The organism is Teredinibacter haidensis, from assembly GCF_014211975.1.
In the GTDB taxonomy this organism is placed as follows: Bacteria; Pseudomonadota; Gammaproteobacteria; order Pseudomonadales; family Cellvibrionaceae; genus Teredinibacter; species Teredinibacter haidensis.
Map to the genome: position 1 here is coordinate 1,730,146 of NZ_CP060084.1, position 115,343 is coordinate 1,845,488.

The window sequence follows — 115,343 nt, forward strand, 5'->3', positions numbered from 1 at the left end:
CCGTAGGCTTTGGTGTTGGCTTTGGTTTGAGCGCAAACAAAGCGACGATAACAAGCAGGCCTGCCATCACAATTGTCAGAGGCAGAAAATATTTTTTATTCATTAGAGCTTCCTTTACAAAAATTTTCCTTATCAGGTATATAGCCGTCTCTCTGTCTTGTGTCTGTCGAGTGTATAACGGCATTTGTGAAGACACAGTTGTCTTTTAATATCAAAAAGAAGTAATTACCAAACCCACTAAACACTGCATAATTTAATGAATAATGATGTCGAGAAAAACGTAATGAAAACTGACGGTAAAGATCATTCTATCGAACGTTCTCCACATATTTTATCTTCATTTTGTAAGCGTCCTAATATTTCTCGATCGTAGCAAAGTAAGCGCCAAATAAGTCTTTTTTTATAGGTAGCCCCCTGAAATACTAGCCTCAAAATGCATGCAAGACTATTGGCTCGGCAGGTAACGTTTGTGCCTGTAAAGATAATGTTTGGCAATAGCGCTGAGGCTTAATTCTACAAGCCATATTGAAGAGCTTCGGCAACTCTATTCAAACAACGCAAACCGGGCTATGAGAACACCTGCAAGCCCTATTGGTCGCTGCTGGTTATGCAAGGAGCATTTAAATAACGTCTAACTTGACCTAAACAAGCCGTGCCACCAGCAACATGTCTCCCTCAACTAAAATGTACCTCCTTCACCCAATATTCCCCTTATATATAAATACTCTATAAAACGACTTACTTATATTTATTTGTTATGTCAAACAAGACTAACCACCAAAGTTTATTTATCTGCGCTAGTCGCTATTAGTACCTAACGTCAGATTAGATACTAATAAGCATTGAACCTTACATAAACTTTAGTACTAATGTACAATTTGTAAGCTGTTTATTTCCCCCTATCCAAGGAGCCCCTCTCGAATGAATAACCTACGCTTGGCGTTGTCCGTATTAACACTCTGTAGTAGCCTCGCATACATACCCTACACCGCCGCAGAAACCTCCTCGGAGCTAACGACTAAAGTCGAGAGATATCAGGCCTCAATCTCCAATAAAGGCGCCGCACTGGAAACGGTTGAAAACCGTTTATTGGCATATGAAGCCAAAAAAGATGACGCGGCGTCACAGCTAGATGCTGCAAAAGTAGACCTCAGAGAAGCGCAATCCAATCTTACCCAAGCCAAGATCGATACATCTGAAGATTCCGCCCGTAAGCAGGATATGGCTCAAAGGCGTTTAGAACTTGCTGAGCGAGCAGTACAGAGCAGGGAGAAACGCCTGGAAAGAGTCATGCGAAAATTCGAAGAGCTGAGCGCAGAAAAGGAAAAACTTGAAAACGATATAAGCTGGTTAAAAGACGAGATTCCCTCCCTGACCTCTCGAGCGAAGACATTAAGCACCCGCGAACGCCAACCTGCCGCGGCTCCCCAGCCGATAAAAATTGCTAGCCCTCTACCTGCGGCAACGCCACGGCCGGCGCCTATTGCAACACCCGAGCCACCCCCCGTAGTTGTTGAAAGTGAAGACACCCCAATTGCAAAAACTATCCAAACGGCAGTTGTCGCTGCGGCCCCAGTAAAAACAGGTAACAACGCGGCATCTCAAGACTTAACACCCCGTCAGCTCTACGCTCGGGAAGAAATGCACAAGCTAAACGAGCTGACCAAAACCGCTGATAAGCGTGAACATCGCCGCTACAACGAGTTGCTAATGGAAATCGACCGCAACGAAGTCGTTGAGCTAGAGTATATGGGTAATGAGCAATTTTATACGGAAACTCAACTTACCCAAGGCAAGCATAAATTGACCATTAACCTGCGCAAGTTTTCCGTCACCATTCCGGAAAAGGCCAACGGCGATACCTATGTTGTAATTTACGACACCACCAACATTCGCAACGCCCGATTTGTTATATTCAATAAAAAGCTGCTCGACTAATCTTTTTTGCTAGCACACAAAAAAAGCCCCGGTCGAACGGGGCTTTTTTTTGTTCAGTCCCTAATTACTGAGCCGTACAGGTTGGCGTGGCCAAACCGCCATCCGAATTCCCCTGTATGCCGAAGCTTGTTGAAACTCCAGCAGCCAAATTGCCATTCCAGGCTATATTGCTCGCGGTAACGCTGGTTCCACCTTCAGATACAGACGCATTCCAGCTGCCGGTAACCTGTGGATCCTCACCAAATTCAACCACGACCGTCCAACCAGATGTAGTCGAGCTTCCACCATTGCTCACCTCAACATCAACCTGGTAACCAGATCCCCAGTGATTCATATACGTCACTTCACAGGCGATACCCCCAGAATTGTTGCTACTGGAGGAGCTACTGCTGGAAGACGAGCTGGAGCTACTACTTGTTGAGGAAGAGCTGGAGGAGGAAATGGAACTGCTGCTGGAAGACGAGGAGCTAGAGCTGCTACTAGAAGACGAGCTGATAGATGAACTGGAACCGTCACATATTTCCACAACACCCCCACTTCCACCCTGGCTTTCACAGGTGGTTCTACCGACACAGCTCTGCTGATCTTCCCAACCCCAACCGCTATCCTGATTCTGACATAGTGGACGAGGGTCATCCTGATACCACTTACACATCTCGGTACACTCGCCAGTGCCGTTTGAGCTACTGCTCGAAGAAGAACTGGAGCTACTGCTCGTAGACGAGCTAGAGCTACTTGAAGAACTGCTACTGCTGGACGAACTGCTAGTGCCGTCCAATACTGGCGTCAAAGCGGCGAACCACCCATCAGCCATTTTCCTGTCGCCACCGTCGTTAGGGTGAACACCGTCGCCGGTGTCGGCAACCGCATCAAAGCCTGTCCATAGGTCAACAACATAAATTGGTGAAGCCTGAGTACTAAGACCAGAAGCCCAACCAGGAATGGCATTATTTAGAGCAATCACACGCTGGTCACAATCAGCGCAGGAACCCGCTGGGTCCATAGGAATAATTTGAGCCACCAGAATTTTCATGCTGGGGTTATTAGAACGCATAGCGTTCACCAAGGACGTGAAAGCATCCAAAATTAAGGATGTTGAACGCGCACTCCAAACATCGTTGGTGCCCAAGTGCATCAACACGATCTCAGGATTCGTTTGTGACAGCCACGGGCCCAACTGGTTTTGATTCGCCATATTGGTGGCAAGAATACCGCCGTGACCTTCATTATCGCCATCGTGCGCTATAGAGCAGCCCTGAGGCCCAAGAGAACCAACAAAATCCAGGCCGGTGTAGCCCGCATTCTGTAGCTTATCCCACAGATAAGCTCGCCAGCAGCCCGGGCTACCGGTAATAGAATCCCCCAAAGGCATAACCCTTTGAGCTTGCACGGAGGAGATAGTAAAAATTGCCAATAAGGCAACGATCATTGAATACCACTTAATATTGCAGATACGCATGTTCAAGTCTCTTCTGACTGCCCGGTCTCACTGATGTCGTACAGCGATACCTCTCGAATCTTAGTGTGAGTTGTGATCGGGAATATGAATGTGAATGTTATAACTATTATGAATGTAACCGTTTGTAGCTACAGGGACGTTTTAGCACTATTTGTTAGAAGATAAAAACGAACTTAGGCCGTTTTTAAAAAAACTATCATTCCGTATGAAGCTTTTAATCGCTTATTGGAACTTTAGACGGACATATAAACCATCATGTGTATATTCATCGTCGCAACAACCAACAGGCCTTTCAGTTAAAGACTGGGTAGGAAAAAAATTCATCACATTTGTGCGGTATTCCAGGCCAGGCATCCGAAGATAAAACGCCTATACTTGACCTACACTGTATATTTTCACTACTGAGACACCGCCAATGAGTCTGATCAAACGCATACCCATCGATAAAGTTGAGCTGGGCATGTATGTGTCAGATCAAACACCGGGCATTGACAAGGGCGAGCTGCGCCCCAAAGGCTTTATACGGAGGTGGGAAACGGTCGACAAGCTTACCAATATGGGCTTAACAGAACTCTATATCGACACCCACAAAGGCCTGGATTCCCCGTTCACCCTTCCACTCCCCCCGAAAAATGCAACCCTTCAAGCTACCGTCAGCCTGGAGCAGGAGCGCGAACAAGCGCAGAAGGTGTATGCCGAGGCAAAGAACCTCGTCAACGAGTTGATGAACAACGTCAAAATGGGCAAAGCTATTGACGTTGGCCCCGTAGAAGGATTGGCGGACGATATAAATAACTCCGTACTAAACAACCACAACGCCTTACTCTGCTTGTCGGCCATTCGAGAGAAAGACCAATATCTGCTGGAGCACTCTATTAACGTTGGCATCCTTATGGGTGTATTCAGCCGCTTCCTTGGCTACGAACAGGAACTCGTTCACCAGCTGGTAACAGGTGCCTTACTCCACGATATCGGTAAAGTTCGCGTACCAAACCATATTCTCCACAAACCGGGAAAACTCACGGAGGATGAATGGCAAGAAATGAAACGTCATGTTGTTTATGGTCAAGAGACACTATTGAAATCTGAAGGTATCTCTGAGGTGGCTCTCTCTATCTGCGGTATGCATCACGAACGACTCGATGGCACTGGGTACCCTATGGGACTTAAAGAATTTGAGATCAATTCCTACGGTAAACTAGCCGCAATTGTCGATGTGTATGACGCCATCACTGCTTCACGCGTATATCACGACGGCAAGCCACCCGCCGAAGCTATGCAGCTTTTAATGGACTTAAGCAATGACCATCTGGACAGGGATCTGGTTCTGCAATTTATTCGCTGTATGAGCGTTTATCCTGTCGGCAGCTTTGTCGAACTCAGTAACGGCAGCGCTGGCATTGTTATTAGCACTCACCCCTTAGAACCCGTTCAACCCACAGTTAAAGTTATCTACAACGTCCGTCACAATAAACATGAAAAGCCCAGTATTATTGATTTGGCAAAAGAAACCGATATCACCATTTTGGACGCCCTCCACCCCGAACAATACGATATCGCTCTAAACGAGTTTATATAGACACTCTTAAATGCGCTAAAGTGTTTTCTCCGCTAGATACTCAAGCTCACATTCGTGTACCCTTGGCTCTATTTCCTGAATAACGCCAAGCCACAAGACAACACCTATGCATCACCTCTTTTCCATTGTTTTTTTTGCGGCTTTGCCAATATTAACTGGCTGCACCCCAGAACCCTACAAGCAAAATACAGCAACGGAAAATACGCGCAGAGTCACCGACAAACGCACGACCACCAAGCCCTGCCCCAACACCTACTTAATATGTGAAACATTTGAAGACTCACGCATACCGCAAGAACAGACAGGCAACATCAGCTTAAGCTCACTACAATCGCATACAGGAAAGCAATCACTGCAAATCACTGCAAGCGGCAACGGCTACAACACCAACTTTCTAGATATAGATCTCGCCGATATAGCGGATCTACAAACACAACTCTACGGGCGTATGTTCGTTTATCTCAGCGGTGAAAATGCCCTGAATACCGACTTCACTTTAGTGCAGGCAAGTGGCACATCAAAACAACACTCTGGAATCCCCTCAGATACAACTGTCATGTATCGAGGAAGGATCGACGGGCGCAACGATCACGTTATGGCAAACTACGATACATGGGTCGACAGAAATCAAGATGGCATAACCGACTGGCTGACGGACTGCTGGAAACACCCTAATGCCGATGGCTCAGCACCGCCGCCTCAGCACTATCTTTTCCCAAAAAACGAATGGTCTTGCGTACAGTGGTATTTCAACAGCAAAACCAATGAAATGCGTTTCTGGTTAAACAAATCAGAACTAACAGAACTACAGATAAAAAATCGGGGTGACGGCTGTTTAGGTAATGTGCAAATGGGTCAGTGGACAGGCCCTGAAAGCTTTACGCAATTGAGTGTGGGCATTGAACAATATCACTCAACCGCAAAGCCCAAAACACTTTACATTGATAATCTGGTCGTTGATGACTCTCCAATTCCCTGTCAATAAGGCCTTCAACTCCCCCTGCATAGGAGCATCCTTCATATGATGCTATGGAAGCGAATACTACTAATTACGGCAGGCTGGATTGCCGTAATTTTCGGCTTTGTAGGTATTTTTCTTCCGATTCTACCGACAACCCCTTTTCTTATATTGGCCGCCGCCTGTTTTGCTAAGAGTTCAGACAGGTTTCACCAATGGCTAATAAACAGCCCTTTTTTCGGTCCTATTATCGACGACTGGCAAAGGTACCGCGGTATTAAAAAGCCAGTTAAACGCTGGGCGATTTTTGTGGTAATTGTTACCTTTAGCTTTTCAATATTTATCGTCCCTTTGCTTTATGTCCGTATTTTTCTGATCATTATGCTCTGTACCTGCCTCTACTTTATTGCTCGCCTACCTGAGCGATAAGCATAAAAAAACGGCAAGTACCCGAAGGTAGCTCACCGCTTTTTTCTTGCCCGCAACCTTCGCGGCAAGTAATAGATCTAGAGCTAAATTAAGCTTTAGAATCCATGTATTCCATCAGCTCAACAACTTTACAGGAATAACCCCACTCGTTGTCGTACCAGGAAACCAGCTTAACAAACTTGTCACTCAACTGAATGCCAGCATCTGCATCAAAGATAGAGGTGCGGGAATCGCCAACGAAGTCTGTAGAAACAACTGCGTCTTCGGTGTAACCCAGAACGCCAGCCATTTCACCTTCAGAAGCAGCCTTCATTGCAGCTTTGATTTCGTCATAAGTAGCAGGCTTCTGCAGACGAACAGTCAAGTCAACAACAGACACATCAGGAGTTGGCACACGGAAGGCCATACCAGTCAGTTTACCGTTCAGCTCAGGGATAACTTTACCTACTGCTTTGGCTGCACCAGTTGAAGATGGGATGATGTTCTGGCCTGCACCACGGCCACCGCGCCAGTCTTTCATAGAAGGACCGTCAACAGTTTTCTGGGTAGCTGTAGTAGCGTGAACAGTTGTCATCAGCGCTTCTTCAATACCCCAGTTATCATTAACAACTTTGGCCAGTGGCGCAAGACAGTTAGTAGTACAAGAGGCGTTAGATACGATGTTAACGTCTGGAGTGTACTTGTCGTTGTTAACACCCATTACAAACATTGGGGTGTCATCTTTAGATGGGCCAGTCAGAACAACCTTCTTGGCACCCGCTTTCAGGTGAGCTTCTGCTGTTTCTTTGGTCAAGAAGATACCTGTGGCTTCAGCAACGTAATCTGCGCCAACTTCGTCCCACTTCAGGTTAGCTGGGTCACGCTCGGAAGTTACACGAATGTTTTTACCGTTAACAATCAGCTTGCCATCTTTAACTTCAACATCGCCGTTAAATTGACCATGAGTAGAATCGTACTTCAGCATGTAAGCGATGTAATCGACGTCTAACAGATCGTTGATACCAACAATCTCAACATTATCGCGCTCGCAAGCAGCACGAAAAACGAGTCTGCCGATACGGCCAAAGCCATTGATTCCGACTTTAATGGTGCTCATAGTTTTCTCCTAGAGTGTGAAATAGTAAGCCGGTAGATTACGGCTTAAGAGTTGCGTGGGTAGTTGTTGCTCGGCCACCGTATACCGATTTAGCTACGGTGTACCTCTTTACATCTACTTGATTCGGTGGCTTGTGCGACACATATCAGGATCGCTTCCCCGCCTTTATTTGGCGAACAGGAATGTCTACCAAAAACGGTCGCCATTCTAGCGTTTTTCGATGCGTTCCTCCACACGAAGAGTATAGCCAAGATCAAGAAAATGAGTATTCAGATATAAAAATCCGTTAACTGGCCAATAGAGCCCTGAAACCGGGCTCTCCAGCAGGCACTTGCAGCTCGACTAGTCGAGCGCACACCACAGCTCAAAGTCTTCGTTAAGCCACTTGCGATCATCTCGACCTAACAGTTCGTCGGCGCCATCAGGACCTAAGCCCCCAGACTGGTACTCTTCAACGGGCATACCTGTAGCTTTCCACCCAGCAAAAATCTGATCGACCCATTTCCAGGCAGCCTCAACTTCGGCAGCACTGACAAACAGCGTTGGATCGTTGCGCAACACATCAAAGAACAGGCGAGAATAGGCGTCATAGGTCACTTTTTGTTCTTTTTCGTCAAAAGAAAAATTCAGTACACCGTCTTCAACAGGAATACCTGCATCCAGGCCGGGAACTTTATGCATCAAACGCAGCGCAATACCGGCATCCGGCTGCAACTGAATAATCAGCTGATTAGCCTTATGTTCGGAATGGTTTTCCTCAAAGATCTGATGCCGGCTCTGTTTAAACTGAATCACAATTTCCGAGTGGCGCTTGTGCATACGCTTACCTGTACGCAGATAAACCGGCACGCCAGACCAGCGCCAGTTTTCAATTTCAGCCTTAATCGCCACAAACGTTTCCGTCTGGCTATTCGGATCAACCTTATACTTATCCGATTTTTCTTCACGGTAGCCCGGCACGTCCTCATCATCCACATAGCCGCTGCCATATTGACCCCGAACAGTCAGGCTCTCGACTTCTTCATGAGGAATCAAGCGCAAAGCATTTAACACCTTCAGTTTTTCAGCACGCACCGACTCGGCATTCAATGATGCAGGCGGTTCCATAGCCACCAGACACAACACCTGCAATAGATGGTTCTGCACCATATCGCGAGTTGCCCCTGTTTGGTCATAAAACGCCCATCGGTTGCCTACACCTACAGATTCCGTAACCGTAATCTGAATATGGTCGATATAACGGGAATTCCACAATGGCTCGAACATATCGTTGGCAAAACGCAAGGCCAGTAAGTTTTGCACCGACTCCTTACCCAAATAGTGATCAATGCGAAAAATCTGCTCCTCACTGAAGGTACGAGACAACTCGTTATTAATCGCGAGAAATGATTCCCGGCTGTCTCCCAATGGCTTTTCGATCACTAGGCGAGTGGTTGGACGGTTTAGGCCGCAACGGTTAATAGAGCTGCATACATTACCGAAAATCATGGGCGGAACAGCGAGGTAGATCACCAGGTGGTTATCATTCTCAAAAAACTCACTTTTAACACGCTCCAGGGCCTCCGGGTCGGTTGCATCACCCTGCCCAAACCAGATTTTATCCGCAAAGCTCAGCCATTTTTCTTCTGAATACAGCTCTTCCTTGATTTTACTTTTCAACCAGATATTAATCTTAGAATGGAATTCTTCTCGCGTTTGACCGGTGCGCGCCATACCAATAATACGGGTGTTTTCTGGCATGCAGTTGTTTAGCTCAAGATAGTACAGCGATGGATACAGCTTACGAAGAGCCAGATCACCATCACCACCAACAATCAACAGGTCTGTTTTCATACCTTTACCTTTGGACACCTTAATTCAGAAACGACTAGATCAATATGTATCTAGCGCGGTTTTACGTATACCACCCCCCTAACCTCGTGGCACAACACGTTCCGGAAAGGGATCGTAAAGCGGATGAGAAAAGATCAGGGGATCGATCCGGGCGCTAGTGATAACCCGAAACGGCTGCTATTTGTTTATTGGTTTTAAGGGCGATCAGTTTTCGCACTAACGACTAATAAAGCTACGATTATCGATAGCCAAGATTTTGGTTTCAGGCACGTTTATACCAAACGTATACGTACACCAAAAAACCTATAAAAGCGCGGCCATTTTAGACTGTGAACGGAACTCATTCAACCTCACCGGCTCATAGCTGGAAACTATAGTTTTAGACATAAAAAGGAAGCCAGGGCAGACGCCAAAAACCCGAAAATCACATTGTTCAAATACGGACAGGAGCCCTGAAATACACAGGACAAAAGCCTTACACTCGCAATTCAGATACTATTCATATTCTCACTTATAGAATTCACAACATCACAGTAATCGCAAAGGAATCTTCAACCTGTTATGCCAACTAAACTATCGATTAACAGCTCCTCCGGTGAAAAATCAGTTTTTAGCCTTCTTTGCTTTGTACTATGGGCATATTGTGCTTTCGTCTCACCTATCACCGCGGCAGACGAAATTCTGTTTAAGGCAGAATATGAAGGCAAATATTCGGGCATGACCATTACATCAACTCGAACACTGATTGCAAAAGATGCAAGTACATTTCTCGTTGAATCCCGTATGAAAAACATCCTTGGCTCAATCACAGAAAAGAGCAATTTCAAGTTTGAAAATGGAGTAATGCAGCCCTCCGAATACCGCTATACCCGCAGTGTTATTGGATTTAAAGCCGATGAAAAAATCAGCTTTGATTGGGATAGTAAGACGGCTCGATATGAGAGAAAAGACAAACCGGAAAAAAACCGTGAGCACAAACTAGAGCCTGGAGTACTTGACCCAGTGCTATACCAGCTTCAAATGCAGCGCGAAGCTTTTAGTGGTAAAGACGCATTTCGCCTAACCTTTGTAAAACCGAGCAAAGTACAAACCTTGCTATTTCACAAAACCGCAGACGAGGCACTTACCGTTGGCGCAAAAGATTACCCCGCAATCAAATTTGAGCGAATTAACCTCGACGACTTGAAAAAAACCCGCATATGGTTAATCCCCGAACTCAATTATCAGATTGGCCGTATTGAACACATTGAGGAAGATGGCGACTCTTATAATATCTTTCTCAAAAGCTATACCGCATCCCCTAAACTGGTGAGCAATATTTACCAGGCCTCAACGCCGTAGAACAGAATACAGCCATACTCAAAAGAGTGTAATATTCCCGCTCCCAAAGGAAACACTCATGGCTGGATCACTAGAAAAAGGCGCCGATATTGCCACACAGGAAAATGTTGGCGAACACGCCGTACTTTTCGCTGACATTGTTGGCAGCTCGAACATCTACCAGATGCTGGGGAACACCCGTGCGCAACGTGAAATTGATCGCCTTGTCTCACTTATGATTCAGGTCGTCCAAGCTCACAAAGGCCAGCTGGTCAAAACCATTGGGGACGAAATAATGGTTATTTTCACGGAGCCGGAAAGCGCTGCCGAATCGGCCATAGCTCTCAACCTGAAAATCCAGGAACAAAATCAAGCCATTAGAACGGGAATGGCCGTCGGTGCATTAATATTCGATGGTCCCGATGTTTTTGGTAACACCGTTAACCGAGCGGCCAGCCTTGTACGCGCAGCACAGAGCAAACAAGTGCTTATGGACCAGCCCATGCAGGAAGGAATGCCCTACTGGCTGTTAAATTACTGTGAGCTATACGACCGCCTAATGCTTAAAGGCAGCGAGAGTAAAGCTCTGGTTTACCGCCTGAATTGGCAGCAAGAGAACTGTACAGATCTCAGCGCCACACAAGTAAGCGGAAGCATGATTTCGGCGAAAACTCAATTTTCTAACGAGCTTGAACTTACCATCGAGCAAGAGACCTTCTATTTCACTGCCGCCGACAAGCCCCTCACAATTGGCCGCGACCCGGCGGTAGCCCAATGTACGATTACTGACCCTAAAGTCTCTCGCTTGCATGGCGTTGTGTCATTTCATCGAGGCAAATTTATCTACGAAGACCGAAGCACCAACGGCAGCTACCTTCAAGAGAGTGGGCAACCTCAGATCTATTTACGCCGTGAATCCGCACCGCTTGTAAAGGCTGGTGTTATCACGCTAGGACAACCGGAGCAAACTGAAGACAATATGATCCGATTCAGACACCTGTGAAGAAAACACCACCTAAAACCCAGAAAACCTAGAAATAGCACTTTATAACTATATTTATTTGTAATGGTGGCGTTAAAAACATGTTTTATTCAGCATAAAGAACCACTCCCGCTCTTTTAATTACATACACAACGTTAGTAAACACTATCGCCCCATTTAGCTACTCCAAACAAGTCTCACTTCAGCCAAACAAAACTGTGATCAATTGCACCTATATTTCGGCCTCTGGATTACGATTTGGTATAACCGGGCATCTTTCTTATTTCCACCATTTTAGTAATCTGGACTTATCAACTAACCCGGAGGCATCCCAAAATGGTCCCGATTTTTCTAAAAGGTATAAAAGCGTGCTGTACAAAGCTGGCTATAGCTTTGTGCGGGCTGGGCATCTGCTGCCCCTGCCTTGCGGCATTTTTTGGGGACAACGAGGCTAGTATCCACACCAAAAACATACAAAGCCCATTAACATTTCTGGCTGTCCATATGATGGATGACGAAGCATTAATCCACTCTGCGCAAATGCGGCGTGACACCAGCATGACGAATCAGGTTCGCCTGTTGAATAGCCAGTGGCTATTACAGGACCAGCACAACACCTGGTCTGGCAATAAAGCGGTCAGTAAATTTCTGAAAATTGGCTTGAAGCGGTTTATCAGCGTTCGCTATAAGATGCAAAATAACTTGGTGGAGCAGCCAGAGAATAACGATTTTGAAACATCAATCTGGAATACCTACTCTTTAGAAGTGTCGGGAAACAAAGTGATGCTAGGTATGAAGTTCCAATTCTAGTGTAGCACCGAGCACTAACCTTATGCCCATCTTGATGGGCCCCTGCGCCCAAATCGTCTGTCACCTCCAGTTCCGTACCTGTACGGGATTTTTTATATGCTGAGATAAGGCAGAAGGCAGTACGCTGTTCGAGCACAGATACCCAAGGGCTGCGCCCTACACTCAGCCCTCAACCAAAATCAAACTAAAAGCCACGTTAGATACGGCCCCCTACCACCCACACCCCATTCCCCGTAAAATGCTGTTATCAATTTTAAGGCAGTAAAATCAATATGGCCGAAGCATTTATTACAGATACCTCAAAGGGCGCCCCACTTTGGCGACGATTTGCCTCAATGTTGTATGACAGCTTCCTGCTAATGGCCCTAAGCATGGGCTACGGCGCCCTGGCAACGCTAGTTCTGTTTTTAATCCACGGTGACTCAACTGGCGGTGAATACCAACCTATGGTCACAAGCAGCATCGGTAATCTCCTGCTGCTAACCGGTTTGGTAACGACGCTGACGGGTTTTTATGTATTCTTTTGGCATAGAGCCGGACAAACAGCGGGAATGCGGGCCTGGAGGCTGCAGGTCATCACTTTGTCAGAACTGCCTGAAGTAAGGCAGCCCAGTTTAACCAAGAGCTTGGCGCGCGCGCCCCTATCTTTTCTGGCTATCGCGGTTGGTGGATTGGGCTACTGGTGGCGTGCATTTGATATCAATGGCGATTGTTTACACGACAAGCTGAGCCAAACCCGTGTCATCCTTACGGCGCCACGCAAGAAAAAAAGCGCTCCGAACTAACCCGAACGCTTAATTAACAACCAGCCCAAGACAAAACAGGCAAGAATGGGCGTTAAAACCGCAAACATCGGTGAAAACCCCATAATAATGGAGATAGGACCCAGCAACTTCTGGCTGGTTTGGAAGACAAGCCCCACAATAACCCCGATAAAAACCCGGAACCCCATCGTGGTTTGACGCAAGGGGCCAAAAATAAACGAGATCGCAATCATCACCAAACTGAGCGTCGCCAGAGGCTGCAAGGCTTTTTGCCAGAAGGCGAGACGATATTGACTGGAATCAATATTCTGCTTTTCCTGATAATTCGCGTAGGCGTTTAAGCGCTGCATAGGCAGCTCATCCGGATCCAGAACCAGCACGTTCAATAAGTCCGGCGACACTTCCGTATACCAGTGCCGGGTTATAAATTCTTCACGACGAATAAGATCGCCCTCAAAATAAGTTATTTCACCCTCCTGCTCCGCCCAGTATTCACCCTGATAAATAGCGGAGTGAATAAAACTGGCTTGCACAAGATTACCGTCAGTGTCGAATCGGTAGCGCGTAATGCCGTAGAGCTTACCGTTCGGCAATACCGCATTAAAATGCATATACTCATCGTTTTCGCGAAACCACAAACCACGCTCACTTTGCATAGCCTTTTCGTGGCCTTGCAAAAACGCGCGACGGCTGTCTGCAAACTGATCGGTATAGGGGGCAACATATTCACCCAACAGTGCACCGGCAAAAATAAACAGCAGCACCGGCCGCATAACAGCCCATATAATTTGACGAATGGAAACACCCGCGGCGCGAATAACCACCAGTTCAGAGCTATTAGCCAGCAGACCTAAGCCGATCAAGCAGCCAACCAGAGCGGCCAAAGGAAGAAAATCGTAGACGCTGGAAGGTATGTATAACAGTACATACAAGAGCGCTTCGATAAAAACGTAGTTACCCTTAAGCTGGCTCAGCTGATCAACTAGATCGGCAATTGCATCCAACGACACAATCACCATCAAGACACCAATAACAGCCGCCAATACCTGTTGAGCGATATAGCGTTTCAATTTAATCACGCCACACCTCCAGCTTGCCCACGTTTAAGTATCGTTTTTTTTCTGAAAACAAAACGTTTTTCCGCCAACAGCAAAAGTCCTAAACAGAAAAACCCCAGGTGCACGACCCACAATGTACCTACGATGGGTTCGTTATTTTCTTCGATCATGCCTCGCGCTGCGTTTACGCAAACCAAATACACCATATACAAAATGACAGCGGGCAACATTTTAGCGTAGCGCCCCTGACGTGGCTGGGTACGACTGAGCGGTACCGCAAGAAAGCCGACAACCATCACCAGTACTGGCATGGAGAACCGCCACTGCAGAGCGGCATTGGCTGCAGCCGTGTTTTCGTTAAACAGGCTCTTAGTAGTTAAACCATCGGTAAAACGTTTTGGTTTTACCGCATAATCCGGCTCGGGCAGCATTTGTGAATATTGGGAAAAACTCACAACGCGGTAATCGACATCCCCCGGAATACCAATATAACGTCGACCATTTTTTAACAGCAGGTATTTACGACCCGAACCTTCATCGATAACGGTTTCACCGGATTCAGCGGTGACTACCGTTAAATCCACTTCCCGTTGCTGCTCCTGTTCATAATCAACCGACGTGTCGATAGGGGAAACCTTCGCCATAAACACATTACGCAGTTGCTTTTTATCTTCACTAATAGACTCGGCGTAGCTAGTACCTGTACCGCCATCCAGATTGTGGAAACGCGAAGGCTTAAGTGTTTCAAAATCAGTTCGGCTGCGCTGCTCTGCCAAAAGCGCCTCGGACGCTCTCACCCCTTCCGGCCCCAAATACAAGCTAAACAAGCCAACTACAATGGCCACCACCAGTGAGGACGCAGTTGTGAACATCACCAGTCGCTTCTGGCTCATACCACAGGCATGAAGCACGGTCATTTCACTGTCCAGATACAGGCGCCCATAGGCGAAGAGAATGCCAATAAATAACCCTAAAGGTAGGATCAGCTCGAGGTAAGCCGGTAGTCGGTAGGCCATTAAGGTCAGCAAAACACCAGCATCCAGCTTGCCTGTTGCAGCCTCGGCCAAATAGTTCACAAAACGCGCACTAATGATGATCATCAACAACACTAAACTCACCGCAAACATGCTGCTGAGCACTTCGCGCGCTAAGTAACGGAATATAATCATTGGCAAAATCATTCTATAAAATGAAGGGCGAGATTCTACCAGATTTGCTGCAATGAAAACGAACGCTTAAACTCCTTACATCTTGAACCCGCTTTGGAATTCCATACCATGCAATTCTCTACCAAAAATATTGATGTAGTCGCTCAAGCCACTCAATGCGCTGTTGTTTTCGCTCTAGAAGACAAGCTGCTTGCCAGCGCCAAGGCCATTGATAAGTTACACGGTGGCGCGCTCAGCGCGCTAATAGCAAATAAAGATCTCAAGCCCAAAGCTGGCCACAAGCGCTGGATCACTTTGGCGCCGTCCAAACGCCCCTATCAAAGAGTATTACTCGTTCAATTAGGAAAGTCCGACGACAAAAAGGCCAGCAAGCTGAAATCCGACAACCTCTTGGCCGCGCTCAGTTCAGCGGCAACAGCCCTTAGCCAATCCCCCGTGAAGGATGCCACGGTTTATATCGACGACCTATTTAGCCAAAACATCACGGTCGAACACAATGGCACAACCGCAGACCCAAGTTGGGTAGCAGAACAACTGGCAATAGCCGTTCAGAAAGCCAGCTACCGCTATACAGAAACCAAAAGCAAACCCGACGCCAAACCAGCTTTAAGCAAAATAACCTACGCCTCCAGCAATGCCGCCCGCGTAAAAGGCCAACGTCTGGCGCTGGTACGCGGTGCCGCCATAGGCTCGGGGATCAACTACACGCGCGAACTGGGCAACCTACCACCCAATATTTGTACGCCCTCTTTCCTCGCTGACCAGGGAAAAGCTCTGGCAACCAGCTCCAGCAGCGCCTTGACGTGCCGCAGCCTAGACCACAAACAGATGGAAAAGCTGGGGATGGGGGCCTTCCTCTCCGTTGCCAAAGGCAGCTCGGAAGAAGGCAAGCTCATTATAATGGAATACAAAGGCACTGCAGTGGCCAACTCCAAGCCCCACGTATTGGTGGGTAAAGGAATTACCTTCGACACCGGAGGCATAAGCCTTAAACCTGGTGCCGCGATGGACGAGATGAAATTCGATATGTGCGGTGCCGCGAGCGTGTTCGGCAGCATGAAAGCCCTGGTGGAAATGAAAGCCAAGGTACATGTGGTAGCACTGATAGCCGCTGCAGAAAACATGCCTGCTGGCAACGCCTCCAAACCAGGTGATGTCGTAACTTCCATGTCCGGCCAAACCATCGAAATCCTCAACACCGATGCGGAAGGACGCCTGGTGCTCTGTGACGCGCTCACCTACGCCGAACGCTTCAAGCCAAAATCTGTTGTCGACATCGCCACCCTGACCGGCGCCTGCGTGGTGGCCCTGGGCAACCATGCCTGCGGGCTCTACAGTAACCACCAACCCATGGCCGAGAAACTATTAGCTGCTGGCACCTTCAGTAACGACAAAGCCTGGCAAATGCCACTGTGGGATGAATACCAAAAACAACTCGACAGCAACTTTGCAGATATGGCCAATATTGGTGGGATGCCGGGCGGCAGTATTACAGCGGCCTGTTTTCTCTCGCGCTTCGCCAAAAAATATCACTGGGCTCACCTGGATATTGCTGGAATAGCTTGGCAATCCGGCGCAAAAAAAGGTGCGACCGGGCGTCCCGTTGCCCTTCTGGTTAACTACCTGCTGAATGCCTGATATGACGCGTATTGATTTCTACATACTGCAAAAAAGCGAAGTGGCGGCCCGCCATCATTTCGCTTGTCGCCTGGTCGATAAAGCGGTTTCCCAGGGCAATCGCGTGATGATTGCCACTAACAATGAGGACGAAAGCCAACTTGTGGACGAACTGCTGTGGAGCTTTCGTCCCGAATCCTTCGTTCCCCATGGACAACTAACAGACCACAACGCAGATAAATCGGCCGTTATTATCAGTCACGAGGATGACGACCCGGGCCATCACCACCTACTCGTTAACCTGCGTAATAACGTTCCACCCGAATTTAGCCGCTTTAAACGCTTGGCAGAAATCGTGGTACAGGAAACCCGCGTATTGGAAACAACTCGCCAACACTACACTTTTTATAAATCGCGAGGGTATGAGCTAAATAATCATCAGCTTCCTTAACAGCTTTCTACTAAACAGCTAAGATAGGCTCAATACAAGAAAACGTTGGACGGATCTAGATGTGAATTCCGATACCCCTGAAAACAGTATTCCCTCCAAAGAGGCCCTTATTCAGGAGCTTGAAGAGCTCAAATCATCTCTTTTAGATGAAGTACCTCACTATCAAAAAGAGAAGCGGGTTGAGCAGAGCACGTCTCTGCTTGCCGATATTAATGAGGAATACCACGATGGAGAGGAAGCAACCTTGAAAACAGACAGCATCGGAGAGGAAGAACAAGCAGGGAAGGCGGAAGACTTCAGCGCAAAAGCAGCAGCTGAAAAAACACATTATGGAACGGGTGAACCACCGACGTTAGCCGAGGGCAACTTCACGCCGGAAATTCAAGAACATCAAACGACAAGTAACACAGTAGAGGCTTCTGATATCTCGGCTGAGTCCCTACCCGGTCAGCAACCACTTTTTGAAGAAGATCTAGCAGCATCAAATATAAAAAACAGTAAGAACAATACCCCGAAAACTGTACTTCCTGAAGCCAAAGGTGAAAACCCCTTTCTGCCAACACATATCCGCGAACGTCTAAGTGAAAACAAAAACGCGATTTTCGAAGAATTGACACATGTGGGTGAAACCCTGGCAAAACACGGCTTCGGATCTAACTCTGATAAGGCAGCTCCCCTCTTAAGTGAGGCTGAACTCCTCCAGGAAGCGGCTAATTCTGAGCTTATCGATGAACTAGTAGCCAAATACCTGCCAACAATAGAGAAGGAACTTCGCACAAAGCTTCGCGAACAATTATTGAACAAATAGACCTTTCTTTGTCAAACCCTGCCCGCAGCAACGCTGCAAGTTGCTGGCGGGCAGGGTATAATCGCGCCTCTTTTACGCTCTCAAAAATAACTCCAGCAAACACGGTACATTAGCGATCCCTATGGAAAAAACTTATCAGCCCTCGGCAATCGAAACAAAGTGGTACGAAAACTGGGAATCCCAAGGGTACTTCGCCCCTAGCGGTGAAGGAGAACCCTATTGCATTATGATCCCGCCACCGAACGTAACCGGCAGTTTGCATATGGGCCACGGCTTCCAGGAAAGCATTATGGATGCCCTTATACGTTACCACCGCATGAAAGGCTGCAATACTTTGTGGCAAGTGGGCACCGACCACGCCGGTATCGCCACACAAATGGTAGTTGAGCGTTTGCTGGATACCGACGGTAAAACACGTCACGACCTGGGGCGCGAAAAATTTATTGAGAAAGTCTGGGAGTGGAAAGAAGAGTCCGGCGGCAATATTACTCGCCAGCTACGCCGTTTGGGCGCATCGCCCGACTGGAGCCGCGAACGCTTCACGATGGACGAAGGTTTTTACAACGCCGTACAGGAAGTTTTTATCCGCCTGTACGAGGACAAACTCATATACCGCGGCAAGCGCCTAGTTAACTGGGATCCTAAACTGCACACTGCCATTTCCGATCTCGAGGTGATTAACGAAGAAAAGAAAGGCCATATGTGGCACTTTCACTACCCATTAAGTGATGGATCCGGTCATCTCACTGTAGCAACCACTCGCCCGGAAACTATGCTAGGTGATACCGCTGTTGCCGTAAACCCGGAGGACGGACGGTACAAACACCTGATAGGTAAGACTATTAAGCTGCCCTTAACCGAACGTGAAATCCCCATTATTGCCGATGACTACGTCGATAAAGATTTCGGTACCGGCTGCGTAAAAATCACGCCCGCACACGATTTTAACGACTACGAAATGGGCCAGCGCCACAACCTGGAAATGATCAACATCTTCAACGACGATGCCCAAATCAATTCAAACGCTCCAGAAAAATATCAGGGTATGGACCGTTTTGTTGCCCGCAAACAAATTGTCGAAGATCTGGAGGCACTGGGCCTGCTGGATAAAATCGACGATCACGTATTAAAAGTACCCTATGGCGACCGCTCTGGCGTCGTTATCGAGCCCTACCTCACCAACCAGTGGTACGTAAAAACCCAACCACTGGCCGACGAGGCGATTAAAGCTGTTGAAGATGGTGATATAAACTTCGTTCCCAAACAGTACGAAAACATGTACTTCTCCTGGATGCGCGACATTCAAGACTGGTGCATTTCCCGTCAGCTGTGGTGGGGACACCGCATTCCCGCCTGGTACGACGATGCCGGCAACGTCTATGTAGGGCGCGACGAAGCAGAAGTTCGTCAAAAACACTCTCTCGCCGACGAACTTACCCTAACCCAAGATAACGACGTACTGGACACCTGGTTCAGCTCAGGCCTATGGACCTTCGGCACATTGGGGTGGCCGGAAGACAACGACTTCCTGAAAACCTTCCACCCCTCATCGGTGCTGGTAACTGGCTTCGATATTATTTTCTTCTGGGTAGCACGCATGATTATGCTTACGCTCTACTTTAAGAAAGAAATCCCCTTCCATACCGTTTACGTTCACGGCTTGGTGCGCGATAGCCACGGCCAGAAAATGAGTAAATCCAAAGGGAATGTACTCGATCCCATTGATTTGATTGACGGCATCGACCTGGAAACCCTGGTGGAAAAACGCACCGCAGGTATGCAAGTGCCACAATTAAAACAAAAAATAGAAAAGATGACGCGGAAGGAGTTCCCCGAAGGCATTGAGCCTTACGGCACCGACGCCCTGCGCTACACCTACTACTCGCTGGCCTCGACTGGCCGGGATATCAATTTCGATGTAGGCCGAATAGAAGGCTTCCGCAACTTCTGTAACAAGTTATGGAATGCATCTAACTATGTATTGATGAACACCGAGGGGGAAGGCTGCGGGCAGGACGGTTCCGAAAACTTCGAGCTAACGCTGGCGGACCGGTGGATTGTCTCCCGTCTTCAGGAAGCCGAAAAAGCGGTAGTAGGAGGCATGAATACCTACCGCCTCGATTTGGCCTCACAAGCCCTGTACGACTTTATTTGGAAAGACTACTGCGATTGGTACCTCGAATTAACCAAGCCCGTGTTATGGGACGAAAATGCCAGTGCCGAAATCAAAAAAGGGACGCGACGCACATTAATTCGTGTATTGGAAACTGTCCTCCGTTTGGCTCATCCACTGATGCCGTTTATTACCGAGGAAATCTGGCAGCGCGTTAAACCATTAGCCGGTGTCGAAGGGGATAGCATTATGCAAGCCCCCTACCCCATTGCCGACGATAATAAAATCGATGCCCAGGCTATGGCCGATATTGAGTGGGTAAAAGGCGTAATCGTAGCAGTGAGGAACATCCGCGGCGAAATGAATATTGCTCCATCCAAACAGCTACCAGTGTACGTTAAAAACGGAAACGACAACGACAAACGCTGCCTGGACAGTAATTCACAATTCCTGAAAAAGCTGGCTTCACTTGAGAGCGTTGAATGGCTCAACCTCGAAGATGAAGCGCCGCTTTCCGCTACAGCACTGGTTGGAGAATTAGAAATCCTGGTGCCCATGGCGGGCCTAATCGACAAAGATGCAGAACTCGCCCGCCTGCAAAAAGAAAGCGATAAGCTCGAAAAAGAGCTCGCTCGCCTGAAAGGCAAGCTGAATAATCCAAAGTTTGTCGACAAAGCACCCGCTGAAGTTGTACAGAAAGAAAAAGATAAGCTTACCGATGCGGAAGCCGCATTAGCCAAATTAATGGAGCAGAAAGAAAAAATCGCAGTACTGTAACCTTCCACTGACAGTCAAACACCACGGTCTTAGTGCGTGGCGTTTGACTGCACTCTGTATGCGCGTGATAACGAACCTTCTAAAAAAGCCTGCTAGCATCTCCGAATTACAATTTAAACACTCTCTCTAAAATTTTAATTCTAAATTCAAACTGAAAGACAGTATTGGCTTTTTCACTTCTTCATTATCTTAACGAGGTAAACTTCCATAGCTGAACTCTACATTTCACCCAAGAAACATTTAAAATGCCCGCCCCATCCAAAACCGACTCTAAATTCGTTATTCACACCCAGAAGCCCCACGTCGGCCACCTACAGACAATAACGTATTAACGTTGTTACGATTACTACACTGCTACCCCTTCTGTCGTTGAGTGTCGATATATAGACAAAAACCCCCCAAGATAAAGTCTTATGATTCAATCACTTATCATTTGGTATAGAGTTTGCTGAATGTATCATTGGAATTAGCGCTATATACACGAGTACCTAACGCCAATCTTGCAAAGGCTTTCGTTAATCCGTTTTATTAAGGAAACTTAATGACTCTAAGATATTCGCCTTTCACCTTTTTAAGGCTCACACAAATCATTTGTCATTCAGCCTTAACCAAAGACTCTACCGAAGGTCAACTCTATGAAAAAAACAATACATCTTTAATCGTAGACGAATACCAAGGCATAAAAGACACTCACTTAACGAGCAATTCCTCTAGTTTTGGATTCAGAGGCAAAAAACAACTGGAGCGTAACACCGCTGCACCCTATCAGCTGAAATACGAAATAACGCAGGATGAACGCGCTGCCGCTAACAATAGTATTTTTAAACAGCGTAACGCCTTTGTTGGGCTGGACACATCCCTAGGTACCTTGATTGCGGAAAGCCACGATACGCCTTTAAAAATGATCCAGACAAAAATCGACCAATTCAATAACCTCCCAATTGGTGTCCTGAAAAATTTAATGGAAGGCAAAGTGGGGGCATCTGACGTCGCACTTTACACCTCGCCCACCGTTAAAAACATACAGATACAACTTGCCACCCAAGCCAAAGAGGATGGGGAAGGGAAAGACGGCACCACAGCCGCGATAAATTACCGCAAACACAACCTTTATCTGGATGCCGCGACTGCCCAACAGACAGGCAACCCAGGCCTGGAACTGGATGCAACCCGCGTAGCAGCACAAGACACCATCGATCATCTGAAATTATTAACTGTTCAAAAAAGTCTGATAAAACTAACGATGCCAAACATGGCTGGCTCATCAGCAGCCTATACCTATTCAAAAAAATTGCCCCGAAAGCACAACTTGGTCAAGGTGATAAAAAAATCAGATGGTCGCTAATTATTCGGAGCTGGCCCAGATTATACCTATGGAAGAAAAACCAAACTTTTTACCGACTACGCAACATACGAAGATATGTGAAACAGAGGCGCTGACTTATTTTACTGGATCGGATTGGAACATAAATTTTGATCTTTGCGCGACATACACACTATCTAGCATTCAATGCGCTAGGAACGCCCAAAGAACCGGTATCTCGCCTTCTGCATCGAGGGTAAAGCTTTGAGCAGTCAACGCCAGACGCAAGTAGGTCACCTTTTATGTGCCGCATTATTGAGGAGCACGTAGCTATGGAGCAGGACAATCTAGAAAACTCGGTTGAAATACTGCAACCCAGTGGCGATTTCAAGTTAGGCAGGCAGGGGCGGGGTTTTGTTTCAGAACGACGTATCAATCTGTTAGAAGCAATTGAAGCTACCGGTTCTATTTCCCTGGCAGCGAAACAGACAGGCTTAAGTTACAAGGGGGCGAGGGATTCTTTGGAGCAGATGAACAATCTGGAGGAATACCCGCTTATGGCACGCCAGGCGGGTGGGCGTTACGGCGACGGAACGATGCTTACCCCTTACGCGAATTAGTAGCGCTCTATCGGAGAGCATCAAATTACCATCACCGCTTCCTTGAGATGTTAAGAGATGAAATGGGTAACCCAAATGCATTTTCCAGTTTGGACAGGAGGTTGGGCATGCAGATCACTATCAGAAACCAATTATTAGGTAAAGTCGCAGTAATCACCACCGGCGCCGTAAACACTGAAGTGATAATCGCGCTGGGGGATCAAGGGAGCATCACCGCCATTGTTACCAATGAAGGTCTCGAACAACTGGGGCTGGGCTTGGGTGACGAGGTAATCGCATTAATAAAGGAATCGTCGGTATTTCTGGCTGTGGGCGATGAACCACCGCAGATCTCTGCACGCAACTGCCTCCAAGGCGAAATTACTCGCGCCCAGAAAGGCGCTGTAAATACCGAAGTCGTGCTCAACCTATCTGGAGGCAAAAGCATCGTTAGTATTATTAGTAACGATGGTTTTAGTAATTTAGGTATTACTCAGGGCACGATCATCTGGGTCTGTATTAAGGCCAGCGACGTCATGTTGGCAACAGCTAAATAGAATACGGATTAAACAATGAAAAAAGTCATTTTGTTAATAATATGTTTTCTCCTGACAGGCCAAGCCTTTGCAGCCGAAACCATTATCGCCGTCGCCGCGAATTTTACCGATGCCATGCGCAATATCGTACCTCTATTTGAACAGTCTACCGGTCACAGCGTGAAAGTCAGTTTCGGATCCACAGGTAAACTGTTCTCACAAATCGAGAACGGTGCGCCTTTTGATGTATTCCTTGCTGCCGACACCAAACGTCCAAGTAAAGCGGAAGAAAAAATGCTGGCAGTAAAAGGGACTCGTTTTACTTACGCACGAGGTAAGCTGGTGTTATGGAGCGCAATACCAGGATTATTCAATGATGGTGAGGCCTATTTAAAAAAAGGGGACTTCAAACGCATCGCCATCGCCAACCCCAAAACGGCACCTTACGGTTTGGCAGCGCAACAGGTATTGGAATACCTAAGTATCTGGAACGTACTACAGCGTAAATTGGTGCGGGGTGACTCCATTGCTCAAACCTTCCAGTTCACTGCCACCCGCAACGCTGAAATAGGTTTCGTTGCGCTATCACAAGTCAAATCATGGCGCGGTAAACCTGGGTCGTTCTGGGAAATCCCTGAAAGCGGCTATGCCCCCATCGCCCAGCAAGCAGTTTTACTAAAAAAGGGTGAAAAAAATACTGCAGCAAAGGCCTTTCTCGAGTTTCTGAAAGAAGCCAAAGCGCAAGCAGTTATTGCGCGTCTTGGATATGGTGTGGAAAATAGCATCATCGGAGAATAGCATTTTACATCTATCACTTTCGACAAGTCAGGCTTTGGATACCGTCAAAGCCTGACATATTAACTATTATTTAAGCGCTGGAAATAAATATTTCAGAACCATCATTGCCCTGGTAAACGATGTATCGGAACGAGCCAAGGAGAATACTACAGCGCCCTCGGCTTCACATGTATATGTAGAGACAATGGGTTAGCGCCAACGATAAGGGACTAAATCAAACGACTTAGCCCACTCCTGAGCGGAACCATCGTAGAACTTTACATTTTCATAGCCCAGCACCTGAGTTAACAGATACCACCAGATACTGGTATACCCACCAACTCCACAATAGACCACAATTTCAGATTGTTTGGATGCCCGCAAGCGTAAAACGCCGGCCACCATATCATCAAGAATTTCTCGATCCTTAAATGTGTAAACGTTATCTTCGCTTAAATCATAAGCCCAGGGTGCAGGGAGTGATTTGGCCGTAAAAATATGCCCGGGCTTAGCAGCAAAAGGTTCAATCGTTACACCAAAATAGACATCCGCATCACGCGCATCTATTATATTGACTCGCCATACCTGAGTTAACACATAGTCTAATGATACAAACATATCGTTAATGGGATCACCGTCATAAACGGTACCCACAGATTCCACCACTTCCACACTCGCGCCTCGCTCCTCACTCGACCATTTAGTATAACCACCGTCCAAGATCGCTACGTTATTAACACCAAGATAAATAAGCGTATCAGCAACTCGTGTTGCCGCCGCCAGACCATAATGCGGCGGTTCGCCGGGGCTTGGATCGGAAACAATCACGACCTTAGACGATTGAGCTATACCCAAATGCCCCAGGGTTTCAAATAAACCCTCGACTTCCGGCAACTCCAATAACAACCCCTCGTTCATGGTTATCCAGGCGGAAAATGGAACAACGAAAGGCTCATTTAACGCGCCAGGAATATGACCAGCCAAATACCTATCTGCAGAACGTACATCGAGCACAATCACATCCGGCACATTAATATTTTCCGATAACCAACCAGTGGAAACGATCGGATCAATTGTTCGGCTAGATGCCAATGACGATCCAGCAACAAGAGCAAGCAACACTAATAATCCACGTATATAAATAGTCACGGGCAGTTCCTCTCCAATATAATTAACAAAATAGAAATTCTAGTGTGAAGAACGGTCGTTAATCCGTGACGAAAGTGATATTTAGACAGAAAATAGTATTGGCTCTGCTTACCTCTAACTCCCGCGTGATCAACACCGCGAATTCAGTGGGTATTTAACCAGGTAAATTTGATAAAACACATGAATGTAACAGGCGTATCACATGTTTACTAACAATAAGCAAAGATGACCTATCACCTCAACAAGCGATACGCAGATAACAAGACAACAGTCATGGCGTACCGCCTCCACAACGCAAATATCTAGTCGAGTTTAACGTCATAATTTACCCTTTTGTTCACTAACATATCCCAAACGGGAACACTGCTTTGATAAGCCGCAAAAAATAGGTGTATCATCAAGCAGCATAGGCGTATATAGCGCAACTGAGGGTGACAAAGATCGAACAACGTGCAGAACTGTCGAACACCCGTAAGAGCAATGTGTTTTTCAGCCCCATCAATAAATCAACCATTAAGAGAGTCTATACGATGAAATTACCATTGAAAAAATCGATTTTCGCACTGGCATGTTTTTGTTTAGTGACTGCCGCTGGCTGTAGTGTTGAGGAAAAAGACAAAGCAAAAAGCGCCGTTGAAGATGCCATGAACGCGACCAAATCCACGCTTGAAGAAACAAAAAATACCGCTGGCGAATATACGGAAAGCGCTGCTGACACCATAGAAGATGGCGTAGCAGCAACCAAAGATAAGGCAGGGAAGGTCGCCGACAGTGCCGCCTCCACGTATGAAGACACTAAAAAAATGGTGACGGAAACGGCAGGCAAAATGACCGACAAATCTGAGAGTATGGTAGACGGTTCAAGCGATAAACCCGCAGAGCTGAAAGCTACCGCCGAAGCAAAAGCGAAGGCATTAAGCGACAAAGTAACCAAGTAAAATGAACGAACCCGATCCATTACAAATGGGTCGGGTTAATCTATTCCCCTAAATATCGACTATCACCGATGTAAATATCATCATAAATACTTCCTCTGAAGACTCAAAAGAAAGTATTAAACCCACGCGTGAGTTACACTATTTTCCTCATCAATTTGGTCATTAAGCGTCCAAAGGTCATAAAGAATCCCCAGGCCAAAAAGACCAAACGTCAATAAATACAACACTGCGGTTAGCCACTTACCCATGTACATACGATGTGCGCCAAAGACTCCGAGTAAAAACAGTAATAGCCAGCAGATGCTGTAGTTAACACTCCCTTCGATATACGCACGATCAGCATCGCTATCCATAGCCGGGATTAAGAAGAGATCGACAATCCAACCAATTAAAAAAAAGCCAAATGTAAAAAACCATAATGTTCCCGTAATCGGTTTACCGTAGTAAAAGCGATGCGCCCCCATAAATCCGAATATCCAGGCCACATAGCCCACCGCAACCGAATGCGAGTTATTGTTATTCATAAGATCCTCTATACTAAATTGCTGGGACTGCAGTAATACAGGATTCATACCAACTTACAACTTGTTGAATTTGCTAGTGTTTTTTAATTGGTGGCTAGCGTTTTTAAATAATCAGACTAAATTGTGGCTAAATTCGCCAACAGGCTAAGGATACCCAGCCATCATCCATGCTATACGAACAGATACCTGATCCTATGCTCTCCTATGTGCACCCCGGCCGCCTAACCTGGACTCCGCTCTGCATATTCCTCTAGGTGAAACATTTTCCCCTCCAGCATGGGATAAGAAGCAAGGGGATGGCACTAAACAATGGGATTATGCTATTACATCCAGAAACAAGGCGCTCTTCGGTGTCGATGGCAGCAGAAATTCGTAATAAACGTTCAATCCTTTAAGCCCCGCCCCTCGGGGCCTACGGGCCTATTCGTCTAAAAATCGGAGCGCTGGCCGTATTATTAAGCGCTGCTATATCAGCTAGTAGTATGCAAAATACCCGTTTCTTGCGATAATCCGGCTTCGCGTAAGCGCTCACTAAAATGCGTATAGGCAGTTTGGGCGTTGCCCCGTGCCATTATGGCGTCAAACCCCTCCTTGAGGATTGCTGACAAAGACACGAGCGTCTATGCGTAAATTTAGTAAATTCAACATCTGTTTTTGTAATGGTGATGGCAAAAACAGAATTTTATTCTTCACCAAAAGATAAAGAGCACAGTATGACTAAAGGTACAGTAAAGTGGTTTAATGCCGATAAAGGCTTCGGTTTTATTACTCCTGAAGATGGTAGTAAAGATTTATTTGTTCATCATTCAGAAATTCAAGCAGGCGGCGGATACGCAACTCTGAATGACGGCCAAGCCGTTGAGTTCGAAGTAGGCCAAGGCCAAAAAGGACCATGCGCAAACAAGGTTCGTCCTCTGTAAGAGCAAACCTATAGCAATTCTAGCAAGCCGAATAGCACGAACTGCGCCGCTTTTACCCTAAAGTGGCGCTTTTTGCGTGCTATTCGGCTTATAGGCCTTTATCTAAAGCGGGCCTTTAGAATGAATAAGCCAACGTTATATAGCTTCTCTGGACTGCCAGGATCGGGAAAATCTACGCTTGCTCAAGCGCTATCTCAGGTTACAGGTTTTACCTACTTAAGAATTGATACTATTGAACAAGGCTTGAGGGATCTCTGCCATACCGAAGTCAAGGGCGAAGGTTATCGCCTGTCTTATCGAATTGCCACGGATAACCTAAAGGTAGGCGTCTCTGTTATTGCCGACTCCTGTAATCCCATTGAGCTAACTCGGTCAGAATGGAATGAAGCGGCTTTGCTGTCAAATGCAAACATTGTAAATATCGAAGTGATTTGTTCGGATGTATCCGAACACAAGCGACGCGTAAAAACCCGAGCAAATACAGTAGCTGGACTCAGCCCACCCAAATGGGAGGACATAGAAAACAGGGAGTATCATTCTTGGACAAAAGAGAGACTTGTTATTGATACTGCAGGTAAACTCTTAAGCGAAAGCCTCAAAGAACTACTATCTGGCCTAGGCATTTAATAGATCCGATACAAATCGGCCCTTAAGATATAAATATCGCGAAGCACAACCAATACGAGCACGTAAAGATTGGTTTTGCGCCTACCCTTTAATTCCCCTCACAATTTCAGACTCAACTGTCAATAGAGCCTCACCAATAGACAACGCCTTCCATACACCGTTTTCACAACGGGCGAGTCCCAGCCTCTCCAGCTTTTTAAGACCGTCTTCTACCTCAAAATCTATTTCTGTCTGCCATTTATCCTGAAACCACTGTTCGATATCCCTATCAAGATTATCTTGCGTTAATCCGTTACGACAAATTGAAAGAAAAAACCAAGCCAGAAAAGTCTCTTTAAACTCCTCATCTTCCGCATCCGCTATTAAGCGATAAAAGACTCCTGCGTTGTTATCCAGCGATTTAAAATAGAGGTTCTGTGTCAGTGCCTGACTGAAACGCAACTTTCGATTTTTAAAGCTATTAAACTGTTTCCATAAATAGCCGGCAACAGCGCCCACACCTGCAGCCAAAGCAAGTAAAGCGGCGGAGTCCAGCGCAACAGGTGTATTATGTAAACCCAACCAAAACCCTAGAACACCGCTCAAAAGAACAAGCGTGGCCCCCAGTTTGGTAGTAAGCACTACTCCGCCACTGACTAATGCAGGAATACCTATCAACAGCTTATCCAACAGACGCATACCGATGCGCGTATTGGGAAATAGCATTTCCAAATCGGCTTTGGGCACGTTGCGAAATAACTTTAATAGCGTTTTACGAGAACGACCAAGCAGTTCGACATTTTTTCCAAGCGAGGCAGTATCTTTAAACCGCAGATAAAGCACCACCCTGTCGTAATTGGTGAATTCGATCTCACGTTTTCGAAGGCCAAGTAATTCGGGAATAACTTCTGTCTTTATCGAGATACCACGACAATAAACCAACACCTCTTCAAATTCATCAAAATCGATATGCAGGCGAATTTTAAAAAGAGAGGACTCAGATAAAGCCGCTTCAAGATCAACCTTCGTTAAACGAATAAAATTGCCCTGCTCTAAAACTCTTTCGAGCTTCTGCTTAAACTCACCAGAGGTTTCTCTTACGCTTACATCTAAAAACGGTTGCCGTGTATCCAAATCGGGATCAAAAGGCTCATAAGCCAGCGTAAGCTCATTCTGCGTTTGATAAAACTCCGAGTGAAACAACTTTTGTAGTAATCCGGCTATACGTACAATATCGTTTTTTTGATATTTAGATACACCTGAACTCTGTAGGCACATTGCCAGTAAATCGTGGCGCGTAAAAGGAATAAAGTGTTGTAGATCTTGTGCCATGTTTCGCGCTCTATCCAGAAAGTGGGTTCACCCATAATATTAACAGTTTAAATGGCCGCCATAGAAAGTGAAGGCACCCAGCGTCTATATTTGGGGGAATAGATAGAGACAAAGGAGCGAAAATATAGGTTAGAGCTCCCTGAAAGGACATTTAAAACCACTTAGGAAAGGCCGAAATATTTCGCCGTTGCCTGTTGAATCCAGCTTTCGTTATGCTTATCCTGCCGACCTAAAATGTTCTTTTTTACACAATCACAGTAGCTGGCGTCGTCCTCTTGAATATGCTCCAGCAACCAATTTAGCAATATATCTGCCAGCAACGGTGCGACATTTTCTCCAGACTTAAATCGTCTGTATAAGGCCTCAATTTGGTTTTTAAACGCATGATGGGTCACCTGATGCTCAGCCAGATCAGGATAGCTGGACTCTTCCATCAACGCTTCTTCAAATTCGAAATGCGACCAAGTATAGTCGACCAGCATGGCCAGAACTTCAGCGAGTTCGCTCTGATTGTTCGGGTTATCCTTCAGTTCTTCCACCTGATTAATATAACCAACAATGCGTTGATGCTGGCCATCAATAACAGGAATACCTATCTCATACTGTTCCGACCAAGTGATCATAAGCCAGTAACCTCCGATATTTAACCAAACAGTCGATTAAACCAACTGCCCTGTTTTGCTTTGGTTCGTCGCGTAGCCTCTATCATATTCGCTTTAACAACTGCCGAATAATCCCGATCATCACATTTAATATGATTAACCAACCAGGCTTTCAACACGTGAAGTAACTCTTCCGTAATATCATCGCCGGCTTTCGCTCGCTGTTGAAAACTGGCCACTCGCCGAGCAAATAAACGGTGTACTTTTTTATGAGCATTTAAAAATGGGTAGCCAGACTCCTCCATTAGGCTTTCCTCAAAAGCGAAATGCGAAAGCGTATAATCCACCAGCTCATCCAGAACCGAAAAGACGTCGTTCGTGCGATGGCTCTTGTGAGCATCGGAAACCGTGTTGATATAGTCAACAATCCGTTGATGCTGAGAGTCGATAACAGGAATACCCAGCTCTAATTCTGCAGTCCAAGCGATAGCCATTGGAACACCTCCCGAAAGCCCAAAATAATCGCACCCACAACCCCGATAGAATTTAACTATTGGTAGCGAGTGGAAATTGATCAACTGAAGTATAAAACAGAAGAGTAAATATTCCAGAGAATAGCTCTGGGAGAACGAAACAAGCGCCGCAATCGATTTAAAGTGGCTAGAGACCTAGAGTATTACCAAAAAAATAGGCATTAAACCTTGTGAGCCTGCACTTCATCCGCTAAGTAATCGAGCAGAGAATAGAGTTTTGAAGGTAACTGCTGGGAAAGCTCCTGACACGCGAGAAAATTCTTGATCGCCAACCCCAGATCTGTATCGCCCGTAACGCATAGTTTTCGGCGAAAAAACAACATATCCGGGTCAGTTTTTTGAGTGGCCATTAAAAAGAAATAGTGGCTGTTTCCAGTAAATTGAACATCGCTCCGGTCGGCATTTTTCAAAACTTTAAAACGCCCTCCCGCATAACTGAGATAAAAATTCAATGCGATGTCGTCAACGCTAATATAAAGAATTTTATGCTGGAAAAAGTCCAGCTCCTTATCGTCAATGGCTTGCCTAAAAAGCTGATTTAATGCGCTCTCGATTGCGCGATGCATAGCCCAGAGGGGCGTGATACGCAGCAATTTTGATACCACCAATGGAGTGGTATCAATAGCTTTTTCAGTAAACCGTTGTTGATATGACATAACTCAATTTTGCCTTGGACATTAAACGTAAAATCTTTCGAACGCGCGCTATTATGCGGCTCCACAATTAATTAAAGCAAATACTAATCACGCCATGGAATTACTGTGCCCAGCGGGCAATATGCCTGCATTAAAAATCGCCATTAAAAACGGTGCAGATGCCGTTTACGTTGGTCTTAAAGACGAAACTAACGCTCGCCATTTTTCTGGTTTGAATTTTACCCAAACCCAATTATTACAGGCCTGCCAGTTCGCCCACCAGTACAAGCGAAAACTGTATGTCGCCATAAATACTTTCGCCCATCCCAATAACTGGAAAGTCTGGACCGACGCCGTAGACATGGCCATACAAAGTGGCGCCGACGCGCTGATACTTGCAGATATGGGCCTGTTAAATTACACCGCGCGACAGTACCCAGATACGGAAATTCATCTTTCTGTTCAGGCCTCGGCAACCAATAGCGCCGCTATCGATTTGTACCACCGTGAATTCAATATCACCCGCGTGATTCTTCCCAGAGTACTGTCATTTCAGCAGGTAGAAAAACTGTCTGAGACTTGTACAACCCCCCTAGAGGTTTTTGCCTTTGGCAGCCTCTGTATTATGGCCGAAGGACGTTGTTACCTTAGTTCATATTTAACTGGCGAATCACCGAATACTGTAGGCGCCTGCTCCCCAGCGAAATATGTACGCTGGCAAGAAACACCGAAAGGCCTGGAGTCGCGGCTGAATAATGTACTGATCGATACTTATCAAATCAACGAGAACGCGGGTTATCCCACTCTGTGCAAGGGGCGCTTTAATGTAGATGGCAAGCTCTACCACGCACTAGAAGAACCTACGAGCTTGAACACACTCGATCTCCTGCCACACCTCCTGGCCATCGGGATTCGTTCGGTGAAAATTGAAGGGCGCCAACGCAGCCCTGCCTATGTTGGGCAAGTCACGAAAGTGTGGCGAGAGGCTATTGACTCGGTCAAACAATCACCTACGCAATTTTCAGTAAAAGAAAACTGGCAAAGCACGCTTACCAGCTTGTCTGAAGGCTGCCAAACAACCCTGGGCGCTTACGAGCGTCAGTGGCAATAGCATATAATCTTCGAGAGAGACAAAACCTGTGAAATTTTCCCTTGGCCCTATTTTGTATTACTGGCCGAAAAACATCGTTAAGCGCTTTTATCAACAAGCCGCCGACTCCAGCGCCGATATTATTTATCTTGGCGAAACGGTGTGCGCTAAGCGAAAAGAGATATCGTTGGATGATTACCTTCAAATAGGCCACGAATTGCGCGAAGCGGGCAAGCAGGTGGTGTTATCAACCATGACATTACTGGAATCTCCCGCTGATGTTAGACAGCTTAAGCGCTATTGTGAAAATGGTGACTTTTTAATCGAAGCCAACGATATGGGAGCTATTGGTTTCTTAAGTGAACAAAAACTGCCCTTCATCGCCGGTACCGCACTTAATTGTTACAACCCATACAGCCTCGACTTTTTACTATCCCAAGGAATGCAGCGCTGGGTTATACCCGCGGAAATCAATAAAACCTGGATTAGCGAGCTGACTCAACACTCGCACATTGCAGGGAAACGCAGCCAATACCAAACCGAACTCTTTGCATTTGGCCATATTCCTCTCGCCGCATCTGCCCGCTGTTTTACCGCTCGATCTGAAAACAAACCTAAAGATAAGTGCGAAACCTGTTGCATCCATTACCCAGAAGGAAGAAAAGTCAAAAGCCAGGAAGATCAAACCCTCTTTGTGCTCAATGGCATTCAAACCCTTTCGGGCAATTGCTACAACCTAGTGAATGATCTTTGCGATATGGCAGGCATTATAGATATTGTACGTATCAGTCCACAGCAGGAAAATACCTTCTCCTGGCTGGATGCATTCAAGGAAAATCAGACAGGAGAAAAACCGCAATCGCTTATAGATGAAAATTGTAACGGCTACTGGCATGGAATGCCGGGAATGGATCGATTACAAGGTTGACAGACGCCCGGCCAAAGCACACAAAACGAGAGCTAAGTTCTATCCTATTTCAGGACAGCAGGCCATTATTTCAAAATAAAGAGATGATGAACAAAAGGCTGCTTTCGCAGCCTTTTTCTTTCAATCATTTAACCTTACATTTCACCAAAAACATAACGAACTCATTCACATTATCCACTACTATCGCCGAGAGGCTCTATAGTAACTTACAAACTCTTTGCTATTTTTGCCACAAGTGTAGATATTCGAGCACATTGTTCATTAAATCATTTACTTCGCGGTATCGCCCCTCTCTTCCATGTAAAATTTCATTTTCTGTCTGAATATATTCAGAGGGAACCAATTCGTTACCGCAATTTACTACCATTGCCTGAGTTGACGTCGGCGTTGTTTCAAGGTGGAATTGTAAGCCAATAACATGATGGCCTATTTGGAAAGCCTGGTTTTTACAACCCACACTTTCCGCGATGTGGATCGCCTCTGGAGGCAAGCTAAACGTTTCACCATGCCAATGAAATACCTCGGCCTCTACGGGGAATTTAAAGGCTGAATGACGCAATGATGACGTTGCACGAATAGGAAACCAACCAATTTCCTGTTTTGCGTTTGGATATACCTCAGCACCCAGAGCGTTTGCGATAAGTTGTGCGCCCAAACAAACCCCCAACGTTGCTCTACCCGATTCGATAAAGTAACGTATGAACGCCTTTTCAGTTACAAGCCAGGGGTACTGTTTCTCGTCGTTAACACTCATGGGCCCGCCCATCACTAGAAGCAGGTCAACATCGTCCACTTTTGGTAAATCTGAAGATTCATACAGTTTCGTACACGTAATTTCATAACCAGCCGATAGCAGCCAAGCTTCAACACTGCCTAAACCTTCGAAAGGAACGTGTTGTAAGTAATGTGCATGCATTTTTCTCTCCTGAGAATCGACATAAGGGTAAACGACGTGGCTTTACGGCTCTCAGTTGAATTACGCGTAACAGGGCCTAATGTCTAACGCATTGAAATACTATTGCTTAAATTGCACCCTTTAGCTTTGCCAGACCATAAGCATTAACGGTTGTAGCGTCCTTTATAAGGCCAGACAATATCATTTTTTCAAACTCATGAACGCTGACTTTCTTCGTAATCAGCCCCTCCTCTTCCGTATCCAAATGGGTAGACGTAAATTCCAAATCCCTGGCAACGTAGATATGATACCCCTGGTTAGAATAGCCATAGGCTAAATATTGATGCCCCAAATACATCATATCTTTCGATACTAGGCCGGTCTCCTCCTGTAATTCGCCTGCCGCCAATAAGGCGTGGTCAACCTCAGGATCATCCTCCCACGAACCTTGGGGAAACTCCCAAAAGCGCTTTTCTACAGGGTAGCGATACTGCTCCACAATATGAACGAAACCATCTTGAATTGGGATGATAACGACAAAATCCGGTTTTTCAATAACACCAAATATACCCTCAGAGCCACTTAACCTTTTTATCCTGTCCTCACGAACTTTCATCCACTTGTTTTGATATACCACCTTGCTATCAAGTGTTTCTATTTCCTTCATCACCTACCTCATTACGAATGTGATTAACTCAAATAGGGTTATATTTTAAATGATTGTCTACAGTGACACTTATAACAATATTTACGCTGTCGGCTAGAGCCGCCAGTCTCCAAACGTATTGTCCCAATTTATACTCTCATTCAAAAAGGTTGCCCTTCCTCTTCCGCTGTCGACGTCATCACTCTCACCAAACGATTACATCGCTTTGCGAATGTAGTTAACCCCTTCCCAGCGCTTTCGAGAGTTTACGACTAAATTGTCTTTAGGTCGCTAGCATTGATCGACCGGTGTAGAAATAGGTAGGTTTTTAGAGGTCGCCTGTAACCCTTGGCGTGAACAAAAAAAATGCCCGCCCGTCTACAGACAGTGCGGGCATTGTTGGGTGAAGCGATTAACTAGAACGTGTAGGAAGCACTCAGGTACACATTGCGGCCCAGCTCGTAAGTATCAAAGTTGTCATCTTCCTCGTGCAGTTTCACATCGGTCAGGTTTTTAATACCGTACCGCAAGGTGAAACTTTCACTTAACACACTGGAAAAGCCCAGGTCAGCACGAGTATAGCTCGGCAGAGTCAGGTAATCCGGCCAGACGTAGGTCACTTGCTCGCCGGTATAATTGATACTCAAGGACGCCTTTACTGCATCAAGAGCCTGCCAATCCAATTTAAGGTGGGCAATCTGTTCAGGACGATTTTCCAGTTTTTCGCCAGCACTGTCTTCAGTCTCCAGCTTGGTGTAATTCCCGCTGAGTTGCAGTTTGTCATTAACGCTGTAGGTACCTTCCAACTCCAACCCGGAGGTTTCCACTTTGTCGATATTTTCCCAATTGCGCTGGTTAGCTTCCGCATCGTAAGTTGCCGATATCATGTCGGTTACTTCGTTTTGGAAAATCACCGCAGTTAAATTCCAATCGCTTTGACTAACGGCAATACCAAATTCAACGTTCGTGCTGGTTTCTGGATCTAAATCTGGATTGCCGCTCAGGAAGCAGCTACCGCCACAACTGATAATGCGGTATTCCTCACTCAACTGGTATGCCTGCGGCGCTTTAAAGGCTTCGCTGACACCACCTTTCAAGGTTATCGCATCATTCAACTGATACACAACATAAGCACGCGGCGTAAAGTGGCTACCGAAAAATTCGTTGTCATCCATACGTCCACCCAACGTCAGGGTGAAACTATCGCCAATACTGATTTCATCTTGAGCAAACACAGCGGAGTCGGTGATGGAGACTTCACCGGTATCTTGGTAGCTCACGTTGTCGGACACGATCTGCTCGCGGTAATCAAGGCCAGCAGTAATGTAATTGCTGTTGCCCAGCTTAGTATTGAGGTAACCCTTTAAGTAAGTGTTTTTTTCATTCAGCTCACGTTGTGCCGGTGCATCGTAACGAGAATTAAAGTCATCAATCGTGCCATCTTCCTGCTGTAATTGAACGGTGCTATTACCCCAGCCCCAATCTCCCATGTGAGTTACGCCCAAGGTGCTGCGCGATATTTCCTGCTCGCGGTAGTCAACCAAGTCTCCAGACGCATAGTAGATACTATGAGGACGATCGTCTTTGTTGTATCCAAGGTCGAAATCGAGGCTTTGGTTTTCAGCCAACTGCCAGCGCAATGTCGTGAAGAGATTCTGTGCTTTTTTCTTTTCAAGCTTGGGCGCTGAGATTTCACTGTCGTCCGAATACCAAGCATCGCGATCATAGGCCTCTGCGGAAACAGACAAATGCAAAGTATCAGTCAAACCACCCTGCGAGGAAACACCCGCACGTACCTGGTTGCCACCATCACCAGACATAACCGATTGGTATTCACCGCTGATAACACCCTGCCACTCATCCACAGGCGCTTTAGTAATAACGTTAATCACACCACCAATTGCATCAGCACCGTAGAGTGACGACATTGGGCCGCGTACTACTTCCACCTGTTTAATGCTATTCAAGGGAATCGAGTTCAGGTCAAAATCACCACCACGCCACAACGCGCTGGAAGAAGATACACGCTTTCCATTCACCAGTACCAATGTGTAATTACCACCCAAACCACGTAACTGCAGCTGGTCGCGACCGCTAGCATCGGTAAAATTATTCACACCTACGGTTTCTTTCAACAACTCCGGTAGCCCGTTGATAGGTGTAGCGGTAATATCCTCTGCGGTAATCACGCTAGTAAAGGCCGGTGCGGTTTGCGTGGTTTTCTCCGTCATGGAGGCGGTAACCACCATAACTTCGAGTCGCTCATTGCCATCTTCAGCGGCAACTGAGCCCATAGAAGCGGTAGTCATACCGGCAATGACTGATGAAAGTAATAGCTTGTTAAATTTCATGTATTGAATCCCCAAATAAATCCCATTAAACGATTCACACCCACTACATGCGTATGCGAATCGTTCGTATTATTATTATATCTAGAGAAATAGCAAGGAAAATCGCGCCTAAATTGTGGTTAACTTGATCTAACCCTAATCAGCAGCGGCCGTTGAATCAGTCATTAGTTCAGGATTATTTAGCGGAGCGTTGCGTACGGTTTTGCATATTCCCAGTAGCGACAGGCCAACTAGCAGCGACCCCGCTCCCAGTGTAAAAATACTGCCTAAAGCCGGTAAAAATTTACCCAGAACACCAATCCCAAAGGTACCAAGCGAATCACCACATGCGTCCTGAGCAGTCCACAACCCGTTTATGCGACCTAGATAAATATCGGGAGTGTGTCCTTGTACCAAGGTGTACTGCAGTAATGATGCGATAGATACAAGATACCCAAACAACACCAGTATCGGCAGTGCCAACCATAGATTTGGCGTCAGGCCCAAAAGTGTAATACAGACGAACACGGCCATGCATACCAGCATCATCACCTGCCCTGGCTGCCGAAGGTGATTGGCCCAAGCGCTGATGAGTGCACCAAGACAAGCTCCCAGCGGCACGGCTGAATACATTAAGCCCAACTCGAAAGCGCCGCCGCCAAAACTTTCGTCTACTAGCGCAGGGAATAGCACGCGAATAGCGGTAGTGAACGTAACTAATGTGCCAATAGCCACCACACTGCCGACCACCTTGTTGTGCAATACGAAGTTAAGGCCGTCCAGTAGCTCTAATAAAGGGTTCCGCACCGCCAATACCGGGGGTTTCATTGCTGGCAAGCTAAGCAATGGCAGTAAGGTTAATCCTGTACCAAAGGCCGCAATCAGGTAATTCCAATGCACACCGGCGTTGGCGATAATCACCCCGCCCACGGCCGGTGTTATTACGGTCGCAAGCCGCATGGATACCATGCTAATAGCACGCGCCTGCATCAGTTTTTCTCGCCCAACAATATGCGGCATGCAGGCCAGAAGCGCAGTAACCCCAAGGGCTCCGAATAATCCATCCCATAGGGACAACAGGTAAATAGCAGTGAGCGAGGGCTCCGGTAACAATGCGTTGAGCGCTAAACCTAGGTACCCCAGTCCGCAAATTCCGCGAGCCAGCAAAATCAATTTTTTCCGGTCGTACCGATCGGCCAATACCCCACCGTAAAGCAGGCCAACAAAAAGGCCAAGACCGTCGCAGGCCATCACCAGCCCCACCTGAAAACTGTCGCCCGTCAACTCGTAGACCTGCATGGGTAGCGCCACGGCGAGCATGCCCAAACCGATAAGAGAAAGGGTGCGGGCGATAAATACCGTGCGAAAATAACGGTTCGATTTCAACAGGCTGAAATCTACAAACGGTGAGTTGTTCATGGTTAAACTCCTAAATTTCGGCCAGTGCGGGCAGGTGACCGGCTCTGCTGCTACGTGCATCGACAAGCAACTTATGAATTAAAGGCCCAAGGGTTCGAAGCGAGTCGGGCGACATAAGATCCTGGTGTTCGCAATCAACCAGATGGTGCAGTTGCAGGTGATGAGCATAGGGCAGCCAACTCTCCCTCGGATGGATGTAATCTGGCCGCGATTTTTCGGCAACAAATACGGTTACTGGCCCGTCGTAACGAGGCGTCTTCGCTTTCGCCAGTAAATCTACTGCGTCTTTGTAGTTGGCGAAAATCTGCTCAAGCATGGCTTCGCGTTCGCGTTGTAACTGACTGTCCGCCTGATCATCGTTCATAGCCTGATTCAGTACCTGCTGTTGTTCACGCTCGGCGCCAACATCTGCTTCAGCGTTGTCGAGGTCAGACCAGTCGTGGACTTCTGCCGGGTAGGTATCAAGCAAGCCGAGAAAATCTACCTCCTCGCCCTGCTCCCGCAAGCGTACCGCCAAACCGTAAGCGATGGTTCCACCAAGCGAATAGCCCAGCAGGTAATAGGGGCCCGAGGACTGTACCTGCCGCAGGACTTCCAACTGTCTGTCGATAAGCTCATCCATACTCGCGCTGGTGGCAATAAGCCCTTTTGGCCTGGGTGATTGCAGGCCAATAATGGGCATGTCAATTTCCAAGTAGCGAGATAGCACACTGTATTGCCACGCAAAACCGGAACCTGGGTAAACGCAAATTAGAGGGGATTCGCTACCACCACGCAGTTGAATAACGGGGTTAAAGCCATCACTCCCCTGCTCGTTCACAACACGCTCGCTAAACAGGTGAACCGCCAGTTTTTCAACAGTGGGCGTCACCATAATCTGCCCTACTGCCACCGGTCGTTCCAATTCCTTGCGAATTTCCACCGCTAGCGTCATCGCCATTAGCGAGTGACCGCCAATCGCAAAAAAATCGTCGTCGGCGTGAATATTGTCAATGCCCAAAACGCGCTCAAATATCGCTGCCAATCGGCTTTCCAGACCACGTGCAGGGAGTCTCCGAGTGCCCTGCTGTGGCAAGCCTGCCGATATTTTCGGCGCAGGTAATGCCTTGCGATCAAGTTTGCCGTTGGGACTTAAGGGAAGACTCTCGATTTCCACAAAGGCGGTGGGAACCATCGCCGGAGTTAACTCTAGTTGCAGCTGGGCTTTAAGAGTTTCAGCACTGAAGCTGGCGCCGTCAGCCAGCACAATATACGCCACCAACTGGCGTTCATCGACGCCGCTGCCCGCTGCCGATGAACCACCAAGCACCCGCGCGTGAACCACGGCATCGGCCACCTCGGGTTGTTGTTTGATCAACGATTCAATTTCACCCAGCTCTATACGCTGACCACGAATTTTCAACTGATCATCGGCCCGACCCAGATACTCCACGTTGCCGCTCGGCAACCAGCGCACAATATCGCCCGTGCGATACATTCGCTGTCCTATATCGAAAGGGTTCGCGACAAAACGGGTGGCGCTAAGCGAAGCGCGCCCAAGATAACCCAGGGCCAGTTGTACCCCGCTCAAATACAGTTCCCCACACGCTCCGACGAGCACCGGGCGCAAGTACTGGTCGAGCACCCATAATTGCGTATTCCACACTGGGAGGCCAATCGGAACACCGCTCCCACCTTCAGATAAATCACCAAATGCGGGCCTATAAGTGACATCTACGGCAGCCTCGGTTGGCCCATAGAGGTTGTGCAACTCGGCATCGAACAGCTGGCCAAAATCACCCGCCAGATTCTTACCCAATGCCTCACCACTGCAAAAAACTCGGCGCAGGCTGCTACACAGCTGGCCGTCGTTTTTATACAGAGATGACAAGCTGCTGCAGAAAATTGCGAGCATGGAAGGCACAAAGTGCATGGTGGTTACGGAAAACTGGTCGACACAATCACGCAAGGCTAACGGGTCACGGTGTGCCTCGGGCTCCGCCATAACCAACTTCGCCCCCACCAGATACGCCCAGAAAAATTCCCACACCGACACATCGAAACTACAGGGGGTTTTCTGCAGAATCACATCATCGCTCGCCAGCGGGTATTGGTGCTGCATCCACTCAATGCGGTTAACGATGGCCCGATGAGAGATCAACACCCCCTTCGGACGACCGGTGGTACCCGACGTGTAAATAATATAAGCCGGGTCATCGGCCGTCAGATCTGTCTCCAACAGTGGTGGCTGACGCCCCGATTCAAAAAAACTATCGAAGCAGAGCACCTTGCCGTTTGCAGCGAACCGCTGCCGGTTCCCGGTATCGGTTATTAGCAGCCGCGGGGCAGCGTCTTCGAGCATAAAATGTAAGCGTTCATCGGGATAGCCAATATCCAGCGGCAGGTAAGCAGCACCGGCTTCAATAGTGGCAAGAATCGCAACGCTCAAACGCGCAGAGCGAGGAAGCGCCACCGCGACGATATCGCCACGCGCAACGCCACTATTACGTAAATCTTCTGCCAAACACTGAACCTGGTAGCGCAGTTCGTTATAGCTTAAGGCGTGATTAGCATCGGCAAGCGCCGGAGCCGACGGAGAGCGCGCTGCTTGGTCGCGCAGGAGACTGCGTAAGCTCAGCTCAGGCAAGCTGCGTTTGGTCTGGTTAACTGCCCGCAAGAACACCGTTTCCTCAGGTGTTTGCAAGGCGTAATGCGCCAACTTCCTACATGGATCAAGCAACATCGTTTGCAGAAATTGTTCGATCCGACGAGCCAACTGCTCAGGTTGCTGAACAGCACCGCGATTCTCTACCAGCAAGCGAATGCGCTCACCAGGAATAACCAGCAACGCCAATGGGTAATGGCTGTACCCACGATTGTGAATGTCGCCAATGCGCACGCCATCCAGGTCGTACCCCAAATAGGCGCTGTCCGGGTAATTTTCGACGACCAACAAACTGTCGAACAGGGTTTCGCCCCCCGCCAATTGCTGTATTTCGGCCAGGCCCAATCCATCGTTTTCCAACAGCTCCATATGCTTGGGTTGCAGAGCCTGTAGCTGCTGCCACATGGTCTGATCAGCCTTGATCTCCAGCGCCACTGGAATGGTATTCAGAAATAACCCCACCTGCTCTTCAATGCTCTCGACCGCCGCCGTACGGCCCGAAACAGGAATCCCAAACACCACTTGATCGCGCCCGCTCATGGCAGACAAGAGCAGGCCCCAGATACCCTGCATCACGAGGTTCAGCGTGAGCCCACGTGCGCGAATTTCCGCTTGCAGGCGCGCGCTGAATTCGGCATCAAGCAGCAATTCAGCCTCTTCAACGTGCATATGGATTTCCTGGCTGCCAAACAGTACGCAAGGTTTTACCCCCTTTAGGTGATCCTGCCAAAGGTCCCGACTGGAACTTAAGTCGCGACTGCACAAATGCTGTAATACTCTGGAATAGCCGCTGTCTGAAACGGCTTCTGGGTACGCATTACCGCTGTAAGCCTTCAGTAAATCTGCCAATATCAGAGGCGTGGACCAACCGTCCACGACCAGGTGATGAACCACCATCAGCAGAGAATAGTGTTGCGCGCCAAACCTCAGAAGGCAGGCGTTTAACATACCGCCAAAGCGATCTGTGTGTTGCGGTGCGCTCAGCATCTCCGCTTCTATTTCCGCAGCACGAAGCGCTTGTTGTGTGCCTTCCAACGCACTTAAATCCAGTACCTGACAGGGCCAATCCAGAGGACCTTCGGGTGGCAGCAAGAACGCGGGTTTATCGGCAGTATCCAAATCAAACAGGCCCGCCAGTTGTGGGTGACGGCTGACCACACAATCAAGAGCCCGGCATAAACGCTCGCTGTCCAGAGCGCCATAAAAGCTCATTCGGGTGTAAGCGTTATAGCCCGCGGCCTCGTCACCAAGCTGCGCGAGAAAAAGCATCCCCCTTTGCAGCGGTAGGATCGGCGCTACAGCGCGGAACGCACCGTGACGAAGCTCCAGCGATTGGCGATCCATATTACTTAACGGTAAGCCTTGCTCTTCATCGTCAGCCTTCACTTCTGTACTGATAGGCGCCAGCAACAGCGCCATAGCGCGTGGCGTTCGAGCCGAGAAAACGTCGCTGGGGCGCAGGAAAAAACCCATTTTACGCAGGCTGGTACACAACCCTATGGCCAGGATACTGTCGCCACCAACATCGAAAAAATCGTCCTCTGCACCAACATTATCCAACCCCAACGCCTCTCCCATTGCGCCACACAGGTTGCGCTCACTCAGCCCCTCCGGCGCTACTTTTTCTTTAACCATAAATCTAGATTTAGGCAGTGCCTTTTTATCGATTTTGCCATTGGAGGTGCGTGGGAGAGTATTCACCAGCGTAAGTGAGGCTGGCACCATATAGTCCGGCAAAGTCTGTTGCAGGCTCTGCAGAAAACTTGCCGCCAGGCTGTCGCTCAAGGTAGCGTCCAAATTCGGCACAGCGCAGTAAGCCAGCAGCCGATAGCTGTTATTCTGTGCCTCAGCCACCACCGTGGCTGCCTCTACTTCGGGCAACAGCGACAGCGCGTTTTCGACTTCTGCCAGTTCAACACGGTAACCACGCACTTTTACTTGATCGTCACCGCGCCCCAGAAACAACAGCTGTCCCTCTGTATTCCAACGCACCAAATCACCGCTACGGTACATGCGCTGCCCCTTGCTGAAAGGGTTAGCAACAAAGCGGGCGGCACTAAGATCGCTGCGTCCAAGATACCCCAAAGCCAGCCCTTCACCGGCAATATAGAGTTCACCCACGGCACCAGCAGCTACCGGCTGAAGCCAATCATCCAATACATAAACCTGGGTATTCGCGATGGGCCGACCAACAACGGCCGCAGGGTTTGCCGATACTTCCGCACACAGGGTGTCTACCGTATATTCCGTGGGTCCGTAAAGGTTATAAGTATTTAATTTCGGCCACTGCCGCAATTGTTGCCACAATGCTGCCGGTGCCGCCTCACCACCAATAGCGATCAACCTCGGGCTGTGGCCGGGAAAATCCATCAAACTATTATTCAGCATGGCCGCACAGATAGACGGCGGCAGGTCCAGCGCATCAATGCCATACTGTTGTACTTGCTCCACCATGGCGAAGGCATCACGTCTCAGCTCGTCGCCGAAAATATGCAGTTCCTGCCCCAACAGTAACCACAGCAGTTGTGCCCAGGAAGAATCGAAAGCCAGAGAATGTGTGTGTGCGGCCCGCACTCGACGGCCCTCTTCATTGTGTATCTGATCAATAAGGGGTTGATAGATCTGCTCTCGGTGAGAAAGCAGCAGGTTTAACAGGGACGAGTGACTTACCAACACACCTTTTGGCTGCCCTGTACTACCGGAAGTGAAAATGATGTAGGCAGGATCATCACTCTGGGGTTGACGAGGGCGCTCGGCTAGACTCAGCAGGCCTTGGCCTAAGGATGCCAGCTCGGCTGAAACCTCGGGCGTATTCAGATTTAACCGGGGAACCGCCGTATTGGCCAGTCGAATATCGGAATGACTAAGCAGCAGGCTCGGCCGCGCTTGTGTCAGCATACTGTTAATGCGCTCGACCGGATAATCCAGATCGATGGGCAGCCAGCTGGCGCCGCAATTCAGTGTCGCCAACATTGCGCAAACCGCATCGATTGATCGCGGTAGCGCCACAGCCACAGGTACACCGATTTGAGCCCCAGAGGACAACAGCCAGCGGCTGAGCTGATTGACCCTGCCGCATAACTGACTAAGACTTAATTGTTCGGCTCCCATAACCAAGGCGGTATCATCAGGCTGCTGCTCGGCACGGGCGAACAGCAAGTCGAGAATATTGCGCGCGCGCTCTGGCCCGGCGAGCCGTTTACCTCTACCCCACGTCTGTAGACGTTCTCGCTCCTGATCATTGACTATCGGAAGGTTCCGCACGGCGCTCTCTGGATTTCTAAGTAGCGAGGCCATCCAAAACTGCAAGCGTTCTGAGTGTTGATCCAGCTCCTTATCGGCGTAGAGACGGGCATCTGCGCGCAATTCGATATGCACCCGCTCGCCATGGATCATCAAGCCAAACTCGAAATCATCAATGGGCCCGGCCGCGAGGTGGTGGGTAATTCCGGTTACGCCGCCAAAATCCAGGTTGTAATCGAACATTTTGTAGTTGATAAGCGGCCCGTAAAGACGTCGCCCAGAACCAACAAGCTGCTGGTCCCGCTGAATCCACTCAGCATCGTAACGACTGTGTTTACGCAGGCTTTTCAATTCCTGTTTCAGTTTGGCGGCAAACGCCAGCCAATGGCAATCAGGTTCGACTTCCAGCCCCAGAGGTAACACGGTTACAACAGGAGCAGAGGAACTGATAGCAACCGACCCCATACGCCGCATAAACGGCAGGCCGACCACCTGCCGGGCGACACCGGTAAGACGATAAAGGTAAAGCACCACTGCACTCATCAGCAGCTCGGGCACGCTCAGCCGATGCCCCTTTGCCAGCGCCTCCAACGCTGGCAAAGCGCCTATGGGCAACTGCAGATTACAACTCAACTGCTCGGCGGTGGGCAGTAGTTCAGCCTGCCCTCGGTGTGTCAGACTTTGGGGTACAGCCAGTTCGGCACAATAGCTGCGCCAGAATTGCTTATCCTGCTCAAACGCTGCAGAGTCCCGATAACGGGCTTGCTCATCAAGCACCTCCGCTATCGAGCACAAGGAACTGGATTCTGGCACCTGCCCTCGCAGCAGAGCTGAGTAGATACCGGCAATACGTTTGGTGAGCGCGGTAAAGCTATAGCCATCGAGCATAATGTGATGAAAACGCTGGTACCAGAACCAACGCGCCCTGCCTTGCCGGTCCGACAAACGTAAAAGAACCTGGCGATACAAGGGCTGGTCAACGTCGCAACTCAGTGGCTGACGAAGATCCGCCGCCATCCACTCCTGAGCCAATTGCTCACCATTTTCGCAAGCGCTAAAATCCTCCAACTCAGGATCGGCCAGCTGCTCTGGTGCCAGCCTCGACTGTAGAGTTTGCGAGCCATCCTGGTAGCGAGCCGTGACCGTATCGGCTTCAGTCATTGCCTGGCGAATGGCCTGACCAAGCAAACCCTGATCGATATCACCATTCAATTCTATGTAGTGGGCAATAACATAAGCGTTCTTCTCGTTGCTAACCTGATCAGCCAGCCAGATACCCTGCTGGCTTGGCAGCAAAGGTAGTACTTGCTTGTTTTTGGCCATAACCTTACTCCGCGATTACATCTATCGAGGGAAAGAGCACACCGTCTTTCCAATTGCGTTCAATAAACGTCAAACAAGCGCTTCTATCCGATGGCCCAAACTGAATATTCCAGCCCCCCGGCTGCTCAGCAAAAGTCGGCCACAGGCTGTATTGCCGTGCGTTATTGACCAGTACGACAAAGCTGTGAGCCTCATTGTCAAAGGGGTTAACGTAATCTTCATTCATCGTCGTCATGGTTTATTTTCCAATATCGATGGCGGCAGCAGTTCTTGTAAGCCGCGCAATAATCCTTCGCGCCAGCAAACCCAATCGTGGCCGCCGCGAAATTCGTGATAATTCACCTGATGGCCCGCTTTAATTAACGTATCTCGCATTGCGCGGTTGTCATCAAGCATGGTGTCTTCGTAGCAGCCAACCTCCAGATAAAACTGCAGTGGGTGTCTGTTGGCCATACCGGCCACCCTTTCCATCAGCGATCCACCCGGTTCGCTCTCCCCCCGCCACCAGAAGGAACCGGACTGACTAAGCACGACATCAAAGCACTGGGGATAAAACAACCCGGCATAGCAGGCGGCCAAACCACCTAAACTTTGTCCCGCTACCAGCGTTTTCTTCGGGTGGAGACTAAAGCCACGCTGCTGCGTTATACGTGGCAACAGTTCCTCCTGCAGGGCCTGCCAGAACCTGGCATTGCAGGCCAGTTCCCGGTAACGGGTTTTCGCATCGATGGCATCAAGCAACAGATAGGACGCCGGCAACAAATATCCGCGCTGGGTGAGAGAATCCAGCGCGCCTTTGATGGGTATGGATTTGGCCCAAAAACCGCCATCCAGTAAAATTACCAGCGGTAAATCTGCTCCATCACCCGTGGTGTACAGCCAGATATCCCGACGGTTACCAAGCAAGCGACTGTGCCAGCGCAGGGCCCGAACACCGCCATAAAACCGATCGTACTGCGCCCCCTCCAACCCGCTTGTGTTAGGCGACAGGTTCAACTGCGAGAGGGGCCTTCCCTCGAGACCGAGATACCCCGGAAGCAAGTTGAGCGGGTCGCTTTGAGCTGAATCCGCTAGCCGCTGTAGCCACCAGTCCCGTCTCGCGGCCAGCTCGTTGGGCGCCACATGCTCGCCGTTATCGGGCACGAAAAAATAACTGCCGCACCAATCGCCGGGCACACAAACCCGCCAAAACCAGACGTCGGTATCATCAATGTGAATTAAACAGGTGAATTCACCTACAGGATGTGGCGTTAACGACCATGCATCGATATACACCTGCCGAGTCGTCGAGGTGCGCCCCCCTCCGCCAGGGTCCCGCCACAAAAAGGTTACTTCACTGTGCCCCCCAGCGAGCGGCCGGGTTATAGGCGTTCCTGCGCATTCAATCCGTCGCCACCAATGGGCGCTACCGATATCGCTGGCACATAGTTCATCTTCGCAACCCATAAGTTCGCGCTTATCCATTGTCAGACCAAACTCAGGCTGACAGGCTTGCGCCGCCATCCACCACCAGATCCTGCAGGGTAATATGACCAGCAAGATCTGATGCCAGAAAGACAACACTATTGGCAATATCGCGAGGGCTCGCCAACTTCCTCAGAGGAATACCGCTTTTGTAGGTTTCGAGAGAACCGGCAATGGTGCGCGCAACGCCGCGTTCATCCTTGAGCATATCGCGCAGCATTGGCGTATCTGTTGATCCGGGGGAGACTAGGTTGCAGCGCACCCCATATTGGGCCAGCTCCAGGCCAAGACAGTGACTTAAACTTTGCAGCGCCGCTTTGGATGCACAATAGGCTCCCATATCCATTCTTGGCACATGTGCCGCGTTGGAAGCGACGTTCACGATGCAGCCCGAGGCCTGCTGTTTAAACACGGGGATCACATGCTGAACCAAATGGAAAACAGCGCTGACATTGACGTTCAGACACGCTTGCCAATCTTCGTTCGATAAAGTTTCCAGTCGCCCCATTCGCAGAATACCAGCGACGTTAACCAATATATCCAGGCCCGCCCGCTGGGCCAGCACCTGCCCGCACGCGCTGGCGATTGACTCAGGATCAGCGAGATCAACCGAATAAGTGGCAAAGGGGTATTCAACCTCGGGAAACTCGCGATCAAACCCGTAAACCTCGGCACCAAGCGCGTGGAAACTCCTGGCAACTTCAAGGCCGATACCGCGACCTGCGCCGGTAACCCAAACCACCTTTGCGTTAAAGTTGAGCACATCTGCCGCTGTATTCATGCGGCCATTTTTTCCTGTATCAGTGCCCACCAGCCATTTAATGTTGGTTCTCGAGCAAGCTCTTCAAAACGAAATGTGAACCCCAATTTCTCCCATTCGGCCATCAACCCCATCACCTGCACCGAATCCAATCCGTAGTCGACCAGGTTTTCATCCGGGTCAAACGCCTGCTCGTCTTCATCGATCAACTCAAGCAGTGTTGCTTTCAAGCCTTCACGGGTCAGTTTTTTAACAAGGGAATCCAGTAACTGCTCTTTGTGGATAACCGCACCGCATCGGCCCGCCACGTATTTAAGCGCCATGTGATGCTCTTCTTCGGAAAAATCGGCTACTGCATCCGCGACCATAAAAGGTTTAATGTCACGCATAAACGCGTCCAGCGCTGTGGTGAGGCAGCCAATATGGGCATACACACCAACGATAATCAGCTGGTCACGCTGCCACTCGTTCATCAGATCCTGTAAATGGCTCCGCTGAAAAGCGCTATAGCGCCACTTCACCAATACCGTGTCGCCCTTTTCGGGTTGCAGAAGAGGCACAATATTCTGCTGTTCCGGGTCCGCATCTGTTAAACCAGGGCCCCAAACATGATTTAGCAGCGCGCGCTGAGCGGTCGTTTGGTTGGCTGGCTGTGCGGTATACACCACCGGGATACGCTGACTGCGTGCCCAGCTTATAATTTCGGCAATATTGTTTTGCAACTGCTGTAGCAGCGGATTCACCTCGCCATAAAAACGGGCGAAGTAATTTTGCATATCGTGCACCAGCAGCACAGCTCTATCACTCTGTGGCTGCCACGTTACCCGGTTAACCGGTAGCTCATCCGGCCCAGGGAGTGAATAAGACGGTATGGATGGGATGCTCATGATTGGGAGGTTCCTGAATCGAATTTAAATTGTCTCGCCGCGTGCTCGCGTAAGCGTTTTTTGTCGATTTTGCCCACTGCCGTAAGAGGTAAATCCTCAAACTGCTGAAAGTGATCTGGCAACTTGTACTCAGCCACGCCTTTGGTTCGAAGAAATTTGCGAAACACCATCGGTCGCAATTTTTCAACGCCAGCAACCAGACAGGCACAACTTTTTTCGCCCAGGATAGGATCCGGCACAGACACCAACGCAGCGTTAATAACACTGGGATGACTAAGCAAAAGATTTTCGATTTCCTCCGTGGCGATTTTTTCCCCGCCGCGATTAATCTGATCTTTCACTCGCCCAACCACGCGCAGGTTGCCAGCACCATCGCGTTGCACCAGATCACCGGAATAGTAAAAACCGTCGCCGTCGAAAACACGGGCATTGTGCTCCGGTGCGTTGTAGTAACCGCGAAAGGTATAGGGGCCCCGCGTTATCAGCTGCCCCACTTCACCGTCCGCCACGGGCTGGTCTTTTGTATCCACAATCTTTATTTCGTCGTCGGCACACATGGGCCGTCCCTGCGAAGTAAAGATGCTGCTTTCATCGTCTTCTAGCCGGGTGTAATTCACCAGGCCCTCCGCCATCCCAAACACCTGCTGCAGCTTACAACCCAGTTCTTGTGGCACCCGGCGGGCAACCGCCTCCGCAAAGTTCGCCCCTCCAACCTGCAGAAGCTGCAAACTGGAAAGCTTTTGCCTGTGCCCTGCAGCGGTGTTTAGCCATAGAATTACTGCAGAAGGAACCAATGCCGTCATCGTCACCCTATGCTTTTGAATCAGCTCGAAACACGCGAGAGGCTCCGGCAGAGACGCCATTACAACAGTTCCGCCGGAGTGGAAAACACCCAGAGCGCCCGGTGAACTTAGAGGAAAGTTGTGCGCGGCAGGTAATGCACAGAGATAGCGAGAAGTCGGAGAGAGACGGCAAATCTCTGCGCTTTGCCTTACGCTGTAGTCGTAATCGTTATGCGTGCGGGGAATCAGCTTAGGCGTACCGGTACTGCCGCCCGACAATTGAAAGAAAGCCACGTTTTCCGCGTTAATACGGGGCAGCCGGGTTGCATCACCCTCGACCGGGTCGAATATCAACTCCAACAGGTTTTCAGCATAATCTGTTGCCCCTAAAACCAGTATTGAATCCAGAGGTGTTTCGACACTCAGCTCTTGTGTAAATCTGCCATCGAAAAATAAAACGTGCTCACTGGAGCCTATTAAAAGACGGGGCTGTAATTGCCTGGTATAGGCCGTCAACTCCAACCGCTGATGACTAAACAGGGCGTTTACTGGCGCGACACCCAGCTTTAACAGTGCGAAAAATACGATATAGAATTCCGCCACGTTGGGTAGCTGTACCAGCGCTGTATCTCCCGCGCCAAAGCCGCGCTGATGAAGACGCCAAGCCAGATTAGAGGACAAATTATTGAGTTCGGTATAGGTGAATTTTCGCTCACCACAAATGAGCGCGACCGAATCCGATTGGTACCTGTCTTCCAGAATCTTGGACAGGGGCTGATCCAGCCAGTAACCCTGCTTGCGATAATACTGCGCTGTCGCTGTCGGCCAAGGGGTGTATTCCAGGCTCATAACGCCGGCTCCACCGCAAACGGAAGCGCTTTAATCATGGTTTGCATCTTGGCCTGAGTTTCCGCCCATTCAGCCTCAGGACAAGATTGCTCGACAATTCCCGCCCCGGCAAACAATCGAATATTGTTGTTTCTCGCAATGCCACAGCGAATTGTTACAACCCACTCGCCATTACCCTTACTGTCCAACCAGCCCACCATGCCAGCAAAAAGGCCACGGTCAAATGATTCAACGAGGTTAATTAACTTGTGCGCCTGACGGGTGGGGTAGCCGCAAACAGCGGGGGTTGGGTGCAGCATACAGGCCAGCGCCAAAGCGCTGGTTTGCGGGTTGTGCAGCTGCCCTTCAATGGCGGTCGACAAATGCCACATTGACTCGGTAGACAACAACGAGGGATCTTCCGGCACCGTCAGCTCTTTGCAGAAAGGTCGCAATACGCGGTCAATTTCCTCAATCACCAGACGGTGCTCATAGTGATCCTTGGCCGACTGGCTAAGCTGTTGCGCCATTTCACTGTCCCGAAGTGCGTCGGACTGACGCTTCGCGGAGCCGGCAAGGGGGTTAGAGTAAATACACTCTCCCTCTTTGCGCACCAGTAACTCAGGACTGACGCCAATCAGATTACCGCCGCCTTCCAACGGAACACGAAAATGATAGCCTGAAGTATTTTGGTCCACCAAAGTATTAAATATACTGTCTACTTCAACCGTATCATTCAGCTCCAATTCCAACACCCTGGAAACGACGGCCTTGCGTATATCACTCAGCTGAAAATTTGCAATAGCCTGCTGAACAGACTGCTTGTAACGCTGCTCCTCCGGATAACTGCGGCTGGAAACGACAGATAACTCGTTGACCGGTACCTTGTTTGGAATATCCAAACGATCCCGGTTACAGAATTCTGCATTCAACGGTATATACAAACTTGAGGGCTGGCTCAAATCAAACGGAATTGCACCGATAACGACGGGATCGACCACACCGCTTTGCGCAGCCCTGCCTAGGGCATCGTTCAGGCCTGCCGTAAACTGTGATTGCCCACCCTGGCCCTCAACCGGCGTTGATATCCTCTCAAATAGCCCATAGGCTTTAAGACTGCGATGCGAGGAGCAAAACAGAAAATCCGGATGACTAGGTAACGCGATAGAGAAGCGATTTTTCTCCGCGAACTGAACTTTCATTTTACCCTCCTAGATACAATTACACTCAAACACGAATGCTAATGATAACGGTTCGCAACTGTATCCATGGAAAAGATATCTGTCAATCGAGTTGATCAAAAACTTGATCAGAATTAATTAACATATACATAAAATTAGCGCGCGCCGGTTTCAGGCGACAATTAACCGACTTGTCACGAAAAAATTACAGGCGATAGGTGGCGCGCCAGATATAGAAAACAGCACGAACTGGAGAATTAAAACTGAAGCATAACGGTGAATGTGGCAGACGCGCATTCACCGGAAAAGTCACCGACAGAAAAGACACTAGCAGCTTGTTGAATAAAGACCGTCAGCGCAGATAATTTTTCAACGGCACGCTAATCGCACACCGGTTTTGAACGGTATACGGTGGCACCTTCGGCGAGTTCTCTCTTCTCACTTTGCAGCGACCACACGCTGTCGGCAGCACCGTAATGCGCCCGATGCCAAGCTTTACGCGCAAAATAGAAAAAGCACAACGCAAATATTAACGCCGTAACGTCCACACTCAGCGTAGCAAGGCTGGCGTGCGTCCACCCCAATGTGGGCACAAGACTCGCCAGCAGTGATGTAAGGGGAATGGCGAGAGCAGAAATACCGCAAAGCATTAGCAATTCAATTCCCGATCGAGCGGCTCCGCGCCAGAAGGCCCAAGCCACGGAGGAAAGGAAAACAGTGTAATAGACGAGTAAAAAAGCATAATTAGTATTGCTCATCTGGCCGTGAAGCCACTTGGCCGAGACCAGAGACAAACACACACCAGCTACCGATCCCAGGCAGACACCCACCGTTGCAGAAGCCATCACCCGACATGAAAGATTTTGTTCCGGCAACGCCGCTCCCCGCCGTTGTTTTTTTCTGCGTTTTTCCAGCCATAGAAGATTCCCGGAGTAAAACAGAAAAGCCCCGCCAATACCCAAAGCGAAATACAGCCAGCGCACCATATTTCCGCCATAGCTCCCAAAATGCAGCGAAAAGAACTTGGACACTATGCTACCCCAAAGCCCCTCTTGCCCCGGAAGCATACCGGTCTGCATAATATCCCCGGTGTAAGGGTTCATTCCCAGATAACCCTCGCGCGCGCCGCTTACCATATAGTCGGTATTCATAAGCGCCACACGGACGCCCGGACGCTTCGAATCCAAACCAGAAAACATCATTTCCGTTACCTTCATATTTGGCGCTCGCTGCTCAACCCGGTTCAACAACTCGCTAACTGGCAGCATATTTACTGGCTGGAAAGCTTCCGCTGATGGGGGCGCGCGAGTAAACATGGGTTGATCACGGTAAACCGCAACCGAAAGCGTGTCGTAAAATTGATCGTGAAAGGCAAATACGATGGCGGTGAGACTAATCACTATATGAAATGGCAGGCTGGCAATGCCCACAATATTGTGAGCATCCAACCAAAAACGCTTGCGATTTTTGCCTTCGCGCAAAGCGAATAAATCCTTAACCAAGGTTGGCAACAATAAAATGACACCAGAAATCAACGCCAAAAAGTACAGAACTGCAGCCGCACCAAGAACATAAACACCAAGATAATCATGTCCGGCAAAAAACGGCAGGCCCGCCGTTCGATGAAGCATATCGATCAACTCTGCCAGCGCCGACGGCACCGATTCCCTCACCAGTATTTTCCCGCTGTCATCAAGCGTGGCATAACTGAAGCTGTGGGCCAGATCCAACTCTCGCCCACCCTCGTGATCACTCCAGCTAACAGGAGCTAGAACACTTTCGGTATTTTCCAGCTTAAGCGTAAAACCGCGATGGGATTCGGGGTAACCACCGAGAACTTGATTAACAAGAGAATCAAATTTTTCCGGCACGACACTGTTCATTTTCTCTATCGGCGGCGACAACCAGCGGTCTATCGGCTCTTTGAAAATGGTCAGAGCTCCCGCATAGAATGCAATAAACAGCAAGACACCGGTAACAATCCCCGTCCAGGTATGCAAAGACTGGTAAATGCGTAATATATCGCTACGAATTTTCACAACGTCACCATTATCGAGTACACCAAAAACAGAAGGGAAAAAACGAGAACATTCGCACCACCAAACCAAAGCAAAGCTCGATTTCCAGATTTAAAGAGGAACACAAAACTGAACATAAGCATCCATACCGGTGCTATAGACCACATAGCAAACTGTGTTTTCTCCGGCGCGCTGATACCGCCCGGACCCAGCCAGGCAAACAAACCACTCAAGCCGACCGAGAATAGAAACCCCAAAACAGCGCCTGCGAGAATTTTCCTCCACCAGTCGGGAGAAATTTTTTGCCTCTCACGTTGCTGGCTCACAAACGCTGCTCCGTCTTCACATTCCGTCGCAGTAAAACTGCGAAGGGTAATACGCCGAAAAACAGCATCACCGCGACGAGCCAAGCAAAAACCGCCGTGCTGGTCTGCAGACTATAGCTCCAGAAAAAAGGCGCGATTAAACATAAAATCCACCCAAGCCAACGCCAGGGAATCGCTGCAAGTGGGTGTAACAACCAACGCTGATTGACATGACTTAGATACAGTAACAGACAGGCCGCGCACGTTATCGCAAGCGCAAGAACGGTCATAAATTTAATTCCTTAGATACACAATTTCATTCGCAATACACGGCAAAATAAAACCTATGAGCCTTTTTATTTCCCCTCTAAAAATATAGGTCTGCCCGCAGATAAAGACGCCTCGGCCCCACCCCAGTCGTTCGCGATAACGGCTTTTGATTTTATGGGTATAAAGAAAAGAAATAGAACGATACCCACGAGCACAACAACTTTGAGCCAATCTAAAATCGTTTGTTTTAGGGAACCCATACATTGCCACCGCTGCTTACAAAGCTACCAGATACGCCAATCCCACCAACGACAATACCGCCACCTCTTTTGCAGGTGATCCGCCCAACGTTAGCCGCCAGGTTTCTACATCGACAAACGGAAATAAATTACACGTCGATTTAGCCACGCCTATAGTGAGCAGGAATCACAAACAAGACAGACATATAATGATAATCATTATCATTAGCGATTTCAAGCCCCGTTTCGATGAATCAGTCCTTGCGGGTAATTTAATTACCCGCGGCCGATACCAATACCGTAACGTCGAAAAGGAAGAAGAGAGAGACGCGCCGACCCACTATAACCTTGCGTCTACAGGTTTGACTCGCAGGCTAAGCCCGACAACAAGAAAAAACGTGCGCTTTTAACGCACGGAAAATACATTCGCAGAGATATCGTAAAGTATTTACATAAATAGTGCTTATGGCCGAAGCCCACAAGATGTTAAACGGGCTGCCATACCAGTCCGTTTAACATCTCAACATTTCGAATCTGCGCCGCATTAACCACGCAGATCGTCCTGCCCGTTACGGCTCTAGCAGCACAGAAGATCTGGCGGCATCCATATCCCGAACCCTGCGGCGAAGCATCATGCTCACGCCTAACACAGACACAACCAAGATCATGCCAAGGAAAAACACAATAAGCAGGTCACGAATAAACCGCCCAGTAAAAGGTGTTAAAAAATTCCACTTGTGCAGATAGGTAAACGACCAACGTTCTGTGCGATCAACCGTGCGAGACTGATCCACCAATACACCGGTAACGGGGTCGATAAAATAAAAACTTCCCTCCTCATCGTTTAGACTCACCTGCCACACGGGCAAACGCTTGTTACGAAAATCATATTCAGGGCCAAACCGTGTCACTTTATCTACAGCCGAAAAAGTACTGACAGGTAATCCGGAGTAACCAGCGGCAAGCGCTTTAACTTGCTGTGTATCGGTCAGCTCGTTTACAAGTTTTCCAGTACTCGCATCAACATAAAATGACTCCGTTTCGGCAGGAATTCCACCATAGCGGGCAGACCGGGAAATATCGCCGGATGGCTGCACCGAAGCCAAGCTAGCGCGGTACAACAGCTCGCCCTGCTCTCCCCTAACCAGCGATAAGCTATTCACTTTTCGCTCGCCCAATGCCTGAAGCCACTCATTATTGCCATCAACAACGGTATTTTTACCCAGATTTTCCCCTAAGCGGATACCCGTTGGCATCTCCACCAGTGAAGCCTGTAATAGATGATAAAAACCGCTGGCAGACCACATCAATAACGGCAACCAAAGTACGTAACCCAACCAGCGGTGGTAACGCCGACGACCTTGCTTAATCGTTCGAGCCTTCAGCGCCAGAATCAGCGATAACCCCAGTAGGGCCATTGCACATAGGCACAACATAAATAAAGCCATAACTATCAGCCGGCCATACTCCACACCGCTCAACCATTTAAAGGTGTGAAAATGCTGAAATATCCATTGCATGCCTGTTTTCACCCCGTTGGTCAAACCGGCCATCGCGGTAGTTTCAGTATGTATAAAAATGGCCAACCCATCACTACCAGAATACTCAATCTTATATACCGGTAGCAAACGATTAACCCAGGGATATTCTTCACTAAATTCCGTTTGAAAAACGACGTTAGCAATAGCATCCCGCTGTCGACCGGTATAGTAATTTGCCAGCCATATCGCCTGCTCCAGATCCTGTCCTGTCAGGTGCTCACCGGTATTCAAGTTGTAATAATCCCTCGCGGACTGCTCGCCCGTCGTTATCTGTAACAACGGACTTTTTTTCGAAGGAACAATTTTCGCCACTCGGGCGTTTTTCAAAAGTTCACCATCGGCCAGCAGAGCCGGAAAATGCTGAAGGTTACTGGCCGACAACTGCATCGAAGGTGGGAAAAATTTATCGGCCTTGGGACCGAACCAACTCATCATTGGATGACAGGCACCGCTCACCACCCAGATCACAATACCGAGCAACGCCCACCAACCAATAGCTCTATGCCAGGAAACAATTTTTTTTCGAATATTCATACGACCTCCTTTGTCTAAAACGACCAGTTAAACCCAGCGCTTAGGGTTTGTGGTTTACCCGGCCGATAACTTAAATCGGGATCATTTACTTGGTTCGAAGTATAAGTCGAATAACGTTCATCAGTGATATTAGCCAGGCGAGCATAAAAACCTAGACTGTCATTAACATCATAATTTACGCGCAAATTAAGCAGATTATGTCCATCGTATTTTTGCGTATTAGTTTGATCGGTAAAATATTCACCCATACTCACCCATTCCAACTCAACACGCAGCCCTTCAACAGATTGCGGCGTATACGCCAGGCGCATATTCGTAAGTGAATCAGGTGCTTTGGCCACTTGATTGCCTGCGAAATTTATTTGTTGATTACAAAAACAATCGCGCGAAAAAAAGACGTAACTGAAATCTTTGTAGCTTTGATCGGTATTGGTGTAGGAGACACCCAGCTGCCAGTTCTGAGAAAACACCCAGTCAAAGCCCAATTCCACGCCTTTATGTTGCGTTTCACCAGCATTCACAATACGACGAGTATCGTCATCAATAATCGACACAATATCGTCTTCAATATTCATATCGTAGAGCGCAACTTCGTAACTGAAGTTTTTATGGAAGACACCTCGAAAGCCCAGCTCAGCACTGGTGCTATTGACTGCCCGTAACTGCGTACTGTCCCGTGACGACCCGGGTCGGAATAGCGCCCCGACCGTCGGCGCCCGAAAGGCATAACGATAATTCGCGTAAGCGTTATGGGTCGGCAAAAACTGATAAACAACACCCAGCTTGGGGCTGGTGTTTTCATAGCTGAGTTTCCGGCTTTCTGGTCGCCGATGAGAATAATCTGCAGAACTTTCCGGTAAGCGGTTGTTGTAATCCACTTCAAATCTATCGTAGCGAACTCCGGCATTCACAAGCCACTGATCAGTTAAGCGAAAATCCCCATGCACATAGGGCGACTTGGACGTTTGAGTTGCCTCGAAATCATAGAGCAGCGTACCAGTGCGTTCGTAGCGGGTAAAAATGCCGTCTTCATGCGTAACTTCAATACCTTCTTCCAAATAATCAGACGGGGTTGAATCCACATCCAACCCCAAAATAATTTCACCGGCGTCCTGCGCAAATTGATAACGATACTTCAGCAACGCACCGTAACTTTGGAAACCATACTCGCGAATATTGGGGTCGTAGGTCACCATCCAGCTGGGCATCATCAGCATCGTGTTGTCGCGATAAAAAGGAGTTGCGGTAAACAGATGGGATTGCCCTAGCATATATTCCATTTCTGCCGACAGCCTTAACGCCTCAACTTCACGAAACCCAATATCACTGTGGTAAAAATTCTTTTCAACGTTATTCTCGTAATCATCTTTCTCTAAAGAAGACACACCAGCCTGATTTATCTCGGAATAGGATGTAATGAACTTGACCGAAAATTCATCCCCCAGCTGACTATCCAAACGAATGTTCACCGAGCTACGATCATACTTCGCCTCATCGCGAAAGCCTTCGTTGTCGGTATAGTTAAAATCAATTCGCGCTGCCGTATGCTCCCCGAGCTTACCTCCTCCGGAGAATAATCCCCTGCGCCAACCATAGCTACCCGCTTCAAGATTGACGTGCGCTTGCGTTTTATCCGGAGCCTTTTTGGTAATAACGTTTATCACACCGCCAATCGCATCACTGCCATACAATGCAGACGCAGGGCCTTTGATCACTTCTATTCGGCTACTCTGGGGAATATTGATTTCGTACAAACCGTTATGATTAAAAAACCCGGTCGGACGTGTGGGAATACTGTCTTCCAGAAACAGGTACACACCTGCCGTAGTGATCGGTTGGCGTATTGCCGTCATGTGGCCTTCACCACCGAGATTGTTGATATGCACACCGGCAATTCGATTTAATGCTTCAGCTGGATGTGATGGTGAAATGTGTTTTAAATCGTTATCGGTCAACACGCCAACCGATTCCGATAATTCAGATAGTTTTTTTTCTTCCCGCGTCGTCGTTACAAAGACCTGTTCAACAGCCTTATTTTCGGCAGCAGTATCATCGGCATGTGTCACAGGACTTATCGTTACGGCTGCAAAACACACCACACTACAGACGAAATTTTTATTATTGTTATCCATCATTTCCAGTTCCAAATTTATGAACTGGGCGATTCTAATGATTTATTGACGCTTGGGTATGTGACATATAGTCGCAGCAGAATGCTGCGACACGGAAAAAGTGAATCCTTTCACTTTTCGAAGGAGTTTGAAATTACAACTCGAATTGAGCCGTTTCTCCACCAACAGAACCGCCACCAACCATTACATCAAAAGCACCTTTCTCTACCAGGAACTCTCCCTTGGCGTTATAGAAACCAAGTTCTTTCTCGGTAAGCATAAACGTTACTGTTTTAGATTTACCCGAAGCAAGGCTAATTTTTTCAAAGCCTTTTAGCTCTTTTACCGGACGCACAGTGGAAGCAAAACGGTCGCGGATATAAAGCTGAACAACCTCTTCTCCCGCAGATTTACCGGTATTTTTCACGTTAACCTTAACTTGCACGCGGTTTTCACCCAACGCCTTTACTTTTAGCTTTGAGTATTCAAACGTTGTGTAACTCAAACCATGTCCAAACGGGTAAAGTGCGTCGCTTTCTTCATCTATATAGTGCGACCAGAACACAACCGGTTTTGGCGTCCCGCGGCCAGTGCTGAACAAACGATAAGTCGTCGGCAACTGCCCAACGCTACGGGGGAAGCTCATCGGCAATTTTCCACTGGGGTTGTATTCACCAAATAGAACATCGGCAATTGCATTACCACTTTGAGTTCCCAACTGCCAAGTTTGAACGATAGTAGGAATATGCTTGTGAGCCCAACTTAAATCCAGAGGGCGGCCACTGCTAACCAACAATATAATATTTTTATTGACGGCATAGATTTCTTCTAACAACTCCTGTTGAAGACCAGGCAAATCAATTTTAGTACGGCTGCGCCCCTCTCCAGACTGAAAGCCATGCTCACCCAGCATCATAATAACCACATCAGATGACTGCGCTAACTGCTTAGCTTCTTCAAAACCGGTTCGGTCCGTTTCATTCACTTCAATTTGGTCGGCAAAAGTTTCTTTGCCAACACTGAATTTAACGCCCTGCTCATATTGAAAATTTTCGTTATATTGCTTAAGGCCTTCTACTAACGATATTGCTGTATTATCGTCAGCGGATACTCGCCAAGTTCCCAGCGGGCTGTTCTTATCGTTTGCCAAGGGGCCAATAACAGCAATATTTTTTTGCTTTTTCGATAGCGGTAACAGGCTGCTTTCATTTTTCAGCAGTACGATGGAACGCTTAGCCACATCTCTAGCCGCGGCCATATGCGTTTTATGATTTAACCACTCCTGCTCACGCTCTTGGTTGCTGTAGCGATAAGGATCCTCGAACAGACCCAGTTCGAATTTAACACGCAATACACGACGAGCGGCATCGTTGATCAGCGCTTCGTCGACCTTGCCTTCTTTAACCAACTGCTCCAGATGATTGATATAGGCGTACCCTTCCATATCCATATCAGAGCCCGCTTTAACGGCAATTTCCGCTGCTTGCTTATCGTCTTCGGCATAGCTGTGGGCGATCAACTCACGAATCGAAGCCCAATCCGAGACCACAAAGCCCTCAAAGCCCCACTTACCTTTCAGAATCTCTCGCTGTAAAAACGCAGAACCGGTTGCAGGAATGCCATTAAGGGTATTGAAAGAGTTCATAAAGGTTTTGACACCGGCCTCTGCTGCCGCTTTAAAAGGAGGCAATATGGTGTTGTGAAGGGTGTAGGGACTAACGTCAACACGATTATAATCACGCCCACCTTCCGCAAAACCGTAACCGGCAAAGTGCTTGGCGCAAGCCGCAATAGTATCAACCGCCGCCAAATCCTCGCCCTGGAAACCTTTAATGCGCGCCACACCGATGTGAGCGCCCAGATAAGGATCTTCTCCGGCACCCTCAGCTACACGTCCCCAGCGAGCATCTTCGGAAATATCGACCATAGGGGCAAATGTCCAGTTGATGCCTTGTGCTGCCGATTCAACGGCACCAACACGCGCAGAACGCTCAATGGCGTCCATATCCCAGCTGGCCGATTCCGCCAACGGGATGGGAAATATCGTTTTATGGCCATGAATAACGTCGAGCCCAAAGATTAAGGGAATGCCCAGACGGGTTTCATTAACGGCAACTTCCTGTAGCTCACGCACTCGCTCGTAACCGGAAACGTTGAGCACAGAACCGACTAAACCACTACGTAAATGGTCATATTTGAGTTTTGCGAAGCCCTCCTCTGGGGCTGGCCCTGTGGCATCCCAGAAACCATTGTACTGATTCATCTGTCCGATTTTTTCGGCCAGTGTCATTTTTTCCAACAAGCTATCGACTTTGCTGTCGATATCGTCATTCGAGGCAAAACTTTGCGCTGCAAGCAATACCAGTGATGCTGAAGCTAATATGCGCTTTATTTTTTTCCAAAGCATGGGAGACCCTTTTATGCTGTGTTGTTATTAAAATATAATTCCCTCTACCCTTGGTTTTTCCATCCAATTCAACTGGAAATTGTACTCACGCCCTCGTGATTACAATGTGAACAATCGCGCAGCGTATAACCCAGTAGGGGGGAACTCGCCGCTACAACGACTACAGAATAGAATAGCAGACCAACTTACGTTACTGTGCACGCTCCCCTTTGAGCTTTAGGGTTAACCGTAAATGCCATACCTGTTCAAATGCTGTTTCAACTTGTGCAGCCCCCTCTGGATAAGCGTTTCCTGCGCGCTGGCTATCTCGTTGCACTCGGCCGTTGCCTCACCTATTAAAACGATTAACCACACACCAGACAGCGTAACTGACCCGACCATACATATACGCCTTCCCTTTGATAGCACCGATCCAGTCTACAGGGAGCGCGGCCTGTACACTCGGGAATTAATCAAGCTGGCACTCAATAAATCTCAACGCCCCTATTCAATCGAAGCCGTTGACCTCCCAAAGGTGCCATCCAGCCGTACCATGCGAATGCTGCAGGAAGGTCGCTATAACGTTGCCCCCTTGCATACAAACCAGCAGCGAGAGCACGAGCTATTACCCATCAGAATACCGCTATACCGTGGTCTGGGAGGATGGCGCCTGCTCTTTGTTCGAAATGAGGATCAGCGCTTTAGTCAGGTACACTCTCTGAAGAGACTAAAAAATATGAAGGCGGGTCTGGGGCATGATTGGCCGGATACACAGGTGCTCAATGCCAACCGTTTTAATGTAATCACAGCATTCAGCCGCGACAGCCTTTTCCAGCAGCTACACTTTAAACGTATCGATTACTTTCCCAGAGGAATCTATGAAATTTGGGATGAGAAGGCTCTGCCCATAGCCCTAGGCTTGAAAGTTGAACCCAATATCGTGCTTCGTTACCCAACGGCAACCTATTTTTTTGTAGACAAAAACGATACGGAGCTGGCAACAACCCTAAAACAAGGGTTAGAGCTGGCCATTAAAGACGGTTCATTTCATCGAGTATTTATGGCATTTATGGCTAGCCATATTCTACAAGCCAATTTACAGGGGCGAACGCTATTGGAAATACCGAATCCTACGTTATCTAGCGAAACACCTTTAAACCAGAAAGAGTTATGGTTTAGTATTGATGAGCTTAAGCGACTACCCACACGCCAGACACAACCCAATCGCTACCCGTAATAGTGGGCGTTTACTCGGCTCATAACGGAGCCTCTACAATACCCACGGGCAGCTAAAAGCTCAAACCCAAATTAGAACGCGTATCACAGCCAGCCAAAGCTCCTATTAACCGTCTATCATTTTTTAATGAATCGCCCAATATGCGCAAATACAAAACAGGTCTGCCGCGAACATCAACGCAAACTAGATTAAAACTAATAGCAGGCCTTATAATCGTACTGCAATCTCCATTCTCCCTAAGCGAAAAAGAGTTCGCCACAAAAAAAATTGGCGCGCATCCCATAATTGTTCGCCACATAGCCGTTCCGGAAGACAGAGTGTACGACAGGCGTTCACGATATTTTGTCGAACTACTAGAGCTGGTATTGAGTAAAACAGACGTTCCATTTCAACTAAAATCAATCCCCACTCCCGCTGTGCCATCTTCAAGAAATATAAAATACATGCAGGAAGGTCGTTTTGACGTTACCTGGATGCATACGAGTAACGAACGCGAGAAAACCCTAAGGCCCATTCGCATTCCCATATTCAGGGGGCTCTCCGGCTGGAGGCTGTTTTTTGTTCAGGATAAAAACTATAGAATGTTTTCCGCTATCACCAGCATCAGTACCTTAAAGGCTCTTAAAGCCGTCCAGGGCCACGACTGGCCAGATATTGCCGTATTGAAAGAGAATCAATTTCAAGTCCGAGCATCATTCGGCTGGAACGGTGCATTCAATATGCTTGTTAACGAGAGAGCAGATTACTTCCCTAGAGGTCTAATGGAGATCTGGGATGAAATGGAAAAACTAAATAACCATTTTATACGGGCCGGAGATGACCCAAGCGCAGCAATCGCGATCGACAGCCATTTAGCCCTTGTTTACCCAACCGCTTTTTATCTTTATGTATCACCTAGCAACCCAGAACTGGCGAATTCAATTGAAACTGGCTTTCTAAAGGCCTACGCGGACGGGTCATTTGAAACGTTATTCAAGCAATATTTCAGCGACGACATTTCAAAATCTAACCTTAAAGATAGAATTCTTTTCGCCGTCCCCAATCCAAACCTTCCTCCAGACACGCCAATTGACAATAAATCGCTATGGTTCAATATGACGAATGGATGGTAAGCACTCAACGCTACTAACAAAGGCTATGATTTACCGCGTCATTTTTTTCACAAAAACAACAACAAATAACGCCAAGGTAAAACTGCCGACAAAAGCCTCCACCGCTGCAAAAGCGCGTGTAAACCCGATGGGTGATAAATCGCCATAACCGAGCGTTGTAAACGTTACAACACTAAAATACAAAGACTGAAAAAAGGTAATCATATTTTTTTCCAGAGATATCGCAGAGGAATACTGAACAACACTATTACCGTCAGCCACGCCCGCCAAAAAATAGATGATTGCAAAAGACAAAATAATAATTAACGAAAAGATGACAACTCTGACAGGCTCTTCGCCATAACCACAAAATAAATCTACCACTTTTGACAGAAAACGTCGAAAACTTAAGCGAGGTAATTGACAGCGACGCATAATCATTTCGCGTTGAAAAAACCGCCCGGCACGCTCAAACAACCCTTGTGACTCAGCCGTTCTGCGCAGGTTTCGATATATTTCCTCGGCTTGCTCGAAACAATCTCTTTGTTTGGCCCTATCCCCTTTAGTTGCATAAGCGAGCTTTTCCTGCCGAATAGCATCGTCCCAGCGAATATTGTCGAGTTTGGTTCCATCAAGAACCACACCTAACAGATTAGTTTCAAGCAAAGTCGAGCAGTTTAAATTGGCTTCACTTAGCTTGGCCTTCATTAGCGATGTACCGGTAAAATCCATATTAAAAAGGTGGGCATTACGCAAATCGGCGCGGTATAAATCACTGTATAAAAGCTGGTAGCCTTTACTGGAGCCATGCCGAACAAGATTAACACCCTGCAAATCAACATTTCGCAAACTGAACCCAACCATAGGCCTACCCGTAGCGGCTCTCTTTTCCAGACGTTCTCTTAGGTCTATCTCTGTCTTCTTTTGAGTGTCATCGTGCCAATAACAAAAACCATCTTCTTGAACCAAGTCTTCACACCTTTCACCATGCGGGCCGAGGTAACAGCAAGTGAGTTCCTCAGACATCGTATACCTCCAGTTTGCAAGGGTGAGATTAAGTCTAGCAGCGAAATCCACTTAAACCACGCATGGATGGATACCGCAACCGAAGCTAATAACCCAAAAACATCAATATCAACAACAGATATTCACAATTACTATATAGAATGCTGAAGCTAATCTTTTAAAAATAGTTGGTTCAATTTGTCTATAGTTTATAAGTGGCTCTTTTACTATAACGCATAAGCAAAAATCACCATTCAAGAGTAAAAATAACGGTACGTAGTAAACCGTAATTAAGGATTCATTATGACCTCCAATTCGTCACCGAGACTCGGTGTATTTTCTCCTTATATGCAAGGGTTTTACTTTGGTGAAATGATTGGACAACTGCAGCAAATATGCCGGGTAAAAAACTACAATTTCAGCCTGATTTGCACGGGTGGCTTCGGGGAATACACATCAACCGCTCATATAAATCACTTGGATTTCATTATTATTCTACGAAACGCTATTCACGTTGACCTAGCCAAGCAGTTGATTGGAAGTGGCAAGTTGGTCATTTCTGTTTCCTACGAATATTTCCCACTTCCAATCCCTGTGGTTTCCTGTGATAACGAATTCGGAATGCAATTGGCATTTGACTATTTATTAGAGAAAGGCCACAAACATTTCACCTACGCCGGAGACCTAAGCATTTTTGATTTAAGAAAACGTTACGAAGCTTTTTGCGATTTACATGAAGAGCATGACCTAGACCTTTCAGAAACACACCTGATCTCACTTAAAGATACAATCTTTAAAGGTGGCTTTGAAGCAGCAAAGAGCTTTATAGCAAGTGGCTCAAATTCGACCGCCATTATTTGTGGCGCAGGCCTAACCGCGGCTGGATTATCGCTGCAGCTTAAATACCTAGATCCAGAAATAAGGGAAAAAATCACAATTGTCGGGTTCGACAACACCTCTATCACACCAGTATGCTCACCGGACGTCCATACAGTAGACCAAAACTTGCACCTGCTTGCCGCCAAAGCGGTCGAGATACTGGAATCTCAAATTATTGGCGAACAAGTAAGTCAAATGAACACCATTACGCCTAAGTTTATACCGGCCGAAACCGTAACGGCCGAAGGCGCAGATATGTACCTTGCAACGTCCGTAGAGCTAACCGAGCTGCACAATGCAAATTATATGAAAGCGATAATTTCTAACTTTTACGTGTGGCCGAAAAAAATGGCGCAAGAAGGGTTAGAAACATTTATGACTTTAGCGCCGCTATTTCCCGGATATATTAAAATGGCCGCTATAGCGCGTGTCGCTTTTGGAAAGAATGGAACAGAATACACCAAAATATCAAAAGTAATTCTTCCAGACAAAGTTATCACCACAGACATAAAAGACTCCAGCAGCCTATGCCCCGCCAACAAATTCCCAATACCGCTGGACGATATGCACCTTGAAAACTATAGCAACACCATTCTTCTACCCGTCGCCAGACGCGGATCAGGATTCGACATTTTAATGGTTCTTGGCACGCACGAGCACACCGACTCACCCAACAGCCTGTCTGCACTCTGTGGATATCTGAGTGTATTTGCAGATCTAAATCATCTTGAAAAAATAAAGGAATCCCATAACTTCAAAACTGTAATATCCGACGAATCGATACCCAACACTGCGGGAACCATACTTTGGATGATCAATAGGAATGAAACCATCTGGGATAACAACGCCCTAAACATCCTCGGATTCACCAGCGATCTAGACCAGAACGTCTACAAAAACATGTACATCACGGATCGAATTCACGAAGAAGACGAACGTACCGTGCGCGACATGCTCATTAACGCAAGAAGCGAAAGCGTTGAATTTGTCGCACGGCTAAAGATGAAGGATAGAAACTACAGCGAATATCGTTTCACTTGCGAATATGAGAATGAAACAAATACGGTAGTCTGTACTATATCCCCCTGGGATGCTTCTGCATAAGGCATAAGAATGAGTCTTTTTGCTGACACAATATCACTGGAAGACATACTGTTTTTTGCAGTCACCCTAACTGTATTTTTCAGTTTAGCTGCAAACGTCTACATGCTGTTTAGAAAGCTTCAACCTGAAGACAACGAAAAGTTAAAGAAATCATTTATCAAACAACTTAAATCCTTTCTGAAAAACCAGACGGACAGTTCAAAAATAAACGTAAACAAGCATTTCCTTCGCGTTAAAAAATTTAGGTCTGCCTACCTTGACATAGAGAACGCTGCAATAAATAGAAACATAAATTCCAACGAATACCGAGACTACATCAACGAAAATATCTTCGAGCTAATAAGATCACTAGAGGAAAAAGCAAAACAAGATATAACTCTTATAGATATAAACAACAAAGTTGCATTCATAAAAAAACAGCTTACAGACAAAAACAACCCGTCCATTATCAAGTTAAAAGGCAAACTAGAGAAATTCCACTCTCTCTGCAAAATAAACTCATCAAACACAAAGTCACTACTTAAAAACAAAGAAAAAATAGAACAGTTAGCAATTCTTTTCGGCAGTCAGGATTTTATAAATACCGGGCACTTAACCAAAGCGCAGAACAACTACATCAACAAGTCAAACAACATATTGAAGCAGATAAAAAGCACGTCCAAAGAAGAGTTCAACATTAGCTCGCATTGCGACACCATTGGAGAACACCTGCTAAACCTAAGAAACAAACTAGAATCAGTCGAAAACGATTTATTCGACTCAGAAGAAGCAAAAAGTATTAACAACGAATTACTTGATTACGCGTCAAACATTCAAGACCTGAACGAAGATGAAATAAAAAACCTAAAAGATAAGATAAAAGCGCTAAAAAAGACCATTATATTACTAGAAGAAAAACTCGATATATCCAGGCACGAGCCGTCTCAACAGACAGAAGAGGACATACTTAGGGAGAAAAACCTTAAATCATTAAAGAGTAGCCTTAACAAAGCAACCAAGTATATAGATAAACTTGAATCCGAACTGAAAACTGTAAGAGATACACAGTGTAAAACGGAAACGCTTGCGGCGGACAACACCCCAACACACTCCGGTAACGACTTTTCACCAAACTCTTCACAGGAACATTCTTACCGACATAACGAATCACTGCTACTTTTTGTACAAGACAGTATTGAAGCGAATACAGTAGAAGATATATCGCTCGTTATTTACCAGTTTTTACTCGATCTGGCCATACAGCCCTCGATCTTGATTTTTGGTAACTCAAGGGTCGTCGAACTTGACAACAGTGGCAAAGTTCCAAAAAACAAAAAAGTTATTATCGATTCCATGCATGACAATGAAATCAATTCAACTCCCAGTAAAATAACCTTCAAAATTCGTCATATCGCCGGAATATTGTCTGGCCTAGTCAGTGCAGACGATACCCCAGACTTTAGAGAAACAGCAATAGCGGCGATCAAGTTCGCCGACAGCATCTTGGCAAAGATAAAATTTTCAGAGAAAGGCCAACGGCAACATATGCAAATAACCCACTTATCTGACGACATGAAAAAGCTTATGCACGATACGGAGTTTTTGTTTAAAGAATTTTCTCAATCAGCGAACGAGAAAGATCCAGTTAAAATATACATTGGACACTGTCAAGTCACCCTTAAAAGAAAGATGTTGGAAATCCTCAAAAAAATCGAAGATATTACTCACTAGGCGTCTCGATCCGATACTGGACACGTTAACTGACACCGCCTAGCGCCCCTCATCAACTCAAAACCACCCGCCATTTGTCGTACGAGTTCAACCGAACAACAACCTTCACAGCCTTCCCCTACATATCCAAGAAGCCATCCTGAATCACTCTAGTACGGGTCGATCAGAAGCCTGCTAATGTAGTGGTCAACCTCAAGGAAGGCTGGGAAGGTACGTTTTGCTGCCTGATCCATACGAAGAACCGAAGCTCTCTCGATTTTCAGGCCTTGCATCGGGTGAGCGATAAGCAACGCTATAGGCGGTATTTTCTTACTGTAAGTACATCCACACGTTGTAACAAGCTACGGCACTCAATCTGTCGAAATACTCACATTAGATACCAATCAGCAATGTCGCGATACACGACTAAACCCACTCCAATGTGTACAGTCGGGTTATCTACGCTTATTGCCGATAGAATACTCATTAACTCATTTTGCGTAGAAGTTGCGACAACAATAGACCCTCACGACGTCGATCAAAATTTATACGCTTCAATACTAGACCGTTTGCGAATGACAGATAAAAAATTCTCTCCGGCCGCTACTAAACGTGGAAAGAAACAACATGACACTCTCCAGTTACAACCAGAAACAGATCAAAACGTAGCGCGAATACTGAGGTATAAAATATTGCCGTTCTTTTTATCTGAGTATATTTTTCGAAGGAAAAACAATATCCGTTTTAAAAATGGTAAAACTCGAATGGCGATTATAAACGTCGCGTACAGTTTATATGACGACACCCAAACGTTACGGACCCCCTCGCAAAAACAGTGCTCATTAAATTTTATAGACGCTTGTCGATATGCTTAACATTAATTGGTTTTATCTTCCAAATAATCCATAAAATATTTGGGAGAGCACGCCAGATGACATAACTATCATCTTTCTTTGTCGCAATAAACAACAGTATGTTCAAACGGCGTAAGTGGCTGATTATTGAGCTGCAAATACCCCACCATTAGACGGGTTTTTATACAGTTAAATTATTATCTTCGAAAAAAATAGTCGCATTTAAGCTAAGCTGATGATTTACCTAAAGAAATATTCGCAGGCTCATTTTTTGCCTGCGTGTTTAGTTGCCAAATATATTATTTACCCATAAAGAATTTTTTTGGCGTCAAATACAGATTGCTTTTACACATAATTTTCGCGAAAAACATTTCATATTTTTTGAAGGAGTAAAAAATGAGAATCTTAAAAACCGGAATCATCGGATTACTATTATTAGTGTCCGGTCTTTTTTCAGCAACGAGCTTTGCCGACACGTCCGTCGAATGGCAAAGCCCGGCAGACGGTAGTACCTACGATACTGGCACGGTAGTTAACATTCAGGGGCAAGCCGGTGCCAGCGGTTTGGTTGGTACAGGTTTAGATCTAGTATTGGTTCTGGATTCTTCCGGGAGTATGGCTAGCTACGTGAATGACACAGGTTCCTACTCTTGCTCTCCATCCGTAGACCCTACATGCCAAACACTTCAACAGTGGCAGCGAGACGCTGCAACCGCATTGGTAAATAGCTTGCCATCCGACATTACATCGGTAGGAATTGTGGAATTCGATTATGTCTCCAGCACGGTGACAGTCCTAACCACGCTGACTTCTGATCGCTCCGCTATGATAGCGGCGATTAATTCTGTAGACGCCTCGGGTTCCACGAATATTCCCACAGGTATTACGGAAGCGACAGCTGAACTCACCGGCGTAAGACACACCGCCGGTCGTGCGCAGCATATGGTCGTGTTTTCCGATGGTTACACCTACGGAGCTCCTGGCGATGACGCTGCTGATGCCGTGGCAGCTGGCGTTGATGCCGTTCATTCCGTTGCTCTCCCGGGAGCAGATATCGTTACAATGGAAGCGATTGCAACCAACGGCGCGGGCACCTTTATCGATGCCACCACAAACTTATCCGGTTTGGTTGGTATCTTTAGCGGAACAGCCGGGTCACTCGTCAGCCTAGACTATGTCGATGTCACCCTGGCAGACGGTACAGTGCTTACAGATGTTGCAACAGACGCCTTTGGTAATTTTGATCTCGACGTAACTCTCGAAGATGGTGTCAATACATTTATTGCAAACGCCTATGGCACTGATGGTACTGAAGCGACTGATACTCTGACACTGAATGGTCAAAGCTCAAACGTAGCCGAACCTACTACGCTGTCATTACTTGGCCTGGGCCTGCTCGGGCTAGGATTACACCGTCGCCGCAAAGCCTAACCAGCCCCGCAAAAAGAGCACAGTGGTACTGTGCTCTTTTTTTTAGCGTCATTTTCTTTATACTTTACTACCAATGGAATATCGCCCACCCACTTATTGGATCGAGTTCAGCAATGAAAATAACAATAGTCTCGGGGTTTATCTTTTTCGTCCTCAGCTCGTTCTCTACAGCCGCAATTTTAGACGACTTCACCGACGATTTTTTTAAAAGCCCTCCCCGCCCGAACCTTAGCTCCGACAACCGGTTTCTCCTGGGTGAAGAACAAGTAAAACCATTGGACTATGCGTCGCTATCAATAAAAGAAAAATATGCCGTTATGCAAACATCCATACAGAACGGCTACCTCTATTCGGCACTCGTTATTGCAGAGGAATTACAAAAAACACAAGCGAACGATATTACTATTAAAGCCCTGATTGCCGCTAAAGCCGTATACAACGGCAAGTATAAAGACGCAGAAGCGCTGCTCAATACCTTAAAGGGCGGCAATAAATACGAATCGGCGACCATAGAGCTGGTTTGGGCTCTCTATTTTAACGCCACCGCACAAGTGCAAAACGCATTAAAGAGTGTTAACGCCGTTTTATCGCTCCGTCCTAAACACCCATATGCCTTCGCACTCAAAGGTGTGATTCTGTACTCCGAAAATAAAATCCCCGAAGCCAGAAATTCGTTTTTACAGTCCATTTCACTCTACAACAAGATGGCTATCGCACACGTTAATCTCGCTTACCTCGAACTGGAGGCCAATAATTTTTCGCTGGCCAGTACACACTTTCAAACAGCCATTGATATTCACCCTAAAAACTGTAATGCACTTTACGGTCAAGCCATTGCGCTTGCACAACTAAATCAAACATCTGCGGCATGGCAGGCCATCAAACCCTGTACACAGAACAACACTCAGCTGAGCAACCGCAGGTTTGGCGCTCAACTCCTGCGCGATATGGGAGACAACGCCACTGCCTGGGAGCTAATAACAACAACGAAAGGGTTTTCCGATGATCCGGCAAGCCTGACGCTGGCCGCAAATATTGCTTTGCGGCAGGGCAATATTGATAAGGCTCTTCAATACAGCAAAGGGAAGTCTCACCAAGCGATCTATCAACAGGGTATCGCGTTGTTGGCGGCTGAACACTTCACGCAAGCCATCTATATATTTGAACAAATACATAACCCCGAAGAGCCGTATCCGAGCGTAGATCTGGCCAACCAAGTCGCCCACTTTCTCGCGCATAAGCCTGGGGCTGCGAAAAGTTTAGACGCCTTAACTCAGCATCCCCAATTGGCGCCTATCGCCCATTTTATTCAGGCACACCTTTGGATAAACACCGATAAGGCAGCGGCTGTTCAAGTGCTTAGTAAAGCTAGCGGTATCAGCCAAGGTATTAATTTTTCTGCGCTCAAGCACTCGTCTGCAATTGCGCAATTGGAAAACGCGACCGCGCCCTATCTAGTAGCGGGCGTTTTTTTCGATTTACTAGGTGCGAGCGCTATCGCGGAAAATAACTTCCGAAAGGCGCTCAGCAGTAAGGACTTTTTAGCCCACTACTTTCTCGGCCAGATATTATTCAAGCAAGGAAAGGTGGCACAAGCGCAAACGCTGTTTCAACAATCGATAGACACAACACCTGAATTTTTTGCCTCGAATCAAGCTCTCGGCGACAGCTATATGAAACTGGGCGACCTTGAAAAAGCTAGCCTCTATTTTGACAAGGCTCTTGCTGTTGAGGAGGCCCCCGGCGCCTACCTTAAAGCTGGCGCCTTAGCGGAACGGCTGAACCATTTGGAAAAGGCAGAGAGCTACTTCGAGCGTTTGGTCGAATTAACGCCGAACAACCCCATTGGCTTCAACCAGTTAGCATGGTTCTACGCCAGCCATGATTTAAAACTGGATACCGGAATTGAATTGGGCGTTCAGGCTGTTGAATTATCGAAGGGAGATCCCAACACTATGGATACGCTGGGCTGGCTCTATTTTAAAACCAAGAACTACGAGCAAGCACTACACTGGCTGGACAAGGCAAATAAGGCAAGTACTAACCGAAATCCTTCCGTTCTTTATCACCTGGGAAACACCCAGTATGCACTCGGTGAATCACAGCAGGCGCTAAAAACGCTGGAGCAGGCACTACTCTCTAAAAACTTTAAATATAAAGAGCAGACAACTCATTTAATTCAGCAGATTAAAATCTCACCGCACTAAAACCACTGCTCAGGTAATAAAAAAGCCAGCCCCGAAAAGGGACTGGCTTTTTTGTGCGCAAAGGGGCAAAACTTAACCCCGGTAAGGGTCCAGTGTTTGGATTTTACCGTCTTTATCGTAAGTGATCTCAGCCATCTTGATAGAGCGCAGATGGGTAACACCTTTGGACAAAGAAGAATCGTGATAAAACAGAAACCAACGACCTTCGTACTCGCAAATGGAGTGGTGTGTCGTCCAGCCTACAACCGGGTTCATAATGCGGCCGCCATAAGTGAATGGCCCGTAAGGGTTGTCACCAACAGCATAGCACAGCAGGTGGGTATCACCGGTTGAGTAAGAGAAGTAATACTTACCCTGATACTTGTGCATCCAGGAAGCTTCGAAGAAGCGACGATCGTGATCACCCGCCAGCAATGGCTTGCCTTCGTCATCCAGGATCTGGATTTCTTTAGGCTCTTCAGCGAACTCCAACATATCATCGCTCATTTTAGCGACAATCGGGCCTAACGACGGCTCGTCGTCAGCAGGCTCCTGACCATTGGGGTCGTAATGGTTGTTGCGGTAGTTTTGTAACTGACCACCCCAGATGCCGCCGAAGTACATATAACTTTGGCCGTCTTCGTCTTCAAAAACAGCGGGATCGATGGTGTAACTGCCTTTGATGGCTTCTGGCCGGGCAACAAATGGACCCGTTGGTGAATCAGAAACGGCAACACCAATTTGGAAAATACCGTCGGCCTTTTTCGCTGGGAAATACAAGTAGTATTGACCATCTTTATGAGCCGCATCTGGTGCCCACATCTGGCGCTCGGCCCAAGGGACATCTTTCACATGCAGGGCAACGCCGTTGTCTACCGCTTCGCTCTCGGGAGAGTCCATGGAGATTACGTGATAATCCTCCATACCGAAATGGTCGCCGTTGTCGTTGAATGGGATACCCGCATCAAAATCGTGCGAAGGGTAAATATAGATTTTGCCGTTGAACACATGGGCAGACGGGTCTGCGGTATACATATGCTTAACCAGAGGCTGCGAAATGGCCTTCGCATCGACATCGTCAAAATTCAATTCTGTATATTCTTCATCAGCCATAAGAGTGAAAAACCTTTTTGCGTTGTAATTCAGGCGACGAAACACGCCGCCCAGTCAGTATTCGGTGATTGCTAAAGTGTAGCAGTGCGTCTTGCGGCAAGCTCACCTTCGATCTGTGTCTCCATTTGCTTGTTGATCTTGTAGAAAAACAGAATGACAGCAGCAATAAAGAACGGAATAGCCGCATAGACACTGATAGCGAGTTTAATACCGTTCAAAGTAAATTCTCCTTGAACGTCCAGGCTGGCGTCGTAGCCATAGCTCGCCAAAATCATAGCCGCAATGGTTGAACCAATTGTCAGGCCACCCTTGAGACCAAGAATCATAGCGGAGAAAATAATTGCCGTTGCACGACGATTGTTTTTCCACTCGGAGTAATCCGCGACATCGGCAATCATCGCCCACAACAGCGGGATAGTGATGCCATAGAAGAAGCCATGCAATATCTGAGAGATAAACATTGCGCCAATCGCATCCTTGGGGATGAATACAAACGCGAGAACAAATAAGGTCGAAACGGCCAAAAACAGCGCATAAATATTGCGTTTGCCAAAGCGATCTGCCAAAGGCTTGGAACAGGCAATTCCCACAATCATCAGGATAATGCCACCACCGTTAAACAAACCATACCCCGATGCGGTCGCCTCTCGCGGCCACTCAAAGTTAACGCCCATACTCGCAAATAAAGAGGTCAGCCCATCGATAAAGCCGTAAAAACCAATATTACCGAGGAAGCTAGCCAGTGCGGCTTCATCAACATAATTGTTGAAGTAATAAATATACATACCACCCTTAAGCGCCAAGGTAGCAAAGACTAGAACTACGACCGCCAGCATAATAACCCAGGGAATATTTCGGCTCAGGTCGCGAAGATCATCTTTAACGCTGGATTCACTATCGCGCGCCACAACAACCCGCTCTTTGGTGGTAAGAAAAGTCACGATAAAACAAACGATGCCTAGCACGGCAAACACGGTCATTATTTTTTCGAAGCCTACGGCCTGATCTCCGTCACCAACCATCAGAATGATTGGCAGCATCAGTACCTGAACCATAAACTGGGCCGCCATCACAGCCACAAAACGGTAGGCAGACAGACTGTTTCTCTCTGCCATATTACCGGTCAATACACCGCTCAGAGAGGCATAAGGCAGGTTGTTTGCGGTATAGAGAGAGACCAGCAACAAGTAAGTAACAAAAGCATAGATAACCTTGCCACTTTCACCTAAATCAGGCGTTGAAAATGTCAGAAAAATACAAACGGCGAAGGGAATCGAGGTCCACAGAACCCAGGGACGGTATTTACCCCAACGGGTATTGGTACGGTCGGCAATCATCCCCATAATGGGTGCGAACATTACCCCGCCAAGAATACCACCCCAAAATATAACGGTTTGCGATGCAGCATTACTCAGTTTGTACACATCGGTGTAGAAGAAAACAATGTAGGTTACAAGGGTCTGAAACACCAAGTTCGCCGCTAGGTCGCCTAGGCTATAACCTACTTTCTCACGTACGGAAAGTTTTTCTGTTGCTGTATTCATAGGATTAATGTCGTAGTTATTATTTGAAAAACAATCGAGTTCAACACTTACGTATCAAGCTTAACTGTCGGGATTCGATAAACTCACTGTCAGTCTTATTCAGCCCTGCCAGCCCCCAGGGTCTCGCGAATCTGGCGGCCTCAAGTCTATAACAAATTCGCTCTGCAAAGTCTGGAATCTGCCTAACCACATGGCTTGAAGTCATTTTGACTATATTACTTTCCAGCACCGCTAAAAGATAGTGTAGCTACTATTTATTTGATTCATCTCAGGCTGTCTATACTCAAGCGAACATGCATTCGCTCTGGCAAGGAGGAAAATTGCATTATGGCCACGCCTATAGACCCCTATCTGAAAATACTCGCACAAAAAGACGGCTCCGATCTCTACCTAAGCACAGGCGCCCCGCCCTGTGCCAAATTCCAGGGTACGCTCAAACCTCTTTCGCAAACCCCCTATAAAGCTGGAGAAATAGAGGCCATCGCCAACCTCATTATGGACGAGGAACAACGAGAAGCCTTTAGCCATGAATTGGAGATGAACCTAGCCATATCTATTGCCGGCGTTGGCCGGTTTCGTATCAATATATTCAAGCAGCGCAATGAAGTCTCCATCGTGGCGCGGAATATTAACACTGATATTCCACAATTCGACAAACTGGGGCTACCGGAGGTGCTGAAAGACATCGTTATGGCTAAACGCGGACTAGTGCTGTTTGTAGGCGGCACCGGTTCAGGAAAATCGACGTCGCTGGCAGCGCTTATTGACCACCGCAACAGTCATTCAGGCGGGCATATTATTACTATCGAAGATCCAGTGGAGTACGTTCACAAACACAAAAAGAGCGTGATTAACCAACGGGAAGTCGGAGTCGATACCCGCAGCTTCCGCAACGCTCTGAAAAACACCCTGCGCCAAGCGCCAGATGTCATTCTTATCGGCGAAATTCGCGACCGGGAAACCATGGAGCACGCGCTTGAGTTTGCAGAGACCGGCCATTTAGCCATTTCCACTCTGCACGCTAACAATGCCAACCAGGCACTGGAGCGTATTATTAACCTTTTCCCAGAGGAACGAAGGCCACAATTACTTCTTAGCTTGTCGCAAAATATTCGAGGATTCGTCTCCCAGCGCTTAATCCCCACCGTAGAGGGCAAACGTTGCGCAGCAATTGAGGTTTTATTGGGCACTAAAACCATCCAGGAACTGATACTTAAAGCGCGCTTGACTGAAATTAAGGAAATCATGGAGAAATCTGAGAACCTTGGCATGCAAACATTCGATACTGCCCTGTTCAAGCTCTATAAAGGCGGTAAGATCAGTCTCGACGACGCACTTGCCAATGCGGATTCAGCTAACAACTTGCGGTTGCGCATTAAACTGGCCGAAGGTAGCGCTGCCCCATCCGCGGAAGACGTCAAAACCGTTGCCGCTAGCAAAGCATCCGACAACAGCTTTGGAAGCCTAGCACTGGAAGAGATCGAAAAGCCTGAACTTGAACAAGATCAACATAATCCCTTTATGAGCCAAAAAGGCCCCTAAATCCGAGGTTCCGCTACAAAGGCTCATAGCAAACACATTGTAGGAGTTATAAATGTTAGAAAACAAAGAAGGCCAAGCAGTCCCCTCCGTCGTTTTTAAAACCAGACAGGGCGATACTTGGGCAGACATCAGCAGCGATGATATCTTTAAAGGCAAAACCGTTGTGCTCTTTGCCTTGCCCGGTGCGTTTACCCCTACGTGCTCTTCGACCCACCTGCCACGCTATAACGAGCTGGCACCAGTATTTACCAAAGAAGGTGTGGATAGTATCGTCTGCCTGTCCGTTAACGATGCCTTTGTAATGAATGCCTGGAGCGCCGATCAGCACGCGGAAAATATTACCTTTATTCCCGATGGCAATGGTGACTTCAGCCAAGGCATGGGCATGCTTGTCGACAAGCTCGATCTAGGTTTCGGGAAACGCTCCTGGCGTTACTCCATGCTAGTAAAAGATGGCACAATTGAAAAAATGTTTATCGAACCCAACAAGCCCGGCGACCCCTTTGAAGTGAGTGATGCCGACACCATGCTCAACTACATTAACGCAAGTGCCGAGCTACCCAAACGTGTAACACTTTTTAGTAAACCCGGTTGCCCACACTGCTCCCGTGCAAAAGTTGCGCTTACAGAGAAGCAATATAAGTACGAAGAAATTACACTCGGTGACAACGGCATAAGCTACAGCTCTCTGACCGCCGTTACTGGCCAAGGAACCACACCTCAGGTCTTTATAGATGGGAAGCATATCGGTACTGCAGATGATTTGGAGAAGTGGCTAGCCACCAATTAATCCCTCCCTCAAAAGCCCGTTTTCAATAACGGGCTTTTTCCAACAAATTTTCACTCAATTTACTGTATGCTGATAAACATCTTGCAAAAGGGGGCTTTATGCCGCAAACCGTTCTGATAACAGGCGCATCTTCGGGCTTCGGAGAAGCCTGCGCACGAAAATTTGCCCAACATGGATACTCACTTGTATTGTTTGCTCGTCGCCTGGAACGCCTAGAAACACTTAAGAACGAACTCCAATCTCTTACTTCTATTTATATTGCACAGCTCGATATTACAGATGGTCTCGCAGTCGACGAAGCCCTAAGGGGTCTTCCTGAGCAATTTAAAAACATTGATATATTAGTCAATAATGCAGGCTTGGCATTGGGGCTGGAGCCAGCCAACAAGTCCGATTTAGACGATTGGCAAACCATGGTTGATACGAATATCTCTGGGCTGCTAAGAATAACTCATCGAATACTGCCTACGATGGTAGAACGTAACACAGGCCATATTATTAATATCGCCTCAACGGCCGGAAGCTGGCCTTATCCCGGTGGCAACACCTACGGCGCAACAAAAGCCTTCGTAAAACAATTTACCCGAGGGCTAAAAGCGGATCTTCTTGGCACCCCAATACGCGTAACCGATATCAGTCCGGGCATGGCAGAAACAGAGTTTTCCGACGTTCGATTTAAACACAACACACAAAAAGCCAATGCTGTTTATAAAAGTACCGAACCGTTAATGGCAAAAGATATCGCTGATATTATATATTGGGTCACCAGCGTACCAGCGCACGTGAATATCAACAGCTTGGAAGTTATGCCCGTCAGCCAGGCATGGGGATCACTCGCTGTATCGCGAACGGATTAACGAAACAAGTTCCAAACCGGAGCCTATTGCACTCATAAATCATTCTAACAATAAATAAATTGGAGTATGAGTGCTAGCAGCTTGTTGAAAAAGTAAAAGAGGTCGTCAGCGCAAAGTAAGAATGGACAAAAAAGCGAAGTTTATAGCGAATAAATGAGCATTTTGACCCCATTTTAACGCCGCGCTGGCAACGCAGATACTTTTCAGCAGCCTGCTAGGCTATTACGTGAACATAAAAAACAGGCCAACAGGCATTTCAATCTGTATATCGCTCTATGACACCTAAGCTATTCAATACAATACGCATAATCGCTTTCGTCCTAACACTGCTAGCGGTTCTGGGGCAACGATACCTACCCCCAAGAGCACTCGACATCCACCCCATCAAGAGCAATCATTTCGAACTGTACACAGACCAGCAACATGGAGGAAGAAGCACCATTGACTGGCTGGATGAAAGCCGTAGCCGATGGAAATGCACGGTACTTGAAAGCAATACCTACCCGGTTTGTGGGCTTGCAATCGTTTTTTCTAGAGAACCCTACCAATCAATCGACTTCTCCCGCTATTCCAGTATTCGTCTGCGTTTGGCCTACGACGGAGAATCCTCCAAGATTCGATTGTTTTTTCGCAATATGAATATCGCGTATGCCGATACGGAAGACCTGGAACTCTCTAAATTTCAGTCTGTCACGGTTAGAACTAGCGATCTGCAAACCAGCATAGACATTCAGCTATCCGAATTCTATGTCGCCGATTGGTGGAAGGACGAATACGACATTCCCCGTGAATACTCACAACCAGAAGCCAACTCCGTTGTCGCTGTAGGCATTGATCTTGCGCCCCCAATCTCCTACGGTGAACACATCTACGAACTGCAATCGATACAGCTAGTGGGTGAATGGGTATCGCGCGAAAGCCTGTACCTAGCAATTATTTTCGGCTGGATGCTGGTTCTTGGCTGGGAAGCCATTGTCCGCATGACCTACTGGTCAAGCCACGCCAAACGCTCCTCCGCACGTGTAAGAGAAGCTCGTCGTGAATCAGAAAGATATAAAGAACTGGTAAATATCGATCCACTGACCGGAATACTCAACCGTAGCGGCCTCAGTAAAATTATTGATGAAATGCCCGGCAAAAATCAACGGCTAACGGATTACTCAGTATTGGTTCTAGATATAGACCATTTCAAACACGTAAATGATAAACACGGTCACGATGCCGGTGACGATGTTCTATTACAGTTCGCAGAGCTTCTTACCGGCTGTGTTCGCGATGAAGATATTGCGGTACGCTGGGGGGGAGAAGAATTTGTCGTGCTACTTAAAACTACTAATTTACAAAAAGCACAGGCCGCTGCAGAAGATATTTGTCAAGAAATTTCAAATACAGAGTTTAAAACAGACCCGCCAATTCACATCACCGCTAGTATTGGCATCGCCATCGCCAACGCAGAAGAAAATTTTAAAAGTGTATTTAAACGGGCCGATAGTGCGCTTTATCAAGCAAAATTTAAAGGTCGTAATTGCGTGGAAGTCTATACATCCTAGCGCGGGGGTTTTACCGCAACCGTCAAACGCGATACGCAAACCAACTCTTTGCGTTCGTCGCTTATTTTAATGTCCCACACCTGTAAACTGGAACCGATACGAAGGGGTTCCGCCACAGCCGTCACCACTCCATCTTTTACCGAGCGCAGGTGATTAGCATTCAGCTCAACGCCAAAACTAATCGTGCCTTCTTCTGCCGCTAAATGTGCAGCTATGCTTCCCAATGTCTCAGCCAATACCGCAGAAGCACCACCATGTAAAAACCCCATAGGCTGCCGGGTAAAATCCTCCACAGGCATTGTGGCTGTAATAGATTTTTCTGCTATCTCTGTAATTTTAATTTGCAGATGATCAACCAAAGTATTTTGAGCGAATTGGTTTAACTGCTCCGGCGTTGCTTGTTTTTTCCAAAGACTCATATTCGCTTTTCCTGTAAATTTTTTGCAAGTACCTTTAAATCTTGTCGTTTCGGTTTTAAACCTTCAAATGAAGGCAGCTCAGCATAATAACGCGGCACCAGAAAACCCGGCAATACCCCTTTAAGCTCATCGATAATAGATTCCTTAGCTTTATCATCCAGCTCGGCACTGTGTTTTAATCCCACAAAAGCGAACGGCGTAAAACCAAATTCCGAATGCGCGACCGGAACCACAATAGCCGTTTCAATAATATCCAGCGTTATCAAATTCTGCTCAACCTCCTCCGGCTGAATATTTTTACCGCCACTGATAAATTGATTATCCAGGCGGCCGTCAATAATCAATTTTCCACCAATGTACTTCGCCATATCCCCCGAATGAAACCACCCGCCGGAATCCCGAGCAGTATCCAATTTACCATCACACCAATATCCGAGAAAGAGGCTACCCCCCTTAACCAATAATTCACCAGACTCGGCCAGGGTAATTTCACTACCTTCCAAGACTTCCTGTTCGCCGGATGGAGATTCGGTAATAAGCTGAGAGGCATTTTCCGTCATACCGTAGGTTTTCCAGATCGGGTAATTTTTTCCTCTGGCTAGATCAATAAGCGCCTTAGGACATGGCCCACCGCCAAGCAATACTGCTTTCAAGTTAGGAAGCGCTGCATTGCAGGCCAGCAGGCGTTGTAACTGGGTGGCAACCATAGATGTGTGCGTAATGGCCTGCTGATTTAATACATAAGGATCTTCGACAACACCGTCCACCACCAACGTTGTCTGTGACAGCAATGCACGAAACACCTGAGCTAAACCTCCGATATGGTAGAGCGGTAAACTGAGCAGGGTTTTGTCTGGATAGACTAGAGGGATGCGACGATTGCTCGCGCGGGCATTGTTCAGAAGGCTTGGAAAGCTGTGAAAAACCAGCTTCGGCGTTCCACTGGAACCAGAGGTAAAGATACCTAAAACAGCGGCGTCGTTATCGAGGCACCGAGGACTAGCCCCACCGGAATTCCGATTATCCGTGGAAGCCTGGTTTAACACTTTTGTCGAGAAGGATTTCTTTAACACGCTTATTCTTTGTTCTGGCAAATGATTATCAATGGGAATTGCTACCGCACCGATGCGAATACAGGCAAACAATTTCTCCAGACTTTTCCCATTTTTTTCGACTGGGATAAGTAAGCGATCTCCCGGCTGAATACCATCACTAAGCAATTTTTCAGAGGCGATCATCACTCGCTGTTCAAATTCCGCAAAAGTAATCGAGATCGTACTCTGCCATATAAAAATACGGTCGGGTTTTAATATTGCTGAACTTTTTACTGGGCACGCCATCATTCAATTAAATCCATCTCTTTGAACAGTGCTTCTTTTTGCCTTCCAACCCTGAAAGGTGCGGGGAAATACTTAAGGGTGTCTAGCCCATGCACCTGCCCCGGTGCCCAGCTCTGGGCCAAGTCATATAGCGCTCGCATTCCCGTTGGAGACTCGAAAGCGCTGCTTAGCACAACACCGCAATCTTGGCTCTGTGCCCACTGCACAAGCTGTTCTACCCGCCCATACCCCAGCAACGAAGGTTTCAGGACAAGCGCAACCAGATTCGGGTTTGCAGGAGGGAATTCAGTATGCTGATAAAGTGTCTCATCGTAGGCAAACGGTATCGTGCTAAATTCCTGCCAATGACGATAACCCTCCTGCTCGGCTAAAGGATCTTCCAGCCATTCAATTCGTTGACAATCAATAGCCCTGCTCAGCAGCTCAATATCCTCTGGAAGCCACTGCTGATTGGCGTCCAATCTTAATTTCCCGGTAAAGGTATTATTCGCGCACAACTGCTGTATTTTTTTAATGTCATCACTCAACTTTCCCAAACCCACTTTAAGCTTCACACAAACAGGATTACCCTCGAAAGAAGTATCACCATCCGTTAGCAAGGTGCAAATTGGGGGGGCAGGTAAAGACGGAGCCGATAACACATGATTTACGGAGCGTAAGCCAAACTCAACTGAGGGATACAAATGCTCGGCATTATCAATAGCGGAATTTAATACATCTAAAGATCGAACACCTTCGCGCTTAAAAAAATCAACGATCTGTACGCGGCATTCACTTAGATTTTCCTGGCTATAACCGGGAAGTGGCGCCACCTCTGTCCAAACGCTGAGAGATTCCACTTGCCATTTAAGCAATAGAACCTCTCTACAGGAAAGCGTATTTTCCGACAATCGCAGGGGCTGCCTAAACGGTACAAGGTAGCGATACAACTCCAGTTTTTGTAATCGCTGTACCACAATCAGGGCTGACGTTTAAATTTGGAAAAATCAGGTTTACGCTTTTCCAAATACGCATTGCGACCTTCCTGCCCCTCTTCTGTCATATAGAAGAGCATGGTCGCATTCCCGGCCAACTCCTGAATACCTGCCTGTCCATCGAAGCCGGCATTAAAGGCAGATTTTAGAACGCGCAACGAAATGGGCGACTGCACCAGCATTTCTTTTGCCCACTGTACCGTTTCAATTTCCAAGTTTGCAATGGGAACAACCGTATTAACCAGGCCCATATCCAATGCTTCCTGTGCATTGTACTGGCGACACATAAACCAGATTTCTTTGGCTTTTTTCGGGCCGATTAAACTAGCCATATAGCTGGCACCAAAGCCACCATCAAACGACCCCACTTTTGGTCCCGTCTGGCCAAAACGTGCATTCTCTGACGCGATAGTAATATCACACACTAAATGTAAGACATGCCCGCCACCAATGGCATACCCCGCAACCATGGCAATAACGGGTTTAGGTACCGAACGGATTTCCTTCTGTAAATCCAGCACATTCAAATGGTGCGTGCCACTATCGTCCTGGTAACCTGAGTCTCCGCGTACCCGCTGATCACCTCCAGAACAGAAAGCAAGATCGCCCTGCCCCGCTAATAAAATAACACCGACATTTTCATCGAAACGGGCATCGGACAGCGCCGCCCGAATTTCCATAATCGTTTTTGGGCGAAAAGCGTTGCGAACTTCCGGGCGGTTAATGGTTATTTTTGCTATACCTTCGGCCTTGTAGTACAAAATATCGGTGTAGTGTTCACCTACATTCTGCCAATCCAGAGCTGGTTTAATAGAACTCTTTGTGGGATCGCTCATAATATTTCTTGCTCACTTAATATTTTACTTATTTCTCCAGCCATCCATGCTGGATTCTGAAAATGGATATTGTGACCACACCCTTCGACCACGATGGAATTAATACCACGAAGGCCAGTACCAATATCGGTAAATTTTTTATCGTCACGACCAGAAAAATAATAAACCGGACAAGCCGCATGTCGTAAGCACTCTCTGTAGTTCGGTTGCGTCCCCAAACTAAAGTGCATCAGTTGCCGAGCAAGATATTTCCCCGACATATTTTTTTTTGAATGGATCAAAGTGCGTTGTTGTTCCAAGCTTACATCAGAAAAAACAGGTTGTTTATACCAACGCAACAGCACCTCTTGCAAACTTTCGCACTCAAAGGCATAAGCCCATTGGCGGTCGTGATGCAACCTCGCCTTGCGTTCATCGTCGGTTTCCAATCCGGGATGAGCACTTTCGAGAAATAAGCCTTGCACCGTTTTCGGTTCGTTCTTTTTTAACAAGCTCACCAACGCCATGGCAATTCGCCCACCCAAAGAATACCCGAATAAATAGAAGTGTTCCGGCAACTGTTTACGAATATCGTAAAACCAATGTGCAATACCTGCGTCAAACACTTCGGGACCATCATTCACCGGCGGCAGCGGTAAAACAATAGGCTGTATCGTCTTGGGAAGAGCATTGATTAAAGCATCAAAATCCGATTCCTGCCCCATAAAACCGGGAATCAAGACCAGCGTTTGACGCTCACTCACAGGGCGGCCGCCAGAGCTTCCAGGTTCTGTGTTATCAAGGCGACAGAGCCAGCCTCAATTTCGCATTCTAAAATAGCAGAATGGTCTGCCAGCAACCAACGAGACAAGCTTTCACGATATTCGACCGTCGTTCTTGCAGAAAAATACGCTAAACCAAATTGCTGGCTTACTTTCTCAAATTTGAGCTGATGGGGCATAACGAACAGATCGCTGAAAGCCTCTTCCTTCCCAGCATCTAATAGCCCAAAAATCTGGCCGCCATGATTGTTCAGCAATAGTATTTTGACTGGGCATGGTAGCTTTGCCAGCAGCGCCAGACTGTTTAAGTCGTGTAAAAAGGCTGTATCACCAATAACCAGGACAACCTGCCGACACTCTCCCCAGGCCAAGGCTGCGGCGCTAGCAATTAAACCGTCAATACCGCTGGCGCCTCGATTGGTGAAGACCTTCAATGTCGGTTGGTGGCCGCTGGCATATGAGTCCAGCATGCGAACACTTAAGCTATTGGCAGCGAGTAATGCCGTATTATCCAGACAGTGGTTAATCAGCTGATGACAGACAGCCGCTTCGCTCCATTGGTCGCAGAGTAAACGTTCAACTTCTCGCTCTATTCGCGCGTTCATTTCAAGCAGAGCGTCGCTCTCTGGATAAGTCAGAGCCTGCGGTTCCAGCTGTATTTCCAGATCACTAAAGTTAAGCTGCAGCTGTTTTGCCCTGTGGCTTGGGTCTAACGCTTTTCCATCTTCCTCCAGCAACCAATAGTCGCCAGCCCTATTTTCCAACCACTGATGAATACGCTTACTGACAATGCGCCCACCCAGCTGCAGCACACAAGCCGGTTGCAGCAGCTGAAACACGGTATCGGATAACAGTAATAAATCTGCATGGCTTATTATGTTGGTAGCATCACTAAATCGAAATTGACTGGCAATATCGGCAATAACTAAACAATTCAGTTGCGAAATCCAAGGCCTTAACACATCCGCCTGCGCCACCGTCAATGAACCTAAAACAATAATGATGGAATCATTGTTTTGCACAACTGAACGCAAATCGACCTCAAACACACGGGCTTTCGGCTTATCAATACCGGGCTCAGCGACCGTTAGCGCCTGTAAATAGTCTTCTCGGCTGCCACCATATAGCGGTTCATCGAACTGGCAATTAATCTGTACAGGCCCTTTAAGCTCCCCCATAGATTGAAGCGCTTGCGGCCAATTATTATGTTCGGCCACAAAGTTAAAACTGCGTAAAACATTGTGTCCAAAAAGCGCCTTTTGTTGAACAGCCTGATTGGCACCACAACCCAAGAGCCGATCCGGGCGGTCGGCAGACACCACCCATAAAGGGGTATGAGTTTCGTAAGCTTCAATAACAGCGGGATAAAGATTAGCGACGGCTGTACCCGAGGTGGTAATTACAACAACCGGCGAGTTTGTTACGCGCGCGAGGTTGAGCGCGTAAAAAGCAAGGCCACGCTCATCAAAGTGCGTATGTAGCTTTATATCGGGAAATTTTTCCTTCGCATAGAACGCGGCCAGAGCTAGTGGGGCACTTCGGCTGCCTGGCGCTATACCAATATGGCGTACCCCCTGTTGGTAGAGGGTGCCGATAATATTGCCAGCAAATACGGCGTTAAGCATTGCAGTTTAACGCTAGTGCGTTGTTCCCCAATGCCTGCAGCATAGATTCCAACTTACTTTCCAGCTCGAGCCACTCCTCATCGGCATCGGAACCTTCAACAATACCCACGCCCGAATACAGCCACAAACGATTCTGATCGCTGAGAGCAGAGCGAATCGCCACACTGAACTCACAATATCCATCACCGATAAGCCCCACATTACCACTATACCAACCGCGTCCCGCCTGCTCTATTTCATTGATAAGCGCCTGCGCCTGCGCACAGGGATAGCCACAAATTGCAGGGGTTGGGTGTAAGCTTTGGTAAAGCTCATTATTGGTGATGGCAGCATCGATTGCTGCGCGCAGGGCTTGATAACGATGCTGAATTTTACCGAGTTTAACCACTTCTACCGGTTCACGCTCAAACAAATGCAAGGCGAGTGGCTGCAAGCTCTCTTCGATAGCCTTAGCGACCAGTTCATGCTCCAAAACCAGTTTAGGATCATGCAGTAGCGTTTGCTCCAACACCAAATCTTCTTCAGGGTTAAGCCCTCGCTTCACTGTGCCCGCAAGGGCTTCGGTGTGCAATACTCGACCCCGACGGTGAAAAAGCCGCTCTGGGCTGCACCCAAAAAACAGCTTGTCCTGCTTTTCAATGGCAAAGCTATAACAACAGGGATTACTCTGCTGCAAAGCCTTTAAAGCCAAGAACGGATTCGCCGAGCCCGCCAGCTCCAACTCAACTTCACGAGCCAATACCACTTTTTTTAGCTCGCCAGCGTCGATGCGCGTCAAGGCTTCTTGAACCTGCTCGCGCCACAGGCGAGGGTTCACACTGTTGTGCCGTTTCTCAACAACAACGCCACCACTCACAGTCGGTTGTTGCTGACACAGCGAGCGCAGCAGCGTATGAATCGCTAAAAGCTGTTTTTGCCATTGACCAAAGCTTTCTACGTAAAGGTTTATCGCCAGGCTATATTTGCCACGCTCCTGCCGAACCTCAACTAAGGGCAAAACAAATCGCGCACCGGGAAAACCCTGCCACTGGTGTGTACCCGAGCGGCCATTAAACGCACAACCACCAATCCACACGGCTTCGCTTCCACTCACTTGTCGCTCAGCTTCAGCAAGTAGATCTGCCATAGCCGAAGGCTTGGCAGCCTCTAATTCCACGGCTATACCTAGCCCGGCAACACTGAACGACTGGTCTCTATGGGAAAAATAACTACGATCAGGAGAATTAACTGATGCCAGCAGTAGTAACAGATCCACTGGCAGGATTGGCGTATCGACACGAACCAGTGTATGGCTACGAAAGCGACACAATTTCAGCTGGTGAAGGAGATTGTTCAATCCCGAAACCAACGGAGATACTGTAGTGGAGGATGTATTGAGTGGTGTTGTCATGCCAATTAGTTACGACGTGGGGTTACCTTGAATGACAGTCTACTCCCACGCGGCGCCCCTGTGCTGACATTAGTCAAATCAATGGGGGATGCCGTAGCGCTCGACGCGAGCAATAGCCAAAATCCCTCTGAAGCCTTTGTAATACGGAATCAAAGAGCCTCTATTACACCATAAATTTGAGTGATAGTGGTCTTGTCCTGGCCACGAAATTGAATTCTGTACAACTAACGCCCAATACATCACCGATCCTGTATACTTATAGTCTATTTGACTACACAGATATTAATATCCAAGGAAACCAGCGTAATGCACTCTAATAAAATCTTACACGCCATTGCTCTTGCGCTCCCTCTCGCTATCTTCGGTTGTAGCAGCAACCCATTTATACCGTCGAACAATACATCGACGACCGGCAATACCCTGCCTTCGAACGCATCACTGAAACAAAAGTATGCAGATCACTTCTTGGTGGGCGCCACCGCCGATTCCGGCTCCTATATCACGCACGCGGACATCCTAAAAACCCACTTCAGTAGCATGACCACTGAAAACGAAATAAAGTTTGAGCTACTGCAGAATGTAGAAGGAGAATTCACCTTCGAAACAGCCGACAAAATGGTCGATTTCGCCAAAGCCAACGGCATGACCGTTCGGGGTCACGCGCTGGTCTGGCACCGCCAGAGCCCAGACTGGTTATTCCACAATGCTGAAGGTGAACCCAGCAGCAAAGAAGACTTATTAGCAAAAATGAACAACCATATCGCCACGGTAGTTAACCACTTTAAAGGCCGTGTAGATGCCTGGGATGTCGTTAACGAATCCATTATGGACAACGGCGCATTCCGCACCGAAAAGGAACAAGCCGATGACCAGAAGAGCTGGTGGTATGGCATTACAGGTGAAGACTACATCGCAGAGGCGTTTAAAACTGCACATCAAGCCGACCCCCAAGCCAAACTGTTTTATAACGACTACTACAACTACATTCCCGAACGCCGACAAGCTATTTACGAGATGCTAAAGGGATTGGTCGAAAAAGGTGTGCCCGTTCACGGGGTCGGATTACAGTGCCATGTCAATACCGAACGCTCGCTAAACCCTGCGCACCAGTCTTACCAGCAAACCATTGCCAATCTGGAACAAGCAATTCAACTCTACGCCTCACTCGGCCTGGAAGTGCACATCACTGAAATGGATGTATCCATTTATATTGGCGGTAACAAGTACGAGGAAAAGGATTTTTATACCGCTGGCAATATACCCGAAGAGCTAAAGGTCAAGCAGGCGGAACGCTACGCCGCCTTTTTTGAAATGTTTCGCCGCAACAGCGATGCCATTACCAGCGTAACCTTATGGGGCATTGCCGACGATAATACTTGGTTGTCGGAATTCGATTCGGGCAGAGCCGATTTCCCTCTGCTGTTTGATAGCGAACACAAGCCTAAAAAGGCCTTTGACGCGATTATGGATTTTTGAGACAGGCCGGTTGGGGTAAGCAAAGCGAACCCCCACTTTTTAATCGTAATGATATACAACACTGGGGATTCAACACGTTCAAACAAAAACCAGTACTAATTTCATCAGGCAACTAGAAACACTCTCAAATTTATACCGCTAGCCGCTGGTTGAAAAATGTAAGACTGGCGATCGCCACGTCCGCATCCACTGCCAACAGCTCCTGCGTGTTCTCAAACAAGCTAACCGCTTAGCGATACGGACGATAATTTCTGAAGCCTACCCTAAGGCCGTTACAATTTCAACGTAGGTTGGGAGAGAGAAAAGAGTTTAACTATTTACACCACTAATATTTTAAGACGCTCTCTTTGCCAAGTTTATTGCGTATCACCGCTTTGTGTAAAGCACCCGAATCTGTATAAAAATACTGATAGCGCAAGTTAATTTTTGGCCTAACGAAAATAATTGATTGAATGTCTCTCTGCTCCACTCCCAAATAGTATTCAGCTACATTCAGCGTTTCATTGGCAGTTATCTGAGCACCGACCTCATATGAGCCGTCAGAAACAGATTTTGCTTGATAGAAGAAAAGTGAAGCGTCTTTACTAATCGTATCTGGAACTACATCTACCAGCTCAACGCCCTCAAACATCGTAAACATCTGTTTATTATCACTTCCACACATTCTGGCTTGAAAATAAGAGCCTCGCTGCAGAGCGGCTGAAAAAGATATTGGCTCGATAGGTTTAACCGGATGGCTATACGTGGTCCAACCTTTAAAAAAATAGACTTGGCACTCTGTACCGTTTAACTCTCCGGTTAAAAACGTATCCATTGAATTAGCTACCAGTAAAACAACAACAAAAAATAATTCATTCACTTCACCAAACACCACCCACCCTTTTTGCGCTCACTAAAAAACCTGGATTTAAGCGGGAAAAAGGCTATTCGATTCGATCTGGTATCGGTTTAACTTGACTATCCGTAGAAACCAAAGCTCCACCAGGAGAATAAACGTAGGCGTGCTCCCACAACACTGAAGTAAATACCAGGTCACATTGATCAACAACGTTGTCTTTATCAACACGACAGCGATAATAATGACTATTGGTCAACGTATCCTCCACCTTAAACTGCTCACCATAAACCCAATTACCATTAGTTTTTACGGCTTCGAAATAGTAATTCCCTCCTTTAACAGGGCTAAAATCTAACTTTTTTGATGGCTCAGACATAATCCATATTTTCTGTAACTTATCCAAACGAGGCCCTTCGTCCTGCATTGAATACCACGCTTTATAATAAGTTTTACGAACACAACTATTAACCTCCACTACATCTATGGGGTTAATCGGCGTATAAGGATGAATATGACCAGAAAAAGAAGAGAAAAAATAGACGGTATATTGAATCCCGGAAATTATTTCTTGATAGCTATACATTTTTCACCTTAAAAATTTGATTAGAGGTGATTTGGAGTTTTTCTCTAAGTATAGACCTAACTTTTCACTACCAACAAACAAGCTAACCACTATAGTGATAGGGACGATAATTTCTGAAAAATACTCCAACCTACAACAATCCTACAGCCGTTGAAATTTCAAAGTGGTTAGTGGTGACAGAAGAGTTTAGCTATCTACACCGCTAATAATTCAAGACACTCTCTTTACCTAGCTTATTGCGTATCACTACTTTCTGCAACGCTCCAGAATCCGTATAGAAATACTGATAGCGCAAATTAATTTTTGGCCTAACAAGAATAATTAATTGCTTCGCTCCCTGCCCCACTCCCAAATAGTATCCAGCGACATCCAGAGTTTCATTCGCAGTTATCTGAGAACCTACCTCATATGAACCGTCAGAAGCGGATTTTGCTTGATAGAAGAAAAGTGAAGCGCCTTTACTAATCGTATCTGGGACTACATCTGGAAGCTCAACACCTTCAAACATCGTAAATATCTGTTTATCATCACTTCCACACATTCTGGCTTGAAAATATGAGCCTCGCTGCAAAGCCTCTGAGAAAGATATTGGCTCGACAGGTTTAACCGGATGGCTATACGTGGTCCAACCCTTAAAAAAATACACTTGGCACTCTGTACCGTTTAACTCACCGGCTAAAAACGTATCCATTGCATTCGCTCCAGACAAAAGAAACAAGAACAGAAATAACTGAATCTTAGTAAAGGACATAGATTTTCCGTTATGACTTCCTACTTAATTATTTTGAATTTTTCAAATTGTAAATGAGTTATTAATGCCTTTTGGAAGGTATGGCAATGATTTCCAGCCTCGAGCCGCCAAGACCATCCACCATTGTAAGATGTCGCAAGCTGAGTGGCCTCGCTATTAATTTTTGTCAAATCCGTACACTCATTCGTTACGGGAGAGAATTGCTCGTTACCACTGTCACCACCACCGTGGTGCGGATCGATATAAATACCATTTTCGGCAACACCACCAAATGAAGTAACACCATTAAGCTCCCCTTCAACACCTCTGAAGGTTCGCACCAAACTGCTTTCCTTTATCTCGTATAAAGTAACGGCAGCACGGTAAATTGCCATCTCAAATTTATGGGCTACACCCTCTCTCCAGTCCGCACCAGCTGGCAGGTTGGAAGGTTTTTCTGGCGGTTCACTACTCCGGTTGTTCGGGTGATTCATAGCGTATTTAGGCCACCACCCAAAACTTAAATTTGAATTGAAGACTGTCCACCAATGCCCGTACTTATCTTCCCCACCAATATCTATGTGCCGCCGATGAAACACTATATCATCTAGAACTGTATAGGTATCCAAGATAATAGTTACCTTTGTTTTACCACCCGCTTTGATATCCGCGGAAGTCTGTGCGGAGGCTTTAGCTTCAAAATCCCGAGTTATTCTCGGGTAGTGGACAACAAATTTTGAGTAATCTGCTTCCTCAAAATGCTTCTGTACTCGCACACCAACCACACCTTCTGGTATTTTACTAAACGTCACTTCACCAGAGCTGTCGGTGTTTTTCTTATCCGGTCCTATTGAAACAACCACTCCGTCAATCGCCTCGTTTTCACAAGAATCAAGAACCTCGACACTTAACTCTCCAGGCTTAGCATCCTTAATCGATGTAACAACTACACCTTCACCAATATTCGTCATAATCCTCCACCATGGTTTGAGCGAAGGTAAAACGCCCCTCGATACGCTGAATCAGAAGAGCTGTATATCAGCGTACCTCCCTTTTCGGGCATATTAGAATACGCAAGCCCCGCCTGAACAAGACTACTTGCTGCGCCAATATCACCGTAACAGTCCGCGGGATGATGAACAAAGCAATTTTCATGAAAATATTGATGGCTGCGTGTTCTTGCCACGCCAAGCTCCTTCGCCCAATAAGCTTCACCATTCATCGAGCTAAAAATTTCAACAATTTCATTTGGGCGCGCCTCTACTAGAGCTGATTGAAACGCAGAGCTCAGGCCATCTCCACGATACGGCTGATCACTCAAGATATTACCCGCTTCCTGGCTCAACCCCACTTCAGATAAAATAATTGCTCCGGGAATCATTTCTGTAGCTGCACACAAACCTAGAAATCCTGCTGCCTCTCCGGGTATAAACCCCCTCATCGACCCAAGAGTTAATAATCGGCCTTCGGCTAAATAGTGCTCGGCAATATCCAAATCATAAAAGGTATCGACCCCCAAAACCAATGCATAGCAATCTTGGTTCATCTCTAGGTATTTCTTTGCAGCACCAACGGCATAAACACCTCCTGCGCGACCAGCATTAAAGCAACGACTATTTTTAGCATCAAATTGAATTTTAGTAAGTTGCGATAACACTTGCAAAAATAATGTATTAATCGCCGGTGACTCAGAGCCTAGAGGCTCCGGACCGGCAATAAAGACGGGAACACTCCCGTCTAAGGCCCAGTTCGGCGGGCAGGGAAAAGCTGCGCAGACCAGTTGTAACAATCGAACCTGGAAAGCAGACAATGAAGCGACAGCAGATAGATATTCCAAATCAACGTCAAAAGCCTCTTCTGGTACCAGCGCCATTTTTATGGGGTCGCCATCGATATCAAAATGCTCCGTCTCTTGCACTGAGCTAATGCCAGCCCTTACGGAGGCAGCTGTCATCTCTGCGTTTTGTCCAACTGGCGTTATCATGCCAATATCAGAAATAGTTATAATCGATTTTTCGTGCATAATTTATTGCGTCACCAACGCTCTATTCAGAAGGAAGCTCTGATCGAATCAAATTATGTTCAGGCAAAAACAACCGCTATCTACGCTGCACTCTTAATAAGGGCTACCTAAAAATTCGCTCACCCGACCAATAAATGCTTTTTGGGCTCGTGCAGAACCTGCCTAAGATTAAGGAAAGGCCCCCTAAAAGCTGTACTGTAAATCAAAGAAAAAATTAATGCCATCGTCTTCGTCTTCTGTTGCATCACCACTATTAACAGTATTATTTGCGTCAGCCAAAGAAGTTGTATGATCTTTGGAGTGAACGGGGTTTGCAATCAGAAAATTGGCCCGCACACCTTTTAATTTAAACGAAACGCCAAAGCCGATATCGGCCAAGGTCGCAGTCGTTGCATCGGAACCGTCCTCTTGCAGTGGGTTCTTATACCCCCAAGCTGCATCTAGGAAAATGTACGGCTGAATAATATCACTGAGTTTTTTTCCGCCGACATTAACTTTGCTGAATCCGGGGCCGTTAAACATCCAATCCACGCCGGTATAAAAAGCATCGTCGGCATAAAAACGGTTGACCTCAAACCCCCTTGCTTTGGTTGGCCCTGCAAGCGAATACTGGTTTGCCGAAACAGCCGACTCTCCGGTATAACGGCCCGACACTCGTGAAACCAATCGCGTTTCTGTTTCGGTAAACGGTAGTTTCCAAAAAGCCAGACGCGAATAATCGAAATTAAAATAGCCGGCAGCCTTCTCTTTTTCTTGGCCACTTACACCCAAAGTATTCCCACCAGTATCGACAATATCAGTGTATACCAGCTGAAAACTGGCTTGATGCAATGTTCGTTGGCGCTCCCGCAGGCGGTCAAAATTATACGAAAAGGTGTAATTTCTCAGTTTATCCTCTGTAGGAGCCCCTTCAGAGTCGGAGCCAATAGTACGAGTCGTTATCGAAGTTTCGATATTGGCTACATTAAAATCGATGGCATGGTTAGCGACACGCCCGCGTTTTATTTTGTAAGTAAGCCCCACATCAGCGGTTAAAGAATCACCACTAATACCCAATGTTTCAATAACCGATTTATCCAGAATAAATTCGTTTTTAGAGGCGCCAAAATAAAAGCGTGTACGCGGGTGTAAAATACTCGTTTGATAGCGCAGCGAACCATAGTTAGTACTTTTATCGCCGCTACCTGTACTCAATACACTTAGCTGAAGCTGGTCTGCGATACTAAAAGGATTGTTTAGATATCCATCCATATACAAACGGTGTTCGCCGGTCCCTTGTGAACCGTGATTATCGATACGCATATTCGCATCCCACCAATCTTCGGCCGTAATATTGACATTCAGTTTGGTATCACCCACCTGAGATCCGGGCTGAAAATAACCTTGTGCCGAGAGGCCGGGAAGATCGTTCACTAAATACAAGCGCTCTTCAATATCTGCACTGGCAATTGGTTCGCCCATTGCACTTTTAAAGGTACGCTCAATAATTGATTCGCGATAACGTTTTTTATTTTGCACTTCAACTTCGCCCAACTCCCCCAGCAGTAACGTTAACGTAACAATGCCGTCACGTACCTGCTGTTCAGGAATATAGGCCTTAGCGAGAATAAAACCCCGCTCGCGGTAGTAGCGAGTAATGGCATCGGCCACCTGCTCGATCATTCCAAGGGTAATACCACGTTTGCGCCGCTGCTCTCGAATTAGAAAAACCAAGCGCTGTACATCCACCGGCCCTACGTGCTCATCTTTCGTTTCTTCTTCAATATCGCCAATCAAATCAGATACCTCGGCAATTTCATCCAAGGTATAGCCGGATTCAAGCAGTTCGCCTTCCTGCATCATGTCAAAGCGTACACCCTCCACACGCTTTATAATTTCACCTCTGGAAATACCCCGTTCAGGATACTCCACCACTCCCTGTACACGAAACTCCCGAACATTCAAACGCGGCCCGGCCTGAGGGTCTGGGTCGCGTTCTCGCACGCTGGGAACATCCAAATCCAATAGCATAGTTCCCTCTTCCAAATCGGGAACCTCTTCGGTATCGGGCAAATCCAGTAAACCCGCACTAGCAGGAAAAGAAAAGAAAGAAACAGCCAGTGTTGCTGCTAATAGGGGAAAAACTTTATTATTTATTTTCATGAAATTACATCTGTAAATATTTTTTGTCTATTTTGGCGTAGGTGATAAAAGCCATTCAACAGCATGCACAAAGTGCAACAACGGCTATCATCTGCGTGTATTTTAGAGATTCCAATATTGGCTAATTAGCGAATTACTATCCCTTTGTTGTATTTAAACGTTCCGTATTTTCCTTGCCCCCAATTTTCGACTTCGGTGAAGTCGTGTATTCGAACTCAGCCAGGTATAACCAATTCAGCCAAGCTGCTTTCCGGTGTACCTTAGCTTACGAATAAACAGCAAAGCGGTAACATTATCCAGCATTTCAACGGGTCTTAACTCGGTAGGTGTAATGCCCTCCCGAGGGATGTATCGCCGATACGTTCGCCCATGAATATCCGGTACAGACTGCTTAAGCATTACATCCCTTTTCCTGCTCTAAATCGCGCGCCAATAATTAATTTGATGCGGCCAGCTCTTCCAGCTCATCGTCGTAAAGCTGGTCATTCGGTAGGCGAATAGAAACATCGTCAAAAAAGTAGTTAGTTACAGCGCTGAAAATAGCCGGATCGATTTCTTCAACCTCGTCAACTTCTACCAACTGCTGCCCGGCAAGAATGCTGGCATCGAATAAATCTGGCAGATTACCTTCTGGTAGGTACTGCCCACCGGGGCCTGCGGCACCAAAGGCCCAAGCCGGGTTGACGCCATTAAAGGTGAAGTAAGGCACGTCGCCACTGGCGTGAATAACAAGAGCGCGCGCTTGCGATCCAATAGCCATTTCCTTGTTTTCGACGGTGAGATGGATGTTGTGGCCAACAAGGTCAGGCTGGTTATAGTTCATATCTCCGGTGGCCAAAATATTACCGTTGACAGCCACTACCTGAATATCGTGGGCGTTGTAACCCGCGCTGGTTAAACCGCCGGCCAATACGGCATCAGTTTCTGTACCATTAAAGGTATTATCTTCCGTATTATTAAACACAATATCACCGGCTTGGTTTTGTAGAGTAACGTCACCGTTACTGCGCAAGGCTTGTATTTCTACCGCGCCGGCATTATCGATAGCAACAGTATTGCTTTGGTTGGTAACAGATAGCTCCGCAACATCGGTTTCTAACATCCCAGTACCCGCTTGCCCGGTAACACCGTTACCGGCAGCCACTTCCAGGCGGTTTGCAATAAGCCCATAAGTACCTGAAGATACATCTTCAATACTCCCGCCAGCCACCAAGGTGAGCGTTGCTTCCCCCGCAGATACCTGAGCCAAGGCAATGCTGTTCTGCGCACTTAGTACAATATTGGCACCAGACGAATTCGTTCCCCCTGAATTCAACATGTTAATACTGCCATCGGCAGTCAACTGAATTTCACCTCCATTACTCACCAAGCTTCCCGCCTGGCTAATATCACTAGCAGAAACCAAGCTGATGGTTCCACCGTTGGTTTGTGCAGAACCCGAAACGCTAACACCGCCCGTTCCTGCGGCCATGCTAATTGCAGAGGCACTAAGTGAATCGTTTATAACAATTGCGTTCCCGCTAAGGGTGGCTTCGTTAGTAACGGTAACGGTATTGTTAATGTCGGCTCTGCCAGTTCCGGCCTGAATATCCAATTGGTTGGTTTGTACAGTCCCACTAACCAATAAACCGTTAGATTGGGTCGACAAGTTACCGTTCGCCTGGAATCCTCCCAGGGTAAAACTATTCTGGTCTACCAACACAACATTTACGCCATTAGTAATCGTCACTGTGTCAAAATCATTCGTGGCGGTATCCAGTGTTATATCCCCACTTGATTGCAGTGTGCTTACGCCGGTTACCTGAATAACATCACCGGCTGCACCTCTATCGCTAATAGCACCCACAGAGTTTACCTCAAGGGTTTGAGCTCGAACCTCGGCCAACTGTGTAGAACGGCTATTTTTCACCGACACTTCCCGGCCCACCGCAACGAGGCTAAGCGCTCCATCTAACACATTGGAACTGCTACTTAACTGAATATCACCATTGTTGGCGATAATGTTCACCGCTCCCTGTGAGTTCAGTGCGTTTGTCGCAACAACATTGCCCTGAGCCTCCAGAGTAAAATCATTCACCGTTGTCAGTTGTGTTAGTGTTAGACCGCGACGATTACTAAGATACACGTCGCCTCCGGCCGCGCTAACCGACAAGTTAGCAACATCCAGCGCCACCGGCAGGGCTACACTTCCCACCGCGCGAGTTCCATCCAGCACCACACTTTGAGCGAGCACGCGGGTATCGGTATTGGATACAGTAACAGTTGCATTAGTAAGTGTTAGCTGGCCAGGAACGTTAATAGCCCCACTCATTAAGATAGTATCGTCGGATGCACCTGCAATAATCAGGTTGTCTTTATCCGTAAAAGCGACAGCCTTGTAGTCGCCCACCTGAACTTGTCCGGAGCTGAAGGCAATGGTTTCGGCGGCAGTGCTGCCGTTGAATGTCATGGTATTGGCCTGAACACGATCAGTAACTGTTTCTGTGGTTACAAAATCCACCACATAACTGGTATTGACCCCATCGCTATACTCCAGGCGGCCCCCGCCGTCTACTGCCGGTGAATACGCCACGTTCATATTGGCAACATCACCGTCTAAAGAAAGAATATCGTTCTCGCCTTCACCACCCACAACATTAATAGAACCGGTCAGACCGTTTGAAATACTGACGTTTACTATATCGTTATCTTCACCGCCATTGATGGAACCAGTAACAGAGCCGCCGTTTACATTGAAAATATCGCGAGCATTACCGCCAATCAAATTATTAAAATCAGTAAAAGTAATCGCATCGTTAATAATTCCACTATTTTCGCCCGAAGAAATATCCCAGCGGTTGGCCTGGTTAGCCGCAATAAGTGAAGCTTCGTTGTTGCCTGTCAGCACTTCAATATTGCGAACAGCGTTTTCACCTTCACCCAGGTTAACGGTAATAGAACCAATAACACGGCTCATATCCACGCTGTCGGCCGATGTGTGCGCGCCACCGTCAAGAGTGCCACTAATACTTCCGCCCTGCTCAAACACAAAGGAATCGTTTGCTGTGCCCCCCACTAAACTGGCGAAACCGGTAAAATCCATAGCCTCTATTTCACCGCTATTACTACCCGAAATTATCCAGCTGTTATCGCTGTTACCGGCAGCCAGCTCGTTTTCAAACGCCGCATTAGCTTCAACAGATTCAAACCCAGTTGCGCGTACATCCGCCGCATCGCTTCCAGACAGGCTCAGATGAATTGCTCGGTCAATGCCAGTAAGTATTAAACTATCGGAATCGGAATTTGCATCGCTGGCATCGCCACCTCGAATTACACCGCTAATACTGCCAGTATTGGCCAGCTGAATATAATCGTCTGCTGCGCCACCGCTGATATTATCAACATGAATAAACTCCAGCGTTTGACCGCCAGAGCCCGAAGCGTAGCTTAGGCTACCACCATTGGTACGATCGACTCGCCAATCGTTCGCCACATCGTCGGCCAGTAGGGTTGTCTCGGCTGCCTCACGAAATTCGAGCTGTTCGATATTATCGATATTTAAATTTGCTGTTACGTTCGAACCAACCTCCACAACCAGCTCACCGGAATTTATCATGTTCTGTAAATCAACACGATCCAGTGTTCCTGCGCCGCCGTTCATCACCCCTCGTACATCGCCTGCACCAGTCAGCACAAAAGTATCGTTCTTGTCGCCACCGATGAGGTTGGCAACATTAGCAAACATCAAATCACCATTTAAATTTCCCTGCCCCTCACCATTCAACGTAAAGGTATTGTCCTGTCCGGCGGATGCCACTAATGTGTGCATCAAATCACTACTGCTGGTATCAACAATCTCGCTAATATTCGTAATGTTTGTATTCCCGTCTACATCACCACCGACTTGAATACGTTGGGCAACGGTGGTTCCTGTGGTACTGATAGTATTGGTACCTTCACCGCCTTCTATACCACCCGTTACAGTTGCGACACCTTCAAAGATAAAGTTATCGTTTTTATTGCCGCCCACCAAGGTATCGAAATTATTAAAACCATAAGTTTCTTCGCCCTGAGTGTAAGCACCATCATTAACACCATCGGTACTGTCGCCGGTATCACGTAGCACCCAGGTACTGTTGGCATCCCTACCTATCAGCGTACGCTTGTAGGCTGAACCTACTGAGTCTTCGCGATAACCGGTAAAGCCTTCTACGCCGGTAATACCACTGGTAGAAGAGCCGATGGTAACGGTTAGATCCTGCTCATAGTTAGAGTAATCGATAGTGTCAAAACCACCTTCTGGCTGCCCGCCGCCATCAATACCACCATCAATACCCACGTCATCAGAACCGCTCGCCAAAACCAGGAAGCCGTCTTCGCCATCACCACCCTGAATAATTTGAAAACCCGTAAAGCGCGTTGTCGCGCCCGATTCCGTGAGTTCACCAGTATTACGGCCGTCAATTGTCCAGTCGTTGCTACCATCCCCGCTCGAAATGGTATTGTAATTACCCGTATCGCCAACGTCCGCCTCGGTAACAGTGATGGCTTCGATACGATCGAAACTGATGCCCGCCGGAGCATCACTGCCCATCGTAAACACCAGTCCACCACCCAATGCCTTAGCGTTTAGCGTATCCTTACCACCATCGGGTTGAGAGGAACCGTCGATAAGACCGTCTACGCCACTACCCGCGCTGGCAAAACTAAAGGTATCTTCTCCCGTACCTCCGGTAATATTTTCAATATTGCTAAAGCTTACAGCAGCGCTGTTGGTAACCGTACCGGCGTTAGTACCGTCAATAAGCCAGCTATTTTCCGCATTTGCGGCCACCAGAGTATCACCGGCTCCTTCTTCGCCATCAACAGCGGTTGTTAGCCCCGCAACGAAGAACGTAAATATATCGTTAGCGTCACCACCGTTAACACCACCCGTAACGTTGGTGCTTAAATTAAAAGTATCTTCGCCTCCACGACCGTTTATAACACCGTTGTAATCCACGGTTGTAAGCGTGAAGGTATCGCCTCCCTGGCTACCATTCAGTACATCAAAGCTCTCAAAGCCTATTTCGCTATCCGTAGCGCTAATTAATTCCCGATCACCATCTAATTCCCAGCTGGACGCTGCTGTATAGTTCAGTGAAAGTGTATTGCTCCCATCACCGCCCTGTACTTCTAGATCCAGCCCGGCGGTATTCACATTAAATTCGTCGTTGCCATCACGCCCTAGAATGGCTCCCACCACACTGGCGGTAATGTTAAAACGATCAACTCCACTGCCACCCTTGAGGTTTTCTATAGTGGCATAGTCCAAACCATCGACACTGCCACCATCAACGGCGGTTACCTGCCAAATATTTTCAGCCCGATCATGCTCGATAGAAAGACTATCGTCTTCACCACCTTCACCAAAAATATCGGAAGTAATACCGGAAGCCGTCAACTTAAAGGTGTCGTTTCCGTCACCACCGTACACGCCACCGGAAACCTGATCACCTATATTGAAAATGTCGGCACTACCGCGACCATTTAGACGGCCAGCGTAAACCGCCGAAACCGTAACCGTATCGATACCACTACTAGCATTGGCAATTTCAATTTCAGAAAACTCCACCGTACCGGAAGCATCCGTGGCAACTTCAGAGCCATCTTCACCATCAATAGTCCAAGTCGTTGCCGCGGTGTGGTCGATATACAGCGTATCGGTAGCGGTATCATCACCACCCACAACCACCAGCGTATTGCCGGTAGCGTCTATATAAAAGCTATCTGCACCGGATCCACCGCGAAGCTCACCAATAAATGCGGTATCAACGTTAAAGGTGTCTTCACCACTACCACCTTCCAGAATATCCATATTGCTGAATTCGATATTATCGGATACCCCGACATTACCTTCCGTTGCAGAGGCAATATCCCAGGTATTATTGTCACTTACCTGCAGGAAAATATGGTCAGCATCCCCGCTTCCACCATCAATATCTAATACCAAGCTGCCGTTGGTGATAGTGAAGGTATCGTTATTCCCACCACCGGAGACATTCGGCACGTTTACAGAAAGTGTAAATGTATCCTCGCCTCCTCCACCGGTAAGGGATTCCATACCAGAGAAAGTTACCGATCCCCCCGAACTATTTGTTACTGATTCCGAACCGCCGCCATTTACTGTCCATACCGAATCTATACTGTGTTGCAGCAGCAACTTGTCTTGCACATCATTACCACTTCCAATTAGCGTGGCATTAACCGTAGCGGCCAAAATGTTAAAAGTGTCATTACCCACTCCACCATTAACGGCTTGTGTAACAGACTGCTCAAGATTAAAGGTATCGTTACCAGAACCGCCGCTTAAAGTACCGGCAAATGAACTAGAAAGTTCTTCCAATACATTAAACGTATCATCTCCGCCGTTAGCATTAAGGGTAGAGATTTGCCCCTGAATATTAAAGGTATCTACTTTTTCGCCAGCATCTATTACTTCAATACCTTCAAATGTTGTTCGGTTTGTACCATAAGTCATCGCGCCGTAACCATCAGCGGGAGAATCAAAGAGAGATACACCACCAATATCCCAGGTCGTATCTATATCGGCGGCTACAATTTTATCCGTACCGGTACCAGAACCACTGCTGCTGCCATGAATTTCACCCGCGAGTGAGCCGTCGCCTACGAAAGCAAAGGTATCCGTCTCCGTTGTACCGTAAATAATGCCTACATCTGTGAAAACACTTCCTCTCAGTTCAACAGTATTTACTCCTGTTATTCTCCACAGGGTTTCTTGATCCCCAGTGTAATAATTGTCGAGAGCAATCAACTCGTCGTAACCGTCGACATCTCTTAGCTCAAATTCCTCATCAATTACAACAATGGTTTCGCCAGAGCCGCTTCCCGTGACAGCGGATTTATTCCCATAAATATCAACTTGATATCGAGTACCACCTTCAATCGCACTTAAATCGATTGAATCCAAAACCTCATCGCCATCTGCATTGGTGCTTTCGCCGCCCCATATACCGCCTCGTAAATGAACACCTGCTACTACCGCGGTATCTACTCCATCACCACCATAAAATGTATCGATATTATCGAATGATAAAGAAACATCTGTTGCATCGCTGGTAGTCCAACTAACGATGCCGCCATTATTCGAACCAGCCTCCTCTGCTGCGGGAACATCTCCAGTTAAAATATTCCAATGAGTATCCTGTGTGGTATCCGTTACTCGAACAATATCGGTATAGCTTTCGCTTCCGGTTATAGAGCTTACCCAGCCGCCATTTAACTCATAAGTTTGCGATCCACCTGTAGTAGATAGGCGTTCTATTCCCGAAAATCCATTTGCATTACCTTCATAAATAAAACCGACACTACCGCCACCCTCTTGCGTTAAATCCCAAGTATAAGCTGTTGTGTGCTCGGTGGTTATAGAATCTGTACCCAACCCTCCGACAATAATTCCTGCAACAGAAGCAGCGTCATTGAATACGAAGGAATCACTACCATTATTACCCGTAAGATTTTCAATACGCTGAAAATTCGCAATTCGTGGACTATCTGTAATGCCGGAAGTTACCGTACCAGCACCTGCCGAGGTAACGCTCCACTCCGTTACTGTTTCTTCCAGCGTACCAATTGCCAGCGTTGTTCTCGAAATAGTGTCATTATCGGAAGTATCCTCAGCAGCACCTCCACTAACCATGCCGGTAATATAACCACCATCAAATAAGAAATGATCATTACCGCTTCCGCCCTGTAGATTTCCGAAGTTCGCAAAGTACAACGATCCGATTTCACCATCGTTTTTACCATCGGCAAGAGAGCCTGTGCCATCGAAATCGTAAACTTTCCACTCAACATCGTCACCAGCTGTAGAACCGGAAACAAGCGTAAGTGAGCTGCTACCTACGATAATTTCAGCGCCGCTAACACCGCTATAATCTGAGTTCCCAGCAGTCACATTACCAGTGGCCGCTACGGAAGAATAATCCACCACATCGCCATCACCGGTTCCCGCGGTAACAGAAGAAATTCCCAAGGCTGAAGACAAGCTGGCAAACGTAAAAGTATCGGCAGCGCTATCGCTGCCCACTAATTTTTCTATCTCAGAGAAGTTGGTAGTTGCCGTAGCGGTAATACTATACGGCGTACCGGTAAGATCCCAATTCGATACCGCATCGTAGCCGTTGAGTATATCTTCCATACCGCCACCCAAAATGGTGTACCCAATAGCAGCATTTCTTAACGTAAAGGTATCGTTACCACCACTACCCGAAACATTTCCGGCAACACTACCCGTCAGCGAGAAAGTATCGTTGTTATCACCACCATCGATAGCCCCAGTTGCGGAACCTCCGGCTGCCACATTTCCAGAAATAGTAAAACTATCATTACCCGCACCACCGGAGATATCACCGATTAACGTAACGCCGGTACTAATATCAAAAATATCAGCACCTCCACGGCCATTTAACGTACCGGTAAAATTTGTGCTCACGGTAAAATCATCAATCGCGCTGCTGCCGTTAAGCGTTTCAATACCCGAAAAATTAACCGACGCACTGCCGTTGGTAACAGTATTTGTTCCATCGATCAACCAGGTTGCGGCTTCTCCTTGGTTTAAGCTTAAGGTATCGGTATTGTCACCACCGTCCAGGAGCAAACCAAACCCGGCAATTTCCGCAATAAACGTATCATTTCCAGCTCCACCGTCTATACCGATTGTGCTGCCATCCCCGACTTGAGCACCAATATTAAAAGTGTCGTCATTTCCATTGCCGTTAATAGCGCCCGCAAACGCAACATTTATATCGAAGCTATCAATACCGCTACTGCCCTCTAATGTATCCATACCAGAGAAAGTAAGCGTACCGCTTGAGGCAACAGAAGAAGTGGTACCGATAATCCAATTGCTCGTTGCACCGTGAGAAACCCGTAGTAGGTCGTTGTCTGAATCCGTACCACCAGAAAGGGTAAAGCCCGCAAGGTTTTGATTGTTTAAATTAAATGTATCTGCGCCCGCGCTACCCGAAACGCCGCCGCTTACATTTGCACCAAGGTTAAAGGTATCGGCACCAGCACTCCCCTCTATGGAACCAGTAAACGCAGTAGTGACATTAAAAACGTCGCTACCCCCATCGCTAACCAGCGTTTCTATAGAACTAAAACTATTCGCACCTGAACTGGCACCATAGTCAAAAGAATGCCCACCAGTGCCAATCACCCAGGTAATAGCCGCATCTGCGCTGGTATCAATAGTCAGAGAATCCGTATTACCGCCACCGCTTAACGTCCCAAAACTACGCGAAGCGCCATCAACGATAAATTCATCATTGCCAGCTTCGCCCAACACACTGCCCGAAACATTCGAGGACAGTCGGAAAGTATCAACCCCCGAGCCGCCGCTAATATTACCCGTTAGAGTTGCGTCTATATCGAATTCATCATTGCCTGCGCCAGCATTTAGGTTGCCAGTATAAGCTGTGCTTACTATGAAATCGTCGTTACCCGCACCGCTGTTTACGGTGTCCATACTGCTGAAGGTTACAGAGCCCGTACCGTTGGTAACACGATTACTTATCGCATCCATTTCCCAGACCGCGTCAACACCACTTACGGAGTAATTAAACGTATCGGAATTATCACCGCCAGCCAAACCAACGGATAGATTTGTAGTGGTAAGGTTAAAAATATCCGTTCCAGTCCCCCCAGAAATACCGTCACGAACAGTAGCCCCAATATTAAAAACATCGGCGCCACTATTCCCTTGCACGCTCCCTGTTACGGCATGAGAAAGGATAAATGAATCATCTTCATTACCTCCTAGCAAATTACCTGTTACCGTCGCATTCAAATTAAAAGTATCGTTACCGCCGCGACCTTCAATAGAACCTACGTAACTGGCATTAACATTAAACGTATCTTCTGCTGTTGCAGTGTTGCCACCGAGAATAGTTTCGATAGAGGTAAACTCAATTTCGCCACCCGAAACCGTGGCCACCAAACCATTTTGACCTGCGTTAATCGTCCAAGTGTTTTCGGCAGAGGTATGAGCAAGTTGCAATATATCGGTATCATCATCACCCGCCGCAATCGTTGCGTCGGCACTGGCACTAGATATTGTAAAAGTATCGCTACCGGTACCACCATTTACGGCACCGGCAATAGTAGCTCCAATATCAAAAATGTCTGTACCCGCATCACCGTATACACCATCGATAACGTCTGCATCCAAATCAAAACTATCGTCACCTGCCCCTGCATTAATTCGACCACCAAACACTGCTGTGACGTTAAATATATCTCGGCCACTGCCAGCATTTATTGTCTCAATATCAGAAAATTGAATATTCGTGGTACCGGTATCTACAACCTCCTCTGTACCTCCGTTAATAGTCCAAGTATTGGTGGCACTGTAGTCAAGCTTAAGAGTATCGCTATCGGCTGCAATAGCATTAACAATATTAAAAGCCAAACCAGCCACACCAATATCAAAAACATCGTTACCACTACCGCCCGTTATGGTATTGATCGATGCATCGATATTAAAGGTATCGCCTGAGTTACCCGCCGTTAATTTTTGAAACCCAGAGAAAGTAATTTCGTCTGTATTTATGGTGCCTGAAAGAGCAGTAGTAATATCCCAAACGTTGCCACCGCTTCGATCATCTGCGAGCAGAGTGTTCGCGCGGCCGTCACTGCCATTAGCATTAATAACTTCAATAGAGGATAGTTGATGGGTGCCCGAAGTACTTGTAGAGTCCAAATCAACTGTAATATCAGCATTTAGAGAAGACGCATTTAAAACATCATTACCGGCCCCACCGGTAAAGGCTTGAATACCGTCAAAACTGGAAACATAAGTGGTGCCACTCACAAGGCTTACGGAACCCGAGTTAACACCGGAGGGTCCTAGATCAAACTTCGAAGCAGCGGTATAGCCAACAATTTTATTGGTACCACCATTGCCAATAACCTGGCCGGTAATTGAACCCGTACCATCCGAAAAATCGAAGCTATCATTTCCAGAACCACCTTCAAGAACATTAAAATTTACAAATTGAATGCCGCCAACAGTACCGTCATTAACACCATCCGCAGTTGTAGCGCTATCGTCAAAATCCGTCACTTCCCAATTATTGACACCAGAGGTAACGGCCAAGCTGCTTTCATAAGTGGTAGAGAGCACACCATCATTATTACCAATAAACCGAGTAAACCCGCTAAAACCAGACACACTAGAGCCGCTTATTTCGACGAGCACTGATTCCGTCTTACCACTAAAATCTGCTGTATCGATACCCATCGAACCTGCATTAACCGAATCCATTTCACTGCCGGTAGAAAACTTAAACGTGTCATCCCCCGTACTACCTGCCAGTTCCTGAATATCGGTAAACGACGCAATATAAACCTCGTCGGTAGTTCGGTCTTCAGTTACCGACCCAGCGTAAGCCCCTGTAATGCCCCAAAGATTATCCACACCAACACGACCGATAATTTTGTCGCTGGTTGCTGCATTGTCACCACCACTTACAACACCAGTGATAATACCGCTTTCACCTACGGTAAAGACATCCACGCCGGTTCCACCGGTGATACTTTGCATACCACCAAAGGTAACTTCATCGGCATTACTACCTTGCAGTGACACCGTACCACTATTCAGCCCTGTCACCTGCCAATCATTGGTTTGATTTTCGCCGGTTAACGTGTGGTTTAAGGAACCCATCCCGGTAAGCTTCGTAATGTTTACAAAATCTAAAACGCTTTCGGTAGTGGAACCTGTTGTGAAATTTACCGAGCCATCCCTATCGCCCGTAAGCCGCCACGCAACACTATCTGATGTGGTTGTAGTGGAGTTGTTGGTCACAACCAACTCATCTAAACCACCACCACCGGTAATCGTCCCAGTAATAGCGCTGCCGGTTTCTACGGTAAATTTGTCTGCTGAACTGCTACCTCTGAGATTGGCGAAATCCAGAAATATTATTTTATTTAAATTCTGGTCTATTGCGTAGCCATCATTGGAACCGTCGTCGCCTGTTAAACCGGAAATTTCGCCGATGGTCCAATCCACTTGCGTAGCGGTAGACGCTGCGCGATTGACCGTTAAGGTACCGCTATTGTTTCCACGAATAATTTCTGCGTTAGTAACACCATTTACAGCAGAGCCGATAGTGATCGTCGCATTACCCGAAGTTGTATCACTGATATCGACGATATCATCTCCACCACGCGCATCTACAGTACCGCTAAAAGTACCGTCAAATCGAAACGTAAAAGTATCCACCTCCGTGGCAGCACCGGTAAGGTTTTCGATACCCAGAAAATCTGTTGAATTTAAGCTACCTGCAGAGTTTGAAGTTAAATTCCAAGCATTGGCAACATCGGCCGCAACAACGGTATTAGTACCGCCTTCACCATCTATACTTCCCGCAACGCTGGCGCCAGCAGAAAAATTAAAGGTATCGCTTTCTGAGCTGCCGGTAAGATTATAAAAATCGATAAACGTGAGAGTTTCATCGTCAATATCTGTAACGGTACCGTCACCAGTACCATCTTGGGCACCGGATAAATTCGATAAGCTCCAGCTAACTAGACCCGCTGTAGAGGCAGCAACCGTAAGCTCCATGGAAGAGGCATTACCGATAACAACTTGCGTATCCGAAACACCGTGAACCGTAGAGCCCAGCGTGACGTTTAAAGAGGACATACCACTATTAACAAGATCAACAATATCATTGCCATCACCGGCATCTACCGAATTACCAAATGTGGACGCCGTATAAAACCTGAACGTATCAACTTCTGTATTACCCGTTAGATTTTCAAAATTACCAAATTTAGTGCCATTGTCGGCCGTTCGAGTAGTTGCGTTTAAATTCCCGCCCGAACTGCTTTCAATATACCAAGTGTTTTCCTGCGCAAACGCCACGAGCGTATCGCTTCCACCTTGGCCGTCTACCAAGCCCGTAACACAGCCAGCTGCGGTAGTTACCGTAAAGGTATCATCAGCATTTTCACCGCCGGAGAGATTGTTAAAATTAGTGAAGGTAATGGAAGGCGTAACCGTCCCGCCATCGTCGTAAGAATAAGAAACAGATCCATCATTTACGGCAGAAATTTCCCAACTAGCCGACCCCGAGATTCCGGTATCTATTTGAATGGTGCTGGTTAAAACACCTGTATCACTACCATCATGCTTGCCGGTATAAGATTCAATACTGTTAAAAGCGCTATTTTGGTTGCCAAGCGTAACAACAATTGGGCCTGTTCCAGTGAAACCAGAATAATCTAAGGCATCGGTACCACCACCACCCACGGCACCCGCTAACAACGTGGTGCCGGTAACGGTAAAAGTATCGTCTCCGCTGCCACCTATTAAACTTTGTATACCGGTGAAGGCTTTAACATATTCGGCTGCGGTATCTGTGTCGTAAATTGACTGTGGCGTTGCAGCATCTATAGCTGCACCATTAATCACCCAGGTTGAGTTGACATTCGGCCCGGTTAGGCTATTTATTCCATCCCCACCGTCTATAGAACCGGTAACTCTACCGTCAGAGCCTATGGTAAAGCTGTCGTTACCGCTCCCACCAATTAAGTTAGCAAAATTTATAAACTCAATGGTGCCGTTGATAAAACCGTCATCAACACCATCTACTGTTACACCAGTATCAGATACAACCCAACTATCACCAGCATTAGTACCTGAAAGCGAGCTTCCACTACGGCCATTACCAACAACTTTTTCAAACCCACTTACATCGGTAAGTGAAATTGCAATATCGGTTCCAGTAATACCCGAAAAATTCGCCTCGTCTCCAACCCCTTCTCCAGCCGTGACCGCAATACCAGTTGTACTTAAGCTGTATTTAAAAACATCCACCAGGGTTTCGGAGCCATTAGCAATTTCAATTTCACTAAAAGAAATACCACTCTCGCTAACATCTAATACGTCATCTTCACTTAAAACCAGCTTTCCTGATTCGAAGTCCTCTATTGACCAAAAATTGGTGCTAGTACTTTCAGCATTTGTTGGCGCGGCTATCAGTGTATCGTCGGCATCTCCACCATCCACAGTCGTTACAATGCCAACTTTGGTAGCCTTGAAGCTATCTGCACCACCTTCGCCGAAAAGCTTACCTGTAAAACTCGCATTTATATTAAATATATCGGTTAGGTTGCCACCGTAAATATTGGTAAAACCGTTAAAGACTACACTACCGTCAGTTTTGCCCGTTTCAATGACGGTCGAATCGACACTGTTAATCTGCCAGGTATTCACCAGATTTCTAGCCACCAACTCCTGGGTACCGGTGCCGCTGGCAGTTAGAGATTGAATAGCCGTAAAGGTTAAATCGGCTCCGCTGTCTTTTTCGTAATCCAAAGTTCCGTCATAGGCCGATACTGTAGAGGTGTTCTCTGTCAGCGCCCACACATACGTATCTGTACCGCTGTTATTGGCCACAGATAAGGAGTTCGGTGCTGTTCCACCACCATCAATAGAACCTGTTAGCGTTGCGCCACCGGCGATAGTGAAATCATCCGTCCCTTCACCACCGGCAAGGTTTCTTATATCAATAAAATTAATGTCTACACCGGTAACGGAACTCGTCGCAAGCAACACTCCATCGTTTTCACCCGTAATTCTCCAGTTCACAATGTCAGCTGCTGCCGCTTCGTCAACATCTATCGTACTGGGATCATCAACAACAGCCGCATTGGAAACCACATATAAAGTCGCATTACCACTACCATTCCCTTGGATAGCTTCCAGGTTGGAAATATTTACATTACTACTATCAACCTCTCCACCCAACTGAATTGTAACAGCGTTTGTATAAGACGAATCGAGAACAATTTTGTCAGCCCCCGTTTGAGGTCCCTCTGAGGAATCGCCATCAATAAGGCCGTCGACTTTTACGTTATTGTTAAAGGTAAAGGTATCATCGGCAGAGCCACCCGTTAGATTTTCAATAGCCTTGAAGGAAAAACCAGAGTTCAGCGTACTACTAAGGGTATCAATAGACCAAGCATTGTCTACATTGGGAGCAGCTATAGTATCAACGTCGTCACCGCCGTCGATTGTTGCTGTCACACCAGAAGCGACAAAAAAATTATCATTACCACTCCCACCCTCAATTACCCCATCAATACCTGTAACCGAAAAATTTCCTGAAAAATTAAAAGAGTCTTCGCCATCACCACCGGTTAAACTCTTCGCTGAATACCCGCCACCAAGATTAAAAGTATCATTACCCGAACCGCCACTAATATCGCCAGAGAAACTGCTGGAGAAATTAAAAGTATCTTCGGCGTGATCTCCTCCAAATAAGCTGTCAATACCAGAAAAACTAACAGACCCTGTCCCATTCTCAAGCGTGTGTCCATTAGTAGAGTCGATATCCCAAATGTTGTCTGGGGTAATTTCATTTGGGCTACTTTCCGAATCCGACCAAGCAGTTAAAGTGTCCGTATTACCACCACCATAAATGGTGCCATCTACATCCGTACCCGTAATTGTGAATGTATCGTCTCCATTATCACCGTTATATACGGCATTCCCCAGTGCAGCACCTATTTTAAAAATATCGTCGCCACCACCCGCGTTAAAATTAAAACTATTACCAGCAAAGGAAGCATCATTCCCTATATTAATTGTTTGATCTGTGTTTCCTGAGCTAGCGGCAACCCAAATAGAACCAGAGGAGCCCGAACCCGCCCCCGAGACATCTACGTTCCCTGTAAGTGTAAAAACACTGCTGAAATTAAAATTAGCATTCCCTCCGTTACCATCTACTCCACCTTCACCATATCCGCTAGCATCATAACTACCAATAGAAATGGCATTCGCGTCTATGGATACAAACCCAGCGTTTTGGTCCGCACTAGTCCCATTTACCGATAGGGACGCGATACTTGCATTACCAACCACATCAATATCAATATTCGCTGCTTGGTTTGTTAAACTCCCGGTTACTAAAATGTCTCCGACAGTTGTATCCAAATCCATTAACCCCCAACTTGTGATAGAGCCTGTAATATTTGTGGCTATAATTGAGGCAGCCCTTAGCGTTGTCGCACCAGCTGTACTCAAATCTCCGACAAATAGAAGCGCACCATCCCTAGCATTAAAATTAATATCCTGAGTATTACTAATAGCTCCAACGGTGATAGACGATGCATCGATAGTCAAATCAAAAGGCGAATCAGAAGTCACAGTCCCAACAATTGAAACCGAATTTTTATCTCCCTCGCTCGAACCAGTGTATGCGTCAACAAGAATACTGGAAGTAAGATGAACTGCGCCGTTCAGCGATATCGGCCCCGTAACACCATTGCCATCAGCCCTTAAATCGCCGTTCAAATTAATCGTATCCGCAGTTATATCAATACCACCGCTACTTACCCATACCTCGTTCAGGTCTACCGAACTTGCGCTGGCAATGTTCAAACCTTCAAAGTTATTGCTGGTATTGGTACCTAACGAAGAATCGAATGATATCGAACCGGTGCCGGCTGTAAGGTTTAATTGAACAACATCACTGTCATCAGCATTCACAGTTGGATCGAAAAAATGAACATCACCACCTCCGGTGCCTGTACTTATGTTGATGTCTGTATTGCCGAAACGAATGACCCCAACACCAAAATTTCTGTCGTAAGCATAAAGGTAAATATCACCTCCGTTGGTAATTAAATTTGCACCTATATTTAATTCCCTAGCAGTAAATCCACCAATACAGTTACTGGCACAACCAGAAGCCCCTGCAGTTAAAGTTAAATCCCCAGAACCCAGCGTAATATCCCCAACAATATCGATATCATCGCCAGCGGTAAGCGTAAAGCTATTGGGCGTTGCCGAAGCATCTATGGGAGAACTAACCGTGATATCTTCACGAGCCTGAAGTTCCAGGTTGTTCGTGCCCAGCAACTCTACTATTCTTGATGGACTATAATTTCTTGTATTGTAAAAATCGGTATCAAAATCTATTAACGTGGTCTCATCCACAATATTTGAAATAGGGCCGGAAGCTGTAATTATTATGTTTTGCGGGTCTAACAATAAGGTGCCAACGCTTCCAGTTTCCGCACTGGTATCCACCAAGCCTATAAAGTCCAAATTATCTTTTCCTGAAACCTCAACAAACCCTCCATTACCAAAACTTCTCCCTCCTAGAGCTTCAATAGTTCCATAGTAACGAGTAGAATTATCGGCCCAGACAATCACAGTACCGCCATTACCACCAGCAATAGCGTTTGCATTAACTTTGGCGTTCTCAGAAACAGCTGTATTTAACGCATTGGGAAGATTCGAATTAGCTCCCTGAAACCCACCTCCAATATATATTTCCCCTCCACCCTGCAAACCACTTACATCAACACGGGAGGAATCAATAACGCCTGCGATATTACCCAATACTTTTACCGTTCCGCCAACATCATCAGACCTAGCGGTAGTACTACTAGAGCCCGTTAGAAGCGCCTTACCTTTCGCGCTAATTTCAATATCACCACCCGCCCCATCGGCGTGAATATCTCCAGAGGAGATAATATTTTCTCCTATTAACACAACTTGCCCGGCTTGCACATCACTGGAAGCGTCGGCACGAATACTGCCGGTATTCACCACATCGGCCCCAGCACCCAGCGTAAACGAGCCATCCTCGTGCACCACCACACTTTTCGCTTCGCTGTCTATACGAACCGCTTGCGAAAAAATATCTTCACTAACGCTGGCACTTAATAGTATCTGCCCACCTTCTGCAGTAATGTCACCCGCATTAACAACGGCGGCATCCACACCCAACTCGGACTGCAATATTTCTTTGGTTATGTGTACCCCCATTAAACCAGCAGCATCGAAGGTAAGCACTGCTTCTTTACCTGCCGCTAGATTAACGACCCCCAAATTAGCCACAATTAAACCGTCGTTACGGACCTGTTTACCCAAAAGCGTAACGGAGCCACCCGTAGCCGCACTAATCAGGCCGGAGTTAATCACTTTGCCTTCGGTATTTTCCAATGCGCCAAAGGCAAATTTACTGTTCATAAAATCGGAGGGGTCTATAGCGAGGCCAGAGGCTAAAATCCCACCAACATTGACTGTGGCATTTTCACCAAAAAATACGCCGTTGGGGTTAACCAGAATAACGTGGCCATTGGCATCTATTTGCCCATGAATCTGCGAGCCACTATTACTAAGAATGCGGTTAAGAGAAACCGAGGAAGAATCTGGCTGAATATACTGAACTCGTTCATTGGCGCTCACATTAAAGCTTTGCCAGTCAATCGCCATTAAATCAGTGGTTTGAGTAATGGTAGTGGTGAGGTCATCGACATTAATTTTACCGGCACCACCCACAACAGCCCCGCCTTCTGGACCAGCCAAAACTGGAACAGAGAGCAAATGTATCGCTACCGCGAGGGTGGACATCCTGAAAATGTTTACCTGCTGCTTTTTGGTGTTTTTTCCTTTAACCACAGATGTCCTTCCTTTTTGTTTTAAACGACTCATAAACCATTCTCAATCAATTTAGACAACACCAACGTTGCTCTCGAACGCTAACGACTTCAAGAATACATACTCTAGAGAAATTGTTAATTCCACCTACACTGTGCTCCGCAAAGCCTTGCAGATTACCGTTCATTCAACTAAGGCGTAATCCTGCATTAACGTACAAACTATTAGATATCTTCTAATTTTCTTACAATCTTCGGTGTCACTTATCCAGAAAAAAACTAAAATAGTCCAATATTACAAGCGTAATCATTGACATCCCAGAAAACATAAACAACCAATAAAATACTTTCGCCAAAAACCTGTCAAACACAGTGGTATACCTAAGCAACAAATCTGCATCTGCATATAAAAACCCAATCGGCGTGTTACTCAGCTTCCTTATTATTGACCGGGGCAAAGATAACGCTTGAGCAACATTAATAATGTCCCAACCGCTCACGAACTCGAGGCCAAGTTCATTTTTGGTAGCCGGATTCTTACGAAGTTTTCTCACAGTTATTTGCCCAAATAAAACGTACAACACAAGAGATATCAACATAAAAAACATTGTGCAGGCTAGAAGCTTAGAGAAGATACTCACCACTATTAGATCCAATCCATAATTGAATCGTACCAATTTCCTGCATTCTTTTTTAACACGCTGTTCGTAGCTATCGCCGCACCCGCCGCGACACCAATAACAACTCCAACCACGATAAGCGCAATCCAACCAGCGGGCGTAGCCACCATCAACAAGCTAAGAGCTGCGGCACTAACGTTCGCAGCTACGATGCCTGCACCTGCGCTTCCCACAAAACTTAGAGATTCAACAAACATTTCCCGTTCCCAATCCCCTCCCGATTGGTAGCTATTATGAATAGTCCCCACACGACTACCAAAATCAATAACCGCCAATCCATTCCCCAAAAATTTTGCGCCCTTACCAAGCTTTGCCAACTTGCTGGCCTGTACTTGGCTGGTGATATTGAGTTTGGCAATATTACGGCTGCTTTTGGCGATATTGGTTGCTCTTATAGGGTTTGTTAAGGGTATGCCTTTTCTGGCTTTAATGCCCGATGCCGCAGCATCTAATTCGAACCGAAAGCTGATTTGCATTTTTTTAAAATCCAAAAATGCCTTTTTCTTGGCCAGTTCTTTTGAGGCTGGTTTGGTTTTTAAGGTTTCGCGATAGGCTAAAAGCGAATTCTGATAATTTTTTACCGCTCCCGCAAAACCACTTATGCGTTTACCGTAGATACTGGTAGAAGCCCCCATTACACCAATGGTTGAAAGCCTTTAATTTTTCGGTCATTTCTGCAAGTGCCTGGGTGTTCTCTTCACCAAACGAGAGAGACAGATTTGTAAGCTCTTTTGAAACGGGTTTTATCTGGCTTAATACACGTTGATCCGA

Annotated in this window: 81 protein-coding genes (2 of these 81 only partly in view); 33 read left to right on the top strand and 48 right to left on the bottom strand. The window is 47.0% G+C overall.

What is annotated here, in order from left to right:
• On the bottom strand, window positions 1–103 hold the 5' end (the start) of the coding sequence (locus tag H5715_RS06785) for an efflux RND transporter periplasmic adaptor subunit (RefSeq protein ID WP_075184618.1). The gene continues 470 nt to the left of window position 1, outside the view; the window shows 103 of its 573 coding nt (coding positions 1–103); it begins with the start codon at window positions 101–103; the stop codon falls past the left edge of the window.
• 818 nt (window positions 104–921) lie between these two features.
• On the opposite strand from H5715_RS06785, the gene H5715_RS06790 reads away from it, so the two are divergent.
• Window positions 922–1,938 carry a hypothetical protein gene (locus H5715_RS06790; protein WP_075184617.1) on the top strand — a complete coding sequence of 339 codons (1,017 nt, stop codon included), beginning with the start codon at window positions 922–924 and terminating at the stop codon, window positions 1,936–1,938.
• A 64-nt stretch (window positions 1,939–2,002) separates the two neighbouring features.
• Here the strand turns inward: H5715_RS06790 and H5715_RS06795 are convergent, their stop codons facing one another.
• Window positions 2,003–3,397, bottom strand: coding sequence for a cellulose binding domain-containing protein (locus H5715_RS06795; RefSeq protein WP_075184616.1), 1,395 nt, complete (start codon window positions 3,395–3,397; stop codon window positions 2,003–2,005).
• Window positions 3,398–3,812: 415 nt separating this feature from the next.
• Here H5715_RS06795 and H5715_RS06800 point away from each other — a divergent pair, with 415 nt between their 5' ends.
• The 3 genes from H5715_RS06800 to H5715_RS06810 all read left to right on the top strand — a co-directional run bounded on the left by H5715_RS06800 (window position 3,813) and on the right by H5715_RS06810 (window position 6,363).
• Window positions 3,813–4,976, top strand: coding sequence for an HD-GYP domain-containing protein (locus H5715_RS06800; RefSeq protein WP_075184615.1), 1,164 nt, complete (start codon window positions 3,813–3,815; stop codon window positions 4,974–4,976).
• A 106-nt stretch (window positions 4,977–5,082) separates the two neighbouring features.
• On the top strand, window positions 5,083–5,961 hold the full coding sequence (locus H5715_RS06805) for a hypothetical protein (RefSeq protein WP_075184614.1): 879 nt from the start codon (window positions 5,083–5,085) through the stop codon (window positions 5,959–5,961).
• A gap of 36 nt (window positions 5,962–5,997) precedes the next feature.
• The gene (locus H5715_RS06810) at window positions 5,998–6,363 is read left to right on the top strand and encodes a YbaN family protein (protein WP_221892353.1); all 366 of its coding nucleotides are present in this window, start codon (window positions 5,998–6,000) and stop codon (window positions 6,361–6,363) included.
• 88 nt (window positions 6,364–6,451) lie between these two features.
• Here H5715_RS06810 and gap read toward each other — a convergent pair whose 3' ends face one another.
• Window positions 6,452–7,459, bottom strand: coding sequence for a type I glyceraldehyde-3-phosphate dehydrogenase (gene gap / locus H5715_RS06815; RefSeq protein ID WP_075184613.1), 1,008 nt, complete (start codon window positions 7,457–7,459; stop codon window positions 6,452–6,454).
• A 342-nt stretch (window positions 7,460–7,801) separates the two neighbouring features.
• Window positions 7,802–9,292 (bottom strand): glucose-6-phosphate dehydrogenase, encoded by a 1,491-nt coding sequence (gene zwf, locus H5715_RS06820; protein ID WP_075184612.1) that lies wholly within the window; start codon window positions 9,290–9,292, stop codon window positions 7,802–7,804.
• Between the two features lie 561 nt (window positions 9,293–9,853).
• On the opposite strand from zwf, the gene H5715_RS06825 reads away from it, so the two are divergent.
• From H5715_RS06825 to H5715_RS06840, 4 genes are all read left to right on the top strand, one after another.
• On the top strand, window positions 9,854–10,633 hold the full coding sequence (locus tag H5715_RS06825) for a DUF3108 domain-containing protein (RefSeq protein ID WP_139309719.1): 780 nt from the start codon (window positions 9,854–9,856) through the stop codon (window positions 10,631–10,633).
• Window positions 10,634–10,691: 58 nt separating this feature from the next.
• Complete coding sequence (locus H5715_RS06830; RefSeq protein WP_075184611.1) at window positions 10,692–11,615, top strand: adenylate/guanylate cyclase domain-containing protein; 924 nt, start codon at window positions 10,692–10,694, stop codon at window positions 11,613–11,615.
• A gap of 483 nt (window positions 11,616–12,098) precedes the next feature.
• On the top strand, window positions 12,099–12,404 hold the full coding sequence (locus H5715_RS06835; protein WP_139309718.1) for a hypothetical protein: 306 nt from the start codon (window positions 12,099–12,101) through the stop codon (window positions 12,402–12,404).
• Between the two features lie 272 nt (window positions 12,405–12,676).
• Complete coding sequence (locus H5715_RS06840; RefSeq protein WP_075184609.1) at window positions 12,677–13,189, top strand: RDD family protein; 513 nt, start codon at window positions 12,677–12,679, stop codon at window positions 13,187–13,189.
• Here the strand turns inward: H5715_RS06840 and lptG are convergent.
• Together lptG and lptF are read right to left on the bottom strand one after the other, a co-directional pair.
• A complete protein-coding gene (lptG, locus tag H5715_RS06845; RefSeq protein ID WP_075184608.1) occupies window positions 13,186–14,247 on the bottom strand; it encodes an LPS export ABC transporter permease LptG in 1,062 nt (353 codons plus the stop codon). The two genes, H5715_RS06840 and lptG, sit on opposite strands and share 4 nt — an antisense overlap.
• Window positions 14,244–15,395 (bottom strand): LPS export ABC transporter permease LptF, encoded by a 1,152-nt coding sequence (gene lptF, locus H5715_RS06850; RefSeq protein ID WP_075184607.1) that lies wholly within the window; start codon window positions 15,393–15,395, stop codon window positions 14,244–14,246. Before lptF ends, lptG begins: the two co-directional genes overlap by 4 nt.
• 108 nt (window positions 15,396–15,503) lie before the next feature.
• On the opposite strand from lptF, the gene H5715_RS06855 reads away from it, so the two are divergent.
• From H5715_RS06855 to modA, 8 genes are all read left to right on the top strand, one after another.
• Window positions 15,504–17,033: a leucyl aminopeptidase gene (locus tag H5715_RS06855; protein ID WP_075184606.1), complete on the top strand. Its 1,530-nt coding sequence runs from the start codon at window positions 15,504–15,506 to the stop codon at window positions 17,031–17,033.
• Between the two features lies 1 nt (window position 17,034).
• Entirely contained in the window at window positions 17,035–17,463 is a 429-nt protein-coding gene (locus H5715_RS06860) for a DNA polymerase III subunit chi (protein ID WP_075184605.1), read from the top strand.
• A 61-nt stretch (window positions 17,464–17,524) separates the two neighbouring features.
• Window positions 17,525–18,271 carry a hypothetical protein gene (locus H5715_RS06865; RefSeq protein WP_075184604.1) on the top strand — a complete coding sequence of 249 codons (747 nt, stop codon included), beginning with the start codon at window positions 17,525–17,527 and terminating at the stop codon, window positions 18,269–18,271.
• A 121-nt stretch (window positions 18,272–18,392) separates the two neighbouring features.
• Window positions 18,393–21,161 carry a valine--tRNA ligase gene (locus H5715_RS06870; RefSeq protein ID WP_075184603.1) on the top strand — a complete coding sequence of 923 codons (2,769 nt, stop codon included), beginning with the start codon at window positions 18,393–18,395 and terminating at the stop codon, window positions 21,159–21,161.
• A 541-nt stretch (window positions 21,162–21,702) separates the two neighbouring features.
• A complete protein-coding gene (locus H5715_RS06875; protein ID WP_075184602.1) occupies window positions 21,703–22,506 on the top strand; it encodes a porin in 804 nt (267 codons plus the stop codon).
• Window positions 22,507–22,796: 290 nt separating this feature from the next.
• A complete protein-coding gene (locus H5715_RS06880; RefSeq protein WP_175574237.1) occupies window positions 22,797–23,084 on the top strand; it encodes a winged helix-turn-helix domain-containing protein in 288 nt (95 codons plus the stop codon).
• A 107-nt stretch (window positions 23,085–23,191) separates the two neighbouring features.
• Window positions 23,192–23,620, top strand: a complete 429-nt coding sequence (locus H5715_RS06885; protein WP_175574236.1) for a TOBE domain-containing protein — start codon at window positions 23,192–23,194, stop codon at window positions 23,618–23,620.
• Between the two features lie 15 nt (window positions 23,621–23,635).
• Entirely contained in the window at window positions 23,636–24,397 is a 762-nt protein-coding gene (modA, locus tag H5715_RS06890; protein WP_075184601.1) for a molybdate ABC transporter substrate-binding protein, read from the top strand.
• A 189-nt stretch (window positions 24,398–24,586) separates the two neighbouring features.
• On the opposite strand, the gene H5715_RS06895 is transcribed toward modA, so the two are convergent.
• Entirely contained in the window at window positions 24,587–25,525 is a 939-nt protein-coding gene (locus H5715_RS06895; RefSeq protein WP_075184600.1) for a sulfurtransferase, read from the bottom strand.
• A 530-nt stretch (window positions 25,526–26,055) separates the two neighbouring features.
• On the opposite strand from H5715_RS06895, the gene H5715_RS06900 reads away from it, so the two are divergent.
• On the top strand, window positions 26,056–26,463 hold the full coding sequence (locus tag H5715_RS06900; protein ID WP_075184599.1) for a hypothetical protein: 408 nt from the start codon (window positions 26,056–26,058) through the stop codon (window positions 26,461–26,463).
• Window positions 26,464–26,579: 116 nt separating this feature from the next.
• On the opposite strand, the gene H5715_RS06905 is transcribed toward H5715_RS06900, so the two are convergent.
• Complete coding sequence (locus tag H5715_RS06905; RefSeq protein ID WP_075184598.1) at window positions 26,580–26,987, bottom strand: NINE protein; 408 nt, start codon at window positions 26,985–26,987, stop codon at window positions 26,580–26,582.
• Window positions 26,988–27,700: 713 nt separating this feature from the next.
• On the opposite strand from H5715_RS06905, the gene H5715_RS06910 reads away from it, so the two are divergent.
• A complete protein-coding gene (locus H5715_RS06910) occupies window positions 27,701–27,907 on the top strand; it encodes a cold-shock protein (protein WP_075184697.1) in 207 nt (68 codons plus the stop codon).
• A gap of 120 nt (window positions 27,908–28,027) precedes the next feature.
• Window positions 28,028–28,534, top strand: a complete 507-nt coding sequence (locus H5715_RS06915; RefSeq protein WP_075184597.1) for a P-loop nucleotide/nucleoside kinase family protein — start codon at window positions 28,028–28,030, stop codon at window positions 28,532–28,534.
• 81 nt (window positions 28,535–28,615) lie between these two features.
• On the opposite strand, the gene H5715_RS06920 is transcribed toward H5715_RS06915, so the two are convergent.
• The 4 genes from H5715_RS06920 to ubiT all read right to left on the bottom strand — a co-directional run bounded on the left by H5715_RS06920 (window position 28,616) and on the right by ubiT (window position 31,636).
• Window positions 28,616–29,845 (bottom strand): TMEM143 family protein, encoded by a 1,230-nt coding sequence (locus tag H5715_RS06920; protein ID WP_075184596.1) that lies wholly within the window; start codon window positions 29,843–29,845, stop codon window positions 28,616–28,618.
• A gap of 161 nt (window positions 29,846–30,006) precedes the next feature.
• Window positions 30,007–30,468 (bottom strand): bacteriohemerythrin, encoded by a 462-nt coding sequence (locus tag H5715_RS06925; RefSeq protein ID WP_075184595.1) that lies wholly within the window; start codon window positions 30,466–30,468, stop codon window positions 30,007–30,009.
• A gap of 20 nt (window positions 30,469–30,488) precedes the next feature.
• Window positions 30,489–30,941, bottom strand: coding sequence for a bacteriohemerythrin (locus tag H5715_RS06930; protein ID WP_075184594.1), 453 nt, complete (start codon window positions 30,939–30,941; stop codon window positions 30,489–30,491).
• Window positions 30,942–31,141: 200 nt separating this feature from the next.
• Complete coding sequence (ubiT, locus tag H5715_RS06935; RefSeq protein WP_075184593.1) at window positions 31,142–31,636, bottom strand: ubiquinone anaerobic biosynthesis accessory factor UbiT; 495 nt, start codon at window positions 31,634–31,636, stop codon at window positions 31,142–31,144.
• Window positions 31,637–31,730: 94 nt separating this feature from the next.
• On the opposite strand from ubiT, the gene ubiU reads away from it, so the two are divergent.
• Window positions 31,731–32,726, top strand: a complete 996-nt coding sequence (gene ubiU, locus H5715_RS06940) for a ubiquinone anaerobic biosynthesis protein UbiU (protein WP_075184592.1) — start codon at window positions 31,731–31,733, stop codon at window positions 32,724–32,726.
• A gap of 28 nt (window positions 32,727–32,754) precedes the next feature.
• Window positions 32,755–33,633 (top strand): U32 family peptidase, encoded by an 879-nt coding sequence (locus H5715_RS06945; protein ID WP_075184591.1) that lies wholly within the window; start codon window positions 32,755–32,757, stop codon window positions 33,631–33,633.
• A gap of 220 nt (window positions 33,634–33,853) precedes the next feature.
• Here H5715_RS06945 and H5715_RS06950 read toward each other — a convergent pair whose 3' ends face one another.
• The 13 genes from H5715_RS06950 to H5715_RS07010 form a co-directional block, all read right to left on the bottom strand.
• Complete coding sequence (locus H5715_RS06950) at window positions 33,854–34,549, bottom strand: type 1 glutamine amidotransferase (protein ID WP_075184590.1); 696 nt, start codon at window positions 34,547–34,549, stop codon at window positions 33,854–33,856.
• 106 nt (window positions 34,550–34,655) lie between these two features.
• A complete protein-coding gene (locus tag H5715_RS06955) occupies window positions 34,656–35,195 on the bottom strand; it encodes an NUDIX hydrolase (protein WP_075184589.1) in 540 nt (179 codons plus the stop codon).
• 395 nt (window positions 35,196–35,590) lie between these two features.
• Complete coding sequence (locus tag H5715_RS06960; RefSeq protein ID WP_075184588.1) at window positions 35,591–37,525, bottom strand: TonB-dependent receptor plug domain-containing protein; 1,935 nt, start codon at window positions 37,523–37,525, stop codon at window positions 35,591–35,593.
• Between the two features lie 135 nt (window positions 37,526–37,660).
• On the bottom strand, window positions 37,661–38,923 hold the full coding sequence (entS, locus tag H5715_RS06965; protein WP_075184587.1) for an enterobactin transporter EntS: 1,263 nt from the start codon (window positions 38,921–38,923) through the stop codon (window positions 37,661–37,663).
• 10 nt (window positions 38,924–38,933) lie between these two features.
• Window positions 38,934–46,133, bottom strand: a complete 7,200-nt coding sequence (locus tag H5715_RS06970; RefSeq protein WP_075184586.1) for a non-ribosomal peptide synthetase — start codon at window positions 46,131–46,133, stop codon at window positions 38,934–38,936.
• Between the two features lie 4 nt (window positions 46,134–46,137).
• On the bottom strand, window positions 46,138–46,368 hold the full coding sequence (locus H5715_RS06975; protein WP_075184585.1) for an MbtH family protein: 231 nt from the start codon (window positions 46,366–46,368) through the stop codon (window positions 46,138–46,140).
• On the bottom strand, window positions 46,365–47,636 hold the full coding sequence (fes, locus tag H5715_RS06980) for an enterochelin esterase (protein ID WP_083607920.1): 1,272 nt from the start codon (window positions 47,634–47,636) through the stop codon (window positions 46,365–46,367). The genes H5715_RS06975 and fes overlap by 4 nt, the downstream gene beginning before the upstream one ends.
• Entirely contained in the window at window positions 47,611–48,378 is a 768-nt protein-coding gene (gene dhbA, locus H5715_RS06985; RefSeq protein WP_075184584.1) for a 2,3-dihydro-2,3-dihydroxybenzoate dehydrogenase, read from the bottom strand. Before dhbA ends, fes begins: the two co-directional genes overlap by 26 nt.
• Complete coding sequence (locus H5715_RS06990; protein ID WP_075184583.1) at window positions 48,375–49,244, bottom strand: isochorismatase; 870 nt, start codon at window positions 49,242–49,244, stop codon at window positions 48,375–48,377. Before H5715_RS06990 ends, dhbA begins: the two co-directional genes overlap by 4 nt.
• On the bottom strand, window positions 49,241–50,875 hold the full coding sequence (locus H5715_RS06995; RefSeq protein WP_075184582.1) for a (2,3-dihydroxybenzoyl)adenylate synthase: 1,635 nt from the start codon (window positions 50,873–50,875) through the stop codon (window positions 49,241–49,243). Before H5715_RS06995 ends, H5715_RS06990 begins: the two co-directional genes overlap by 4 nt.
• Entirely contained in the window at window positions 50,872–52,056 is a 1,185-nt protein-coding gene (locus tag H5715_RS07000) for an isochorismate synthase (protein WP_075184581.1), read from the bottom strand. Before H5715_RS07000 ends, H5715_RS06995 begins: the two co-directional genes overlap by 4 nt.
• A gap of 359 nt (window positions 52,057–52,415) precedes the next feature.
• Window positions 52,416–54,074, bottom strand: coding sequence for a PepSY-associated TM helix domain-containing protein (locus tag H5715_RS07005; RefSeq protein WP_075184580.1), 1,659 nt, complete (start codon window positions 54,072–54,074; stop codon window positions 52,416–52,418).
• Window positions 54,071–54,463 carry a hypothetical protein gene (locus tag H5715_RS07010; RefSeq protein ID WP_246434723.1) on the bottom strand — a complete coding sequence of 131 codons (393 nt, stop codon included), beginning with the start codon at window positions 54,461–54,463 and terminating at the stop codon, window positions 54,071–54,073. The genes H5715_RS07005 and H5715_RS07010 overlap by 4 nt, the downstream gene beginning before the upstream one ends.
• Window positions 54,464–55,076: 613 nt before the next feature.
• Here H5715_RS07010 and H5715_RS07015 point away from each other — a divergent pair.
• Window positions 55,077–55,277 (top strand): hypothetical protein, encoded by a 201-nt coding sequence (locus tag H5715_RS07015; protein ID WP_139309716.1) that lies wholly within the window; start codon window positions 55,077–55,079, stop codon window positions 55,275–55,277.
• A 159-nt stretch (window positions 55,278–55,436) separates the two neighbouring features.
• On the opposite strand, the gene H5715_RS07020 is transcribed toward H5715_RS07015, so the two are convergent.
• The 3 genes from H5715_RS07020 to bglX form a co-directional block, all read right to left on the bottom strand.
• Entirely contained in the window at window positions 55,437–56,942 is a 1,506-nt protein-coding gene (locus H5715_RS07020; RefSeq protein ID WP_075184577.1) for a PepSY domain-containing protein, read from the bottom strand.
• A gap of 14 nt (window positions 56,943–56,956) precedes the next feature.
• A complete protein-coding gene (locus H5715_RS07025; RefSeq protein ID WP_139309715.1) occupies window positions 56,957–59,077 on the bottom strand; it encodes a TonB-dependent receptor in 2,121 nt (706 codons plus the stop codon).
• Window positions 59,078–59,207: 130 nt separating this feature from the next.
• Window positions 59,208–61,460, bottom strand: coding sequence for a beta-glucosidase BglX (gene bglX / locus H5715_RS07030; RefSeq protein ID WP_075184576.1), 2,253 nt, complete (start codon window positions 61,458–61,460; stop codon window positions 59,208–59,210).
• A gap of 310 nt (window positions 61,461–61,770) precedes the next feature.
• On the opposite strand from bglX, the gene H5715_RS07035 reads away from it, so the two are divergent.
• Window positions 61,771–62,676, top strand: a complete 906-nt coding sequence (locus H5715_RS07035; RefSeq protein ID WP_139309714.1) for a type 2 periplasmic-binding domain-containing protein — start codon at window positions 61,771–61,773, stop codon at window positions 62,674–62,676.
• Between the two features lie 140 nt (window positions 62,677–62,816).
• A complete protein-coding gene (locus tag H5715_RS07040) occupies window positions 62,817–63,788 on the top strand; it encodes a substrate-binding periplasmic protein (RefSeq protein ID WP_075184575.1) in 972 nt (323 codons plus the stop codon).
• A 30-nt stretch (window positions 63,789–63,818) separates the two neighbouring features.
• On the opposite strand, the gene H5715_RS07045 is transcribed toward H5715_RS07040, so the two are convergent.
• A complete protein-coding gene (locus tag H5715_RS07045; protein ID WP_075184574.1) occupies window positions 63,819–64,793 on the bottom strand; it encodes an ion channel in 975 nt (324 codons plus the stop codon).
• Window positions 64,794–65,075: 282 nt separating this feature from the next.
• Between H5715_RS07045 and H5715_RS07050 the strand changes: the two genes are divergently transcribed.
• From H5715_RS07050 to H5715_RS07065, 4 genes are all read left to right on the top strand, one after another.
• Window positions 65,076–66,755 (top strand): substrate-binding domain-containing protein, encoded by a 1,680-nt coding sequence (locus H5715_RS07050; protein ID WP_083607918.1) that lies wholly within the window; start codon window positions 65,076–65,078, stop codon window positions 66,753–66,755.
• Window positions 66,756–66,764: 9 nt separating this feature from the next.
• Window positions 66,765–68,465, top strand: a complete 1,701-nt coding sequence (locus H5715_RS07055) for a hypothetical protein (RefSeq protein ID WP_075184572.1) — start codon at window positions 66,765–66,767, stop codon at window positions 68,463–68,465.
• Between the two features lie 1,229 nt (window positions 68,466–69,694).
• Window positions 69,695–70,729 (top strand): VWA domain-containing protein, encoded by a 1,035-nt coding sequence (locus H5715_RS07060; protein ID WP_075184570.1) that lies wholly within the window; start codon window positions 69,695–69,697, stop codon window positions 70,727–70,729.
• A 113-nt stretch (window positions 70,730–70,842) separates the two neighbouring features.
• Complete coding sequence (locus H5715_RS07065; protein WP_075184569.1) at window positions 70,843–72,936, top strand: tetratricopeptide repeat protein; 2,094 nt, start codon at window positions 70,843–70,845, stop codon at window positions 72,934–72,936.
• 72 nt (window positions 72,937–73,008) lie between these two features.
• Here the strand turns inward: H5715_RS07065 and H5715_RS07070 are convergent, their stop codons facing one another.
• Window positions 73,009–74,028 (bottom strand): glycoside hydrolase family 43 protein, encoded by a 1,020-nt coding sequence (locus H5715_RS07070; RefSeq protein ID WP_075184568.1) that lies wholly within the window; start codon window positions 74,026–74,028, stop codon window positions 73,009–73,011.
• A gap of 71 nt (window positions 74,029–74,099) precedes the next feature.
• Window positions 74,100–75,572 carry an MFS transporter gene (locus H5715_RS07075; RefSeq protein ID WP_075184567.1) on the bottom strand — a complete coding sequence of 491 codons (1,473 nt, stop codon included), beginning with the start codon at window positions 75,570–75,572 and terminating at the stop codon, window positions 74,100–74,102.
• A 327-nt stretch (window positions 75,573–75,899) separates the two neighbouring features.
• On the opposite strand from H5715_RS07075, the gene H5715_RS07080 reads away from it, so the two are divergent.
• The 4 genes from H5715_RS07080 to H5715_RS07095 all read left to right on the top strand — a co-directional run bounded on the left by H5715_RS07080 (window position 75,900) and on the right by H5715_RS07095 (window position 80,311).
• Window positions 75,900–77,114: a PilT/PilU family type 4a pilus ATPase gene (locus H5715_RS07080; RefSeq protein ID WP_075184566.1), complete on the top strand. Its 1,215-nt coding sequence runs from the start codon at window positions 75,900–75,902 to the stop codon at window positions 77,112–77,114.
• Window positions 77,115–77,166: 52 nt separating this feature from the next.
• A complete protein-coding gene (locus H5715_RS07085) occupies window positions 77,167–77,904 on the top strand; it encodes a glutathione peroxidase (RefSeq protein WP_075184565.1) in 738 nt (245 codons plus the stop codon).
• 98 nt (window positions 77,905–78,002) lie between these two features.
• Window positions 78,003–78,761 carry an SDR family oxidoreductase gene (locus H5715_RS07090; RefSeq protein ID WP_075184564.1) on the top strand — a complete coding sequence of 253 codons (759 nt, stop codon included), beginning with the start codon at window positions 78,003–78,005 and terminating at the stop codon, window positions 78,759–78,761.
• 275 nt (window positions 78,762–79,036) lie between these two features.
• Window positions 79,037–80,311 carry a GGDEF domain-containing protein gene (locus tag H5715_RS07095; RefSeq protein WP_075184563.1) on the top strand — a complete coding sequence of 425 codons (1,275 nt, stop codon included), beginning with the start codon at window positions 79,037–79,039 and terminating at the stop codon, window positions 80,309–80,311.
• Here H5715_RS07095 and H5715_RS07100 read toward each other — a convergent pair.
• From H5715_RS07100 to H5715_RS07130, 7 genes are read right to left on the bottom strand one after another with little or no spacing between them, the layout of a single operon-like run.
• Complete coding sequence (locus tag H5715_RS07100) at window positions 80,308–80,730, bottom strand: hotdog fold thioesterase (RefSeq protein WP_075184562.1); 423 nt, start codon at window positions 80,728–80,730, stop codon at window positions 80,308–80,310. The two genes, H5715_RS07095 and H5715_RS07100, sit on opposite strands and share 4 nt — an antisense overlap.
• Window positions 80,727–82,073, bottom strand: a complete 1,347-nt coding sequence (locus H5715_RS07105) for an AMP-binding protein (protein WP_075184561.1) — start codon at window positions 82,071–82,073, stop codon at window positions 80,727–80,729. The genes H5715_RS07100 and H5715_RS07105 overlap by 4 nt, the downstream gene beginning before the upstream one ends.
• Window positions 82,070–83,026, bottom strand: coding sequence for an enolase C-terminal domain-like protein (locus tag H5715_RS07110; RefSeq protein ID WP_343044306.1), 957 nt, complete (start codon window positions 83,024–83,026; stop codon window positions 82,070–82,072). The genes H5715_RS07105 and H5715_RS07110 overlap by 4 nt, the downstream gene beginning before the upstream one ends.
• A 2-nt stretch (window positions 83,027–83,028) precedes the next feature.
• A complete protein-coding gene (menB, locus tag H5715_RS07115; RefSeq protein ID WP_075184559.1) occupies window positions 83,029–83,880 on the bottom strand; it encodes a 1,4-dihydroxy-2-naphthoyl-CoA synthase in 852 nt (283 codons plus the stop codon).
• The gene (locus H5715_RS07120; RefSeq protein ID WP_075184558.1) at window positions 83,877–84,623 is read right to left on the bottom strand and encodes an alpha/beta fold hydrolase; all 747 of its coding nucleotides are present in this window, start codon (window positions 84,621–84,623) and stop codon (window positions 83,877–83,879) included. The genes menB and H5715_RS07120 overlap by 4 nt, the downstream gene beginning before the upstream one ends.
• Window positions 84,620–86,266: a 2-succinyl-5-enolpyruvyl-6-hydroxy-3-cyclohexene-1-carboxylic-acid synthase gene (gene menD / locus H5715_RS07125; protein WP_075184557.1), complete on the bottom strand. Its 1,647-nt coding sequence runs from the start codon at window positions 86,264–86,266 to the stop codon at window positions 84,620–84,622. The genes H5715_RS07120 and menD overlap by 4 nt, the downstream gene beginning before the upstream one ends.
• The gene (locus tag H5715_RS07130; protein ID WP_083607916.1) at window positions 86,259–87,656 is read right to left on the bottom strand and encodes an isochorismate synthase; all 1,398 of its coding nucleotides are present in this window, start codon (window positions 87,654–87,656) and stop codon (window positions 86,259–86,261) included. The genes menD and H5715_RS07130 overlap by 8 nt, the downstream gene beginning before the upstream one ends.
• A 306-nt stretch (window positions 87,657–87,962) precedes the next feature.
• On the opposite strand from H5715_RS07130, the gene H5715_RS07135 reads away from it, so the two are divergent.
• A complete protein-coding gene (locus H5715_RS07135; RefSeq protein WP_083607915.1) occupies window positions 87,963–89,132 on the top strand; it encodes an endo-1,4-beta-xylanase in 1,170 nt (389 codons plus the stop codon).
• Between the two features lie 325 nt (window positions 89,133–89,457).
• Here H5715_RS07135 and H5715_RS07140 read toward each other — a convergent pair whose 3' ends face one another.
• From H5715_RS07140 to H5715_RS19965, 10 genes are all read right to left on the bottom strand, one after another.
• Entirely contained in the window at window positions 89,458–89,991 is a 534-nt protein-coding gene (locus tag H5715_RS07140) for a hypothetical protein (protein ID WP_139309713.1), read from the bottom strand.
• Window positions 89,992–90,055: 64 nt separating this feature from the next.
• Window positions 90,056–90,553 (bottom strand): hypothetical protein, encoded by a 498-nt coding sequence (locus H5715_RS07145; RefSeq protein WP_075184554.1) that lies wholly within the window; start codon window positions 90,551–90,553, stop codon window positions 90,056–90,058.
• A gap of 202 nt (window positions 90,554–90,755) precedes the next feature.
• Window positions 90,756–91,244: a hypothetical protein gene (locus tag H5715_RS07150; RefSeq protein WP_185906610.1), complete on the bottom strand. Its 489-nt coding sequence runs from the start codon at window positions 91,242–91,244 to the stop codon at window positions 90,756–90,758.
• Between the two features lie 80 nt (window positions 91,245–91,324).
• On the bottom strand, window positions 91,325–92,254 hold the full coding sequence (locus H5715_RS07155; protein WP_075184552.1) for a hypothetical protein: 930 nt from the start codon (window positions 92,252–92,254) through the stop codon (window positions 91,325–91,327).
• Complete coding sequence (locus H5715_RS07160) at window positions 92,251–93,306, bottom strand: hypothetical protein (protein WP_075184551.1); 1,056 nt, start codon at window positions 93,304–93,306, stop codon at window positions 92,251–92,253. Before H5715_RS07160 ends, H5715_RS07155 begins: the two co-directional genes overlap by 4 nt.
• A gap of 183 nt (window positions 93,307–93,489) precedes the next feature.
• Window positions 93,490–95,448 carry a ShlB/FhaC/HecB family hemolysin secretion/activation protein gene (locus tag H5715_RS07165; protein WP_075184550.1) on the bottom strand — a complete coding sequence of 653 codons (1,959 nt, stop codon included), beginning with the start codon at window positions 95,446–95,448 and terminating at the stop codon, window positions 93,490–93,492.
• Window positions 95,449–95,682: 234 nt separating this feature from the next.
• Window positions 95,683–95,847 carry a hypothetical protein gene (locus H5715_RS07170; protein WP_175574235.1) on the bottom strand — a complete coding sequence of 55 codons (165 nt, stop codon included), beginning with the start codon at window positions 95,845–95,847 and terminating at the stop codon, window positions 95,683–95,685.
• Window positions 95,848–95,884: 37 nt separating this feature from the next.
• The gene (locus H5715_RS07175) at window positions 95,885–113,947 is read right to left on the bottom strand and encodes a filamentous hemagglutinin N-terminal domain-containing protein (protein ID WP_083607914.1); all 18,063 of its coding nucleotides are present in this window, start codon (window positions 113,945–113,947) and stop codon (window positions 95,885–95,887) included.
• A 591-nt stretch (window positions 113,948–114,538) separates the two neighbouring features.
• The gene (locus H5715_RS07180; RefSeq protein ID WP_221892354.1) at window positions 114,539–115,207 is read right to left on the bottom strand and encodes a hypothetical protein; all 669 of its coding nucleotides are present in this window, start codon (window positions 115,205–115,207) and stop codon (window positions 114,539–114,541) included.
• Window positions 115,179–115,343: the 3' end of a hypothetical protein gene (locus tag H5715_RS19965; RefSeq protein ID WP_221892355.1), read on the bottom strand. 171 nt of this gene lie beyond the right edge of the window; only the last 165 of its 336 coding nucleotides appear in the window; the start codon falls outside the window, past its right edge; it ends in the stop codon at window positions 115,179–115,181. The genes H5715_RS07180 and H5715_RS19965 overlap by 29 nt, the downstream gene beginning before the upstream one ends.

Coding starts and splice junctions, on each gene's coding strand:
- H5715_RS06790 (WP_075184617.1), top strand. CDS start 922: ATGAATAACCTACGCTTGGCGTTGTCCGTATTAACACTCTGTAGTAGC.
- H5715_RS06795 (WP_075184616.1), bottom strand. CDS start 3,397: ATGCGTATCTGCAATATTAAGTGGTATTCAATGATCGTTGCCTTATTG.
- H5715_RS06800 (WP_075184615.1), top strand. CDS start 3,813: ATGAGTCTGATCAAACGCATACCCATCGATAAAGTTGAGCTGGGCATG.
- H5715_RS06805 (WP_075184614.1), top strand. CDS start 5,083: ATGCATCACCTCTTTTCCATTGTTTTTTTTGCGGCTTTGCCAATATTA.
- H5715_RS06810 (WP_221892353.1), top strand. CDS start 5,998: ATGATGCTATGGAAGCGAATACTACTAATTACGGCAGGCTGGATTGCC.
- gap (WP_075184613.1), bottom strand. CDS start 7,459: ATGAGCACCATTAAAGTCGGAATCAATGGCTTTGGCCGTATCGGCAGA.
- zwf (WP_075184612.1), bottom strand. CDS start 9,292: ATGAAAACAGACCTGTTGATTGTTGGTGGTGATGGTGATCTGGCTCTT.
- H5715_RS06825 (WP_139309719.1), top strand. CDS start 9,854: ATGCCAACTAAACTATCGATTAACAGCTCCTCCGGTGAAAAATCAGTT.
- H5715_RS06830 (WP_075184611.1), top strand. CDS start 10,692: ATGGCTGGATCACTAGAAAAAGGCGCCGATATTGCCACACAGGAAAAT.
- H5715_RS06835 (WP_139309718.1), top strand. CDS start 12,099: ATGATGGATGACGAAGCATTAATCCACTCTGCGCAAATGCGGCGTGAC.
- H5715_RS06840 (WP_075184609.1), top strand. CDS start 12,677: ATGGCCGAAGCATTTATTACAGATACCTCAAAGGGCGCCCCACTTTGG.
- lptF (WP_075184607.1), bottom strand. CDS start 15,395: ATGATTATATTCCGTTACTTAGCGCGCGAAGTGCTCAGCAGCATGTTT.
- H5715_RS06855 (WP_075184606.1), top strand. CDS start 15,504: ATGCAATTCTCTACCAAAAATATTGATGTAGTCGCTCAAGCCACTCAA.
- H5715_RS06860 (WP_075184605.1), top strand. CDS start 17,035: ATGACGCGTATTGATTTCTACATACTGCAAAAAAGCGAAGTGGCGGCC.
- H5715_RS06870 (WP_075184603.1), top strand. CDS start 18,393: ATGGAAAAAACTTATCAGCCCTCGGCAATCGAAACAAAGTGGTACGAA.
- H5715_RS06875 (WP_075184602.1), top strand. CDS start 21,703: ATGACTCTAAGATATTCGCCTTTCACCTTTTTAAGGCTCACACAAATC.
- H5715_RS06880 (WP_175574237.1), top strand. CDS start 22,797: ATGGAGCAGGACAATCTAGAAAACTCGGTTGAAATACTGCAACCCAGT.
- H5715_RS06885 (WP_175574236.1), top strand. CDS start 23,192: ATGCAGATCACTATCAGAAACCAATTATTAGGTAAAGTCGCAGTAATC.
- modA (WP_075184601.1), top strand. CDS start 23,636: ATGAAAAAAGTCATTTTGTTAATAATATGTTTTCTCCTGACAGGCCAA.
- H5715_RS06900 (WP_075184599.1), top strand. CDS start 26,056: ATGAAATTACCATTGAAAAAATCGATTTTCGCACTGGCATGTTTTTGT.
- H5715_RS06905 (WP_075184598.1), bottom strand. CDS start 26,987: ATGAATAACAATAACTCGCATTCGGTTGCGGTGGGCTATGTGGCCTGG.
- H5715_RS06910 (WP_075184697.1), top strand. CDS start 27,701: ATGACTAAAGGTACAGTAAAGTGGTTTAATGCCGATAAAGGCTTCGGT.
- H5715_RS06915 (WP_075184597.1), top strand. CDS start 28,028: ATGAATAAGCCAACGTTATATAGCTTCTCTGGACTGCCAGGATCGGGA.
- H5715_RS06920 (WP_075184596.1), bottom strand. CDS start 29,845: ATGGCACAAGATCTACAACACTTTATTCCTTTTACGCGCCACGATTTA.
- H5715_RS06925 (WP_075184595.1), bottom strand. CDS start 30,468: ATGATCACTTGGTCGGAACAGTATGAGATAGGTATTCCTGTTATTGAT.
- H5715_RS06930 (WP_075184594.1), bottom strand. CDS start 30,941: ATGGCTATCGCTTGGACTGCAGAATTAGAGCTGGGTATTCCTGTTATC.
- ubiT (WP_075184593.1), bottom strand. CDS start 31,636: ATGTCATATCAACAACGGTTTACTGAAAAAGCTATTGATACCACTCCA.
- ubiU (WP_075184592.1), top strand. CDS start 31,731: ATGGAATTACTGTGCCCAGCGGGCAATATGCCTGCATTAAAAATCGCC.
- H5715_RS06950 (WP_075184590.1), bottom strand. CDS start 34,549: ATGCATGCACATTACTTACAACACGTTCCTTTCGAAGGTTTAGGCAGT.
- H5715_RS06955 (WP_075184589.1), bottom strand. CDS start 35,195: ATGAAGGAAATAGAAACACTTGATAGCAAGGTGGTATATCAAAACAAG.
- H5715_RS06960 (WP_075184588.1), bottom strand. CDS start 37,525: ATGAAATTTAACAAGCTATTACTTTCATCAGTCATTGCCGGTATGACT.
- entS (WP_075184587.1), bottom strand. CDS start 38,923: ATGAACAACTCACCGTTTGTAGATTTCAGCCTGTTGAAATCGAACCGT.
- H5715_RS06970 (WP_075184586.1), bottom strand. CDS start 46,133: ATGGCCAAAAACAAGCAAGTACTACCTTTGCTGCCAAGCCAGCAGGGT.
- H5715_RS06975 (WP_075184585.1), bottom strand. CDS start 46,368: ATGACGACGATGAATGAAGATTACGTTAACCCCTTTGACAATGAGGCT.
- fes (WP_083607920.1), bottom strand. CDS start 47,636: ATGGCGGCGCAAGCCTGTCAGCCTGAGTTTGGTCTGACAATGGATAAG.
- dhbA (WP_075184584.1), bottom strand. CDS start 48,378: ATGAATACAGCGGCAGATGTGCTCAACTTTAACGCAAAGGTGGTTTGG.
- H5715_RS06990 (WP_075184583.1), bottom strand. CDS start 49,244: ATGAGCATCCCATCCATACCGTCTTATTCACTCCCTGGGCCGGATGAG.
- H5715_RS06995 (WP_075184582.1), bottom strand. CDS start 50,875: ATGAGCCTGGAATACACCCCTTGGCCGACAGCGACAGCGCAGTATTAT.
- H5715_RS07000 (WP_075184581.1), bottom strand. CDS start 52,056: ATGAAAGTTCAGTTCGCGGAGAAAAATCGCTTCTCTATCGCGTTACCT.
- H5715_RS07015 (WP_139309716.1), top strand. CDS start 55,077: ATGATAATCATTATCATTAGCGATTTCAAGCCCCGTTTCGATGAATCA.
- H5715_RS07020 (WP_075184577.1), bottom strand. CDS start 56,942: ATGAATATTCGAAAAAAAATTGTTTCCTGGCATAGAGCTATTGGTTGG.
- H5715_RS07025 (WP_139309715.1), bottom strand. CDS start 59,077: ATGATGGATAACAATAATAAAAATTTCGTCTGTAGTGTGGTGTGTTTT.
- bglX (WP_075184576.1), bottom strand. CDS start 61,460: ATGCTTTGGAAAAAAATAAAGCGCATATTAGCTTCAGCATCACTGGTA.
- H5715_RS07040 (WP_075184575.1), top strand. CDS start 62,817: ATGCGCAAATACAAAACAGGTCTGCCGCGAACATCAACGCAAACTAGA.
- H5715_RS07045 (WP_075184574.1), bottom strand. CDS start 64,793: ATGTCTGAGGAACTCACTTGCTGTTACCTCGGCCCGCATGGTGAAAGG.
- H5715_RS07050 (WP_083607918.1), top strand. CDS start 65,076: ATGACCTCCAATTCGTCACCGAGACTCGGTGTATTTTCTCCTTATATG.
- H5715_RS07055 (WP_075184572.1), top strand. CDS start 66,765: ATGAGTCTTTTTGCTGACACAATATCACTGGAAGACATACTGTTTTTT.
- H5715_RS07060 (WP_075184570.1), top strand. CDS start 69,695: ATGAGAATCTTAAAAACCGGAATCATCGGATTACTATTATTAGTGTCC.
- H5715_RS07065 (WP_075184569.1), top strand. CDS start 70,843: ATGAAAATAACAATAGTCTCGGGGTTTATCTTTTTCGTCCTCAGCTCG.
- H5715_RS07070 (WP_075184568.1), bottom strand. CDS start 74,028: ATGGCTGATGAAGAATATACAGAATTGAATTTTGACGATGTCGATGCG.
- H5715_RS07075 (WP_075184567.1), bottom strand. CDS start 75,572: ATGAATACAGCAACAGAAAAACTTTCCGTACGTGAGAAAGTAGGTTAT.
- H5715_RS07080 (WP_075184566.1), top strand. CDS start 75,900: ATGGCCACGCCTATAGACCCCTATCTGAAAATACTCGCACAAAAAGAC.
- H5715_RS07085 (WP_075184565.1), top strand. CDS start 77,167: ATGTTAGAAAACAAAGAAGGCCAAGCAGTCCCCTCCGTCGTTTTTAAA.
- H5715_RS07090 (WP_075184564.1), top strand. CDS start 78,003: ATGCCGCAAACCGTTCTGATAACAGGCGCATCTTCGGGCTTCGGAGAA.
- H5715_RS07095 (WP_075184563.1), top strand. CDS start 79,037: ATGACACCTAAGCTATTCAATACAATACGCATAATCGCTTTCGTCCTA.
- H5715_RS07100 (WP_075184562.1), bottom strand. CDS start 80,730: ATGAGTCTTTGGAAAAAACAAGCAACGCCGGAGCAGTTAAACCAATTC.
- H5715_RS07105 (WP_075184561.1), bottom strand. CDS start 82,073: ATGATGGCGTGCCCAGTAAAAAGTTCAGCAATATTAAAACCCGACCGT.
- menB (WP_075184559.1), bottom strand. CDS start 83,880: ATGAGCGATCCCACAAAGAGTTCTATTAAACCAGCTCTGGATTGGCAG.
- menD (WP_075184557.1), bottom strand. CDS start 86,266: ATGCTTAACGCCGTATTTGCTGGCAATATTATCGGCACCCTCTACCAA.
- H5715_RS07130 (WP_083607916.1), bottom strand. CDS start 87,656: ATGACAACACCACTCAATACATCCTCCACTACAGTATCTCCGTTGGTT.
- H5715_RS07135 (WP_083607915.1), top strand. CDS start 87,963: ATGCACTCTAATAAAATCTTACACGCCATTGCTCTTGCGCTCCCTCTC.
- H5715_RS07145 (WP_075184554.1), bottom strand. CDS start 90,553: ATGTATAGCTATCAAGAAATAATTTCCGGGATTCAATATACCGTCTAT.
- H5715_RS07150 (WP_185906610.1), bottom strand. CDS start 91,244: ATGGATACGTTTTTAGCCGGTGAGTTAAACGGTACAGAGTGCCAAGTG.
- H5715_RS07155 (WP_075184552.1), bottom strand. CDS start 92,254: ATGACGAATATTGGTGAAGGTGTAGTTGTTACATCGATTAAGGATGCT.
- H5715_RS07160 (WP_075184551.1), bottom strand. CDS start 93,306: ATGCACGAAAAATCGATTATAACTATTTCTGATATTGGCATGATAACG.
- H5715_RS07165 (WP_075184550.1), bottom strand. CDS start 95,448: ATGAAAATAAATAATAAAGTTTTTCCCCTATTAGCAGCAACACTGGCT.
- H5715_RS07170 (WP_175574235.1), bottom strand. CDS start 95,847: ATGCTTAAGCAGTCTGTACCGGATATTCATGGGCGAACGTATCGGCGA.
- H5715_RS07175 (WP_083607914.1), bottom strand. CDS start 113,947: ATGAGTCGTTTAAAACAAAAAGGAAGGACATCTGTGGTTAAAGGAAAA.
- H5715_RS07180 (WP_221892354.1), bottom strand. CDS start 115,207: ATGGGGGCTTCTACCAGTATCTACGGTAAACGCATAAGTGGTTTTGCG.